Genomic DNA, 111,064 nt, shown 5'->3' with positions numbered 1-111,064 from the left:
GCCCCTCACTCCTTGGGCACGCTAAAGAATGCTGCCCCAGGAACATCACGCCATGACCGCCGAACTCACCAAGACCGAACTGGGCACCCTGGGCGAAACCCTAGTAGCCAACTGGCTAACGACCCAGGGCTGGCAACAGTGCGATCGCCAGTGGTACTGTCCCTGGGGCGAGCTCGATTTGGTGATGGCCTGGGGAGCCGCTAACCCCAGCGGTCAGCTTACCTTTGTCGAAGTCAAAACTCGCAGCCAGGGTAACTGGGATGCCTACGGCTTGATGGCAATCACCCGCAGCAAGCAAGCCAAACTGTGGAAAGCTGCCCAGCTCTACTTGATCAAGCATCCCCAGTGGGCAGAAGCCACCTGCCGATTTGACGTAGCCCTGGTGGCCTGCCGCCGTGGTCAGCAACCACCAACCAACCCTGCCAAGCACCTTTTAGTGGATGATGTTCGCTATCTAACGCTGCAAGACTACATCGAAAATGCCTTTGACGTGCCCAGTTGCTGAAGACTGTAGGATTAGCAAAACCGGAGTTCTTAAGTAAATAATAATGCCCCATTAACGGCATTCGAGCATTCATAGTCTAAGCTGCTATATAGAGGTATAGTCGTTGTCCTGCCTCTATCCCTAGCGTCTGCATCCAGCCAGTGGGCTAGAGCAGGCTGCCTACCGTACTTCCCAGTTCGCTGTTTCTCTGGGAATGCCCTATGACCAAGTTTGCAATTTACGTCTGCCCGACCGGAAGCCTAGCCGAGCAGATCAAGCGGTTCTTAGCCGAGCACAGAGAGACAGCAGCCCCCCTTCAGCAAGGCCCAGATGCCTGCTGCTTGCTAATTGAAGGCTTTGAAGAACAGTCTGGTGCGGCCCCGATCTATACCCGCAGCCTCGATCGCGCCTACAACCGCGGCCTAAAAGCACGCCCCACTCCGGTGGTGACCCTAGAGGGCCTAGTAGTCAAACCCGACTGGAGCGGTCTGGCGATTACCTCTCCTTGGCTGAAGCAGGTGATGGTGAATTTTGCCTGCACCGTGAAGTCGCCCACCCGCAAAATGCCTCTCCGCATTCAGGATGAGCTGGGTCTACCCCTGGCCTATGGCTCTAACCGCAAAGACAACAAGGCCATAGTTACCGAGGCAAAAGCAGCCATTGACTGGAAAACCCCCACCCAGTGGGAGATGCGGTTTTACCAGCAGCTGACCAATCAAAGCTGGAAATGCCACAGCAGCTGGGATCTAGGTGAAAGCCAACCTGCGGTTCTAGAGGCCTCGGTAAACTAGAGATACGCTCCATAGCCCTTGCCCTTGGCGATCGCCCCCGACCCAATCCTGCCTCACATCACCCTGGTGCTGGCCATGAGCCTGGACGGCAAAATTGCCGATGCCCAGCGTGGTGCCGCCCGGTTTTCTTCAGTGGCCGACCTAGCTCACCTGGAGGAAAAAGTAGCAGCGGCGGACGGGGTGCTGTTTGGGGGAGGTACTCTGCGGGCCTACGGCACCACCTTAAGCGTGCGCAACCCAGACCTTTTGGCCCAGCGGCGACAGCGGCACCAAACAAACCAACCTGTGCAGATTGTCTGGTCACCCTCGGGCAATCTCGACCCCAAGTTTCGATACTTTCAGCAGCCGGTACCTAGAGGGCTAGTCACCACTGCCGATGGGGCTCAGCACTGGGCAGAAACGGGGCTGTTCGAGCACATTTGGATAGTGCCCGAAGCCAAAACCCAGTCCTGGGATTGGCCCTGGATTTTAGCCCAGTTGAAAGCGGCGGGCATCCACCACCTAGCCCTCTTAGGCGGGGGCGGGCTGGTGGCAGAGCTACTGGCCCACCACTGCGTCCACGACATCTTCGTAACGGTGTGCCCGCTGATTTTGGGGGGCACAACGGCCCCGACCCCAGTAGAGGGAGCAGGTTTTTTGGCAGCGATCGCTCCCCGGCTACAGTTGCTCTCCCATGAAGCGATAGGAGGGGAGGTGTTTTTGCACTATCGGGTCCTGCCCCCACCTCTGCAAGGGTCTGGAAATTCCTTTACCCTGGAGAATAACCAACCCTCTCCTACTGACTAATCTTCCATGGGCTATCCCTCTGTGCCGTCGCTGACCGCCACCTGGCTGCGCTCCATTGATGAGATTCCCGAGGCCGTGTGGGACGAACTAGCCCAGCCCCTAATTACACCGTTCCTGGAATGGAGCTGGCTGCACAATATGGAGCGATCGGGCAGCGTGGGGGCTAACACGGGCTGGTTGCCCTGTCATCTGGCTCTCTGGCAGGGGACAACCCTGGTCGGGGCTGCTCCCATGTATCTGAAGGGCCACAGCCGGGGCGAATTTGTATTTGACCACCAGTGGGCCGATTTGGCTGAGCGTCTGGGGGTAGAGTATTATCCCAAGCTGCTAGGCATGGCGCCGTTTACCCCAACGGAGGGCTATCGATTTTTGATTGCCCCCGACGCCGATGAAGCGATCGTCACTCGGGCCATGGTAGAGGTGATTGACGGGTTTTGCGATCGCAACAACATCTCCGGCTGCCACTTTCTCTACGTTGATCCCGAGTGGCGGGCCACCATGACCCAGCTAGGCTTTGCTGAATGGTTGCACCACAGCTACGTGTGGCAAAACCATGGGTTTAAAGATTTTGACGACTACCTGGGCATGTTTAACGCCAACCAACGGCGCAACATCAAGCGTGAGCGCAAGTCGATGGCGACGGCGGGCCTGCGTCTGGAGGCGATCGCTGGAGATGCCATCAGCAAGACCCTGTGCGACCAGATGTACGATTTCTATGCCGACACCTGCGACAAGTTTGGTTGGTGGGGCAGCAAGTACCTGAGCCGCAAATTCTTTCACCTGCTGCACCACGACTACCGCCACCGCATGGTGTTTTTTGTCGCCTATAGCGAAGACGACAGCAACCCGATAGGCATGTCGTTTTGCCTGACTAAGGGCGATCGCCTCTACGGCCGCTACTGGGGCTCAACGATGGAGATGAACAATCTGCACTTTAACGCCTGCTACTACGCGCCGATTGAGTGGGCGATCGCTAACAACATTACCCTGTTCGATCCTGGGGCGGGAGGACGCCATAAAAAACGACGGGGCTTTCCAGCCCTGGGTAACTACAGCCTGCATCGGTTCTATTCGCCTCGCATGAAAACCCTCCTGACCCGCTACATCACTGAGGTCAACGAGCTCGAGCAGCAGGAAATTGACACTATCAATGCCGAGCTACCCCTTAAACTACCTCCAGGGGATAGCCTCTGCCCTCAGACTTAGGCCTAAACAGCTTGGGTATAGCAACAGCACAGGCGGGCACCCTAGAAGAGCAGATTTGTTCGGCTGAGTAAGCAATGGATAGGGTCAGTGGCAGAACTGGATAGCATTGAGCGCAGCCTGCGAGACCTAGCCCCTGCTGACCTATACGCAGCCCTATGGGTTGACCCTTCTGCCCAAACCCTGGTCAAGGTGTTTGATCATCTGCGTACGCTACAGCATATTTTGATCGACTACCTGCCTCGCGATGTAGCCCAGCAGCCACCCCTCAGCCCTCAGATACGCCATTGCTGGCATCGCGGCACCTTATTGTTTACTGATTTAGCTGGGTTTACTCCGCTATTTGCGGCTAGTGCGGCGGCAGGGCAAGCTGGGGCCGAGACTCTATTGACCTTAATCAACGACTACTTTGCCCGGATGGTAGAGCTGGTCAGCAAAGCTGGCGGTAACCTGCTGGAGTTTACCGGCGATGCCATGCTGGTGCAGTTTCGCCACGAGACCTATCAGTCTGGCGGCGACAACGCCGAGATAACGCAGGCCGTCTATGCCGGTCTGCGAATGCAGCGAGCCATGGAGAATTTTTCTGCCCTTGAAACCGCTCAGGGCCCTCTATCGTTGCGCATGCGGCTAGGCATTCATCCGGGGCAGTTTGTAGCGGCAGATATTGGTACCCCTTTACGCCGAGCTCACGTTCTGTTGGGACAGCCAGTGCTGGTGGCTAAGCAGACCGAAGGGGCCGGGGCAGTGGGCCGAGTCTGCCTCAGCCAAGCTGGGTATGACTGCCTTCAACCTGCGGCCCACCCCCTGAGTCTAGAACCTAACTCCGAGTCTAGCTGGCTGGTGGTCGACGACCTGAATGCTAAAACCCTGGGAGAGTACGACCTCACTCTAAGCCGTCGCCGCACAGCCAGCTCAATGTTGTTTGACCGCAGCGTGCCCGGCCTAATTGGTGAAATTCAGGCTAGCCTCGCCACCGTTGAACCCTTAGCTAGCTATCTGCCTCGCCCAGTGCTCCAGTTGCTTGTCAATACCGCTGCCGCTCGCCGTATTCCCCCGGCTTTTCCTACGGCGGCAGTGGCCTTTGTCAATTTAATGGGTTTGCCAGAGGCAGTAGATACCGCTTATCCCGACGATACTGACGGCATTGTCACCTGCTTCTCCCATGCCTTTGCCCTCATCAACGGCGCAGTAGAACGGCGGCGCGGCATTTTGCAAAAGGTGACCTACCACTCAGTAGGCTCAGAGCTGCTGATTCATTTTGGCGTGCTCGCCCCCGATCCCGAGGCTCCCCTACGGGCCACCGAAACCCTGCTGGCAATTCGTACGTTGGTGAGCCAGTTGCGGCAGCCCATGCGGCTGGGCCTGCCCTTACCCATTAGCTGCCGCATGGGGTTGACCTACGGCCCGGTGTTTGCGGCAGAGATTGGTGAGCCCCGAGGCCGACGCGAGTTTAATGTGCTGGGGGATACAGTCAACACCGCCGCCCGGCTGATGAGTCAGGCCAGCCAAAATCAAATCTTGCTCGATGCCGCTACCAGGCAGGTACTTGAGTCCGATTCCAACTACCGCTGTAGGTTTTTAGGGGAACTACTGCTCAAGGGCAAAGCCACTCCTCAAGCGATTTATAGCCTCGAAGGCTGACCTACTATCAGAAAATTGAGGCGGCAGCTCGGCGCGTTACCATAGAGAGTCCTAACGTTGTATTACCAGGCCGCGATCGCGGTGGCCTAACCTGCGATGACTCTACCTTCTAGCACCCAGCCTGTCGACAAAGCCCAGCGCCAGGCCCTCGATGACCAGCTCTCGAAGCGCTACATTGAGCTGGACCCAGCGGGCTATTTTTTAATCTATTTAGACGTAGAGCTGGGGCTGATTTGCGCTAAGCACTTTGCCAATATCATTAACGACAAAGGGTTGGCCTGTGACCCCGCTACTGGCAAACCCCTACCCGTGCGTGGCCCTGTAGAGCGTGTGCCCACCTGCACTTATAGCGGTCACACAGCCAAAGAACTCTGTATTTCTATTTTTGAAGATCCAGAGCGTCCCTGCCCTATCACCTATCTCGATCATGCGGCCTACTTAGGGCGCGAATTTATGCGGGCCGAAGCTGCTCTCAGCGCTGGCGAACCCTACATTCAAGATTGAGTTTATCCACTGGCGGGCATCAGTTCTATACCTGAATTGCCCTTGCCATTTGATGGGTTTGGCTAATGGACTCGGGAAGCCAATAGCTGCTCTTCTAGAGCGGCAATGCGGTTATACGCTGCTGTAAGCTGGGCCGTTAGCCGCTGAATTTGTACGTCCTGGGAGAAATTGGTTTCGGTACTCTGGCGGTCTAAATCGAGATAGCTGCTGTCGAGCAAAATATCTTTGTGCTCGCAAACACTGTCCAACATACTGGGGCTGTGGCGGGGGGCATTGCCGTAGGCAAAGCGACTGATACCTGGCTCGCCGGGAGTAACCGAGCAGGCCTGGGTCGCGATTAAGGCTGCAACCTGATCGTTGACCTGATCAATCATGTGATGCAGGGCGTCAATCTTATTTGTCAAAAGACTGACCTGGGTTTGCATAGAGTCCATGTGACGCCTGGTTTTTAAATTTCCCTTCTCATCCTAGACTCAAGGTAATAGATCACATTGGGTCTCCTGAATCATTTAACCTTTATTCGCAGGGGTTGCTGTGATATTTACACCCGCTCTAAGACAGCCTTAGTAATCTGAAAAGCGGCTAAGAAATGTCTGGCTTTGTAAACATATTTGCTGAGATTGTTACACCTTGCCCCTAAATGATTTGGGCAAATAGACGGCTTTTCTATTCAGGGAAAAAATGGTTTTTGAACCGTCTCGCGCTTCTTGACGGTGGTTTATTGTTGTCAGTCTGCTGGGTTTGTGGCCGTGCGCTAAGTAGCCTAGGTTACCGTTAAGGCACTAGGGGACTAATTAAAATGCCTACGAAGGCGATCGCCCCTAGCCCGGCCAGAATGTAGGCCACCACCAGGGCCGGAGACCGCCGCGATCGGTAGACTAGATCGTTGCGCTGAATGCGCTGGAGCTGATGGTTGTGATCGAGGGCGGCACCTAACAGCGCCAAGGTACCTAAGGCCACAAAGGATAGGCCTAAAATTCGAGTCAACCGCAGGGGATTCACCCCGTCTCCCAGGGTTTGGTGAATGGCTGCCACAATGCGCTCAATCCCGAAGCCAAAGCCAATTAAGGCCAGGGCCGTGCGAATCCAGGCCATCAAGGTGCGCTCTTCAGCGGCGCGATTGCGCTCTTTAGCCAGTTCTGTTGCTGGGTTAGGCTCTGGGTTAGACGAACTCATGGCAACACCAGCAAGGGTAGACAAACAAGCGGCTCAGCGAAACTATCCTACGCTCAGGTGGCTCAATCTTGAGCCTGAATCACTTTTTTGTGCTGCGTGGTTGACCCTGACCCAGAGGTAAAATCAGCGGCGAGCGTGGTTCTGCCATTTAGATGGCCCGTTTCAAACTATCAACCTTGCGACCTGCCACCGATCGCTTCAAATGGCAATTTTACCCATGAGTAATGCCCCTCCGTCTTCTCTGGTAAACATCACCAACGAGCTAGCTCGAGAACGTAACCGCGCTGCTGCCGAACGTACCCTAAACGCCTGGAGCAGAATTTGCCTGGGCTTGATTGGCTTTGGCGTGGCTTATGAACAAATTACACGCAGCCTGCGGCGGCACGTGACATCGGCAGCCATCATAGCGAACCCGAATCCGACCCTGGTGGGCCTGGGGTTTGTGGGCATGGGTCTATTGCTGCTGGGGCTAGCGCTGGTGCAGCACCGGCTAACGCTCAACGCCCTTGAGCAGCAAGGCAATGTGCTGCTGTCGATCAAGACGCTAAATCGTTGGGCGGTGGTTGCCATTGTGCTAGCAGGAATCGCCGGGTTAGGGGTAACGCTAGTGCTGCCGTGATGGTTTCTTACTTCAGCAGGTTAAATCCTAACCAGCCCAAGGCCACGGCACCGGTCACAAAAATTGCTAGTCCCGTAGCTTCTGCCACAGACCAGCGGGGCCGGTATCGATAGTGGGGCGCTCGCAGGTGCGTCCCTTCAGTTTGATAGTCGGCGATCGCAAACCCCAGGCTCAGCACCCCCAGACCGACATACACTAGGCTGAGACCATAGGCCCACCCATCAATGCCACGGTCAACGCAGTGGGCACCGAGCGCCGCTAAGATTTGCTCAAGACCCAAACCCAGGCCAATTAGCGTGAGGCTGTTGCGCACAAAGGATAGGAGGGAGCGATCGGCGGCGAGGCGGTTGCGATCGCGGGCCAGAGCGTCCTGGGCATGGGGTGGGTAAAGGCTAGACATGGGTAGCCAGAGCTGAAGATGATACTGGGCAATACCTAGTCTATTCCTGGGGCTGGGTCTCTGACGTTTGGGTGGCCTGTTCAACCCAGTCTTCCCCCACCCGAATTGTAATGTCGGAGTCGAGGTCACCGGTTGACTCCGACAGGGCCAGCCCTACTCCTAGCAATGACTCGACCGTACGGGCACTCTCGACATCGCCGCGTTGAGCAACAACTTCGGTGCGGGCCATGGTGGTTGATAAGTCATCGATGATATAGACATTGCTAAAGCCGTTCTCGCGCAGGTAGTTGGCTACCGAGGCGGCTTGATCGGGCTGGCCAGAGGCATTTTGCACCGCAATAGACAGATCGGCTACGTAGTTGCCCTGGGAATTGTCGGCGTAAATGCTCACCCCTTCAGCCTGAAAAAAGTTTTGCATGACGGTGGCCGAAGCTTCCCAGTTGGGGAGCCAGTAGCTGGCGTTAAACTCGGCTGGGGTGCTAAATCGACCGGGCAGCATCACCATTTGCAGCTGGTCAGACTCCATTTCGAGGCCGAAGTTGGCGATCGCCAGCATTTCCTCCAGGGTGAGGTTAGTATCGACATAACGCTCCACCACCCGCAGCGCCTGGGGCAGCTTGGGCAGCACGGCGGGGTTAGTCAACCGCTCCCGCAGCGCCTTTAGCAGCATTTGCTGGCGTTGCACTCGGCCGATATCGCCGCTGTCTTTGCGGTAGCGAGCAAACTGCTCAGCCTGGTCGCCATTGAGGGTTTGCCAGCCGGGATACAGATCTATATAGAGGCCCTGGGTGCGATCCGTGTACTCCATACGGGTGGGCACATTGACCTCAATGCCCCCTACCAGGTCAACCATTTCTCGAAAAGCGCTGGTGTTGATGCGTACGTAGCGATCAATTTGAATGTTACCCAGGTTGTAGCCCACGGTTTGAGCGACCAGTTCTGGGCCACCTAGGACGTTGGCCTGATTGATTTTATCCATCCCAAAGCCTGGAATTTGCACGCGGGTATCACGGGGGATAGACATGACGTTGAGGGTGCCGGATTCGGCATCGACCCGCACTAGCAACAGGGTGTCAGTACGACCAGCAAACACAGCGTCCGAGTTGGGCTGGGCATCGGGAACTTCGTCAATGCCCATCACCAAAATGTTGACCGGACGCGTCACCTGGTAGCGAAAGCCCGCCTGCCAGAGATCGCCAAAGCTAGCGGCGCGGTTGGTGTTGCCACCCATAAAGTCGGGCAAAGGCACCGTAAGGGAAATCACCGCCCCAACCGCAGCCGAAACCGCAGCCGTACCGACAAATAGGCTACCCCACAGCAGCGATTTAACCAGACGTCGGGCCATCCTAGGGGGGTGGGATGATTGGTCAGCAGATGAGGCTGGTGCAGATGGTTGACCGTCTGAGGCTACAAGCTCAGCCTGTTCAGGGTCGGTAGAGCGACTTTCTTTAGGGTCGACATTCTGCAAAGGGGTTGTCATGAATACCTGCTTGACTTGCTGCGACGCCCTACCACCATAGCCCCTGCCACGATTGGCCAATGTAGCCTCAGCATGGTTTTAGACCCAAATTTCAACGCTTAAAGACAGGATCAGGGACACCCCCTAACACCCTATTAAAACTTCGCAGCAGGTTAATGTGTTAATCAATATTAAGCGAATTTTGCCCTGAAATCTCATTCCAAAGGATAGGATTGAGCCACTTATGCAGGTGGTTGTGAAGCCGCCGCTATGACTTAATGACTTAAAAGTCCAGGGGAAATTTTTATGGCGGCGTTAATTCCTATTATTTTGGCAGGGGGTAAGGGCGAGCGGTTTTGGCCGGTGAGCCGTTTGGCCCGTCCTAAACAGTTCTTGTGTCTAGACGGCAGCGATCGCAGCCTGCTGCAAGCCACCGCCGATCGCCTGCTGCCCCTGGCCAACGGCTGGGAAAATATGTGGGTGATTACCGCCGCTCACCTAGCTGATCGGGTTCGTGAACAGCTGCCTGAACTGCCCGAAGCTAACCTGCTGGTCGAACCAGTGGGTCGTGATACCGCTCCGGCAGTTGCCTGGGGCACCCTGGAGGTCGCCCAGCGCTACGGCGATGACGCTTTGGTGGGTTTTTTCCCGGCCGACCACTGGATTGCCGACGAAGCGGCATTTTGTCAGACCCTAACGGCGGCGGCTGAGCTGGCCGTTAGCCAAGGGGCGATCGCCACCCTGGGCATTACCCCCACCTACCCCGCCACCGGCTACGGCTACATCGAGCAGGGGGAGGCCACCGGCACCTACGGCAGCCTCAGCGCCTACACCGTCAGCCGCTTCACCGAAAAACCCGACGCTCCCACCGCCCAATCCTTCATTGACAGCGGTCGCTTCAGCTGGAACAGCGGTATGTTCATCTTCCCCGCCGGGGTGATGGTCAACGAGCTGAAAACCCACGCCCCTGCTCTGATGCAAGCCCTGATTGCTGAAGGGGTTGACGCCTATCCCGGCCTAGACAAGCTCAGCATTGACTACGCCGTCCTGGAGCACACCGATCGCGCCTACGTCATGCCCGTCACCTTTGGCTGGGATGACCTGGGCGACTGGAACGCGGTCGAGCGCCTGCTGAAGCAGCCCGGCGAGAAAAACGTCGATTTAGCCACCCACGTCGCCCTTGATACCGAAGGCAGCATTGTTTACTCCGCCGACCCCGATGAGGTCATCGTCACCATTGGCCTGGAGGATGTGGTGATTGTGCGCGACGGCAATGCCACTTTAATTGTGCGCAAAGACCGTACCCAAGACATCAAGGCGGCGGTGAAGCAGATCGGTGCAGAGGATCGCTTTCAGCACCTGCTGTAGCCCTGGTTGCCAGCCGCCGCTGGACTTTTCCAAGCTGGATGCAGCAGGGAGGAAGTTACCCAGGGATCTTGTGCCTCAAGAGAGAACGTTCCAGGTTGGACAGCGGTTGATATAATTTCGGGATCAGCCGTTTATACCTGCGCTATGCTGCGGAACTCCGTGGCATGCAGCAGCTCGGAACCATGCATCCAACCATTGACGACATCGACTTTCAGGCCCGCCAGGGGAGTGTAGCCGCCATCATTCAAATTTTGAATGAGCACTTCGCTGACGAGGGCATTCGCACCCGCGCCATTCAAGACAGCGGCATTTTGCAGCTGCTGGTCGAGGCCCCCAGCGCCGATGCCCTGCCTCGGGAGACGGTAGTTGACCAGGTGCGCAACGTGCTGGAGTCGATTAGCCCACGGGGCATTAACAAGGTCAATATCAACAGCCGCATTGTGCAAGAGCAGCAGCTGCTGTGGCTTGATGAAATTAAGCGTGACCCCAAAAACAGCCTGCTCTGGTCAGAGCCGATTGTGCTCAAGCAGCCCAACCCGGTAGCCCGACTGTGGCGTGACCTGCGCGCTCCTCGCCAGCGCAACCCGTTTTTAGATGATGTGTACAAAAAAAAGCCGGCTTCGAGCCGCAGCGCTTTTTGGCGGGGGTTAGTTGGCGGTGCCAGTTTGGCGCTGCTGCTGCTGCTGGTGGGATGGGCGACTAAAGACTGGCTGGGCGTTGAGCTGCCGTTGGGGTCGCAGGTTGCCCCCACTACTGAACCGCCTCCCACCCCAGCTCCAGAGGCGCCCACGGGCCAGGATCCCTTCGTACTGGCGGTGCGCATTGCTCAGCAGTCGGTGGAAGACGGTAAGTCGGCTGCCACCGCTGCCGCCTGGCTAGATTTAGCGGTGCGCTGGCAGCGGGCAGCCGATCTAATGTCCGAGGTGCCACCTGGGGACGAGCGCTACCCCGTTGCTCAAGATCGAGTGCAGATCTACACCGCCAACAAAGCCAAGGCCCTGGCCGAAGCCGAGAAATTTTAGGAAATCAACACAAACCTAGGTAATTTCCAAGCACTATGCAGGTCTCAGTCAGGCCAATGCAAGGGGCGCATAATGGCGCGGCTAGCACCCTAGTAGATTTGCTATATCAGAAATATTAGCAACTCTGTACAGCGCCATGACTACCTTAAAAACATCGCAATCGGCTTCTGCTTCTTCTTCAGCCCGTAACGCTTTAGAAAACCGAGAAGACTTCAGCCTCTGGGCTGAAGCCGTCAAGCAGCAGATGCTGGAGGCGCTGCAAAAGCGTCAGCGCACCAACTAAGGGGTTTGCCTGGCCGAGGGCTAAAGCCATTAGGGCTGAGGTTGGGCAAACTGCTTGAGGCTGCGATCGCGCCAGTATCTGATCCTTCAACTGCTCAAAAGCTAGCTAAATTCCATCAAAATCCCCTGGGGCTTGTACGAAAGCATTTACCCAGGGGATTTTTTAAGTGGAGTTAGGGTTTAGCGATCGCCCCCCGTACTCGCTAGGATCCGCTCGGTGAGTTTCTCCGGCACCGGGTCGAGGTGGTCGTAGGTCCACTTAAAGAAACCAATACCCATGGTCAGCGACCTAAGCTCCAGAATCATGGTCTGCATTTCGGCCTGGGGCAGGTGGCCAGTGACCACATCCCAACCGGGCCAGTCGGCCTTGCCCTCATAGCCAAGGATTTGCCCACGCCTGCCGGTGATCAGCTTCAGCACGTTAGAGGTATAGCTGCTGGGCACCGAAATTTCTACTAGGTCAATGGGTTCGAGCAGGGTGGGGGTGCAGGCCGCCAGGCCCTCCTGCATAGCGATGCGGGCCGCCTGTTTGAAGGCATTGTCGGAGCTGTCGACGTTGTGGTAGGAGCCATTAGTCAGCGTCACCGCCACATCCACTACCGGAAAGCCCAACGGCCCGTGGTCGAGGTATTCGCGCACGCCGGTTTCGACACTGGGAATGTACTGCTTGGGCACCACGCCGCCGACGATGGTATCGCTAAAGGCAAAGCCGTCGCCGCGCGGCAGCGGCTGAATCGACAGATAGACATCGCCGAACTGACCGTGACCGCCGCTCTGGTGTTTATAGCGGCCGTGAACGGCCTCTTTGGCCTGACGGATAGTTTCTTTGTAGGGCACCTGGGGCAGGTGGGTGCTCATGGGCAAGTTGTACTTGCGGCTGAGGCGATCGATCGCCAAATTTAAGTGCACATCCCCCTGCCCCCAGAGAATCACCTCGTGGGTGTCACCGTGCTGCTCCCAAAAGAGCGAGGGATCTTCTTCGAGCAGCTTGGTGAGGGCGGCGCTGAGTTTAACCTCATCGCTGCGCTTGACGGAGGTAATGGCCAGAGCGTAGACCGGCTCAATAACTGGAGCTTTGGGCAGCAGGGTATTGAGAGTACCGGTTGTCAGGGTATCGCCAGTTTGAGCCCCCTCCAAGCGGGCGACGGCGACAATGCGCCCAGCCTCTGCTCTAGTGAGGCTGGTTTGCTGGGTGCCCGTCAGGTCGTAGAGCCCCCCCATGCGATCGCCGTTCAGGCTATCCCCATCCTTGAGTTCGCCACACCAGACCCGGACTAGGGAAAGTTTGCCGCCCTGAGGGGTGTAATAGGTCTTGAGCACCTGGGCTAGGGTGTCGGTCTCGCACGTGATGCCCCGCTTCTCGCAGGTGACCTCTGGGGCCGGGGCTTCCTTCACCAAGGCATCGAGCAGGGGGCGTACGCCATAGTCGTTTAGGGCGACACCGATAAACACCGGCACAATTAGGTCAGCCCCCAGCTCCATTTTGAGGTCATGGACGATTTCTTCTTCAGGGGGGGCGATGTCCTCTAGCAGTTCTTCTAATAGGTGGTCATCATAGTCAGCTAAGGCTTCCAGCATCTCAGCGCGGGCGGCTTGTTCTTCGGCCTGGAGCGCGGTAGGCAGCGGTACGGGGTCAGCGGGAGCGCCGGGATGGTAGTGGAAGGCTTGTTCTGTAACGAGATCAATAAAGCCTACTAATTCGTGGTTTTGGCGAATTGGGTACTGCTGGGGAATCACTGGCCGGGAGGAGATCTGACGCAGGGCCGCCAGCACTTCAGCAAAGGTGCCGTTGGCGCGATCGAGCTTGTTAATCCAGATCAGGTGGGGAATTTCCCAAGCGTCTAAAAATTGCAGCAGGGGCGAGAGGGTGAGCACTTTGTTGGGGTCGGCTTCGCAGACCACGATCGCCGCATCGACCCCCATCAGGGCATGGTTGGTCTCCTGCTGAAGCTCCACCGAGCCGGGGCAATCGACAAACGTAAAACAAATGCCGCCGTACTGAGTACTGGCGGCATTGAGTTCTACGGTCATATGGCGGGTGCGGGCCTCCGGGGAGCTATCGCCGAGGGTGTTGCCCTCATCGACGCTGCCTTTACGAGTTGTGACCCCAGTGACAGACAAGATGCTCTCTAAAAGAGTTGTTTTGCCGCTGGAATAGGTGCCGACCAGCGCTACATTACGTCGGCCTGAAAGGACGTTTTGAGCCATAATAAACTCCTTGCCATGGTGCGATGGCATGTAGAGAAAAGCCTGTAGCTTGAAGGCGTGACGAGCTTGATATGAAGTGACTCAGCTGTGTCTAACTCCAGATTAACGCGACCTTAACCGCCTGTTTGATCAGGTTCTAGAAAGTTCACCTGTTGAAGTTTTGTGCCTGGTTTTGTCGATCTGTAACAGGAGATTTTGAGGGTTTAAGGCCAAGGGTTTAAGGCCGTTCTCTAAACCTTAAACCCTGCACCAGTCTCCCCATCCAACACCTGCCGCACTTTTTGGGCCAGCGCCGACGGGGTAAAGGGCTTTTGCAAAAAGGCGACGTCGGCCTTTGAAACGCCGTGGTGAATCACGGCATCGTCGGTGTAGCCCGAGAGAAACAGCACTTTGCAGTGGGGATAGGTGTGGGTCACCTGAGCGGCCAGTTCGCGTCCCCCTAAGTGGGGCATCACCACATCGGACATCAGCAGATGAATGGGGCCGGGCGCATGCTCGACCAGGTGTAGAGCCGCCTGGCCATTGGCAGCCTCTAGCACCCGGTAGCCACAGCGCTGCAAAACGTGAATTTCTAGGGCACGCACGGCATCTTCGTCTTCGACTACTAAGACAGTTTCGGTGCCCTGGGGCAGGGTGCGCGATCGCGCCGGCGATCGCCCCTCAGGCAGCGGCTCAGCCACCAGCGGCAGGTAGATCTGAAACCTCGTCCCTTGGCCCACCCCACTCTCTACCGCGATGTGGCCGCCCGACTGCTTGACAATGCCATGCACTGTGGCTAGGCCTAGTCCGGTACCTTTGCCCACAGGTTTGGTGGTAAAAAAGGGCTCAAACATTTTGGCTTGGGTCGCAGTGTCGATGCCGCAGCCGGTGTCGGTCACCGTTAGCCGCACGTATTTTCCGGGGCTCAAATCAGATACCTGGCGGCAGTAGGCTTCGTCTAGCTGCACGGTCTGGGTGGCCAGGGTAAGGGTGCCGCCCTGGGGCATAGCGTCGCGAGCGTTGACCGCCAGGTTCATCAACACCTGCTCGATCTGACCGGGGTCAGCTTTAATTGGGCCGAGGGTAGGGCTCAGGTCAGTAGTTAAAATAATGTCTTCGCCGATCAGGCGGCGCAGCATGGTTTCGGTATTACTGACCACGGTGTTGAGGTTGAGCGCCTGGGGCGCTAGCACCTGCTGACGACTAAAGGCCAGCAGGTGGCTGGTTAGCGTACCAGCGCGTTCGCCCGCCTGATAAATTTCACCCAGCAGCTGGGCGGCGGCGTCGCTGGCGGGAATACGGCTCTGCAAAAGCTCGCTATAGCCCTTAATTACGGTAATCAGGTTGTTAAAGTCGTGGGCAATGCCTCCCGCCAGCCGACCGATGGCCTCCATTTTTTGGGCCTGGCGAAACTGTTCTTCGAGTTGCTGCTGCTCGGTGACGTTGCGGGCCTGCACCAGGTAAGCGGAGCGATCGGCGAAGGTTAGGCCGTAGGTGGAGATCTCGACGCTGATGATCTCCCCAGTTTTCTTGTGGTGGCGCCAGACGCCGCGACGTTCGAGGGATGAGCCTGCCTGAGCCAATCGCTCCATTAAAGCGGGCACATCCTCGCGCGGATAAATATCTTGCAGGGTCATAGTCAAAAACTCGTCGCGGCTGTAGCCATACTCAGCTACAGCGGCATCGTTGACGGCTAGGCAGGCCAGGGTGGTGCGATCGCAGACCAACACTGGATCAGTGATGGCTTGAAATAGCTGGCGGTAGCGAGCTTCGCTGGCGCGCAGGGCGGCCTCGGTGCGTTTGCGTTCGGCAATTTCGGTTCCTAGTCGCCGGTTGGTCTGCTGTAGGCTCTCGACCTTTTTCTCCAGCTTGCGAAACAGGGCCTCGCTGTAGTCTTTGAGCAGAGCCTTTTCTTCGATCTGCGGCTGGCGCACCGAAGGCTGGGCGGGGTCAAGGTTGGCCAGTAGAGCCGTAATGCTGGCCATCAACGTCTCTGGTTCAGCAGGCTTGACTAAGAAGGCGTCAGCCCCCAGGTCAAAGGCCAGGCGCTCATCTTTAAGGTCAGTATAGGTAGCGGTGTAGACCATAAAGGGAATGGCTTTGAGCTGGTCGTCAGCCTTCCACTGGCGCAGCAGGGTGTAGCCATCCATCACCGGCATCAGCAGGTCAGAGATGATCAGGGTGGGGAGCTGCTGGCGGGCTTTGGCCAAGGCTTCGACGCCGTGGTGAGCTTCCTCTACGCTGTAACCGTGGCCTTGAAGCAGCATGCGCAGCAGGTAGAGATTTTCGAGGTTGTCGTCAACGATCAGCACCGGGCTCATGGGGCGATACCTCCTAGGGCAGCGGGCAAAAACTGCTCCACTTCATCGCCAAAGGACTCGGGGTCGATGGGTTTTTCGATGTAGCCTTCGGCTCCGGCAGCCAGGCATTTTTCGCGATCGCCCACCATGGCATAGGAGGTCACCGCCACAATGGGGATTAGTTTGAGCTGCGGGTCGCTCTTAAGGGCGCGGGCTACGGCATGACCATCCATACCGGGCAGCTGAATATCGAGCAAAATCAGGTCGGGGCGGGCGATCGCCGCTAGCTTCAGCCCTTCGGGGCCGGTTTCTGCCTGAAGAACTTTGTGGCCCCGATGCTCCAGCAAAAACTGCGCCAAATAGCGGTTTTGAGGATTGTCTTCAATTAACAGAATGGTCTTTGTCATGGTGTCTCCGGTGCTTGCAGCGGCAGCGTCACGGTAAAGGTGCTGCCCTTACCCCAGGTGCTCTCGGCCTGAATAGCGCCCCCCATTAGGTCAATCAGGCGACGGCAGATTGCCAAACCCAGACCCGTACCCTCGTGGTTGCGCGCCAGCCCCGAGTCGATCTGCTGAAAGGGCTGAAACAGGGTGGGTAGATCCTCGGCTTTAATTCCTATGCCCGTGTCAGACACCCGCAACCGCAGCGTCGCTGGAGCAGCGCTAGGCCCAGGGAGCTCATGAACCAATTCTGCCGTCAGGGCGACTTCGCCGCGATCGGTAAATTTAATCGCATTGCTCAGCAGGTTGAGCAAAACCTGCTCAAACCGCCGCTGGTCGGCCAAGGCTTCACCCAGGTTGGAAGCCACCTCAACGCGCAGATTTAACGCTTTAGCCTCGGCCTGGGGCTGCACGATCGCCAGCACCTTGGCAATCGACTGGTGCAGGTCAAAGGGCTCGCGGGCCACCTCTAGCTGCCCAGCTTCAATTTTAGAAATATCGAGCACGTCGTTGACCAGGGCCAGCAAATGGCGGGCGCTGGTGCGCACCATGGTCAGCTGCTTGCTCTGCTCGGCGTTGAGCGGCCCGGCCAACCCCTGCAAAATAATGCCCGTAAAGCCAATAATCGAGTTGAGCGGGGTGCGCAGCTCGTGGCTCATGGTGGCCAAAAAGGCCGATTTGATGCGATCGGCCGCCTCAGCCCGATGCCGCTTTTCGCGCTCGGCCTCAGCCTGCTGGCGGGCGGTCATGTCGGTGCCGATGCTGAGAATTTCGACCACCCGCCCCTCGGCATCAAACTCAACGCGGTTGGTCCAGGCAACCCAGACGCGCTGGCCATCGCGACGCACATTTTCGTTAATGTTTTGCTCAAAGGCGCTGGGGTCGGCGCAAATGTCGGCGATCAGCTGCTGTAGGTCGCGGCCGCTGCTTTCGGTGGGCGGCACGATGGTTGCCATCACGTGGCGACCGAGAATTTCGGCCTCGCTATAGCCAAAAAAGCGCTGGCCATACTCGTTGAGAAAGGTAATGTACCCACCGGAGTTCCAGCGCAAAATAATGCTGTTGGCATGCTCGACCAGCTCGCGGTATTTGCGCTCGCTTTCGGCCAAACGGGTTTCTGCTCGCCGGCGCTCTGAAATATCGATGCCGACCCCCACTAGGCACCAAGTGTTGTCGAACTGCACACGCTGCCCGGTAAAAAAGTAGGGGGTAGCGGTGCCGTCTTTGGCGACAAAGTTGGCTTCAACAGACGATTTGCCGTCCCTTAAGACCTGTTCAATGCGCTGTTCTAGCCGCCCTTTGTCATCGCTTGCGAAGAAGTCGAGCGGGTGCATCTGGGCGATTTCATCGGCAGAGTAGCCCGAGACTCGTTCAAAGGTTTCGTTCCAGCGCAAGAAGCGCCCCTCGGCGTCGTAGAAGTAGAGCAAGCCAGGCATGCTCTCGATCATGATGTCGGCAAACCGCTTTTCGTCGCGGAGGGCCTGCTCGGCCTGACGGCGAGCCGCGTCGCGGGCAAAGGTTTTGAGGGCAAAGGAGAGATCGCCAGTGGCTTCTTTGAGCAGGGCGATCTCTTTGTCGTGAAAGACATTGGGCTGCTCAGCGTAGACGTTGAGCACCCCCACTACAGCCCCATCTGCCCAGATCGGAAAGTGGGCTGAGGCTCGAAACTTGCCGTGGGCGATCGCACCGCGCCAGGCGCTGGTTTCCGGGTCATTGAGGGCATCGTTGCAGATGTAGGGCTGCTGCGATCGCAGAGCTATAGCGGCCAAGCCAACCGACCGATCGGAGGCTGGCGACTGGCCCTGATCAACGGCCAGCAGGCTGGGCACTAGGCTATCGTCATCGCCGTAGGCCGCCATCAGCTCTAGCCCGGCTGGGTCTGGGCGGTGCCACCCAATCCAGGCCATACAGAAGCCGCCATCGTCTACCAACACCTGGCACACCTTCTGAAAAAGCTGGTCGCGATCGGTCGCCCAGACAATCGCCTGGTTGATCTGACTTAGGGCCGCGTAGAGCCTTGACATGCGCATAATCTCGCGCTCACGCGCTTTTAGCACGGTAATGTCGCGAGCAATTTTTGCGGCGCCAATGATCGCCCCGCTGGCGCTGCGCACTGGCCACACGGTAATGGAGACATCGATCAAACGTCCGTCTTTGGCCTGCCGCTGGGTCTCTAGCTGCTCTACCCGTTTGCCCCGCCGGAGTCGTTCTAAGATAAAAACTTCTTCCTGATGTCGATACGTTGGAATGATCTGGGTAATCGAGTTGCCGACCATTTCGGCGGCGGTGTAGCCGAACAGATTCTCTGCCCCCCCATTCCAGCTGGTGACGATGCCATTCAAGTCTTTGCTGACAATAGCGTCGGGAGACGTCTCAATCAGGGTAGTTAAGTACTGGCGGTCGGTTTGAGCCTGGTTGCGATCGCTCAGATCGCGAATCAGCCCCAGCAGCGTGCCGTCGGGCATCAAAGTAGCAATCACCTCCGCCGCCAAGACGGTGCCGTCCCGGCGGCGAAACTGCCATTCTTGCTGGTAGTCAGCTCCACTGTGAATGGCCTCTAGAGCGGCTTCGACGGTTTGCCCCTCGCTTTGCACCACCAGATCAGAGGTGTGCAACCCCACAAATTCTTCACGGCTGTAGCCAAACATCTTGCAGGCAGCAGGGTTGGCGTCAAAGCAATAGCTCTCAGCATTGGCCAACACGATGCCGAGCTGAGCGTGGTCAAACAGGGTGCGGCAACGGGCTTCGCAGACCTGCACCTGCTGGGCCAAAGCCACCATAGACTGCAAAGAAAAGGGCTGCGTCATAGAGAAAACGCCCTGAAAGATAAGTTGTGACCAGATCTAGTCGATCAGCCTGCCTATAACTCCGATATTAACCGCTGCATTGCGGTGAAAACGAGGGTAACAGTGGTCTCACCGCGACCTTATATCCTCAGGGAGAGGATCACAGGGGCACCTCGGCAATATCTGCGATCGCAGGCAAGGTCATCACCCCCTCCTGGCCAAAGCGCTCCGACCACCGCTGGCAGCGCACCGCAAACGGGCACTGAGCACAGTAGCCCAGGGCTAGGTCAACCTTGGGCAGATCGGCCTCGGTGGCCAGCAAGGCGGTCAAAGTGTCGGTCAGCCCTTGCAGATCGGTCTCGGTGCGGCGGTGCTGGGCGGCGCTATAGGCAATGGTGATACTGCTGGGCGGCTTAGGCGCGGCCTGCGCCGTTGGAGGGGCCACAAACCAGTAGGTCATGGTCACCTGCTCTGGAGTCAGATGGCTAGTTTCGACCAACAGATAGAGGTACAGACGGGTTTGCCAATCCTGGGTTAGCTGGGCCAGCTGAGGCGGGTTTTGGTAGGTCTTCCAGTCGACAATCTGGCCGCTGGTCGGCCCCATTACCAGCAGGTCGTAAATGGCAGTGAGGGTATAGCCATTAAAGGCCAGAGTGCGACGGTGCTCGCTTTGGCGAAAGCCATCGACCTGGGGCAAAAACAGCTCTGGGGCAGCGGCCAGCAAGCTATGCACCGCCGCATCTAGGGCAGCGTCTTCTTTTAGCAAGTCATCGACGGGCAGGCCCAAATCTCGCTGCTGCATCACCCGGTGAAACTCCGTGCCCCACCGCTGCCGCTCCGCCATAGCCGGATCCATAGGGGCTGTGTGGTGCTCCAGGTAGGTGTATTGGTAGCGCCGGGGGCAGATTTCCAGCAGGCGTAAATGGCCCTGGGTAAGGGAGAGCATAGGAAAAGGGGGTCAAGGTTCAAGGTTTAGGGTTCAAGGCTTTGTTTCAGACCTTGTACCTTAAACCTTAAACCCTGCACCCCTCCTCCAACAGGCTTCTATGGCGTTGCTCTAAACAGTCGCCAGCAGCTTGTCGATGTTTTTAGCGGTTTCAAAGAAGTAGGCAGCATTCTCTTCAGGGGTACCGGGCAAAATGCCGTGGCCCAGGTTGAGAATGTGGCCGCGATTGCCAGCTTTCTTAATGGTGTCGAGGATGCGATCGCGAATCAGATCCTGGGAGCCAAACAAAATTGCCGGGTCGATATTGCCCTGCACCCCAATATTGGGACCCAGACGGCGGCGAGCTTCGGCCATGTCCATCGTCCAGTCGACGCTGACGATATCGACGCCCGACTCACCCATCAGGTCAAACACACCGGCGCTACCGCTGATATAGAGAATCAGGGGAGTATCTGGATGGGTCTGCTTCACCTGCTGCACCACCCGCTGCTGGTAGGGCAGAGCAAAGGTGCGGTAGTCCATCGGACTAAGCTGCCCAGCCCAGGAGTCAAACAGCTGCACCACTTGAGCACCGCAGTCAATTTGGTAGCGTACGTAGGTGGCGATGTTGTCGGCCAGCTTGCCCAGCAGGGTGTGCAGCATGGCGGGTTCGCTGAAGGCCATGCCCTTGATGTTGGTGTAGCTCTTGGAGGTCTTGCCCTCCACCGCGTAGGCCGCCAGCGTCCAGGGAGAGCCCACAAAGCCCAGCACGGCAGCGTCGTTGCCGACTTCCTGGCGCAGGGTTTGCAGGATGGTGCGAATGTAGGGCAGCGCCGTTTCGGGGTCCAGCTCGTGCACCGCGTCGATCTGAGCCTGGGTACGAATGGGCGGCTCGATGATTGGCCCCTTGCTCTCGATAATGTCAAAGGGAATGCCCATGCCCGGCAGCGGCGTCAGAATGTCGGAGAACATAATCACGCCGTCGGGGCGAAAGGCGCGCCAGGGTTGGAGCGAGATCTCAATGGCCAAGTCGGCGTTTTCAGAGCGATCGCGAAAGGACGGATATTTATCGCGCAGGTCGCGGTACACCTGCATGTAGCGACCCGCCTGACGCATCATCCACACCGGCGGGCGCTCTAGCGCTTCGTGGCGAGCAGCGCGGAGCAACAAAGGTACCTGGTTCACTGCGGTCATGGAAGGCGTCACCAATTTACAAGAACAGCGTTACAAAACAGTCTTTAGCGTAACCGTTAGCTTATCACTCTGTGATGCTTCTAAATTCTTACGGGAAAAGGGGTTCAGCACTTTTTGTATCGCAACATTTGTACACAATTTGAGGGTTCCCGGTAGAGCAGTACCCCTTGAGCGCGGCTGCTCTGGTGCACAGCCTCCACTCTCGTGTATTTGCTTCCGCCATCGTCTCCGTTGATGCTCTAACAAAAGAGTATAAGAAAAATGCTTTTTTGGCTTTGAACCAACGTAGTTTCGAGTGCAGTGATAGGGGAAAAGATGTCAAACAATTCTGTGGGCGATCGCTTAGCAAACTATTTTGAGCTAAGCGCAAAAATTGCCCAACTCGACAGCCAAAAGCTGCGGAGCCTGTTGAGTAATAGTGAATTAAAGCTCGGGTGGGGTCTGACTGATACGATCACCGTTGGACAATGTCAGGTTTTTGTCAAACGCATTCCCATTACCCAATTGGAATATGACAATCTATTCTCTACTAAAAATCTCTATCACCTGCCCACCTATTTTAACTATGGCCTTGGCTCTGCAGGGCTAGGCGTTGCTGGGTTAAATGTCTTTCGTGAGCTTATTACCCATATAAAAACCACCCAATGGGTATTGGAGGGGGCGAGCGCCGCTTTTCCTTTGATGTACCACTATCGAATCGTGCCTTATTCAGGTTTACCCACAGAAATTGACAAAGGTTGCCACAAGGAATTTGTAGCGTATTGGGGCAACCATGAAAACACCGGCACCTATATGTTAGAGCGAGCAAACGCCCGATATGAGCTAGTTTTGTTTTTAGAATACCTGCCGCAGACGCTAGCAACCTGGCTCCAGCACCATCCACACACACTGCCAAAAGTCCTAGACAATCTGCGCGAGATTATTGCTTTTTTGGGTGCTAAAGGAGTTATTCATTTCGATGCCCATTTTCGCAATATTCTTACCGACGGCAAACAACTATATCTAACCGATTTTGGCCTGGCTCTCGATCAGAGCTTTGCGTTATCAGAGCATGAACGCGCTTTTTTTGAGACCCATAGGCTCTACGACTATTGTGAAATTTTTCGCAATGTCGGCCATATGGTGCAGTGGCACTACGATTCGTGCTCACAGCAGGCCAAGCGCAGCATTAGGATCATGTGCGGCATAAAAGACAACACCGAGCGCTATGAATTAGCTACCCTACTGCTCGCGAACCTAGGGCAAATTCATACTAATAACACAATGGATTTCGGTGCATATTGGGTGGCTGTTGTTGTCAGGTACTGCAGTGTGATTTTGCTCATACGGAATTTTTTCTTTGATATTTGGGGAAACACCAAAAAGGATACTAAATTTCCCCATAAAACCTTACAGCAACTGCTTACAGAGACGGGATTTTTAACTAAAACAGCGGATTCATATCGCTAGCCCTTGGCAACAATTCTCTGCGGATAGGACGGACTGCCTGCCGCCCAACGCCTTACGCAGCCTACGTTGTAGGCACCGCTAATCTCTAGACAGCTTTCCTTGGGTTATTGCAGCTTCGGCGTTGAACCCCTGAACAGAGTAGACACCACAGTCGCCCATTACCCAGGCGGGAAAAGGGAGCGCTTCGCTTTAGAATTAAAGACTGTGACTGTTTGTCGAGACGCAGATTATCCCCATGGAAATTGTGAACTTTTTTGAAACCCTGGCCGGCAAGTGGTTTTCTCAGCGCACCATTCACAACCTGGCTGGTCAGAGTTCCCAAGCGGGGCAGTCTAATCTGCTGATTGAGTTTCTGCCCGCCACCGATACCGATCTAGCCCAGGTCTGCACCACCCTCGGCCATGACCCTAGCCAGATTGCCTGTGGTCTGCGGGTTCACCAAGACAGCCAGCTTGAGGGCGAAAACCAAAAAATCCAGAGCAGTGCCCTGATGGTGATTATGACTCCCACCGAAGCGGGGGACGGGGTGCTGGTGCAAGCGCCAACGGCCTCACCGGCGCTCCAGGGCAGCTACCGGGTTGAGGATGAAGTGTTGACCATTGTTACCCCCACCGACGCAGGGCAGGTAGAAGAACGCCTGTGGTTTGTAAACCCCAACCTGCGCATGCGCACCAGCGTGCTCAAAACTGGAGATGATGTGCAAACGGCATCGTTTTGCTCAGAAATTCGCATGGGCGTAGCCAAACCTGCCGACTGAGCACATCTCTCAAAAAATTCAAAATCCCCCGACTACAGCCGAGGGATGAGAGGCACTGGATTGAACGCTGTTAAAACAATTAGGCGCGTCTGCTGTAGCTAGCGGGTGTAGGGTTGGCCTATAAACCTCTGTCTTTTGAAGGCTCTCTTCCCGTTGCCCTCTCTAGACAGAGATGGTCACGCTCGGTCTTGGTGACCTCAACTAGGTTCGCCGTCAGAACGCGTGCCGCTGGGGATGATTTAAATCAAGGGGTCTGGCAGGGGCGCTTGACCCTCGGAGCCAACTGCAACATTAGGCAGCTGAAGATCGGGTTGGTCCTCGGGCAGCTTTTGCACAATGAGTTCGTTGCCGTCGCGGCCCAAAACAGCCACGGTGTCGCCGGGCACCAGCGGTACTGCAGCGGAGGCTGCGATCGCAGTCCAGTAGACCCCTTCAAACTTAACCTGGTACTTGCGGCCCTCCAGAAGGTCTTGAACTATAGCTGTTTTATCCGTCCAGGCTCCCTCTGGGAAGGTAGGTTCATCAGCCGAGTCGGCGGCCCACTGAATATCTTGGGGTGAATCAGCTTCGGGAAAGACATCTTCTATTAGATCGTCTGACATGGCTCAAACCTTTTGTAGGATAAGGACTAGTTTCGATGGGTTCTAGGGTTTAGAACTCATCCTTGAGATAGATAGCAGCCTGAAAGAGATAGCAGCGCGTGATAGATAGAATGTCACCATTAGAGCATTGGTGAGTCGAGGTGGTTGGCAGGGGCACCGCTAAGTCGCTATGCTGCCCTGGAATGTGAGGACAAACAACGGCTATGGCAGGGTCTCAAATCGAACAGTGGCACGAGCCAGAACTCAAAAACGACCCAGCGGTGGAGAGCGCAGCGACGGCGGCGGCTATCACCCTAGCGCCGTTGCCCGCGCCGCGGCCGCGCCCTCGGTGGCAGAGAAGACTGGCGATCGCCGCTGGCATAGGGGCCCTAGGCGGTCTCGGCGGTCTGCTGTGGTGGGCTTTGCGCACGCCGTCACATCCCTACGTGATGGATATTTCGCCCTCCCAGAGTGAGTATGCGATCGCTCGTGGGGAAAGCCCACTCCTGAGCTGGCAGGTGAGCAACCCTCGCCAGGTGCAGACCATACTGCTGCGCGGTTACGCCCCGGACGGCACCCTGGTATTTGGCCCAGAAACCTACGACCTATCGGAGGGGCTGCCGGTTGGCCTGCTGCCCTACTGTGACCAGACTAGACGGCTGCTGACCTGTCGCGAAGTGCCCCTCGAACTGCGTGAGCCGGGCCAATACCGCTTTGAGCTCACCCTGCTGCCCGATATGGGTCTGAACTTAGCCCCCATCCAGGCCGAGAGCAGTCTAGTCACCGTAGCCGACCTACCCCAGCCCACCGTGGTCGAGCTCGCCCCCGACCAAGTAATTTACTCCGAGGCCGGTACCCAAGTTTCGGCAAACACACCGACCCTTGCCCCGCCCGTTACTGATGCCGGCATTCGCGTCAGCTGGATTGTCACCAACCCCGCAAGCCTGCAAGACCTACTGCTGGTGGTCAAGCGGCCCGATGGCACAACCATAGGGGGGCGACGGTTTGCCCTGCGCAAACCAGATAGCCCCCAGGTGTCTCTGCCCGAAGAGCTTCAGCCCTTTTGCAAACTAGAAGACCGGCTAATTTGCCAAGGGGTGCCCAGCGGCATGATGGAGGTGGGGCAGTACCAGTTTGAGCTCACTCCGGTACCGGCTAACTTGGGCGATCGCGAGCTGCCAGCGGCCAAACAGAGCGAAGTGGTGAATATTCAGCCCCGCCCGGTGCGCATTGCTTCGTTCACCATCAACGGACGTGAGGCTCAGCCCAAATATCTAGTGCCAGTAGAGCCGGGCCAGCAAATCCCTGGGTTCCAGGTGGCCTGGCGAGTAGAGGGTGGCTCAACGGCTAAAGTTGAACTGCTGCCTTCACCGGGGACAGTGGGCCTTCAGGGAGCGCTGTCGATGCCCCTCAGCCCAGCGGGCACTACCACCGTGACCCTGCGGGTCACCGACGGCCAAAACCCGCCCCTGGTGCGTGCCGTTACCTTTGAGACCTTCAACCCTCGACCCAATCAGCCCGTAATCATTAATCAGGGGGGCGGCACCTCCAGCGGCAGTAGCCAAACTGCCCCAGCGCCTCGTCCTACGACCCCGCCGGCAACTCGACCCCGCGATCCGCTGGGCGAAGGCATGCGCGACCAAGAGCCAACCTCTGGCAGCAATCTCCCCGACCTGCAAAACCGCCCGCCGGAAGAGTTAGACCTCAATTTTTAGGGAAGCATAAACCGTTGGCGGAGGGCTATGACAAGTTCTAGTTCTAACCGAGTAGACCACAGCCCAGCGCTGCGATCGCTGATGGCAGAGTCAAATATTGCCAGCTATCGTGCCCTGAGCCAGACCAGCGGCGTGCCCCGTTCGGCGATCGACAGCCTGCGCCAGGGGCAGGTTGGGCGACTGCGGGTGGACGTGCTGCAACGCCTCAGCCAAGCTTTGGGATTGTCGCTAGAGGCTTTGGTAGATAAATTTAGCTTAACCACTGCGCCTCAGTCGAAAGGAGACTTTGGGACTGAGGCAACGGATCAAATTAAGGCCCTGCGGCAGGAGTGCGATCGCCTCCAAGCCCAGCTCGCCATCCAGGCCGACACCGTGCGCCAGCAGGTGCAGCAGGAGGCAATCGTCCAGCTAGAGCCCTGGTTGGTGCAGTGGCCCACCGCCGCCCACGCCGCCCAGCAAAAGGCCGATCTTCCTGCCCAAAAACTGCTCCCCCTGGTGCGCCCCGTAGAAACCCTTGTACAGAGCTGGGGGGTTACCCCCATAGAAACAGTCGGGGCCGAAGTGTCCTATGATCCGCAGATTCATCAACCTAAGGCCGGCTTTCTATCACCAGGCCAGCCAGCGAGGGTGAGCCATATGGGATACCGTCAAGGCGATCGCCTGCTGTACCGCGCCAAAGTCACACCGATCCAAGCCTAGACGCCGCTGCCTTGAGCTTGGTGCCAGCTCCAGCAAAATTTTTACCCTGCCAATAAATACCTGATGAAGTTGGAGATTTTTTTGCAGTTCTTTACGGAATTTGGGCCCCAGCATGGGAATCTTATGCGTGGGTAGGTCATAACCGGGCAAACCCACTGCACCTTTACTATACAGAACCCCACTTTCTAGCTGAACTCCCTATATTTGAAAAGCTCCCCGCCTAGGCGGGGAGCTTTTCGTTAGGAAAGCAACGTTGGACAAGCGATTTTGGATGGTAACTCCCCCCTCCTCACCCCCCCACCTTCCTCATCAACCCTCCTACCTATCCACCCGCCTACCCACCAACTCCCCTACTCCTCCCGCTCCGGCTTCAGCAGCGGAAAGGCGATCACATCGCGAATACTGGGACTATCGGTGAGCAGCATCACCAGGCGATCGATACCAATGCCCTCACCACAGGTAGGCGGCATACCGTGCTCCAGAGCCGTGAGAAAGTCTTCATCCACCCCAGTAGCTTCCAGATCGCCCGCCGCCTTGCGCGCCGCCTGCAACTCAAACCGCTGCCGCTGGTCGATGGGGTCAGTCAACTCCGAGAAGCCGTTGGCGGTCTCTCGGCCCACCACAAATAGCTCAAATCGTTCCACCACCCCAGGTCGGCTGCGGTGAGGCTTCGACAGAGGCGAGATTTCTACCGGGTGGTCGATCAAGAACGTCGGCTGAATCAGAGTTTCTTCAATTTTTTGCTCAAAGACTTCATTCAGCAGTTTGCCGACCGAGTCACAGTCTTCAACACCATGCAGCTTGAGATCCTTAACCGCTGCTTTGGCCTCATCTAAGGTGTTGAACTGGCGAAAATCTAGCCCAGTGTGCTCCTGCACTAGGTCATGCATCGTTACCCGTCTCCAAGGCGGGGTCAGGTCGATGTCTACACCCTGATAGGTAATTTTGAGCGTTCCCAAAATGTCTTTAGCGAGAGTCGCGATCAGGTCTTCCGTCAAATTCATTAGATCGTGGTAGTCGGCGTAGGCCTGGTAAAACTCCACGCTGGTGAACTCAGGGTTATGGCGGGTAGACACGCCCTCGTTGCGAAAAATGCGGCCAATCTCAAACACCCGCTCAAAACCGCCCACCACTAGCCGCTTCAGGTGCAGTTCGGTAGCGATACGCAGGTAGAGATCCATCTCCAAAGTGTTGTGGTAAGTGACGAAGGGGCGCGCCTCAGCCCCCCCGGCCTCGCTTTGCAACACTGGAGTTTCAATCTCTAAGAATCCCCGATCTTCTAAATAACGACGAATGCCGGAGGTGATCAGCGCCCGCTTGCGAAAGGTGTCGCGCACGGTGGGGTTGACGATTAAATCGACGTAGCGCTGGCGGTAGCGCTTGGCCACATCCGTCAAGCCGTGCCACTTGTCGGGCAGGGGCAGCAGCGCCTTGGTCAGCAAGCTGTACTCCTGCACTTTGACCGAGAGTTCACCCTTCTCGGTGCGTTTGATGGTGCCGCGCACGCCAAGAATATCGCCTACGTCGGTGAGCTGCTTCAGGTGCTCAAAGGCCTGCTCATCCGCCGCGCCCATGTGCTCTTGAATGGTGGCTTTTTCAAGGTAGAGCTGAATGATGCCGCTCTCATCTTGCAGGGTAAAGAAGGCCAGCTTGCCAAACACCCGCCGCGCCAAAATTCTTCCGGCGAGAGAAACCGCAGCATCTACCTCGGCTCCGGCTTCTATGTCGGCGTATTTGGCCTGCAAGTCGGCGGTGTGGTGAGTGACATCCCAGCGATAGGCAAAGGGGTTTTGGCCTAGCTGCTTGAGGTCTTCTACCTTTTGCAGGCGGGCGGCGCGAATTTCGTCAAGGCTAGAGGCGCTTTGGCCTGGGCGGTTAGAGTCAGACGACATAGCTAGGGAGTGAATGGCAAAACGTCACAAGCCCCCATTATAGGGAACCCTGGCCCCCGGACTACGACGAGCGGCAATCCTTTAAAGCAGTTAAGCCTGACCGCTAGCTCCTCTCCAAACGGGAGAGTCCAGCGGTCAGGCTTGAGTTAAATCTGGCAGTAGGAGCCTAGAAGTAGGCGTAGGATGATGCCGTGGCGGCGGCGATCGCAACCAGCCCCTGCCGCACAAACGACAGCAGCAAGAAGGCAAGGATAGGTGAGATGTCAATGCCGCCCAGGGGAGGAATAATCGAGCGGAATAGGTTCAAGTAGGGGTCGGTCAGCTGGCTCAGCACCGAGAAGGGCGGGCTAAACCAATCCACATTGGGAAACCAGCTCAGAAGAATGCGTACGATCAGCAAGATCGTATAGATCGATAAAAACGTGGTGAGGGTTTGTACCAATATGTCCATTTGAGAACCTCGGCAGTAGTCGTTATCAACAATACACGGAGCGTCTAAGTCTGTCAGTTAGTGTAACGGTTTGCTTCGTCCAGCACGGAGCGAACCCGGTAGATTTGCTTAAGAGTCTATGCGGGAGGGGCTTTCCCAAGGGCGCTCAGAGTGGCCGTTGATGCCGCCGAGCTGCTGCCGCACGTCATCGATCGCGTCGTTGAGCTGGGCAATCTTGTCTTCTAAGCCGAGGCGGGCGGCTTCAATGCTCTCTTCGTCGGGGTCGTCAAATTCGCCAAAGGCCAGTCTGCCGCTGGTTTTGGGTAGCGCAGACTTAGCTTTGCCCCCCGACTGCTGAATGCGCGTGGCCGCCAACGCACCCACCACGCCGCCCAGGGTGCCACCCACCAGGGTGCCGAGCAGAAATCCACCGACGAAATTGTCTTGCTGACTCATAGGTCGTTAATCCATCTAACCCAAAGAACCGAAGCCTACAATACTCTAATTGTGGCAAAGCAACCGGCCAACTGCACAGTACAAATTCGGCGATCGCCCCCGATACCGCTTTCATTCTGACGGATTTTGGGTGGCGAGTGGGCTAGGTGCCAAAGGTGCGATCGCCCGCATCCCCCAGCCCCGGCACGATAAACCCGTGCTCATTCACCTCTTCGTCAATCATGGCGGTGTAGATAGTCACCGCAGGGTAGGCCGCCGCTAGCTTTTGCAGGGCCGGCGGTGCCGCCACAATCGAAATAATTCGCACCACCGCCGGGTCAATGCCCCGCTGAGTCAGCTGATCCATCATTGCCATGATGGTGCCGCCCGTGGCCAGCATCGGTTCACTGATGATCACTCGCGTGGCGGGGTCGAGCTGAGCCGGTAGCTTGTTGAGGTAGCAGCTGACCTCCAAAGTTTCTTCGTTGCGCACAAAGCCTACGTGGTAAACCGAAGCCAGGGGCAGCAAGGCCTGAATCCCCGGCATTAGCGCCAGCCCCGCCCGCAAAATCGGCACAATCATCGTCGGCACCTCAGGGTTAATAAATGTGGCCGGAGCCGGGCCGAGAGGCGTATTCACCGTCGTATCCATCGTTGGGATCCACTCGCGAATGGCCTCGTAGGTGAGCCAGCGGCCCAATTCTTCCATCGCCGAGCGAAACAGTGGCCCCGGCGTATCAGCATCGCGAGCTACCCCCAACCAATGCTTAACCAAAGGATGCGGCGGAACATAAATACGCAGTTGAAAGGATGACATAACCCAGGTGCCCGCGAAAAATCTGCCACATCATACCCCGGAGTCTCCCGGAGAAGCGATTCCTCCCCAACACAGAACTGATACCGCCTAAACCATCACTCCCCACTCCTTAGCCCCCCACCCATCCACTCACTTACTCATTCACCCCTACCCCTACGGCTCTCCTCCTACGGTTTATTCGGTGTAAAAACCCTGTTTTTACAGGGGTAAGCCACACCTGTGCGCACCCTTTGATTCTGTCAAGATGAACATATCGGCGCAAGGAGATAGCAATGGCAAAGCGATTTTTTGGTAAGCCTTTTATGAATTGGTACCGTCAGTTGTTACGCAACTCTAAGTATCGTTGGGTTGTGCTGTTTGGCACCCTGGTTTATCTGGTCAGCCCCATTGATATTTCTCCCGACTTTCTTCCGGTTTTAGGTTGGCTTGATGATGGTCTGATCGCTACGATCGCCGTCACTGAAATCACCCAAATTCTGCTCGATCGCAGACGTAATCTACGCCAAGTCGATGAAACGATCGCAATGACAGAATCTGTAGATACCAGCGCAACAGTAATTGACGTAGATGCTGTTGCTGTTCGCTAAACCTAGTTTGGTTCGGTTTTCAAGCACTGTTGGTGAGCAAACACCGCGACCAGCTTAGACACAATTCAACATTCTTTCAATCCATTTTCAATTAGGGGAATCCTTATGACCAATACCGTACAAGACCGCGTTAAGACCGAGTGGGAAAAAGCCCAAAAAGAAGGTGGCCAGCGCGCTAGCCGCATTCGCGAAATCGTTAAAGCTGCCGCTGCTGAAGCTCTGGCTGAACTCAGAGAAGGCTCCGGCGAAATCGAAACCCAAGGTCGCAAAACCCTCGCAGAAATGATTGCGCAACTTCGGGCTAACGAAGCGGCCGATGCAGCTACCGCTGAAGCTGTCGCCGATGCAGTTGCCGAGGCTGTTCAGGCCGAAGCGATCAATGCTGAGACCGCTACCGAGACCAGCGCCCCTGCCCCAACCTGGGCACAAATTTTTGCCGACCTGCGCTATCTAGCCGACGATCGCAAAGTTGGCTGGGCCCAGCAAATTCTGTCTGGCCTTCAAACTCAAATCGATCGCTTCGACACCAAAATGGCTACGGAACAGGGCGATCGCTACGACGTTGTCCGGCCCCTAGTACGCGGCTTTCGTTCCCTAGTAGCGTTGGCCTACGGCAAACTGGGTCAGCCCGCTGCGCCTACTGCGCCCACCCCCGTCCGCATCGTTGTGTTGGACGACGTCGAAACCTCAGTGGACGACTCGACAAACGTCTAGTTTTGGTTGGTTGTGTATTGATCCTTAGGTAAAGCAAGAGTGCCTTCGCGTGACATCGCGGAGGCTTTTTTTATTAAAGGTGCGGTTCTGCTGCTGAGGGCACCAAAAACGGTAACGAAGTACGGCGGTTACGTTGCGCTGTGCAAACCTGTGCAACGTTTCCTGGCGTGGCACTCCCTAGCGGCTGACCGACTTGATAGAACAGTGAAACGGGTTTGGTGGCTAGATCTAGGCCCACTCAATAGCGGTACTCCTCATTTTGGCGAGTGTTTACCTATGGTTAGCTCTCCTCTCGCCCAGCCTTTTCAACGCACCCAACCGGAAAGTAGCCTGTCTACCGCTGACCCGCAGCTGGCTCTAGCCGTGGCTGACGATGGTTTTTTGCGATCGCTGCTCACCGAGAGTCTGCCTGCGATCGCCCACCCCCACGAAATTGGCTCCGTCACTGTCGAGGTCGGCGTTCCCCTGCCCAATGCCCAGGGCCGCATGGATGCCGCGCTCACTTTCGAGCACATCAACTGCGTGCTGGCCGGGTCTTATCCCGATGCGCCGCCGCTGCCCGATGTTCACAATCATCGCGAATACCAGGCCATCACCCCCTGCCACTCCGACCTCGCCACCCTGGCTCAAAATGTTTCCTTGACTGAAGCTGAGGCCTTGCTGGCGCGATCGGGCTTTGACCCCGACGAGGTGCAGCACATTCTCAATTTGCCCTCCCAGGGGTGGCACAAGTCATGGTGGTACAGCCTCGCCTCAGATGGGTTTCTCACCATGCCCTTTCAGCGCCACATTCGCAGCCGCTGCTATGCAGACGGCACCGTTACCCTGCAATTTAAAGACCACTACGCCCAGCAGCGTCCCGAGGGCTTTCGCAGCCAGCCCCAAAAGATGCCGGTAGTGGTGCATTCGCCTCAGATTAGCTTTTGCGACAATCTGGCCGCCATTAATCTCAGCCGTCAGGCCTTAGCAACTCCCCAGGCCATTCTGATTGCCGATAACTTGTCAGAGCTTGAGGTTGAGGGCTACATTCGCCAAAACGTGAGCCTTTACCGCCAGCGCAGTCTAGAATACCTGCTCAACGCCAACTGCCGCTCCTGTAGTCAGGCCAAGTGCCCACTTCAGGGGGTAGATTCGTCGCCTGTGTTGGCCTGTAGGTCGTTTCGGCCCATGGATGTCGGAATGTAAACCTGCCCCGGCGGGTTCAGCAGCACAGGCATTTTGCTAGAGGTAGCATGGCGCTGAATCTGTCCCCAGCTCAAGGTTACGGCCCCGCCTGCTAGCAGCAGGCCAAACAACGCTAAGGAAACCTTGTCTTCTGTCGCTCCCATAAGGCCATCGACAGCGCCTACGGTGAGCGCTGTAGCTAGCCACGGTTGTTTTCTAAAAAGCACCTTAATGGGTCGGTCTCCTGGATGTAGCAGATTTATTGACAGTGAAGTGGCCTCTGAAGATTCCCCCTGTCTCCCTTAAAAAAGGAATGCCGAGTGAAACTTTTCGGCAAGGACCTGGGGAAGTCTGGCTTAGTTATAAAACATCGTTCCCAAGGCGGCAAAAAGCCTAACCTAGCGCAACCCCAGCCAGGTGACGATCGCCTGCCCAGTAGCCATCTCAAACAGCACCAGCGCCACAAACCCAAGCATGGCGGCGCGCCCGTTCAGCCGCTCGGCATAGTCATTAAAGCCCGCCTTAGAACGCTCAACAGTGGGGATGACGGTGGGTTCGAGGTTGGCCATGGGTTTAGGGTGTGTCATTTGCTTTCCTAGCCTACCCTATGGTTTGCCGGTTGTGATATAGGCGTGGACAGACGGGGCGATCGCCCCCTCACCCCCATCCTTGGCCACCACAGATTGCTCTACTGTCTTAAGCCGCTGGCCAGCGCTATATCAGGCGTTGCTACGGTGCATTCTGGGAAACTGGCCGGTCTAGATACAATGCCACCCGTTCCATCAATTTTGGAATGTATGTATAGAAGTGTTCGTTGCGGAGCTGCATAGCATCGACCGTGCAACTACCACAATGCATCCCTGCTGGTGGAACCGCGGTCGCCTGCACCACCTCATCCGACACGCCAGCCCAGGGCAGATGTCCTTCCGGAGCCTGCAACGAGTAGGTCACCTCCGACTCGTTTAACCAGTCACTGCTGATGAAGTCAACCTCAGCACGAGGAGCCGCTAGTTTCCAGCCGACGCGATCGCGAAAGGCATTGACCGCCGCTGCACCATCATTGGGATGAGCAGCCAGCGCCTCCTGCCAAAGACGCCGCTGCACACTGAGTCCAAACCGCCCGCTGCTGGCCGTTAGCCACATCTGGTCAATGGCGTTTATTAGCTCTGGCCGCAACAATACTGGATCAGAGGGTAGGGGATCGAAAGGTGGCCGTGAGGTTGTCCCTGGGGCCAGCAACCGTCGGGTTATGCGATCGGCAGCGGCCCAGTCCTGAGCTTGAAGGCGTTCTTGTAACAGCGCCAACTGCTCGTCAATCGCCCCGTCGACTTCGGCGTTCGCAGTCTGGCAGGTGCCCACCATTGAGCGCACGTACTCACTAGGGCTCAAGTAGTGGACAACCTGCATCTGCTGGGGCAGTTCGCTGGTGGGGCGCAGACTGACGTAGAGGCCATGCACCGAATCGGGTATTCCATAGAGATGCTCAGCATTGTTGGGCCGACCACGAAAAGGGTCTTCAAAGGGCAGTTGAGCATAGTCAGCATTGTGAGCCAGTTGTCCATAAGCACTCAGTGCAGAGGCATTGAGCAGGGTTTGCACCCGACCGGTTTGATTTTGCCACTGCACTGTTAGGGTCAGGGCTGTGCCATTTGGGTTTTGCAGGTTGTCTGCCGCCGTATTCTCTGACAGGCTGCCCGCTAGTCGGTAGGTTAAACTCCCTCTCTGGCCTAGAGAAGCCATCGTTTCACAGGCGATCCGAGAAGGGGTGCCCTGGGCATTAACGGAGAGTGGTGTAGTCGTGGCCAAAGCTACCACCAAGACACAGCCTAACGGCTTCAGGCTCAGCATCTCAGGCATAGGTGTTACCCCTACAGAATACAGACTGAGATTAGTATCAACCGTTTCGGACGAGCCCTTGCCCTCGTTGCGCAAATTGATACGCCCCAAGACCTCAATATCTACCGGGTGCCTGCCGATTTAGAAGATTTGCTCCGCGTCCGGGTCAGCGCTCTGGGAAGTTGAGATTGGCCTAGCCCCTTACAATAGAAACTCAAAACCTCGCTCTCAAGAAACCGTGGCAGCAACCTCCTCCCAAGCCGACAAGCCCACCTTAATGCTGGTAGACGGCCATTCCTTGGCCTTTCGCTCGTACTTTGCCTTTGCGAAAAATGCCGACGGCGGGTTGCGCACCTCCACCGGTATTCCCACCAGCGTGTGCTACGGCTTCTTGAAGTCGCTGCTCGACATGATGGAGGTCGAAAAGCCTCAGTATGCCGCCGTCGCCTTTGACCTCGACCAGCCTACCTTTCGCCACACGGCAGACAGCACCTACAAAGATGGTCGTCCTGAAGCCCCTGAAGGCTTTGGCGAAGACGTGCGGAATCTCAAAGAACTGCTGACTGACTTTGGCCTCAACATCTACGTCGCTCCCGGCTTCGAGGCCGACGATGTAATCGGCACCCTGGCGACCAAGGCGCTGGCAGAGGGGTTTTGCGTCAAAATTCTCAGCGGCGATCAGGATCTCTTTCAGCTGATTGACCCTGACGAGTGCATTACCGTGCTGCACCTGGGCAATGCCTTTGCTAAGGGGCCGAAGACAGGGATGGCGCAGGAGTTCAAGATTGAAGATGTCAAGGCCAAGCTCGATATTTTTCCTCACCAGGTGGTGGATTACAAAGCGCTGTGCGGTGACTCGTCAGACAACATCCCTGGCGTTAAAGGCATTGGGGCCAAGACCGCCGCTAAGCTGCTGGCTGAGTATGGCGACCTCGATGCCATCTATGCTGACATCGACAACATCAAGGGCGCGACTCAGAAAAAGCTGATTGAAGGCAAAGAGTCGGCCTACCACTCGCGCTACATGGCGAAGATTGTCACCGATGTGGATTTGCCCATCGACCTGGCCACCTGCAAGCTCGATGGCTTTGACCCCGACCTGGTGATTCCGGCACTCAAAAAGCTGGAGTTCCAAAATTTTGTCAACCGGCTAGGCAAGCTGCAAATTGCCTTTGGAGGCCAGGCTGCCGAGGAAACAGCGGCGAAAGCCAGCCAGGCGCTGAGTGAAAATTCCAGCAGCAGCAAAGAACCCAGTCGAGTCAGCCGCTTTCGGGATACTGGCGGCGCGGACGTGGCCTTCTTTACGGCGGAGGAAACGGACAGTGCCCAAGGGGTGGACGAGGTGGCGATCGCCCCTCAAATCATCACCACTGAGGCCCAGCTCTACGAACTGCTAGACATTCTCTCAGCGCAAAAAGACCCCCAAACCCCTGTTTCCTGGGACACCGAGACGACATCGCTAGAGCCGAGGGACGCCGCGCTGGTGGGTATCGGCTGCTGCTGGGGCACTGGGCGCGATGAGATGGCCTACATCCCGGTGGGCCATAGCGAGGGAGAACAGCTGCCGTTGGAGATGGTGCTAGAGGCGCTGCGCCCCATTCTCGAGAGCGCTGAGTTCCCCAAGGCGCTGCAAAATGCCAAGTACGATCGCCTGGTGCTGCGTCACCAGGGCATACATCTAGCGGGCGTAGTCTTCGACACCATGCTGGCCAGCTACGTGCTCAACCCGGAGACCAGCCACAACCTAACGGATCTGAGCCTGCGTTACCTCAACCTCTCCGCCCAGAGCTATGAGGATTTGGTGCCCAAGGGAAAGACGATCGCGGATATGGCGATCGCCGATGTAGCCAACTACTGCGGCGCCGACGTTCACACCACCTACCTGCTAGTACCCAAGCTTCAGGCTGAGTTAGACGAAGTTCCCGACCTCAAAACCCTATTTGCCGAGGTCGAGCTGCCCCTAGAGCCAGTGCTGGCGGAGATGGAATGTACGGGCATTCGCATTGACCCCGACTACCTAGCTACATTTTCTAAACAGCTTGAGATTGACCTGGCCCGCTTAGAAAAAACCGCCTATGAAGCCGCTGGGGAAACCTTTAATATGGGTTCTCCCAAACAGTTGAGCACGCTGTTTTTTGAAAAGCTGGGCCTCGACAAGCGCAAGTCGCGCAAAAACAAGTCGGGCGGCTATTCTACCGATGCGCCAACTCTGGAGAAACTCCAGGGCGACCACGCTGTGGTGGATTTGGTGGTGGAGCACCGCACCCTCTCTAAGCTGAAATCTACCTATGTGGATGCCCTACCCACCCTGATTCGGCCCGAAACCCATCGGGTGCACACTGACTTTAACCAGGCGGTGACGGCCACCGGGCGGCTGTCATCGTCGAACCCCAACCTGCAAAACATCCCCATTCGTACCGCCTTTAGCCGCAAGATTCGGGCGGCGTTCATTCCTGAAAACGGCTGGCAGCTGGTGGCGGCAGACTACTCGCAGATTGAGCTGCGCATTCTGGCTCACCTCAGTGGTGAACCTGTGCTGGTGGAGGCTTACAAAAACAACGACGACGTGCACGGCCTCACCGCTAGGCTGCTGTTCGAGAAAGACGACATCACGGCGGAAGAGCGGCGGGCGGGCAAGGTGATTAACTTTGGCGTCATTTATGGCATGGGGGCCTCTCGCTTCGCCCGCGAGGCTGGGGTCAACCGCGCCGATGCTAAGACCTTTATCGATCGCTACTACGAGCGCTACCCAAAGGTGTTTGAGTACCTGCTGAAAATGCAGCGAGAGGCGATCGCCCAGGGCTATGTGCAGACTATCTACGGGCGGCGGCGCTATTTCAACTTTACTGATGGCAAGCTGCGATCGCTGCGCGGCACCGATCCAGCCAGTATTGATCTAGATTCTCTGCGCTCCAACGGCTTCGATGCCGGCTCTCTAAGGGCAGCAGCCAACGCACCCATCCAGGGCAGCAGCGCCGACATCATCAAAATTGCCATGATTCACTTGCACGAGCTGCTGAAGGATTATCAAGCTAACCTGCTCCTCCAGGTCCACGACGAGCTGGTATTTGAGGTGCCCCCCGACGAGTGGGCAGAACTCCAGCCTAAAATCACCGCCGTAATGGAATCTGCCGTGGAGCTAAAGGTGCCCCTCAAGGTCGAAGCCCACGCCGGGCCAAACTGGATGGAAGCCAAGTAACCACCCGGAAAACCACTTTTGAGAAAGGACACTCGATGGATTCAACTCGGTATACCCGTGGGCAAGAGGCGCTGGCCAGAATTCATGGCCACATTGGCGAAGGCGTGATGAATGCATTGGGTGACATCGCCCCTGACTTTGCGCGTTTTATTATTGAGTTTCCGTACGGCGATATCTATTCTCGCAACGGGCTATCTCCAAAGGAGCGGCAGATCGCTACGATCGCATCCTTAGTCACCCTTGGCAATGCTCCCACTGAACTGAAAGCCCACATTCAAGGGTCTTTAAATGTAGGCTGCACCCGAGATGAGATTGTTGAAGTCATCATGCAAATGGCCGTGTATGCAGGTTTTCCTGCTGCGGTCAATTCATTGCTAGTCGCCAAAGATGTGTTTGCAGAGCTAGATGCTAAAGACAAAATGTAGCCCGACCGCAAACTTCAATCAACTGAAGTTTTTTTGAATCGGCTCGATTCTTGGTTCTTCGACATTATTGATATTTCACCTTGGGTTCCCCTGAGTAAATAGCCGAGGATGGTTTTTTCGCGATTGCATCTGGGCATAAATTCGCTGTAGATAGACGTAAAAATTAAGTTTTCAGAACGGCAGCAGGAGCATTCTTAGGTTTGGCGATATAGTGCGGCAAATTGTGCGTTTGGTGCATCGCTCTCTATGGCAAAGTTTTCCGCCACTGCGGCTTTTTGGGGACTGCTGATCGGCTCTAGTGTAGTAGCCTCGTCTGAGGTCATGGCGCAGGAAGTGCTCCAGGCACAGGCATCGAGCCGTCAGGCGGAAACCGAGGTAGCAGAATGGTTTGAGGCCAATCGCGATCGCCCCACCTTACTACGGGCCTTTGTGCAGCGCATGCCAAAGGGCGGCGATATTCACAGCCACTTGAGCGGGGCTGTATATGCCGAGCGCTACATACAGTGGGCGGCGGCAGACGGCTACTGCATTGATCCGGCGGGGCCTGACCTAGTCGAGCCCAGCGCCTGCAATCAAGACAGCAGCTACTTTCCGGCGGCCCAGCTCTACGGCCGCCCGGCCACCTACGATGCGTTGGTCAATCTCTGGTCGACCCGCAATCTACCCTTTGCCAACCAGTCGGGCCACGACCAGTTTTTTGAGGCGTTCGGCGGCTTTGACGCGATCTCCTCGTCCCTAACCCGCCAGGATGACATGGTGGCTGAGGTCGCCAATCGCGCCGCCTCCCAGCATATTTCTTACCTAGAGCTGTTGATGACGGTCAAAGGCAGCGAGGCGAGGCAGCTGGGGCGAACCGTGGGCTGGAACAGCAATTTTGCCCAAATGCGCCAGCGGCTGCTCGACGAGGGCCTAATGGATCTAGTTGCCCAGGGCAGTCAGGATATGGCCGCCCTCGAACGCGAGGTGGACAAAACCTTAGGCTGTGAGACACCGCGCCCCCAGCCCGGCTGTGAGGTGACAGTGCGATATTTGCAGCAGACCACCCGCACCCGCCTGCCCGAAGAAGTGTTTGCCCAGTTTGTCTACGCCTTTGAGCTGGCTAAAGCCGACTCCCGAGTGGTCGGCATCAACCTGGTGGCTCCAGAAGATAACCCTGTGGCCCTGCGCGACTATAGCCTGCACATGGAGATGCTCGGCTTTCTTAAAGCCCAGTTTCCTGAGGTCAACATTTCGCTTCACGCTGGCGAGCTGACCCTGGGGCTGGTGCCGCCCGACGACCTGCGCTTTCACATTCGTCAGGCAGTGGAGGTGGCCCAGGCCAGCCGCATTGGGCATGGGGTCGCTATTCTCTACGAAAACGAGCCCTTTCAACTGCTGGAGGAAATGCGCCGCCGGGGCGTACTGGTGGAAATTTGCCTCACCAGCAACGAGGTAATTCTCAATGTCGAGGGCGACGAGCATCCCTTTCTCGACTACCGGGCCGCTGGGGTACCGATGACCCTGGCCTCCGATGATGAGGGCATTGCTCGCATCGACCTGAGCAACGAGTATGGGCTGGCGGCACAGCGCTACGACCTGGGCTACCGCGACCTCAAGCAGCTGGCCCGCAACAGCTTGGAATATAGCTTTCTAACGGGGGACAGTCTTTGGGCCTCGCCCGAATTTAACCAGCTCTCAGTTCCCTGTGCCGAAGATATTCCTGGTTCAGCAACGACTTCGGCGGGCTGCGCCAGCTTTTTGGGGGGGAGCGATCGCGCCCGCACCCAGTGGCGGCTCGAAACCGAATTTGCCGAATTTGAGTCGCTATCGTCGTTTCGGTCTCGCTGATGGCACAGGTTTTGGTTGTTACCGGCGGCAGTCGGGGAATTGGCGCTGCTACGGCCCGCTTAGCGGCTGAGCGAGGATGTGCGGTCTGCGTCAACTATCTGCACAACTCAGCGGCGGCCCATGGGGTGGTTGACTCAATCATCCAAGAGGGCGGACGCGCAGTCGCCGTTGCCGCCGATATTTCCTTAGAAAACGATGTGCTCCGCCTTTTTCAAACTGTGGATGAGCAGCTGGGCACGCTGACGGCCCTGGTGAATAATGCCGGCATTTTGGAGCAGCAACGGCGCGTGGATGAACTCGATGCCGCCCGGCTCAACCGAGTCTTTGCCGCCAATGTAACCGGCAGCTTTCTCTGCGCGCGGGAAGCCGTGAAGCGCATGTCAACGAAGTATGGCGGGGTCGGTGGGGCGATCGTCAATGTGTCATCGGTGGCGGCGCGGCTGGGGTCGCCAGGAGAATATGTAGACTACGCCGCGTCTAAAGGCGCGATCGACAGTCTCACTATTGGCCTAGCGAAGGAAGTGGCCGCCGAGGGCATTCGCGTCAACGCGGTGCGCCCGGGGTTCATCTACACCGATATTCACGCCAGAGGCGGAGAGCCCGATCGCGTCGAGCGTGTACAGTCTGCTGTACCCATGCAGCGAGGCGGGCAAGCGGTGGAAGTGGCCCAGGCAATTCTGTGGCTGCTTTCGTCAGAGGCCTCCTACACCACAGGGTCATTCATTGATATAGCGGGTGGCAAGTGAATTGGAAGTTTCCTCAAATGCCTGCTGTAGGAACCTGGGTTTTGGATAGACGAGCGGAGTGCACAGATTTACCGTTTGGATGAGCCAGCCCAGACGACTGTCAACCTTTCCACCTGCAACCCAGCTATCCGACCAGCAAACTTGCCCTACTCCCCGCACAAAAGTTGGATAGATGGGGTAAGTTTAGGCCTGTGGTTTGGCCTTCCTCGGTTATGGGTTTTAAGCGTTTCTTCACCGGTCTTTGCCTGGGTCTCGTACTCAGCGTGTGTCTGTCTTGTTCCCAACGGGCGCTGTTCTCGGAAACTCCTGCTCCAGCAACCCCAACTGCTGAAGCTGAGACCATATCCCCCGCTGAGGCCCGTGAGAGTGCAGTCACAGATGTGGCTCCAGCCCCGCCAGAGTTGTCTGCCGAAGCCGAGGCGATCGTGGCCAGCATAGCGGGAGGTCTAGCCAACCCACCCCGCAAGGATGTGCGACTGGTAGCTATTAGCGATCTCAATAGCGCCTACGGCTCGACCGACTACGACCCTGAGGTAGATAGGGCGATCGCCCTATTACCCTTCTGGCAGCCCGACCTGGTGGTGTGCGGCGGCGACATGGTGGCGGGGCAAAGTCCATCTCTTACGGCACCTCAAATTCAAGCCATGTGGCAGGCGTTTGATGACCATGTAGCAGCGCCCCTGCGCCGACAAGCCGTGCCCTTTGGCTTTACCATCGGCAACCACGATGCCTCGGGTGCCAAGGGTCCCAACAACCAATTTCTCTTTCAGCAGGAGCGCGACTTAGCCACGGCCTACTGGACAGCCGCCGAGCATAGCCCTGGGGTTAACTTTATCGATCGCACCGATTTTCCCTTTTACTATACCTTCGAGCAGCAGGGGATTTTCTTCATGGCCTGGGATGGCTCATCGAGCCGCCTGCCTGAGGAAAAGTTGGCCTGGGTGGAGCAAGCCCTAGCCAGCGACGCGGCCCAGCAGGCCAAGGCGCGCATTTTGCTGAGCCACTTGCCCCTCTACGGCATCGCGGTGGGGCGCGACAAACCCGGGGAAGTGCTCGACAACCCCGATCAGCTGCGGGCCATGCTAGAGCGCTACAACGTGCACACCTACATCAGCGGCCATCAGCACGCCTACTATCCTGGCCACCGAGGCAATCTTCAGCTGTTGCACACCGGCATTTTGGGGTCTGGACCGCGCGCGCTAATCGACAGCAGTCTGCCGCCAGGGAAAGTGCTGACCGTGATCGACGTTGACTTTGCCGACCCAGAGTTGACCACCTACACCAGCTACGACATGGCAACCCTGCGCACCATTGAGTACGCAGAGCTGCCTCGGTTTTTGGCAGGTCATAACGGCATTGTGCTGCGGCGAGATGTCAGCTACGACGAGCTCGCCCCCGACGAAAAATCCTTTTGCGAACAGCGGTTAGGCCCAGCCTTCTGCACTGGGCATGTGCCCTTTCCTAGACCCAAAACTTACAGCGCCTAGCCACTGCCTGAACCCCATTTAGCAGGGCTAGGCAGCGGCATATTCTGTGCTAGTCTGATAAGGATTACGGGCAACTATGCCCGAATTTCCTTGTCTGTATTACTTCGTACTGACAGCTAATCATGACGACTCTGCCTGGAGCAATGGGAGGTGGCTCGACCGCTCCGGGGCAATCTAGAACAGTCTGTAGGTTTAACAACCTGTTGTTTGATTCGTTAGTGCATGCCCAGGAGTATAGAAGCGATTTCGTATGACTCAAGTCGTTGTAGGTGAAAACGAAGGCATTGAATCGGCCCTGCGTCGCTTTAAGCGGCAGGTATCTAAGGCCGGGGTTTTTTCAGAAGTTAAGCGTCGTCGCCACTTCGAGACGCCCCAAGAAAAGCAAAAGCGCAAAGCTGTTGCGCGCCGTAAAAAGCGCTTTCGTTAAGCCCTAGCTCGTGTAAGACACGGGTAAGGCAACTGTTAAAAAAGAGGGATGCTGCTGGTCAGTGTCCCTCTTTTGTTGCGGCCAGGGGGGCGGGCTAGTCGTCGGCGTTGGCGGTGACCAGGGTCAGCAGAGGGCCAACTTGCTCTTGGCCACTCACCGTCAAGTCGCTGTGGCAGAGCACAACGCGATCGCTGACTCGTCCCAGTAGATCGCGCAAAATGCGCTCAGGGCGATCGCGGTGCAGCGTTTCAATATCCTCAGTAGTCCAGGGGCGGCCCCGGTACGACCCCAAAAATATTGGGTAGCCAAACAGCAGATTGTCGGTACCAGCCAGCCAGCGGGGCGACCCGGCGTCAATCCAAAAGTGCCAGCGGTGGCGCAGGCGTTGCAGGCGGTACTGGTACACCGTGGCGATGGTGATCACTTGGGCCGACTCTACCGGGTAGGGGTTGGCGGTCACGGTGCCCTGGCGCAGCAGCAGAATAAACCGCTCTAGGGAATTGCGGATCGGTTCCGCCGGTTTTTTGGCCAGCATGGGCGCTACCTGGCGCAGGCGATCGTCCACTGCCCAGTAGTGCTGGGCGGTTTCCATTAGCTCTCGCAGGGCGGCCAGCTGATCGGCAGGTAGGTGACTACCGCCCCAATAAAAGGCTTGAATGGCGCGATCGAGCACGCTCAACACTCCCGGGGTCAAGCGCTGCTGGCGCTGCTGGCGCTGTTGCTCAATCCACTGGCGCAGACGGCTGTAAGCCTCGGTGGCCTTGTAGCCAAGCCGATCCCAGCGTTCGAAGCGCTCTACGGGCAACAGTTCGGGCTGCTCCAGACTGGGTTCAAAGCAGTGGTCAACCAGCAGCTCGGCCCGCACTGGGTCAATCTGCACAGCCTCAAACCAGGGGCCGACCTCCGGAGCCTGGGGAATCTGGCTCAGCACCACCAGCATTTCGGCCACCTCCTCAGCGGTAGCCAGCCGCCCCAAACCGGGATAGACAAAGGTGAGCAGAGTGAGCAGCGATCGCACCAGGGGGGAGTGAATCACCGGTCGCTGGTCGCTGAGGGAGGCCACAGGCAGCCCCCGATCGCTGAGGATTTCAGCCAGGGTGTAGCGGGCGATCGCATCTAAACCCGGCCCAATAATCGCAATGTCGTGAGGAGCGACCTGGCCTTCTTTCACCACCTCAACCACTCGCTCCGCCGTTTGGCGCAGCAGCTCTCCCCGCGACACCGTTTGCAGGGTTTGAAAACAAGGCAGCGGTTCCGGCAGCGCTAGGGGATCCATGACCCACTCCACCACCCGATCTCCCCACTTGTAAGCCAAGGAGTCGGTTGCTGGGGTGGCTTGATCAGTCACCTGGCACTGATCTCGAAGCTGTTCGAGGGCATCAGGATCGGCTCCCAGCCCCATGCGCACCTTGCCATGGCGGTTCCAGGTCATGGCCACGGGCCGCCCAGCATCGATAAACACTTGTAGCCACTGGGCAGCGATCGCCGGATACTCATCTAGGTCATCGGCAAATATGCCGCCGTAGCGGGCCAGCAGTTTCTCTTGGTAGAGAGGGTGGGGCAGCAAATGCCGCCAGTAAAGCTCGGTCATTACCCCGTAGGTCAGCAGACCCCGCGCCAGACACCAGTCGCGCCACTCGACCAGCGCATTGCCAATGGCCTGCCATACCGCTTCGGAGGCAAAGCCTGAGGGAATGCCCTCGGGCAACAGCACGGGCAGATCTTCTGCCGGAATGCCGCCAGCGGCCGCTAGCTGCAAAAAATCGAGCGATCGCCGCACGGTCTGAGCTTCTAGCCAGCCCTCCACCGCTAGGGTGCCATCTAAGATTTGTTGCCGCCAATGCTCGGCGGCCAGCTCCTGCTCATTTTCGGGTCGCAGCCGTAGCGGAAACTGGGGTGACAGGCCTAGCTCAGCCACCAGCAGCGGCCAAAATAGGGTCACCTCATCTTGAATAAACCCGTTGGGCGTAGTCGTGACCGCCGCCACACCGGGGGCAATATCTCCTAGCCGCGAGGCCAGCCGCAGGCGGTTGTCGCCGTTGGCCGCAAAGATTAAGTGGCTCTGGCCGAGCTCTAGTAGCGCGGAAGTATCTGGGCGCAGCTGCTCCAGCAGCCAGGTGGTCTTGCCGCTGCCCGTTGCACCCTCAAGCCATTGGGGCGAGTTTGCCATGCCAACCCGAGGTAAACGCTATGCCTACTCTAACTCCGACTCCAGATACAAGACAGCCGAGGCAGTAGACTGCCTCGGCTGCCGCTGAGATTCGTTTGCTGAACCGCAGAGATTATTTAAGAGACAGAGATTGCCACCACCAGAAGCCCGCCCACCAGAGCGAAGGCCAGGCCGCCCAAAATCAAATAGTTGCGCTTTTGGCTAGGGTCCGGGGGCTCAGCCTCATACATCTTAGGCTCAGTGGCAAAGTTGTTGAGGCGACCGCCCTCTTCGGTGGTGTAAGGCATAGCTATAATCCTTCTTAAAACTTGACTAACCTTAAAAGAAGGTTACCTGAATACAGCCTTTCTGGATACCCTCCGACTGGCGGGGATCGCATTGTGCCATTAGACTCCTGTTGCCAAAGGCTGGCGCGGCACGAGATTTAAGGGCAGTGGTTGACCCACAATCGGAGCCAGCACTCGGGTCGAATGTCCCTGGGCCGCGATCGCCGCCTGCAGCGCTTGAGGCTCCCCTACCGTCTTGAGCCAGTTGATCAGCATTCCACTATAGGTGACTGCGCCCGCATCGGCGGTGGGCAGCACCACCTGGGGTCGCAGCCAATCCACCAGTTCTAAAGCCCCCTTCTGACCGCGAATGATCGGCCCCACCACAGGCAGCGCCAGATCGACCACCGGGGTGATCACCACATCCACGGGGCCTTCCGCCTTTAGCTCAGGCCGGTGAAAGCCGTGGGGCTCGTAGAACAGGGAAGTCCCAGCCTCACCGCACGAAACGTCTCGCAGAATGTAGCCGTTTTCCACCACCAACGGCCCCATGGGAGTGCCAGGAATCGCTTTAATGGTCACCTGCTGGTTAAGGGTGAAGGTTTCGCCATGGCTGAGGGCAGTAACTTGGCTGTAGCCAAGACTCTCTGCCACCTTCGCCGCACTGGGCGAACCCACTACCGGAATAGCGCGATCGAGGGCCTTGAGGGTGGGGGGATGGGCGTGGTCTTCTAACCCCTGGCTGAGCAAAATTAGGTCGATCGCCTCGGGCAGCAGCTGAGGTTGGGGATGCTCTCCTTTAAATAGCCAGGTTTGCTGACCAAATACCAGCTCTCCCACCAGCCAAGGGTCAACCAGAATGCGCTGTCCTCCCATGGTAATCAGCCAAGAGTTGCTGTCGAGCCAGGTGACTTCCATCGCACATTCTCTATAGAGCGCCATGCCACCTAGTGTAACGGATTCTTTACAAAGCCATGGCTAACTAGCTGAGGCGCAACAAGCGGCAGGCGAAAACGGAGCCGAAAAAGTCTTCAGGCCAAGATCGCACTTGAGGGTAATTGGGCGCTGGCCTGCAAACAAACCTCGAAATTGTGCAAATGCTCTGATCCCCGTATAATCCATCTTGGTTTAAGAGATGACGTTTGCTATCATTGCTCCCCGCCAATTTTGCCATGCCCCCTCTCCCGCTCAAGCCCTACACCGTGCTGATTACGGCAACCGGCAAATCGCCTATCACCCTCAGGTTGTGCCCGGTGCCGCTGCTGGTAGGGCTAGCGGTGCTGGTAGGGCTGCCCTTCACTTGGATTAGCCTGCTGCTTTATCAAAACGTACAGCTCGTTCAGCGCAACCAAAATTTGTCTGAAACCGCTAGCGAAGTACTTACCGAGCTAGACGCCATTGGCAATGAGATCGAGGTGCTCAAAAATCGAGCTGGCTTACCCGAGCAGAGCATTGAAAACACTCGCGTCCCTAACTCCAAAGCGGAGATTCCTCCCCGAGGCGGCGTGGCAGAGGAGGCTCCAGCTGAGGTCATGTTCGACGCGGCCCGCCGTCAGCTACCAAGTTTAGAGGTCATGCTGGCTCGGGCCGTAAAGCCAGCCCTTGAGCAAACCCTGGAGTCCGAAGCCGAGCAGGCGGCGGCCTTCCCCAATGGCAAACCGATCGCAGGCGAGCCATCGATTTCCTCAGAGTTTGGGCTGCGGCCCAACCCCTTTGGCCGACGAGGCTACGAAATGCATGAGGGCGTAGATTTTGCCGGGCCAGTGGGCAAACCGATTTTGGCCACTGCGGAGGGTGTGGTGGTGCGAGCCGACTACAACGGCGGCTACGGCAACCACGTCAGAATCGACCACGGCTACAACTACGAAACCCTCTATGGGCACCTGTCAAAGCTGGAGGTCAAGATTGGCGATCGCGTCCAGCGAGGCGATGTGGTGGGCTATCTGGGCAGCACCGGGCGCTCCTCTGGTCCTCACCTGCACTACAGCATCTACCGCAACGGTCAGGCGGTGAATCCTCGCCATTATTTGAAGCTTGCGGAAACTAAATAGTAGGATCGGGAAAACTACCTGGGCCGACGCCGGCATTACCGATCTATGGGCAACACCTTTGGGGATTTATTTCGCATCACCACCTTTGGCGAATCCCATGGCGGTGGGGTGGGGGTGGTCATCGACGGCTGCCCGCCCCGCCTAGAGATTTCCGCCGAGGAAATTCAGGCTGAGCTCGATCGCCGTCGTCCCGGTCAGAGCAAAATTACTACCCCCCGCAAAGAGAGCGATCGCTGCGAAATTCTCTCCGGAGTCTTTCAGGGCAAGACCCTGGGCACACCCATCTCGATTCTGGTGCGCAACGAAAATACCCGCCCCCAAGACTACAGCGAGATGGTCACCGCCTATCGCCCCTCTCACGCCGATGCCACCTACGACGCCAAGTACGGCCTGCGCAATTACCAAGGCGGCGGACGCTCTTCAGCCCGAGAAACCATTGGTCGGGTGGCGGCGGGGGCGATCGCCAAAAAGATCCTCCACCAGATTACCGGCACTGAGATCATCGGCTACGTCAAACGCATCCAGGATCTGGAGGGCAGCGTGGACCCCAGCACGGTCACCCTAGAGCAGGTCGAGAGCAACATTGTCCGCTGCCCCGACCCGATCGCCGCCGAGCAAATGATCGACCGAGTTGAAGCCATCCGCGACCAGGGAGATTCCGTCGGTGGCGTGGTGGAGTGCGTAGCTCGCGGCGTCAAAGTCGGGCTGGGTTCCCCCGTATTTGACAAGCTCGAAGCCGACCTGGCCAAGGGCGTAATGTCGCTGCCCGCCAGCAAGGGTTTTGAAATTGGCTCTGGATTCGCCGGTACCCTGCTCACCGGCAGCGAGCATAACGACGAATTCTACACCGACGAGGCGGGCACCCTCCGCACCCGCACCAATCGCTCCGGCGGCACCCAAGGGGGCATCTCCAACGGCGAAAACATTATCATTCGCGTTGCCTTTAAGCCCACCGCCACCATTCGCAAAGCCCAAAACACCGTCACTAACACCGGCGAAGCCACTGTATTAGAAGCCCGAGGCCGCCACGACCCCTGCGTGCTGCCCCGCGCTGTGCCCATGGTCGAAGCCATGGTGGCTCTGGTGCTGTGCGACCACCTGCTGCGCCACCACGGCCAGTGTGAGCTGTTTTAGTTGACGGCAGTTTTGAGGGGCTAACGCCAGATCATGAAAATTACCGGCCTTGACCAAGTACCCGAGGAGTCGGTCTCCCACAACCCGGCGATTAAAAAGCGGGTGCTGCTGCAAAGAGATGATTTACCCCACCTGACCAACTTTGCCCAGGCCCGCTTTGCCCCTGGACAGGTCGCCAATGGCCACAGCCACGCCGACATGGCCGAAGTATTTTTTGTTGAATCGGGCGATGGTACCATTACTGTTGACGGTCAAGCCTATGCACTGACTCCCGGCGTCTGTGTTGCGATCGAGCCCGGCGAACACCACGAAGTCGCCAATACCGGCACCCAAGAACTCGTACTCACCTACTTTGGCCTCCGCCTTTAGCCCTTGCCCTCTTCCACCAAACTCACCCCTCACCTTTCTGCGGATCCTGCTGCAAACACTCGCCCGATCACCTCTTCCACCGGCGGATCGCTAACGGTCAAGTCCTGCACGTCCAAATCTCCCAGCAGCTGAGCGACGGTTTGAGTTAGGGTATCGCGGTGCACAATCAGCCGGGCAGTGCAGCCCTCTAAGCTTTCTAATTCGCCGTAACGGTTCAGGGTAGCCGCATCGCAGCCAGTGGCCAAATCTACGGTGACTTCTCGGTAGGGAGCAAAGCGATCGAGCAGCCCCTCTAGGCTGCCGTCATAGATTAACCGTCCCTGGTAAATCAGCAGCACTCGACGACACAGGGCAGTGATATCGGCCATGTAGTGGCTGGTGAGCAAAATGGTGGCTTCGTAGCGCCGGTTGTAGTCGCGCAAAAATTCCCGCACCGCTACCTGGGCATTGACGTCTAGACCCAGGGTGGGCTCATCTAAAAATAGGACGCGGGGACGGTGAAGTAGAGCCGCCATCATTTCAGCCTTCATGCGCTCACCGAGGGACAGCTTGCGCACAGGCTGATTCAGCTTTCCCTGGAGGGCCAGCATCTCGGTGAGTTCGTCGATTCGATAGCGAAATTCTTTGTCAGAAAGACCATAGATAGCGCCATTAATACGCAACGAATCCAAGGCGGGCAAGTCCCACAGCAGCTGCTGCTTTTGACCCATAACCAGGGTAATATCCTGCAAAAACTCAGTGCGCCGCTGAAAGGGCACCTGGTCGCCGACCCGCACGGTGCCGCTAGAGGGGTGGATGAGCCCGGTGAGCATTTTGAGGGTGGTAGTTTTACCAGCGCCATTGGGTCCTAAAAAACCTACCACCTCGCCGGGCTCAATGTGGAAGGAGATAGACTGCACTGCGTCTACCAGACGGTACTGACGACGCCAGAAATGCCTTAGCGTGCCCCCTAACCCAGGCTCTTTAATGGCGATGGGATAGCGCTTGCTGAGCTGATTGACATCGATACTGGGCATAGCGGAACAGCAAATAGAGTAGCTAACCCCCAATATGGAGGCTATGGCTTTCACTTTACCGCTAACCTTCTGCGGAAGCTGGCGATCGCCAGTCCCGTAGCCCAATAGCGAGTTCACGCAGCCTGTTTACCCCTGAGCTGAACGCGTCCCAACTTCTGCCACCCAACGATGAGCACGAGAAGGTCGCCTAACCGATTAGTCTGCCAATCTGAAGGCGACAGATTAGTGAGGGTTCAAAGTCCCAAGTTCATAAACCGGCCTTGAACCTGACCCTTTAAAACCCTGAACCCCAGGATGCTAAAGCCCATCACCATCAGCTTGATCCAAGTCCCAGCCTTAGCCCGCAACCCGGCGCAAGAAATGAAGACGCTCGTTAAGCCCCATGGTGTTAATGCGAGCAAGCAGCGCCTTGGTTGTAGCCGAACCGTCTTGGCAGGCGGTTAAGGGCAGTCGATTGGCAGGCATGAGGTTAAACAGGCGGTGCCAAAAGGCCAGCTTCATATTCACGTTGAGAGTTTGGTAGGCCTGGGTAAAGCGGGTATCGGCCCCAGCGAGAATATCGCGTAGGATGGCCACCTGATCGTCGCGATCGACTTGCTGAATCTGGCCCAGCAGCTGCTGCACCGCCTGGGAGAAGAGCGCTACCGGGGCGATCGCCGCAAAGGCCTGACCCAGGGTGTCGTAAATCTGCCAAAGCACGGCAATCTTGCAGTCTACATCGACCGATTCAAACGATTGAACGGCTTGCTCAAACTGAAGGCGAACGTCAATAGCGGTCATGGTAGGTTTCCTGTAGGAGCTTGTTATGGGGTGGAGATAACAATGCGACAGAGCCCTCAACTGCTCTGCCGCAGAGATCGCGAGCGCTGGAGGCAGAGCTTTAGCTCTGGCAAGCCATAGCTAAAGCAGTGGATTTAAAGGGTCGAAGCAGAAAAAAGAAAGAAAAAGTCGTGTCAATTTAACAGGGTTTAGCGTCTATTCATATTGATCCCTGATGTCTTTGAATACGCGACGTTTCTTCCAAGTTTCTTTTGATTTAAAGCATAACTAGGGTTGATGGCTGCACTCACCCTCCGAAAGAGAGGGAAATTTTGTTTATTTCCCGATTGTTACCAAGCCAGAGGGAGCCATCGTCTTTTAATATTTAGTTACACAACTGGGGTGCCGTTTCGGCAGCGGTTAGCGTTTTTAGGGCTAATCTCGCTCAGGCCATTGCTTGGATTGCTGTTCTCTGAAGTTATGAGGGCAATTTTGATGTTTAAACGCAAAGCGGCTCCGCCATTGACCTATTTGAGTCAAAAAACTGAGTTTGAAGGGGTGCTCCACGCCGAGGGTATGCTGCGAGTAGACGGCGTGATTCACGGCACCGTAGATATCAAAGGTGATTTAGAAATTTCCTCTACGGGGTTGATTGAAGGTCCCGAAGTGAAGGCCCAAAACATTGTGGTGCAGGGAGTGCTGAAGGCCCGAGTGTTTGCCGCAGGCAAGCTCACCCTAAGCCGCACAGCTCGTTTAGAAGGAGATGTAGTGGCTGGAGCCCTAGAGATAGAACCGGGTGCTTACTACACCGGATATATCGAGACTCGAGATGCCAAGTCACTGCCGCCGGCGCGCGAGGTGCCCGAGCTCTACGGCACCACTGAGCTTTAGCGCAGTTAGCGCTCAACTAACAATTAGGGTGCTGCTAGTCGCGCATGATCCAGGTAATTAATACCAGGGCTATGCCCCCCAGCAACCAGGGTGAAGGCGCTAATAGCTGGCCTAGGTGAGTTAGGCTGTTGACCTCATGGGCGATCGCCCACGTGGTTAACACGCAGATAATCAGCATCACAAGTCCCATCGCTGGTACCTCCTGCGGTCATCATTAGATACGCTACTTAGTATTGAACTGGTGTAAATGGAGACAGTTCAACTTCTGTCTATTATGGCCGCCGATCGCAGCGGTTACCGAGCACCATAGAATTGAACCGTAGGAGACTGGAGCCATGACCAATAAGCATCAACGTCGTGGAGCAGTGGCGATAGCAGCAGGGCTTTCCATGGGTCTGATGGCAGCGTTACCCACCTTGGCCCAGCAAGCTAACTTCGAGTCGTTCACGCTGTCTGCTGGTACCCCGGCCGCCAGTGTCAGTGGCTTTACCAACGGGATTTCGGCGCTATCTAATATTGCTGGGCGCGATCGCAATGGCACCATCTGCGCCGGGTTTGCCGACGTTGCCCCCGATCACGTCATGGTATTGCAGCAAGACTTCGCTACCCTCACCCTTCAGGTCAACAGCGGCGGCAACGATACCAGCATCCTCATTCAAGGACCCGATGGCACCGTGCGCTGTGGCGACGACACCGATCGCCGCAATCCCGATGCCTTGGTTCAAGATCAAAGCTGGTCAGCGGGTACTTACAACATCTGGGTAGGCTCCCACCAGCAGGGGCAGCGTTACAACTATTCCCTTAGCGCTAATCCTTAGGACCAACTCACCGTACGCCAACGCCAAGCCGTAACGCAGACCTAGAGTAATCCACACCAGCGAAGGGTGTTGGCCTAGGACATGGCCACGTTAGGATAGTGAAGCTGCAGTTAACTCCATTGCCTGTGCTCACCACCCTGATTGCCGATTTTCGTATCGTCTTCGAGCGTGACCCAGCGGCTCGCAACTGGCTAGAAGTACTCACCTGCTATCCTGGCCTGCACGCCCTGGGGCTACACCGCTTCAGTCACTGGCTTTGGAACCTGGGCCTGCCCGTAGTACCTCGCGTCATTTCTCACCTAGCGCGGTTTCTCACCGGCATCGAAATTCACCCCGGGGCCACCATCGGTAAAGGTGTTTTCATCGACCACGGCATGGGAGTGGTGATTGGTGAAACTGCAATCATTGGGAACTACGCCCTGATCTATCAAGGCGTAACCCTGGGAGGCACTGGTAAGGAAGTTGGCAAGCGCCATCCTACCCTAGGCAATAACGTGGTCGTTGGAGCAGGTGCCAAGGTACTGGGCAATATCTACCTCGGACACAACGTACGCATCGGGGCTGGTTCGGTGGTACTGCGAGAAGTGCCCTCCGACTGCACAGTAGTCGGTGTACCCGGACGCATTGTGTATCGGGCTGGGGAGCGTGTAGAACCCTTGGAGCATGGCCGCTTACCCGACTCCGAAGCTCAGGTGATTCGCGCCCTGCTCGATCGCATTGAAGCATTAGAAAAAGAAGTCCAGGCTTTGGGGCAAGTGCGCCGCGAACCCGTTTTAGTGGGTGCTGTCCGCTCGCAGGACGGTGTTTACTGCCGCTTGCAAGATCGAGTCATTGAAGAATTTCTAGACGGCAGCGGCATTTAATCAAGAATCCTTAGAATTTCCAAAACTAGAGTGTCTTAAAAGTTAAAGAGGCCTGGCGTTGCGACACCGGGCCTCTTTAACTTTACTTGGATCCAATTTTACCGATAAAGAGTCTCCGTAACTGTGCTTAGAGGATGTCTACTTAAAGCCCTAAATGTAAGGAGTTGCTTACGAAATCTGGCATCACGGTAGTGAATTTGCGTGGGTAATATCTCAGCCAGCTGGGACGTGTCACATCCAAGAAATTCTTGAAGAACTGCATCACTATTCTTCATAAAAGAGGAAATGCGAAGCAAGCAAAGCAGTTCATTTGTTCTAAAAAGTCAGTTTTTGTGCGATCGCCCTTAGATCCGAGGAGGGCGTTTTGGTAGCAGCTTAAGCATTTCAGCCGATTCGATCGTTTCTGCCAAAGTTGGGGTGGTACATCACCTAACATTGCAGTTAAAATTGAAAGGCCATGGCGGCGCCGATGTATTTCTCTAGATAGAGGCGGCGGCGACCTGGGCTAACAGCACCAAGCCAGTGTCGTAAACGTCTAGGTGGCTAGACACTTATCACTGGATTCCAAAAAATAGATCCGCACTTTTTCGGAACTGTGGGCATCTATCTAACGGAGCTGTTAATCTGATCACAGTCTTTGTCTTTCAATTTTAAGGAGCACGAGGATCGCGGCATGACCCAAGCAAATCATCTGCTCGGCACCATCAACCCTGAAACTGAACTCGATCTACTGATCGACGGTAATGATAGTGACGAGAATTTTGTTGCCCAAGATGACGAGGCCGGCGCCGATGACAAAGCGCCGAAAGGGAAGGTAACCCGCCGCCGAGCTCAAACCAAAAAGCGCCACTACACCGAAGACTCTATTCGGCTCTATCTGCAAGAGATTGGCCGTATTCGCCTACTACGGGCTGAAGAAGAAATCGAGTTGGCCCGCAAGATTGCCGACCTGCTCAAGCTAGAGCGCATCCACGATGAGCTGTTTGATTCTCTAGAGCGCGATCCTTCCGATATTGAGTGGGCTGCTGCTGTCAGCCAAGACGAAGGTAAAGACTACACCCTAGCCAGCTTCCGCCACCGTTTGCACATTGGTCGCCGCGCCAAAGACAAAATGGTGCAGTCGAACCTGCGCTTGGTGGTATCGATTGCCAAAAAGTATATGAACCGTGGTCTCTCCTTCCAAGACCTGATTCAGGAAGGCAGTCTAGGTCTAATTCGCGCCGCTGAGAAGTTTGACCACGAAAAGGGCTACAAGTTCTCGACCTACGCTACCTGGTGGATTCGTCAGGCCATCACCCGGGCGATCGCGGATCAGTCGCGCACCATTCGCCTACCGGTGCACCTTTACGAAACCATTTCTCGCATCAAAAAGACCACCAAACTGCTTTCCCAAGAGCTTGGCCGTAAGCCCACTGAAGAAGAGATCGCCACTCGCATGGAAATGACCATCGAGAAGCTGCGATTTATTGCCAAATCGGCCCAGCTGCCCATCTCCCTTGAGACTCCCATTGGTAAGGAAGAAGATTCTCGCCTAGGCGACTTTATTGAGTCGGACGGCGAAACCCCCGAAGACCAAGTATCTAAGAGCCTCCTTCGGGAAGACCTGGAAAGCGTTTTGGGCACCCTCAGCCCCCGCGAGCGGGATGTGCTGCGCCTGCGCTACGGTCTCGACGATGGCCGGATGAAAACTCTGGAAGAAATTGGCCAGATCTTCAACGTTACCCGCGAGCGCATTCGCCAAATTGAAGCCAAGGCCCTGCGTAAACTGCGCCATCCCAACCGCAACAGCATTCTGAAAGAGTACATTCGCTAGGGTTGACCTCGACTTCAGCCTCATGGCTAAAGTATTAGAGTGATATTCGACAAAACCCACTGAAAAAAGGCTGCCTGCAGGCAGCCTTTTTTATTGGTACAGCGATCGCTGTTCTGAACGTAGCAAACTCCAAATTAGATACTGGCGGGTCGATGGAAACAGGTGGTTGTTCCTCGTACAAAGCAGCTGAATTGAATTGGGCTGATCAGCACTAGGGTAAGTGTTAGTACTGGTTTACCCAAAGGTTTATTGTTAGAGTAGACAGATGGTCGCCTAGTTGGTACACTTGTTCCATAACATGATTCGACGCCGTGGCTAAATCCCTATGGAATCCTTAACAACTGCCCAACAGGAGCTCTACGACTGGCTAGTTGAGTATATCCGGGCTAATCAGCACTCCCCCTCCATTCGCCAAATGATGCGGGCAATGAACCTACGTTCCCCTGCACCCATTCAAAGTCGCTTAGAACACCTCAAGAACAAAGGCTACATTGAGTGGAGCGAGGGGAAAGCGCGCACCATTCGCGTTCGGGATAATGTCCGTGGTGTGCCCATCCTTGGCACCATTGCTGCTGGTTTTGTCAACGAAGCGTTTACCGATACTGTTGAGCGTCTCGATCTCAATGGGCTGCCCATTCAGTCTGGTGACTACGCCCTCAAGGTCACCGGAGACAGCATGATCGAGGCCATGATTCAGGACGGGGATGTGGTAATTATGCGTCCGGTAAAAGATCCCCAGGGCATTCGGGAGGGGACCATTGTTGCGGCCCGGGTTGAGAGTGGCACTACCCTCAAATCATTCCACCGCGAGGGCAACCAGGTACAGCTCAAACCTGCTAACCCTAAGTACCCGATTATGGAGTTTCCAGCGGATCTCGTAGACGTACAGGGTCGCCTAGTGGCCGTGTGGCGCGGTATCGATCCCGACTTTACCGTCTGACATTTTTCAAATGACTAGTGCTCCTAGCCGCTGTTGTTAACCACAACAGCGGTTTTTTAATGAGTAGCAGTGGGTTTATTCGAGCGGCTGTCTGCGGCAGGGCAGTTTCGGAGTCTGGTTTCAGTTCTGCTACAGGTGAGTGGTTGAGGCAGTATAGGCATTGCTCCAAGGTCTCTCGTACCGACTCGTGGGTGTATTGATCATCGGGGTGGGGGGGCTGCCCGGGCTGCTGAAAGTGGGGGCGGCTATCGTAAATCTGGCCCCAGGTGACGTCGGTTTGGCGCACCAATTCGTAGAGGGTTACGGGCGATCGCAGCACCGTTACCAGCAAATCCTTTACGGCTTCAGCCGGGTGCTCCAGGTACTGGCTGAGGCGGCGCTCATCATCCACTAGCCACTGCTCTAGCACTCGGTGCAGAGCGCCAGGGCCATCCACTAGGGATTCTTTCAGCGCTTGCTGGGCACCGTGCCTTGCCTGCACCAGCCGCGGAATTGGCGATTCTCCTTTCATGAAGTTACCCGCCTCCTGGCCGATGGCGTCAGCTAGGGTAAACGGACGGCTGAGGCGCAGTTCCTGCTGAATGTCGGGGATGTCGTCTTGGGAAGCTGAGGTCATGGGCAAGAGTGAGAAGGGGCTAGAGTAGGTGCTTTTGCAGGCGCTGAACGATCTTGTACATTTCGGGCAGGCGACGGTACACCGCTGAGGCCTTGAGAGAGACTTTATGGGGCAGAGCCGGTGAGCCAGTAACGATTTCGCCGGGGGCGACGTCGCCATGGATGCCGGCTTTGGCGGTGGCGATCGCGCCGTCACCAATCACGGCCTGGTTGGCAATGCCCACCTGCCCCGCCAAAATCACCCGGTTGCCGATGGTAACGCCACCGGCCATGCCCACTTGCCCTGCCATCACTACCCCTTCGCCCACCTGGCAGCCGTGGGCAATATGCACCAGGTTATCGAGCTTGGTGCCGCGCCCCACACGAGTCGTGCCCACGGCAGGGCGATCGATGGTGGAGTTGCTGCCCACCCGCACGCCGTCCTCAATGACGACAATGCCCGACTGCTCCATTTTCTCCCAGCCGTGGGGGGTAGGCACAAAGCCAAAGCCCTCGGCCCCGACCACCGCGCCGCTGTGGATAGCGCAGTCGGCGCCAATCTGAGTGCGCTCGTGGATGGTGCAGTTGGCGTGCAGCACGGTGCGATCGCCCACCCGCACCTGGGGATAGACCACCACATTGGGATGAATGCAGACCCCCTCTCCTAAGTAGACTCCGGCTTGAATTACCGCGTTGGCCCCGATGGAGACATTTTCACCACAGGTGGCCGTGGGATCAATCACGGCGGTGGGGTGGATGCCAGGAGCGGGTTGGTAGGGCGTATAGAACAGCGCAATGGCACGGGCAAAGGCCAGGCGTGGGTCAGGGGTGCTGAGCCACGCGATGCCACGTTCGGTGGCCTTGGCCTGCAACAGGGGATTCTGAGGCAAAATCAGAGCGTTGGTTTGGGTAGTCCCTACAAAGCTGGCGAACTTATCTCCCTCGATGTAGCTCAGCATGCCGACCGAGGCCTGGTCGACGGCTGCCACCCCAGCAATATCAGGATCGTGGCCGGGGTTGGCAGTCAGACTAGAGGCGGCGGTAATCTGGATTTTGTCGGCAATGGTGCTGAACTTCATAGGAGCTGAGAGAAACGCAGTAAAACCAATCTGGCTTTTACGCTACCAGAAATGCGACGCATTCTACGTGGGGGGTCTGGGGAAAGAAGTCGGCGGGTTGGGCCTTGGTTAGGGTATAGCCGCCTTCATCTCGCAGAATTTTAAGGTCTCGAGCCAGGGTAGCGGGGTCACAGCTCATGTAGACGATGCGGGGTGGACGAAGTTCGATCAGGGCATCGAGCACCGAGCGATCGCAGCCCTTACGGGGCGGATCAAGCACGACGATATCCAGTGGATCGCTGAGGCTAGCGGCAGCCTCGACCAGCAATGCCCCCACATCCCCAGCGCGAAATTCAACGTTATCAATACCGTTGAGCCCTGCGTTGGCCAAGCCCTGAGCTACGGCTTCGGACTGAACTTCTAAACCCATCACCCGCTTGGCCTGTTGAGCCAGGGGCAGAGTCAAGGTGCCCACGCCGCAGTAGGCGTCGATGATGGTTTCGCTGCCGGTGAGCTGTAGCTCGTCCAGAATAATCTGCAACACCTGCTCAGCCTGCTCGGTATTGACCTGAAAGAACGTAGTGGCATGAATGCGAAACCGCAGCCCGGCAAAGATTTCTTCGATGTAGGGCACGCCGTCAATCACTAGGGTTTCGGCACCAAAAATGGCGTTGGTCTTGTCGGGGTTGAGGTTGACACACACGCCGACAAGATCAGGGTAACGCTCTCGCCACTCCTGGGCCTGCAATTCTACATCCTTGAGATTAGGCGCTGTGGATACCAGGGTCAGCAGCATCTGCCCAGTGCGGCGGCCCACCCGCAGCGACAGGTGGCGCAGCCTGCCTTGGTGCTTGCTTTCGCTATAGATCGACCAACCCCGCTCCTGAATGTCGCGCTTAATCTCAGCCAGCAGTGGGTTCAGGCGCTCGTCCTGCACAGGGCACTGGTTGAGGTTAACCAGCTTGTGGCTGCCCTGGCGAAAGTAGCCTGCCTTGACTTGGCCTTCGGGCGATCGCCCCAGGGGGTAGGTCGCCTTGTTGCGGTAGCCCAAAGGAGCATCAGAAGCCAAAATCGGCAGCACATTGGGCTTTTCAAAGCCACCTATACGCGTAAAGGCGTCAAGCACCTGCTGCTGTTTAGCCGCCAGTTGGGAGGGATAGCTGATGGACTGCCACTGACAACCGCCGCATTTGTCAGCCACAATGCAGGCCGCCCGAATGCGATCGGGAGAAGGGGTCAGCAACTGCCGCACCTTGGCCCGACCAAAGGTGGGCTTAGCCTGCAATAATCGTGCCCGCACCAAGTCGCCGGGTACGGTGTCGGGCACAAATACCACCCGATCCTGCCAGCGGCCGATGCCGTCACCGCTGCTACTCAGGTCAGTAATTTCCAGATCAAGGGTTTCTCCTTGCTGCCACTGGTCCATGGCCGTACTCCTGCTGTGCTTGTGCTCATCTGCCTATCGACTGTAGCAAGGGAAACGACTGATGGGGTGACCCGTGACCTAACGAAACCCAACCCGTTAGCTAGAAAAGAGCGGAAAAACCCAACGATGAACGATCTAAGCCTTAAGGAGTAGGGTTTTCGGCGCCCCCTGAACCTATCGCTTCGACCTAGATCGGTAGAGACAAGCAGGTTCGTACCTAATCTTTGTCGCGCAAAGCCTCTATAGTTTCAGCACTAAGCAGAGGTTTAAGCTGCGCCTGCACGGTTTCCGGTTGATTATCCCAAAGCATTTTACAAAAGGCACTTTTGCCCTGCTGGCTAGCCTGGTTAAAGACGCTGGCCAATTTTTCACAGTTGGTAGTATCGCCCATAGTGAAACCTGTCAAATGGTGATGTCAGCATACCGGCTCTGGGCCGCTGTCGCATGCCCCTTAGATGTAAACAATAAATGCCGCCCTCCTAGGAGAACGGCATTTTCAACAACAGATGATTAGACCAACGCCTAGCTCTCGGCAGAGATCAGCTCTCGACGCTGTTCGGCTTGAATAACGACTTTACCGCTGTCGTCGACATCGACGGTAGCCGTATCGCCATCACCCAAACGACCAGAGAGAATCTCTTCGGCTAGGGTATCTTCGAGCAGTCGCATAATTGCTCGACGCAGCGGCCGCGCCCCGTAGCTGGGGTTGTAGCCTTCTTCCACTAAGCGCTCCTTAAAGCGCTCGGTGACCTGGAGGTGAATGTTCTTCTCGGTAAGTCGACCGAACACCTCCTTGAGCAGGATGTCGGAGATCTCCTTGACCTCGTCCTTGGTGAGCTGACGGAAGACGATGATCTCGTCAAGGCGGTTGAGGAACTCAGGCCGGAAGTACTGCTTGAGTTCTTCGTTCACCAGGGAGCGAATGCGGTTGTATTGCGACTCGGCCTGATCTTGCTCAAACTCGAAGCCGAGGCCACCGCCACCCTTCTCGATGACTTTAGAACCAATGTTGGAAGTCATAATTAGCAGGGTGTTCTTGAAGTCGACCGTGCGACCCTTGGCATCGGTCAGGCGGCCGTCTTCTAGAATTTGCAGCAGCATGTTGAAGACATCGGGGTGAGCCTTCTCAATTTCATCGAATAGCACCACGGTGTAGGGCCGACGACGCACGGCTTCGGTCAGCTGACCGCCTTCGTTGTAGCCCACATAGCCCGGAGGAGAACCAATTAGCTTGGAAACCGTATGGCGCTCCATAAACTCGGACATGTCCAAGCGAATCATGGAGTCTTCGGAGCCGAAGAAGTAGGCGGCCAGAGACTTAGCTAGCTCGGTTTTACCAACCCCAGTGGGGCCGGAGAACACAAAGCTGGCGATCGGTCGGTTGGGGTTTTTGAGGCCGACTCGAGCACGGCGAATGGCGCGGGAAATAGCCCTCACCGCTTCGTCTTGGCCGATTAGCCGCTGGTGCAGGGTATCTTCCATGTGCAGCAGCTTCTCGGACTCGGATTCGGTGAGTTTGCTCACCGGTACCCCAGTCCAGGAGGCAACGATATGGGCGATGTCTTCTTCGCCCACCACGGGCATGTCTTCACCACCAGCGTCTTCATTGACCTTGTTCTGAGCGATCGCCCGGATCTCGGCCTTGATCTCCATCTCGCGATCGCGCAGTTCCCCAGCTTTGTCAAAGTCTTGGGAACGCACAGCGTTGTCTTTGTCCTTCAACACTTGGCGCAGCTCACGATCGAGCTCCTTCGCGGCTGGAGGTAGTTGGGAATTGAGTAGGCGAACGCGGGAGCCCGCCTCGTCGATCAGGTCGATGGCCTTGTCGGGCAGGAAGCGATCGGCGATATAGCGATCCGATAGCTTAGCAGCGGCCTCCAGAGCATCGTCAGAGATCTTCAGCTTGTGGTGCTGCTCGTAGCGATCGCGCAGGCCGTGGAGAATCTCGATAGTTTCATCCACGCTAGGCTCGCCCACCATCACCGGCTGAAAGCGACGCTCAAGGGCAGCGTCGCGCTCGATGTGCTTGCGGTACTCATCGAGGGTGGTAGCCCCGATGCACTGAAGCTCGCCCCGTGCTAAAGCAGGCTTGAGGATGTTAGCGGCGTCGATCGCCCCTTCAGCAGCCCCCGCCCCAATCAGGGTATGAACCTCGTCGATCACCAGAATGACATTGCCCGCGGTGCGGATCTCATCCATGATTTTTTTCAGACGCTCTTCAAACTCGCCTCGGTACTTGGTACCGGCTACTAGCAGACCAATATCAAGGGTCACCACGCGGCGGTCTTCGAGGATATCGGGCACATCACCGTTGCCAATGCGCTGGGCCAAGCCCTCGGCGATCGCGGTTTTACCCACGCCAGGCTCACCAATTAACACCGGGTTATTTTTGGTGCGGCGACCCAGAATTTGAATGACGCGCTCAATTTCTTTCTGACGACCGACCACCGGATCGAGCTTGCCGTCGGCGGCCATTTGGGTCAGGTTAGAGCCAAATTCATCCAGAGTGGGGGTTTTAGTGCGCCCACCACTACTTCCGGCAGACACCTCTGCTGTCTCACCCAGCATGCGAATCACCTGAGTGCGTACCTTAGACAGGTCAACGCCCAAGTTTTCGAGAACGCGGGCCGCGACCCCCTCGCCTTCGCGGATCAATCCTAGGAGCAGGTGCTCGGTGCCAATGTAATTGTGGCCGAGCTGACGGGCCTCTTCCAAGGAGAGTTCAAGCACACGCTTGGCTCGGGGGGTAAAAGGAATTTCAACGGCCACAAAGCCGGAGCCACGACCAATGATCTTTTCAACTTCAATGCGCGCATCCTTGAGGTTGACGCCCATTGACTTTAAGACCTTGGCGGCTACGCCCGTGCCTTCTCCAATTAACCCCAGGAGAATCTGCTCAGTACCCACAAAGTTGTGGCCGAGCCGACGAGCTTCCTCCTGAGCCAGCATGATGACCTTGATTGCTTTTTCTGTGAAGCGTTCAAACATGATGGTATTAATCACCTGGTGCGTGCCGGATAGGCAAATTCTAGCACAGCGATTTTTGTCAGTTGTGCCCTACTAAACAGGCGGTTTACCGCGCTTCCTTCAACTACTCCTTTGGGCTTAGAAATTAATTGGGATCGCCAACTGTCAATAGATTGAGTTTGTAAAAAATGTAAATTTTCTCAACTTTAAAGGTTCGGTTTTATGTTCGGTTGAGGGGCAATTTTTTGTTTGTTATCTCCCATCCTTGCCGCTTCAAGCGATCGCTCACCACACTGCGATGCTGCTGGAGTTGATCACGAAATTCAGGGGTTTTGAGGGACTTTTGCCACAGAATCAGGGCATCTTCACCGTCGGCGTAGTAGCGACGCCGACGACCTAAAGTCTCGAACCCAAAGCTCTCATAGAGGGCCAAAGCACGACTGTTAGAGGGGCGCACTTCTAGGGTGGCGCGGGTGAGGGGGCGCTCACTAGCGTCTAATAAAAGATTCACCAGCAGCCATTTCCCTAGCCCCCGCCGTTGATAGCGGGGATCGACGGCCAGTACGGTGATGTGGGCCTCATCTAAAATTGCCCAGTAGCAACCCAGGCCGAGGAGAGCGGATCCATCGCTGCGGTCTAGTTCTGATGCAGGGCCGGGCTGGAGTTCTGAATCCTCTAAACCCGAAGCCATTTTCAGATCAGCCATCGACGCCGTCGATAGATCGGCCTGATTCTCCTGGATACTATGAGGTCTATGCACCAGCATAAGCAGACAGCTGTTGGGGCTATCCAGCTCACGCCCATAACCCTCCGCTGACCAAAGCCCCCCTAGGGTGCGCTGGTCGAGGGCCACCAGGGCAGCAATGTCGTCGTGGCACGGAGCCTGGCAAGAGAGGTAGCCCACCAACTTTACGGCTTTTATTTCTGGGCAAGAAAACTGGCACAGCCATCAATTGTACACTGGGGGTTGGGGTCAGGGGCGCAATGGGCAAAGACTGGTCGGGTCGGGCGATCGCCAGTTCCAGGCCACAGCTGTCTCAAATCAATCCTCGAACAACGTTTTTCTGTGAGCGCAACGTCTATGGTTTCGACTTCTCCTTTGCCGGCCTCAATCGCCGACAGCCGCCAGTACCTCCCCCCAGCCAACCCCGAAGCAACGCTGTCCCCCAACCAGCAGCTGTTGCCCCTGACCGCCACCACCACCCCGAACGACCATTTGAGCGTCGGCGGCTGCGACGTGGTGGACTTGGTCGAGCGCTTTGGCACTCCTCTATATATTCTCGACGACCACACCCTGCGCACGGCCTGCCGTCAGTACCGCCAGGGGTTTGAGCGCTACTACCCTGGCGAGGCGCTCGTAATTTACGCGTCGAAAGCCTGGAATTGCCTAGCGGTATGTGCTGTTGTCACCGATGAGGGGCTAGGTATTGACGTAGTCTCGGCGGGCGAACTGCTCACAGCCACCGGAGCCGGAGCCATCCCCGATCGCATCTATTTCCACGGCAACAACAAGTCGTTTGAAGAGCTGACTCTAGCGGTCGAGGTGGGCTGCCGAGTGGTGGTCGATAATTGGCTTGAACTTAAGAGCCTGGGCGAGCTGGCTACCCAAGCGGGTAAAACCGTGCCGGTTTTGCTGCGGGTTACCCCCGGCATTGAGTGCCACACCCACGAATACATTCGCACCGGCCACCTCGACAGCAAGTTTGGCTTTGACCCCGACCAGATCGAGGCGGTATTCGAGTTCCTCGCGAGCCAGCCCCAGCTGCACTGTTTGGGAGTTCACGCCCACATTGGCTCACAGATTTTTGAGCTGAATCCCCACACCGATCTGGGGGGCGTCATGGCCCAGTGGATGGTGACGGCCCAGCGCTACGGGCTCACTCTGACAGAACTGGATGTGGGCGGTGGTCTGGGCATTCGCTACACCGAGGGCGATGACCCACCGAGCATTGACACCTGGGTGAAGACTGTGTGCGAGAGCGTGATCGCGGCCTGTGCAGCTCACAACATTCCGCTGCCCAAGCTGCTGTGCGAACCGGGGCGATCGCTAATTGGCTCCGCCTGCGTCACCGCCTACCGAGTGGGTAGCCAGAAGGTGATCCCCGGCCTGCGCACCTACGTGGCTATTGACGGCGGCATGTCTGACAACCCTCGCCCCATCACTTATCAGTCGGTATACCGGGCGCTGGTAGCCAACCGCATGACGGCTCCTCTAGCCGAAACCGTAACCCTAGCCGGTAAGCACTGCGAGTCTGGAGATATTCTAATTAAGGATGCGGCCCTGCCCGAGTTGAAGAGTGGCGATGTGGTTACTATTGCGGGCACGGGTGCCTACAATTACAGCATGGCTTCGAACTACAATCGGGTGCCCCGGCCTGCGGCGGTGCTGGTGGCCGATGGCGATGCTGCCCTGATTATTCGCCGAGAAACCGTGGCGGATCTGCTTCGGCAAGACTGTCTGCCCGAAACCCTCAGGCCGAAAGCAAAGTCTACCTAGTCAGCTAATCGTTGCTAGTCTTGGGCGGGGTTTTGCCAGGGGGCTGTCCGGGCCACCCATCAGATAGCTGCTCAGACACCATCCTTTAATGCTGCATGAACTATCTCTGGGAGCAATGGCTAACAAACCTTGACCAGGTTAGGTTCGTGCTTCAGGCGCTCGACATTGCGCTGGTACTGCTGCTGAGCTATGTAGTGCTCGTCATCATTGGCGAGAAGCGCACCCTGTGGATGGTGCGGGGGCTGATTTTTTTGATGCTGGCAGCGGCCTTAAGCAAGTTTTTGGGCCTAGCCCTACTTGGCTTTGTGCTCGACAAACTGGTGATCGGCTCGGCGGTGGCCATGGCCTTTATGCTCCAGGGGGAGTTTCGGCGACTGCTGGAGCTGCTAGGCCAGGGGCGGGTATGGGAATTGCTCAGTCCCTCGCGAGAGGCCATGCCCCAGCCCGACAACGTGATCGATGAAATTGTTGATGCCGTCAAGGAATTGTCCCAAAACCGCACCGGGGCACTGCTAATTCTCGAGATCGACAAGCTCATCGACGAGCGCGACTTTACGGTGCCGGGGGTGCGAATCAATGCGGAAGTGTCAAAAGAACTGATTCAAACCATTTTTCAAACCAGCACTCTGCTTCACGATGGGGCCATGCTGGTGCGGGGTTCGCGAGTTGCGGCGGCGGGAGTAATTTTGCCCATTTCGGAGCGGGTGGCCTCACGTCAGCTGGGCACTCGTCACCGAGCGGCGATGGGCATTACCGAACGAGTAGAGCATTGTATCTGTGTTGTGGTATCAGAAGAGACGGGCTCTATTTCGCTGGCGGAAGGCGGTATTCTAGATCGGCCTCTAACTAGCAGTCGTCTGCGCAGTATTCTGCGGTCTAAGTTCTCTAAATCGGTAGATCGCGAGGCGGTGGCACCTCAGCTCAGAAGCCTTGGTCGGCGGCTGGGCAGCCTTGGAGTTAACTACGTACTGCGCTTGCTTCGTCTTCCCTCATCGTCTCCCCGAGAGAAAAAATGACTACCAAGCCTGTTGTTCGCTACGCCCTACCCGCCGACCTCAAGCCCGATCGCCTACCCCAGCACGTAGCGGTGATTATGGATGGAAATGGGCGTTGGGCTAAACGCCGGGGGCTGCCACGCATCATGGGCCACCGCCGGGGGGTAGACACCCTCAAAACCCTGCTGCGCTGCTGCCGCGACTGGGGCATTGGAGCGCTGACGGCATATGCCTTTTCGACAGAAAACTGGGGCCGCCCCGTTGAAGAGGTAGATTTTTTGATGGCGCTGTTTGAGCGGGTGCTGCGCCAGGAACTGCTGGAGATGATGGAGGAAAACGTCCGCATTCGCTTTGTGGGCAATCTTGCGGCCCTACCGCGATCGCTCCAGGGTGAGATTCATCAGGCGGTGACCCAGACCCAGGGCAACCACGGCATCGATTTTACGGTGGCCACCAACTACGGCGGTCGGCAGGAGATTGTGCAGGCCTGTCGCGCGATCGCCGAGCAGGTACAGCGGGGCGAGCTGAACCCCAACGACATCAGCGAGGATCTATTTAGCCGCCACCTCTATACTTCCGAAATTAGCGATCCCGACCTGCTAATTCGCACTAGCGGCGAAATGCGGATTAGCAACTTTCTGCTGTGGCAGCTGGCCTACGCCGAGATCTATGTGACTGACACCCTATGGCCCGACTTCGACACCTCAGAGTTTCATCGGGCGATCTATGCTTACCAACAACGCGATCGCCGCTTTGGCAAGGTCAAGGGATAGCGCCTGAGCTTGTCCCAGCAGTCCTTTTCCCTAAAGACCTCTCTTAGGGGGGAGAGAAACCTGGGGCTAAAAAGAACTTTGATGGAGAAACGCTAGGCGCTGCCCCATTCACTCCAATAAGCATTCGAAAATCTATGAACATTCCTACCTGGATCACCGTCTCCCGGCTGCTTGGCGTTCCCCTCCTGCTGGTGCTGCTCCAGGCGCCGACGGCGACCCAGCGGTGGTGGGCAGCGGGCATCTTTGTGGTAGCGGCAAGCACTGACTGGCTCGATGGCTACCTGGCCCGGAGGCTGAACCAGGTGACCGATCTGGGCAAATTTTTAGACCCCCTGGTGGATAAGCTGCTAGTGCTGGCTCCCTTGCTCATGCTGGTAGGGCTGGGCCAGGTGCCTGGCTGGGGCGTGTTTTTGATTGTGGCGCGGGAGATTACTATTTCTGGCTGGCGGGTCAACCCGGCCATGCAGGGGGGCGCAGTACCGGGGGCAAACCTGTGGGGCAAGGCTAAAACCGTGGTGCAGATTGTAGCGATCGCCCTGCTCCTGGCCCCGCTACCGGCGGTGTGGGATGGGCCAGCGCAAATTTGCTTTTGGGCAGCCGTGGCACTGACCCTAGCATCGGGCTTGGTATATCTGTGGCCCCAGATGCAGCCCAGCCGCAGCGCGTAAACAAGACGGTGGGGCACAATGTCTATAAAAAGTCCTGGAGTTACTTCAAGTCTCTGCCGAGTGTCTGCTAAACTAACGAAGAACTACTTCTTGGAAGCGTGGCTGAGTGGTCGAAAGCGCCTCCCTGCTAAGGAGGTAGGGGAGTAAACCTTCCCTCGTGGGTTCAAATCCCACCGCTTCCGTATTTTGAGTCTACAAAAGCAGCTGGTATGAGTACTCATACCAGCTGCTTTTGTCTATAAACTAATAGCTTTTTAAAGATACAGGAGTACTCAAGGTTCTCCTGTACTGTAGGCTGAGAATGATGGTGCTAATGTACCTATGATTCCCAAGCACATTGCCCTCAAAAATTTTCTCAGCTATCGCAATGCCAGCCTAGACTTTAACGGGCTGCATGTGGTTTGCGTGGCAGGGCCCAACGGCGCGGGCAAGTCGTCGCTGCTAGAGGCGATCGCCTGGGCCCTCTGGGGACAGAGCCGAGTAGCAGCCGATGACGACGTCATCCACCAGGGCGAGATGGAGGCCCAGGTGACGTTTCAGTTTCACCAGGGTGACCATACCTACCGGGTGATGCGTAGCCGCCACCGCAGCCAGGGCACCAGTCTAGAGTTTCAGGTGCACACCGAGGAGGGCTGGCGGGTGCTGACCCAGCGCGGGGTGCGGGCCACTCAACTCTTGATTTGCCGTCACCTCCGGCTCGACTACGACACCTTTATTAACTCCGCCTACCTGCGCCAGGGCGGGGCCGACGATTTTATGCTGAAGCGGCCCGGCGAGCGCAAACAAATTCTGGCCGATCTGCTCAAGCTGCACCAGTACGACCACCTGGCTGAGGGCGCGAAAGAGCAGGCTCGCCAAGCCAAGGCCGAAGCTGCCCTACGTCAAACCCAGCTCGACGAACTCACCGCTGCCCTGGCCGACTACGAACCGACCATACAGCGCCAGGCCCAGCTCCAGCAAGAGCTGCACGACATCGATCAGGCCCAGGAGCGCGATCGCCAGCAGCAGCAGCAGCTTCGCACCCTTGAGCAAACCCACTACGCCTACGATCAACAGCTTCAGATGCAGCAACAGCAGCGGCAGCACCTGACGGCTCTTCTGCACCAAACCAAAACGTCTCTGGCGGCGCTGACCCGCGAGCAGCATCAGCACGAGCAGCGTTTGGCCCAAGCCGCCGAGATTGAAACCGGCTTAGCTGAACTGACGGCGCTAGAGGCAGAAGATGCCCAGCTCAACCAAAGATTTCAACGCTACCAGGCACTGGAGGCGCAGCGTCAGAGCTTAGAAGCTGAGTGGCAAGCCCAGTCGGCCGAGGCCCGCACGCGCCTAGGTCAAATCCAGCTCCAGTTGGCGGCATTGCAGGCCCAGATCGCAGATTTAGACGCAGCTCTGCTGCAAAGTGAAACTGTTGACGCGGCCCGCCAGCAGTTTCTCATGGCCAAAGCCCGCCTTAAACATCTAGATGCGCTGCAGCTTCAGGCTGAACCCTTACAACAGCGACGACGACAGCTAGAGGCCGGGCTACAGCAGGCCCAAACCCGGCTTCAAACTCGGCTTGAAGAACTCGCCGCTGCCGCCCAGCAGCTCCAACAGGACCAGGTGAACCCACCCCAACTAGTAGCAACTGCCCAGGAGGTGTCAAAGACCCTGAGCTATCTAGAGCAGCGCCGGGCTTACCAGGAGCAGGTGCGCGAAAAGGGACTAGAGCGGCGCAGCTTTATGGAGGTGCTTCAGTCTAATCAGCGCGCCTGCGAGACCCAAATTGCTCAAATTGGTCAAAAGCTAGGCATGCTGTCTCAACCGGAGGCCGTCTGTCCCCTGTGCGATCGCGCCCTCAAGCCTCGTCACCGCGCCCTCGTTGAAGGTCGTCATCGCCAGCAGCAGCAAGAACTGCAGGAAGAGATTTGGGTCATTCGCGAGCAGCTGGCTGTTTCAGAGCGCGAGATTCAGGTACTGCGGCAGGAGTATCGAGCGGTCGAAGCCGAACTGGAGGCCTACGCCCCAGTGCTCCAAAAGCAGGGCCAGCTTACAGCGGAGATGGCCTCCCAAGCCACCGTCCACGAGCGGCTTCAGGCTCTAGAAGCTGAGCAGCAGCGCCTAGAGCAGTCCCTAACCGAGAACCAGTACGCCCTCGACCTGCGCACGGAGCTGCACCAGATCAACAACACCCTGGCCCAGCTGGCCTACGACGATCGCGACCATGCCCTGACCCGGGGCCAGGTCAATCGGCTGCGCTGGGCTGAGATCAAGCACCACGAGCTCGTCCAGGCAAAACGCAGACGGCAGCAGCTCGAGCGGCGGCAGCAACAGCTTGAGGCCGACCAAACTGCCCTTGAAACTGACCTGGCCCAGCTTCAGGTTGGCACCCAGGGCCAGGCCTTGGTGGCAGCCCAAGCCGCCCTTGAGCAACTCAGTTACCGCATTGACCATCACCAGCAGGTGCGCCAGGCCCTGCTAGCCGCCCAAGTCTGGCGTCAGCGCCACCGGGAGCTAGAAGCAGCCCGCCAGCAACAGCCTCAGCGACAGGTTCAGATCGAGGGACTTCAAGCCCAAGAGCGGCAGCAGCGCCAGGAACTAGAGCAGTTGAGCGCAGCGATCGCCGCCCTAGAGGAGCAGCACCACGCCTTAGCCTACGATGCGCATGCTCTAGAACAGTTAGAGCGAGCGATCGCTGCCCGTCAGCACCAGCGCGATACCCTGCTGGCCCAACTAGGTGCCCTGGGCCAGGCCCGGCAGCACCTAGACGACCTGCACCAGGGGCTAGCCCAAAAGCAGCAAGAATTGGCCGCCGTACGCCAGCGCCAGCGGGTTTACCAAGAGCTAGCACAGGCCTTCGGCCACAACGGCATCCAGGCGCTGATGATCGAAAACCTGCTGCCCCAGCTAGAGGCCGAAACCAACAACCTGCTGGGCCGCCTGAGCGCTCACCAGCTCCACGTGCAGTTTGCTACCCAGCGGGCCACTAAGCGGGGCCAAGGGGTCATCGACACGCTAGATATTCTGATTGCCGATGCCCAGGGCACCCGCCCCTACGAAACCTACTCGGGCGGAGAGGCGTTTCGGGTCAACTTTGCCCTGCGGCTAGCCTTGGCCCGACTGCTGGCCCAGCGATCAGGCTTGGCGCTACAGTTGCTCGTCATCGATGAGGGCTTTGGTACCCAAGATCAGCAGGGGTGCGATCGCCTAATTGCAGCCATCAATGCGATCTCGGCTGACTTTGCCTGCATTCTGACCGTTACCCACATTCCCCATTTTCGAGCGGCCTTTCAAACCCGCATTGATGTGACGAAAACTTCCCAGGGATCGCAGCTCTCTCTCTCAGCCTAGAACTAGCCCAGATTCCGTAAACCTTTAAGTAGCTTCTCAGATTTTTATTAACATTCTTTTTAGATTTTAAGAATTTCTCCTTTGGCCATTCCAGAAATATGTCTTCTGGAATGCAATACGACCCAGTCAATCGCCTTAATCTATAAGGGTAAGAGCCTACGGGATCAAGGAGGACTGAGTATTAATAACCATTCACGACCTCCTTCATAAATGTTACAGTTGTTTACATATTCCATTAACAACCTTTTACCTATGAGCTTTGTTGGACCCCTTTTAGAAGTTGGTATTGCTGCTGTTGCTGCCGGTCTCATTCTCAAGCGTCAGGCTGAGGAAGCGGCTCTAGAGCCTGAGCCTATTCCGGTGCCGGTGCGCTCTCGTCGCTAGGCTGCGAACCAACCGTCACCCCTGTGTGCGAACCAACCGTCATCCCTGTGCTAGACAACTACTGCTTTTCTGGGCTTTGAGCCCTGCCGTTCCCCGTCGCTCTCTCCCCACTGTGCCGCTATGAGAACTGTGCAAAATTCCACCGACCTAGTTCGCACTTACCTAAAAGAAATCGGTAAGGTGCCTCTGCTCACCCACGAAGAAGAGATTGTGCTGGGTAAGCAGGTGCAAAAGCTGTCGGCCTTAGAGGCTAAGCGGCAGGTTTTAGAAGAGACAGCCGGCCACGGTCTGACCTTAGAGCAGTGGGCCAACGCAGTTAACATGCCCCTACCTGAACTCAAGGCAATCGTGCGCGATGGCAACCTAGCCAAGCGCAAGATGGTAGAAGCCAACCTGCGCCTCGTGGTCTCGGTGGCCAAGAAGTATATCAAGCGCAACGTCGACCTACTGGACCTGATTCAGGAAGGCACCATCGGTATGCAGCGCGGGGTTGAAAAGTTTGACCCCACCAAGGGCTATCGTTTCTCTACCTACGCCTACTGGTGGATTCGCCAAGCGATCACTCGCGCCATTGCGGAGAAAAGCCGCACCATTCGCCTGCCCATTCACATCACCGAAAAGCTCAACAAGCTCAAGAAAGCCCAGCGCACCCTGTCTCAGCGCTATGGGAGAGCGGCCACGGTGGCTGAGCTAGCCATTGAGTGCGACCTGACTGCCAAGCAGGTGCGCGACTACCTAGAAAAGTCCCGCCAGCCCCTCTCCCTAGATCTCAAAGTGGGAGACAACCAAGACACTGAGCTGGGTGAACTGCTCGAAGATGATGGCCCTTCGCCAGAAGACTTTGCCACCCAGGTTTCACTGCGCCAGGATCTAGAGCGGCTGATGGGCGATTTGACTCCCCAACAGCGAGAGGTGCTTTCCCTCCGCTTCGGTTTGTCCGACGGCAAGACTATGACTCTGGCCAAGATTGGTGATCTGCTCTCCATTAGCCGTGAGCGAGTGCGCCAGATTGAGCGGGAAGCCCTGACCAAACTGCGCAAGCGCCAGTCTGACATTCGCGAATACCTAGCTAGCTAAGGAGCTGCGCTTTCCGAGGGTCGCAACGCGCATTCTATTGAACCCATAGCCCGAAGGGATTTTCTTTCGGGCTATCTTTTTGGCGTTGAGCAGAGTGCTATGAGGTGGGGGCTCCTGTGCGCCAAGTTTAACAACCGTAGCCCAATTGACCAAATCGGGGAGATCCCGCATTCTAGAGTGGTTCTAGCTAGATTCGCCCCAACTGAGGAGTCCCCATGAGCTATCGCATGGACCGCCGTGCCTATGCCGAAACCTTCGGCCCGACGGTAGGCGATCGCGTTCGCTTAGCCGACACCGAGCTCATCATCGAAGTTGAGCAAGACTTCACCACCTACGGGGACGAGGTGAAATTTGGCGGCGGCAAAGTCATCCGCGACGGCATGGGGCAGTCGCCCATCGGGCGCGACGCGAGCGCGGTAGATATGGTAATTACCAACGCCCTAATTTTGGACTGGTGGGGCATTGTTAAGGCCGACATCGGCATTAAAGACGGCAAAATCGACAAAATTGGTAAGGCAGGCAACCCCTACATTCAAGACAATGTCGACATCATCATTGGCCCCGGCACCGAGGTGGTAGCTGGGGAAGGCATGATCGTCACCGCTGGGGGCATTGACAGCCACATTCACTTCATTTGCCCGCAGCAGATCGACACCGCGATCGCCTCCGGCATCACCACCATGATCGGCGGCGGCACTGGTCCTGCTACCGGTACTAACGCCACCACCTGCACCCCCGGCGCCTGGAACATCTGGCGCATGCTACAAGCCGCCGACGCCTTTCCCATGAACCTAGGCTTTTTGGGCAAGGGCAACAGTGCTCAGCCGGAAGGTTTGGTGGAACAAGTGAAAGCCGGTGCCATGGGTCTCAAGCTCCACGAAGACTGGGGCACCACCCCTGCCACCATCGACACCTGTCTCGGAGTAGCTGACGAGTACGATGTCCAGGTGGCGATCCACTCCGACACCCTCAACGAAGCGGGTTTTGTCGAAGACACCATTGCCGCCTTCAAAAATCGGGTGATTCACACCTACCACACCGAAGGGGCTGGCGGCGGCCACGCACCGGACATCATTAAAGTGTGCGGCGAGGCCAACGTGCTGCCGTCATCGACTAATCCCACCCGGCCCTACACCCGCAACACCCTCGACGAACATCTCGACATGCTGATGGTGTGCCACCACCTCAGCCCTAGCATTCCCGAAGATATTGCCTTCGCCGAGTCGCGCATTCGTCGCGAAACCATTGCCGCTGAGGACATTCTTCACGACCTCGGTGCCTTCAGCATGATCTCCTCCGACTCCCAGGCTATGGGCCGAGTGGGGGAGGTGGTAATTCGCACCTGGCAAACCGCCCACAAAATGAAGGTGCAGCGGGGGCCGCTAGCGGAGGATTCTGATCGCAACGACAACCACCGGGCCAAGCGCTACGTGGCTAAATACACCATCAACCCCGCTATTACCCACGGCATCGCTAACCACGTAGGTTCCATCGAAGCGGGCAAACTAGCCGATATTTGCCTTTGGCGGCCCGCCTTTTTTGGGGTGAAACCCGAAATCGTGATCAAGGGCGGTTTGATTGCCTGGGCGCAGATGGGCGATGCCAATGCTAGTATTCCGACGCCGCAGCCGGTGCACATGCGGCCTATGTTTGGCAGCTACGGGGGGGCGATCGCCGCCACCTCCCTCACCTTCATTTCTCAAGCTGCGATGGATCTGGGCATTCCTGAACAGATTGGCCTCGCTAAATCTACTGCTGCTGTGGCGAACTGCCGCAGCCTCAGCAAGGCCAACATGAAGCTCAACGCCTACCAGCCCCACATGGAGGTCAACGTCGAAACTTATGAAGTGCGGGCCGACGGCGAATTGCTGACCTGTGAACCGGCCGAGGTTCTGCCCATGGCCCAGCGATACTTCTTGTTTTGATGCCATCGAATCAAAAAAAGTCCCAACGGGTCGCGCTAGGGTTGGCAAGCAGCTGTTGACAATAAGGGCGATCGCTCAACTAAAAACCACCAGTAATTGAGCCAAAAGTTTGTTGGAAGACGTCTACAATGGCCTAGATGCCTCAAAGTAGAATGACGGCAAAATCAAAGGTCGTACTCAGGCTGTTGAGGCAGAGCAAATGACAGCCAGCAGCCATCCATTAGGGTCATTAGATAACCGGACAGATCGGGCCGAAACACGGGACGACAAAACACCGTCTAAAGCCAGCATTGGTAGTTGGCACCAATCTAGAACGTAATCCTAGATAGTGGTGAGGTCGTCTGCTGCATCCTGAAACGCCTTAGCATCAAACCTTGAATCACTACGCAAGTTCCCTCAACGCAAAAACAACTTGTAGCTATCATAAGTTTGTTGCGAATGTCATTAAGCAGTGGCAGATTTTCAAGTGTCCACAGTACAATAAAATGGTACTGAAACCTTTGTTTCAGTTCACTCCTCACACCACACTCCGCCCAGGCCATTGGTCTGGGCGGTTCCTTATTTAAAGTACCTTTGGCTCGAAAACGCTGAAATGTGGCTAGTTTAGCCGAGTTAGCACCCATCCCCTCGGTAGATATTGATCCCTCGCCTAAGAAGCCGGGGATTGGCTATGATAAGATTGCGTGTGGTTAATAACGGCAAGGAACACAAGGCATGGCAGCCGCTCAGGTAACAGACTCTACGTTTAAGCAAGAAGTTCTTGAAAGTACCGTTCCCGTACTGGTTGATTTCTGGGCTCCCTGGTGTGGCCCTTGCCGTATGGTGGCTCCGGTAGTCGAAGAAATTTCTGAGCAGTACGACGGCCAAATTAAAGTCGTTAAGGTCAATACCGACGAGAATCCAAGTGTGGCCAGCCAGTATGGGATTCGCAGCATTCCCACTCTGATGATTTTCAAAGAGGGGCAGCGGGTTGACATGGTAGTGGGCGCCGTACCCAAAACCACCTTGGCAAACACCCTTGAGAAGTATCTCTAAGCTCACCTTTCTCTGCTTAGATCTACTCAAGATTAGCCGCATGGCGTGACGAGGGCGATCGCTTCAACCTTTGCACTAGGTTTCAGCAGAGGCATATCGTCGCAGGTTTAGTCACTAGCTTATTAACATCTGATACAGCCCTCTAGCGTTGGTTAGTCTCTCGCTAGAGGGTTTTTGCACGGCAGGGGGCAAAATTGTCGCTAGAATAGGGTGCTGCCTCTATGGACCCAACGGCGTATGGTTGCGCTTCCCTCAAATTTACCCTCTAGCCTTCAGGCCGATTTGGCCGCGGTGTTTGAGCAATTGTCTCACTTAGAGCATGGCAAGCTCATTCGCCAGGTGCTAGAGACCATTCTGCGTATGATGGGACGGGAGGCAGACCGACTCGACTGGAAGATTTTGAATTCTGCTCTGCTGGATATGGAGCAGGGATTTCAGGTCTTTTACCCCTACCGGCATACCCGCAAAATTACTATCTTTGGCTCGGCTCGTACAGGGGCGATCAGCCTCGATTATCAACTAGCCGAGAAGTTTGCCAAGCAGATAACGGAGTTGGGCTTTATGGTTATGACCGGTGCTGGGGGCGGCATCATGGAGGCAGGTAATGCCGGAGCTGGTGCAGAGCAATCCTTTGGATTAAACATTCAGCTACCCTTTGAGCAAGGCGCTAACCCGGTGATGGAGGGCGACCCTAAGCTGATTAATTTCAAGTATTTCTTTACCCGCAAGCTGTTTTTCCTGCGCGAAAGCGATGCCCTGGTGCTGTTTCCGGGAGGGTTTGGCACCCAAGACGAAGCCTTTGAGTCACTAACGCTCATTCAGACTGGCAAGGCCGACCCCATGCCCGTTGTCATGGTCGATCATCCTGGCGGTAACTACTGGCAGGGGTGGGATAGCTACATTCGCGAGCACCTGCTGAGCCGAGGGCTGATTAGCCCCGACGACCCCAGCCTGTACACCATTACCGACAATGTCGATGACGCCTGCCATGCCATCAGCAGTTTTTATCGGGTATACCATTCCTGTCGCTATACCAGCGATCGCCTCATCATTCGTCTCAAGAGCGATCTCCCCGATGGCGCTGTCGACCTGCTTAACCAAGAATTTGGCGACGTTTTGGCCAAAGGAAAAATTGAAAAGTCAGCCGCCCTGGCCGAAGAGCAGAAAGACGCAACTGTCGCTTTGCCACGGTTAGTGATGCACTTTAACAACCGCGACTTTGGCAGGCTTCACCAGTTAATCTGGCGGCTCAACGACCTAGGCGACCATCGCCCTGAGGCTCAGCACCCTGAGCAGAAGTAGGTGATGTAGGTAGGTGGATGGGTAGGCGGGTGGTCATCTCTTGCCTAATTCAGCGTGTCACGCCTGTCATCTTTCACTCCGGCGATCGCCTATCCACTTGCCCACTACCCACCGACTCCCCAATGACCCAGGTTCAAGCGTTTTTGGAGCAGCTTTACCACGAGTTCAAGGGAGTTTCTGAAGGTCGAGTAGCGTCTTATATTCCCGAGCTGGCGCGGGCTAACCCCGACTGGTTTGGCATTAGCATTGTCACCCTCGACGGCCGCACCTACGAGGTCGGGGATGTGGCGCAAAAATTTACCATTCAATCGATTTCAAAGGTGTTTGTCTACGCCATGGCCCTGGAGGACTATGGCCGGGAAAAGCTGCTCAAAAAAGTGGGAGTGGAGCCCACTGGCGATCCATTTAATTCCTTAATTCGGCTGGATGAGGACTCTAAGCGCCCGGATAACCCAATGGTGAATGCGGGGGCGATCGCCACCACTGGCCTGATCCCGGGCAAAGACCCCGCAGAACGCCTCAACCGGCTGCTGGCCATGTTTCAGCGCTATGTTGGCGACGAGGTATTTGTCGATGTATCGACCTTCATATCGGAGCGATCGACTGGCCACCGCAACCGGGCTATGGCCCACCTGATGCTCAACTTCGGCATGATTGACCAACCCATCGATGAAGCGCTCGACCTGTACTTTCAGCAGTGTGCGGTGCTGGTTACGGCCCATGACTTGGCAGTGATGGCCGCCACTCTAGCTAACCAGGGTGTTAACCCCGTCACCGGGGAGCGGGCAGTGGGGGCCGAGCATGTGCGCGACATTCTCAGCGTTATGTATACCTGCGGCATGTATAACTTCGCTGGGGAGTGGGCTTTTCGGGTCGGTATTCCGGCCAAGAGTGGGGTCTCAGGCGGCATTCTCGCCGTTGTGCCAAACCAGGCTGGCATCGCCGTGTTTTCGCCTCCCCTCGACAGTCGCGGCAACAGCGTACGCGGGCTCAAGGTTTTTGAGGCTCTGTCCCGAGAATACGGGTTCCATCTATTTGATTTGTCCCTTGGCCACTGCCGCTTTGCCCAGGCTATTCAGCCCGTAGATGCCGTAGCCTTAGATGCTTAGCCCCCTGATTACTCACACCAGGGATAGCTCTGGCTTTTGACCGGGCTGCACCAGGCTGGGCCGGCCTGCAGCGGGCTTAGTGACAAACTCCACCACTTTGCCCAAATCCTTGAACATCTTGCTTTCGATGTCACGGCGATAAGCCTCGACGACTGAGGTGGCGCGGAAGTAGCGCAGCGCGTCAGTGAGGTACTGCACATGGCGTTCCTCATCCTTGAGCACTGATTCGAGCGCCGCCCGAGTGGCGGTGAGGTGGTCAGGCAGAGCCTTAAGAATGCAGCGAAAGCCCCGTACCCCCAGTTCTTCGGCTAGCAGCACGCTGGCTAAAAGGTGGGGCAAGGGAGCCGCCGCTAAATCATCAACCTGGTGATAGCGCCGCATGGAGGACTCGCCCACGCTAGACAGCGACTGCTGAGCAGCTTCGCTGTCTAAGTCGATAAAGTAACCCTCGCGCTCAACAGCCTTAGTAAAGATCTGAGCGTGACGCACCTCATCGCTGACGTGGCGCTGCATCTGCTCATCAAGCCAGAGAGGGATCTCGGCGGCTTTGGCAGAGCGAATGTGGGCGACGGTGCGACTGCCTTCAGCCTCCTGCAACGCTAAGGAGGCAAACAGGTGAGGCCGCCGTTGGGGGTTGGCGGTGCTCTGGCTATAGTAAATGGCGCTAAAGCCGATAAATAAATAGTGCTGGAGCATGACTAGGAGAAATTTGGGGCATGGATCCTGTTGGCTATTGTAGAAACTTCTGACTGTTTGTGCTGCTTGTTCAACGCATAAAGCCGCAGCGACCTAAGTCACTACGGCTTCAAAATTGTTGAGAACAAGGTTCGGAAGACAATTATTCCGGTTCGCCCACTAGGCCAGTTGAGGTTGCCGGCCCAATGCACCCATTCTCTAAGCTAAATCCTCTTCCTCACCAAGGCCGGCGCTCACGGTTGCAACCGGGGATGGGGGTTCAACAGGATCGGGGGGCTCAATTGGGGCTGGCGGACCACTGGGGGTCGGAGGCTCAACTGGAGCTGGCGGACTACTGGGGGTCGGAGGCTCAACTGGGGTAGGAAATGGAGGCGTTACGGGAGGGGCAGGAACAGGCGAAATGGCGGGCTGCGGCTCTGGTTCCGGAATGCCCAGCTGCTGACGAGCCTGGGCTAGCAGATAAGATGTGCTCGACTGAACGGTATCAAGCAGCGCCTGACCAGTAGAAGTCATCGATTGGGCGTCAGTGCTGGGGTCTTTTTCGCTGAGGCCAATGTACCAGGCGCGGGTGCTGCGCCCTAGGCCAACCGCAGTACGGTAAAACCATTCGGCCCCCACAAAGGCTAGGCAAACAACTAGCCACAGCAGCAGGCCCACTTCGCGCAGAATATCCCAGGTGCGGGCAAGGGCTTTCTTGTAAATGTCGCCTGTGTCGGTGGAAAACAATAGCTGGCTAACAGTATTGGCCTGCTCTTTGATCGTATCCATAGGTTTAACTCTCTAATAGCTGGGCACGGTTGGGGTAACGATAGCCCTCTGCTGACATAGTAGGTGTGGAGTCTATAGGGTGGCTATGGCAGGGTTAGCCCCAGACCAAGCTGGACTATTATGCCCCCTCGCTCCAGACTTTTTTAAGCACCTGATCGGGGGAAATGTCGGCCAAAGTACTGGTGGAGGAGGTTAGGGTAACCAAGCGATCTGCGCCTGCGGTGATGGTCTGGACTTGGCTATTGCCAGAGAATAGCCCCAGGGTGTAGACGTTGAGGGCGATCGCCAGCGGTAGAGGATATCCCTCTACCGCTATCAATAGGTTAGCGGCGGCAATCAATGCTGCCGTCTGTCCTGGGGTTTCAGGTCGCAAAACCTTAAGATTAGGGACGGCACTGGCGATCGCAGCGGTTTGAGGGGCCGCATCGTCGGTTTGTAGCAAGGCCAGAGGCATATCGGGCTGGCGCTGCTGAAAGTCTTTGAGGATGGCGATCCAGCTTTCAGTGGGGTAGGTGGGGCCGCTAGCAGTGGTGCCGGGGTACACCAACACATAGCCATTTGTGAGCCCGTTGCCCTGACGCAGGTTGTCTACGGCGGTCAGGTCTTTGCGGGGTACATTCACGGTGAGGGCAGGCGGTGTACCGGTAACGTTGATCAGCTTGAGCAGATCGCCGTGGTGAGCTATCTCAGCGGCGCGGGGAGCCGTTGAGGTTAGCAGCAAGTTGTTGGCAGACCCGCTGTAGCCCAAACGAGTGGGCACACCACTCAGCCACAGCAGCAGGGCAATGGACCAGGAGTCGGTCAGGGTGAGGGCAACATCGAACTCGCGATCGCGCACAATCCCCAACAGGTTGGCCCAGTCGGCAGGGCTGTTGCTGGCCTCAAAGTTGTAGGGCACAACTTCGTCAACCCCCTTAGAGAGCTGGTAAATAGCCGTAGCGCTAGGAGCCGCAACCACTGATACCTCAGCATTCTCGAAGCTATCCTTGATCTGATTGATGACCGGAAAGAAGCTCAGCTGCGTCTCCGTTTCTCCTGGAACAAGAGCCAGTACCCGCATATGTTACGTCCATGCCTGTTCGCAAGTATTGTAGTGGAACCTGGCCAAGGTTTAGGGGATATGTGGCTTACAAAATGAATTAAATTTCACCACAGGGGATAAAAATCCCCCAATTTGCTCAGCCCGTTATGGTTTTGCCCTGTGTCTATGTCCCCCGTTCATGTGCTTATCCCCGCCGCCGGCAGTGGTCGCCGCATGGGGGCCGATCGCAACAAAGTGCTCCTCGATCTGCTCGGTCAGCCAATCATCGCCTGGACTCTAAAAGCCGCCGCTCAAGCCGATACTGTGGTTTGGATCGGGGTGATTTGCCAGGCGGGCGATCGACCCACCCTAGAAACCATCGCCAATTCGCTGAACCTACGCAAACCAGTAGCCTTCATTGACGGCGGCACGACTCGCCAGGAGTCGGTCTATAACGGGCTACAAGCGCTACCCACCGAGGCTACCCGCGTGCTGATCCACGATGGCGCACGCTGCCTGTCCACCCCCGACCTGTTTGATCGCTGCGCCACTGCCCTAGATACCTGCCCCGGCTTAGTGGCAGGGGTGCCTGTCAAAGACACGATCAAAATTGTGGATGCCGACCAGCGCGTGGAAACCACCCCCGATCGCCAGCAGCTATGGGCCGCCCAAACCCCCCAGGGCTTTGATGTAGCTTTACTGAAGCAGTGCCATCAGCAGGGCATCGAGCAAGGCTGGAGCGTCACCGACGATGCCGCTCTGTTCGAGAAATGCGATCTGTCGGTGCAGGTGGTGCCCGGTGAAGAGACCAACCTCAAGGTGACGACGCCCATGGATTTGGCGATCGCAGAATTTATACTAAAACAGCGCCTGGGTTAGCCGAGAGGCCTCCCCAAGCGCTGCTTTTAGATTCCAGAATTTTGGTTCTAGAGGTCGCCGCCGCGCAAAAACAGCAGAAACACGATCACTGGGCCAGCGATGACAATCATGGCAAGCATGGTCAGCTGGGCAATGAGCTCGAAATTAATGTTGCTCAAAAAACTACTCAGAAAGCTCATGAAACCTCCCAACACAAGGCGACTGGACTGATATAAACTTCATTACAATCCCAGAAGTGGAGTTTTGCCCGTAGAAAAGCTACAGACCCCGCTCTGGGCTTGGCGTAAAGCTTGCTTATCGGAGCTTATTTTACCTGCTAACGCCGCCCCTATTTTAGATAACTTAACAAAATTCTAAGGCAGCACCCGTGCCTTTCCACCGCTAGGCCCGAGACGGCCGAAGGAAATTCAATGGCCACCTGGCAATGTGTCAAATCCTGCGGGGCCTGCTGCTTCTTGGCCCCCGACGAGCGCCCCGACCTCGACTCCTATCTCGAGCCCGACCAGCTAGCGCTGTATCTGAGCATGGTGGGAGAAGACGGCTGGTGCATTCACTACGATGCGGGCGATCGCCTCTGCACCATCTACGCCGACCGACCAAGCTTTTGCCGAGTCACCTTTAGCACCTTCGAGACCATGTTTGGCGTTGAGGCCGACGAGCTCGACGACTTTGCGATCGACTGCTGCCAGGAGCATATTACCGATATTTATGGCGAAGCTAGCCCGGAGATGGAGCGGTTTAATCAGGCGGTAGGAGTAGAGGAGTGATGGGGAAGGCGAGGAAGATACGGGAGTAAGGTGATGAGGATGAGGGAGTGGGAAAGATGAGAGGGCTGGGGTTGCGGTTTGGTTAACTCTTGCAGATAATGAAAGCATTATGAAATCTTTGGCAGTAATCAACGGTCTTGGCGTTGCTCTGTGCCCAGCCTTGTTGACCGCTCAGCAAACCTGCCTTTTACCCTATTGTGTCTATCTCTAGCTCTCTTCCCCCTTCTTCTAGCGCCGTCGAAGCCAAGCCTTCTGCTACCTTGAGTCGAGCGGCCTTTTGGCGGGTTTTTGGCTCTACGTTTATCACTATCTTTTTGGCTGAGCTGGGTGACAAAACCCAGGTGACTACGCTACTCATGAGCGCCCAGTCTCAGGCACCCTGGATCGTTTTCTTAGGTGCTGGCACTGCCTTGATCAGCACCAGCCTGATTGGCGTATTGCTAGGGCAGTGGCTAGCCCGCCGCGTTTCCCCTGCCACCTTAGACACCGCCGCTGGCACCATGCTCATCGGCATCACCGTCTGTCTCCTCTGGGACATCGTCCACCTCTAGCCCAACCCCCACGTGGTGCGAGCACATAGATATCTCCTATCTCCCCACCCATCCACTCCCTCACCCCATTACTCCCCTACTCCCCCGCCCATGGACTGGAACCTCCTGGCCGTCAGCTTTACTGCCGTGTTCATCTCAGAGCTGGGGGATAAAAGCCAACTGGCGGCGATCGCCCTCGGCGGCAGCTCAAAGTCTCCCCGCGCCGTATTTTTAGGCACCGCCGCTGCCCTGCTGCTGGCCAGCTTGCTGGGGGTGATTGTGGGAGAAGGCACCGCCCAAATTTTGCCAGAACGATTGGTTAAAGCCGTTGCCGCCATTGGGTTTGCCCTGCTGGCCGTCAAGCTGCTGTGGCCCGCAGCCAGCGACGATTAAGAGGGGTTAAAACTCAATCTGGTCAATCACACCTCGCAGGGTCTGAGCTGAGTGCTGAAGCAGCTCCTCCTCATGGGGGCTAAGCAGCATATTCAACCGCCGGCTTACCCCAGTGCGCCCTACCACCGCAGGCACACTCAAACACAGGTCTTGAACGCCAAAGATTTCGTCAACCACGCAGCTCACCGTCAGCACTCGGTTTTGGTCACGCACGATCGACTGCACAATCTGCGTTACCGCCAAACCGACTGCGTAGTTGGTATACCCTTTGCGGCGGATGATTTCGTAGGCGGCGTTTTTGGTCTGCTGAAAAATCTCATCCATGGCCTGGCGATCGCCATCAGCCATCCCCTCATGGTAGAGGGGGGTGCCGCAGACATTGGCATGACTCCAAAACGGCACCTCACTGTCACCGTGTTCGCCAATGATGTAGGCATGCAAGCTGCGCGGGTCAATGCCTAGGCGACGCGATAGCAAATACCGAAACCGCCCCGTGTCTAGCACTGTCCCAGAGCCAAATACCCGCGACTTGGGCAGTCCCGACAGCCTCCAGGCGGCGTAAGTGAGCACGTCTACGGGGTTAGACACCAGCAGCAAAATGGCCTCGGGGCAGTGGGCGACAATATCGGGAATCAGTTTTTTGAGAATTTCGACGTTTTTTTGCACCAGCTCCAGGCGAGTTTCGCCTTCTTTTTGGGCTGCCCCAGCGGTGATCACCACCACGTCGGCCCCAGCAGCATCGGCCATAGTGCCCGCCTTAATCAGCGTCGGCTCGACGAAGGACATACCCTGTTCTAAATCCATTACCTCGCCGATCAGCTTGTCCTGGTTGATGTCCACCAGCACCATTTCATCCAACACATTTTGGATCATCATGGCGTAGGCGCAGGCCAACCCCACCTGACCAGCTCCTATAATCACCCCCTTCAGGGGTCGTAGCGGGTCGGTTTGCAGGTCGGTCAGCGGATTGGAGGTAAAAAGGCTATCAAACATAGGAAGGACATCCTGGTTTACGGGCCAATGCCTTTAATAAACCACGGTCTAGTTAGATTGCCCTTAATAAATCACGGTCTAGTTAAATCTTTCTGTCCTCAGTCCTTCACCTCGACGGCATTTAGCGGCTGTTAGGGAGCTGCTAGGACAGTACGAAGGGTTGCGCCGCGGCGCTGGCTTGGCGGGCAGTGACCAGGCTTTCTAAGCAAGTCTTGAGATCTTTGGTGAGCTGGGCAGCCCCGGCTTTGAGCGCTTCGGGAGAATCCTCACCCTGGAGGTAGGTCTGGACTGCCAACGGTGCGCCGATGTTAATTTGAGCCGAGCTACGCCAGCCTGGATAGGCTGCGCCATAGTAAAGGTCTACTGGCAGCACCTGTACTCCCAGGCCAGTTCTAGCAGCCTCGGCCTGCACCGCCAATCTAGCTAGGCCGGGCTTGAGGCCATGGATTTTGTCTTCTCGACGAATGCCACCTTCGGGATAAATCACCAGCATTTCGCCCTCCAGCAGCAACTCAATGCCGTGGCGCAGGCTGGCTACCGTGGGTCGCCGCACATTGACCGCAAACCCTCCTAAACGCCGAATGAACCATCCCTGAAGACCCTTGACCTCATCAGCGGTAACCATGAAGCGCAGGTCGCGGCCGGTAACGGCTCGGCCGGTAGCGTAGGGCAGCAAAATCGAATCCCACCGGGCCCGGTGGGTAGGGGCCAAAATCACTGGCCCAGCAGTAGGCACATGGTGCTGCCCGGTAATAGTGATGGGGCCAAAGTAGGCGGGCACCACTAGGTGGCGGCCGAGAAAATAGGCTAGGGGAGTTAGCACTGGCGAACAGCGCGATTGGGCAGGGGCGATCGCCCCGCCCTTAACCAACCCAGCCGACGATTCAGGAAGCTCAGAGGATTTCATAGGAAGGCGTAATACAGGAGCCATGATCAGCTAAATCCCAATAGTGCCGATGTTAGGCCTTCCCAGTATGCCCGTCGCTAGCTACCACACAGCCTGCGATCGGAAACAAAATGGGTCTGACCCTGGTCTACATGCTTTACCCTACAGCCCTCGCCAGAGGACGCAACCTGGCTCAGGACAGTTCAGTTGGTGTCATGGTGAGAGGAGGTCGGCGCTGTTCTTGGCGGCGCTGCTGAAACCATTGCTGCAGCTGCTGACGACAAGGTTCGGCCAAAACGCCGGTCACCACCCTTAACCGATGGTTAGAGGCGGGCCCATCGGGCAGATTTAGCACCGATCGCACCGCTCCCGATTTGGGGTCGTGGGTACCGTACACCAATAGCCCTAGGCGGCTCAAAACAATTGCCCCAGCACACATCGGACAGGGCTCAAGCGTGACGTAGAGCGTGCACTCGTTAAGATGCCAGTTGCCCAACTGGTGCGCAGCCTGCCGTAACGCCAGCACCTCGGCATGGGCGGTGGGGTCTTGATCTTGCTCTCGCCGATTGCCCGCCTCCGCCAGCACTCTATCTTCAGGGCCAACCACTACGGCCCCCACTGGCACATCCCCCGCAGCTCCAGCGGCCTCGGCCAGTTCCATGGCCCGCAGCATCCAGCGCTGGTGGCGCAGTGTAATCTCATCCGCCAGCTCGTGGGGAGGCAGGTCATGGGAGGACAGGTCGTCGGGCATAGTAGGTCACTCAAGCAACCACATTGAGATTTAGCCTACCCATAGTAGACCAGAGCATTCTTCAAGCATTGCCTACCCAAAATAAACCCCCTCCGCAGACCCAGGGCCAGCAGAGGGGGTGAGATGTTTGGACGCAATAGTCTGTGGCTTTGAGCGCTGGCTAGGTGACCAGCCAGATGATGTGACGTTGATCAAGCCAAGGCTTAGATGTAGGCCGAAATGTCTTCGCCGCACTCGTCGGCTAGGTAGCAGAGGGCTCTAAATCGCAGCTCCACCAGTTCGTTGTAGAGGGGGTTGAGTTTGCACAGGGGCGGAATGTGAGCCACCGAGCGACCCAGCAGCACAATGTCGCGCTCAAAGGGGCACTGGGCGGGGATCAACTCTGCCACCTTGCGGGCGCGGCGGGGGGTCTCGACTCGCAGGTGGCTAACCCACTGGCGCAGTGGACGAAACAGGTCTAGGGGGGCTTGACCTACAGTGTGCAGCCCGTGACGAAGGGAAGATAGAAAGCGATTCATGGTTAAACCTCTCGCAAGTCCAACAATTGAGACTGTCTGAGAAACGGTCGAGCACTGAGTCTGGACTTGGTATGGAAACTCAATACTGGGTGGAGCGACCAGGGAACTAACTTAGATGTTGGTGAGCCTTTCGCTTACGCTAAAGAATTCCCTCAGCTATCGGGTAAAGCATCAACAAAGCTGATTAGATTTCCACTAAAGCTCAGGTAAAGAGTTACTTCAGCAGGGTGCATGATAATTCCGGAAAGACTTGCCACATATGGAGCACAGATTATTTTTAGAGCAAAATGAGCGCAATAATATCGAGTAGTTTTACTGAAGGTGGCCTGTATTTAATTGTTCCAAGTAAAAATAAATTTTGCGTGAATGTCAGGACACTTTTGCAACCGGGCATACCACCTGTTGCCTCTCTCTAGATAGCTCTTTTTTCTGTATAGGACACTACCTAATCTGATACTATCGGCGATGAACTTTTGAGGCACTGAGTCATGGCTAAATACGTGATGTGGGGCAGCTATTGTGAGGATGTGCTCGAAAAGCGTGCTCCCTTTCGAGCGGCGCATCTTCAGGGCTTGCAGCAGCAAAAAGACGACGGTCTGCTGGTAGCTTTAGGCCCAACCACTGACAACACCAAGGTGTTCGGCATTTACGAGGCTGAAAGCGAGTCTGCTGTGCGGCAGTTGGTAGAGGGCGACCCCTACTGGCAAAACGGCATTTGGACAGAGTACAAAATCTATGCCTGGAATCAGGTGTTCTAAACGTGCCAGAGGTTTTCAACTGGCCTCGGCTACATTGACGGTCGTTTCCCATTAAAATGACCTCGTTCGGGTTCATCGACCAGGGCAAAGTTCCCCATAAATGTCTCCAGTGAGGTGCCGTGGCTAAGTTAGCTCCTACCCAAGTCGAGCAGCTCCAAAGTATCGGGGCGCACCTACGCCAGGTGCGTCAAGAGCAGGGGCTGGCCATCGATATGCTGGCCAACCAAATTTTTATTCGCCCAGCCCTACTAAAAGCACTGGAGTCGGGGCATGATGCTGAGTTACCTGAGCCAGTATTTATTCAAGGATTTATTCGCCGCTATGCCGAAGCCTTGGGCCTTGATGGTCAAACCATCGCCCAAGAATTTCGGGTAACGCCAGTGAATGTGCTACCGACCCCAGAGCTGGTCGAGCGGGTCGACACGAACGGCACTGCGGCACCGAAACCGCCTAGTCCTAGTCCTAGCCCTCGTCCTCAGGTGAGCGATCGCACCCCTCCAGCTGCCTCTAGCCCAGCGGGACGATCATCGCTGCCGCTAGTGCTGAGCCTAGCCGCTCTGGCAGCAATTTTGGGGTTGGGGGCCTGGGGGCTGTTTGGCCGCAGCAACGGGCCATCCCAAGCCAACAACGACAATTCAGGGGCGGAGACAATTCCTGAAACCGCCAATACTGGCGCTGTAGCCCCGACCCCAGCAGAGACTACGACACCGGCGGAGGAACCGGCGGAGGCCGAAGATGAATCGAGTGCCCCTCTAGAAGCACCTGTGGTAGTCAGCGCTAATCTGAGCGATCGCTCCTGGCTGAGTGTAGTGGCCGACGGTGAGAACGTTTACGAAGGCGTTGCCGAAGAGGGCTTTGAAGAGACCTGGACAGCCGAAACCAGCCTGACATTGAGAACGGGTAACGCTGGGGGGGTAGAGCTGTCTGTCAATGGCGATCGCGCTGTTGTGATGGGTGCCTCTGGAGTAGTTAGAACTCTCACCGTGACCCCTGATTCGGGGGTAGAGAGCGTTGAGTCTCCCTAAGCTCGGCCATGATCCCAAGCTAGCGAAATCATGGGCTTACAATAGAAGCGATCGTCCTACTGCTCACCTGCCCAACCTATGACACCGCCCACCGAGCTTGAGAGCACCACCACCGAGACGGCCATCCTTAATGGTGACACCGCTGACCTCGACGAAGTGCCCTACGATGTCGAGATGTCGCTGTTTGACCACCTGGAAGAACTGCGGCAGCGCATTTTTTACAGCCTGATTGCCGTAGTGTTAGCTATCGTGGTCTGCTTCTGGCAGGTAAGGCCCATTGTCAGCCTGCTAGAGGTGCCGGCCCAAGGGGTGAAATTCTTGCAGCTGTCGCCAGGGGAGTACTTTTTTGTCTCCTTTAAGGTGGCGGGCTACAGCGGACTAGTAGCCGCCAGCCCATTTATCCTTTATCAGATAGTGCTGTTCGTGCTGCCGGGTCTGACTCGGCGGGAGCGTCGGCTAGTGGGGCCGCTGGTGCTGGGGTCGAGCGTATTATTTTTTGCCGGGCTGCTGTTTGCCTACGTAGCACTGATTCCGGCGGCGCTGAACTTCTTCATCAGCTATGGCGCCGATGTGGTCGAGCAGCTGTGGTCGATCGATCGCTACTTTGAGTTTGTGCTGCTGCTGCTGTTTAGCACTGGGTTGGCCTTTCAGATTCCAATTCTACAGATGCTGCTCGGGCTGCTCGGCATTGTCAACTCTAACCAAATGCTGAAAGGCTGGCGCTACGTCCTTTTGGGGGCAGCGGTGCTAGGGGCAGTGCTCACTCCTTCTACTGACCCAGTTACCCAAAGCCTGCTGGCGGGAGCGGTGCTGTTTCTCTACTTTGGCGGTATTGGGTTGGTGAAGGCGATCGGGCGATAGCGGTTAGGAATGGAGGGCTCAACGGTATAGGGTTTAGAGTCTAAGGCCAGTGGCCAATCCTTAAACGCTGAAACTTTTAGCCTCAAACCGTTTTAGCTCACTAAAGTCTAAGCTCTAGCTTTTAACCGATACCTTTTCCGCAAGCTTTCAGGTTAGGATCAAGCCGTCGCTACGGACTGACCTAATGTTTTTAGACGAGCTTACTCCCTTTGTGCAAGAGCTGACCGCTCACCCTGTGGCGTTTTTGGGTGGGCTAGCCTCAGGGCTGCTGCGGCTTAGTCTATCGGATGACCCTGTGAAAAGCTGGCTGCAGAATCAAGGGATTACACCTACAAGCGGAGATGGTGGTAGATGGGGAGGCAACGATCGCAACGGCGGTCCCCAAAGCATTTCAATTGATTAATTAGAAATAAATAATAGATGCACACTGAACTAGCGCTGGACTCGCCTTCCCTACTGAATTAGGTGCAAGGCGCGACTGTTAGGCCCAACTCTGCTGGGGCAACAGCTCTTCTGCCCAGCGATTGACTCGCTGAACTAGAGCTCGGAGTTGCTCGCTCGACTGACGGGCTGCCGCTGCTGTCAAGGCGCGGCGGTAGTCAGCGATCGCACAGTTCCAGTCACCGCGCAGGTGATAAGTACGGCCCCGCTCAGCATAGATAAACTCAGGCAGCTGGTGAAACATCAGCGCTTCGTCAAAGCAATCTAGGGCGCGATCGAGGTCGCCCATCTGCCGCAGGGTCGCTCCCATGTTGATACGGGCGCGGCCGTTAAAAGGGTTGAGATCAACGGCCTGTTCGTAGTCGTCAAGGGCGGCGGGCAGATCGCCGAGGGCTGCGTGGCACATGGCCCGATTATTGTAGGCCTGGTCGAGATCTGGGTTGAAATAGATGGCGCGATCGCAGTCGGCCAAAGCTGCGTAGGGGTTACCCAGCCACAATTGCACCAGACCCCGGTTGCTGTAGTACATGGCTCGCTGGGGATGGCGCTCAACTAGCTGATCTAGCAGGTGCAGCGCCTGAGAGTACTGCTGACGTTTGACCGCTGCCGCCGCTAGTCGGCTGAGGGTATCGTCGTCGGTGGTGTAAGACCCGGTCACCGAGTCGTGGGCCGTGGGCCGGGCCGCCGAGTCAACCGGGGGCAAGCCCGACGGTTGAAGGGGAAGCATGCAAACCAGAGGCTGTTGTGATCGGTAGATGTGCATGGTTTTAGTCCTGTTGTGTGCTCATAAACCGTTAAATCAATCTAGCGGGAGAGCAGAGGCTCAAAACCCCTAAGCTCGTGCCCTCAAAGCAGGAACTGTTTATAGAATCCCATCTTGGCTGACGGGTCCGGACGAACCTGTGGCAGTTGTCGAGCTGGCTAGGTCTAGCGGCGAAGGCCCACTGATAATCCAAACGAGATCTTCGCTGGCGCTATCTCTGTAATCCTGCCTGATGTTGCTATGGTCGCATCTCCCCCCTGGGGTCTAAACCGGAAAAAAACGGAGGTTAAACCCGCCTTTTGGCGGCTTAACCCCCGTTTAGGGTCATAACCTAAGGGAATATACCGAAAATCTACATGTAGTTTCTTGTGGTTAGGTGATGACTTTGTAACCGCCTGAGTATTTATTGGGCTTTCAGCAGCAGTGAAAGCGCTATTTACTCAGCCCGCTGCAGAGCCGAGATCTTGGGGTCAACAATTTTACGGCCCTGACCAGGAAAGTTGATCGCCAGGCAAATCTTGTTGCCTGCTCCAAATATGTGGGTTACTTCTCCGGCCCCGTAGGCTTTGTGCACCACCACATCCCCCACAGTCCAGTCTGACTCGTGGGCTCCGCTCCCCGGCTTGGCAGCGGCCTCGCTGCGATTGCGGGCTTCGCGGATGGGGGTGCTCCACTTTTGGGGCAGGCCCGTGGTGCTGTTCCCAGTGACGAGATCGAGGGGCAACTCGCCCAAAAATAGCGAAGGGCTAGCGGGTTCGCGACTGCCGTAGAGGCGACGGGCGCGGGCATGGGAGATGAACAGGCGCTCCTTGGCGCGGGTAATGCCCACGTAGCAGAGGCGACGCTCTTCTTCAGTGGCGGCGGGGTCTTCGAGGGAGCGATGGTTGGGGAAAAGGCCCTGCTCTAGGCCAACGAGAAACACCACGGGGAACTCCAACCCCTTTGAGGAGTGCAGGGTCATCAGCGACACCGCATTTTTGCCGTCTTTGTTGTCATCCATGTCGGAGGCCAGGGAGGCGTTAGACAAGAAGGCTAGCAGCGATGGGTCATCTACGTTTTCTTCTTCAAATTGCAGTGCGGCGTTGTAAAGCTCCTGCACGTTGCCAAAGCGATCGTCGGCTTCGTCAGTGCCTTCAGCCTTCAGAGCGGCCAGATAGCCACTGTCTTCGAGCACCCCCTGAATAATTTCAGAGCCCTTTTGGTCATCCATGTCCTGGCGATACTTTTTGATTAGGTCGGCAAATTCCAGCACGCCTTTGGCCGATCGCCCCGCCAGGGTCTTCACCGAAGTATCATCAGCCAGAATCTCCCACAGGGGAATACCGCCCAAGGTCTGAGTGGCTTGTTCTAGCTTGTCGATGGTGCCCTTGCCGACGCCGCGCCGGGGTACGTTGATTACCCGCTTGAGGCTGACGGTGTCGAAGGGGTTAGCGATCGCCCGCAAATACGCCAGCACATCTTTAATCTCGCGGCGATCGTAAAACCGCAGCCCGCCCACCACTTGGTAAGGAATACTGTAGCGGGTTAGCACTTCCTCAAAGGCGCGCGACTGGGCGTTGGTGCGGTAGAGGATAGCAAAATTGCCCCAGTTCAGCTCCGGGTGTTGGGTTTCAAGGTTGCGAATTTGACTGATCACAAAGTCAGCCTCGGCGGTTTCATCCTCGGCCCGGTAAACGTAGATACTCTCGCCCTCTCCCCGAGTGGCCCGCAGCACTTTGTCGATGCGCTCGGTGTTGTTTTCGATCAGGTGGTTGGCGACTTCGAGAATGTTGGAAGTGGAGCGGTAGTTTTCCTCCAGCTTGACCATGCTGCGGGTATCGTCGTCGGGCAAACCGTCGCCAAAGTCATCCTGGAAGTTCATCAGAATGGTGAAGTCGGCAGCGCGGAAAGAATAAATTGACTGGTCGGCGTCGCCCACCACAAACACCGAGCGATGATTCCAGTCTTTGTAAGCGGCGATCGACTCGCCGTTGGTGGCTAGCAGACGAATCAGCTCGTACTGGGTGCGGTTGGTGTCCTGGTATTCATCCACCAAAATGTGGCGAAAGCGCTTGTGCCAGTAAGCCAGCACCTGCTCGTTCTGCTGAAACAGGAAGACCGGCATGAGAATTAAATCGTCAAAATCGAGGGCGTTGTTCTCCGCCAGCGCCTTTTGGTAGTAGCGGTAGACATCGGCGATCACCCGGCCCCGATAGTTGGGCTGCTCTCTTTCGAGTTCGTCGGGGGTGAGCTTTTGGTTTTTAGCGTTGCTGATGGCAAAGCGCACCGATCGCGGGTTGAATTTTTTATCGTCCAGATTTAGGGTTTGGGTGACGATGGTTTTAACCAACCCTTGGGCATCGGATTCGTCAAAAATAGAGAAATTCTTCGTCCAGCGATACCCGGCGGAGTGCTGATACTTTTCAATATCGAACCGCAGAATGCGGGCGCACAGGGCATGGAACGTGCCAATCCACAGGTGCTTAGTGACGGTCTTATAGACCTGAGATCTCAGCTTGGTCTGCTCATACTGCGGCAAAGACGACAGAGCTTTGCCGTGGCGGGCCTGGGCATCCTGCTCGGCAAACAGCACCTCAATGCGCTCCTTCATTTCCTTGGCGGCCTTGTTGGTAAAGGTCACCGCCAGAATGTTGTCGGGGTCGGTTTTGTGAGTGAGAACCAGGTTGGCGATGCGATAGGTCAGCGCCCGGGTTTTACCCGAACCCGCCCCTGCCACCACCAGCAGCGGACCGCAATAATGCTCGACGGCCTGGCGTTGGGCGGGGTTGAGGGGAGCGAGAAAGTCAGTCATCGGTGGCCGAGGGTTTTTGCCTATTTAGTATGACACTGGCCGAGGTGAAACGATGGCCTCACCCCCTACTCTAGCTAGAGGTTCTCGCCGTTGAGGCCGCTACCTGGCGCAGCAGCAGCACTTGCCAATAGGGAATCGGAGCCAGCAGCACCGTGCCATGCCCTTCAAAAACGTTGACGAGAAATTCTCCAGAGGTCACAGAGCTCACTATAGATTTGGTGGCCTTTTCGATCCGGTAGCTGAGAGTACCGGTGCGGGCGATCGCAAAGCTACCGTCTACCACCAGACGCTCCCCTCGCAGCTCAACGGTTTCCACGGGGCCTTGGGCCACCATCACTACCTGACCACGGCCCTTGACCTTGGTTTGAAACAGCCCTTCGCCGCCCACCATACCGCTCAACAACTTATTGCGCTCAATGGCAATCTCGACGCTGCCTTCGCTGGCCCAATAGGCACCCCGATCCAAAATCCATTCCTCACCCGACAGATCTAACGTGTGATACCCAGACAGCGATGGCGCTAAATATAGCTCCCCTGTGCCGGTGTAGGTAGGACGAAAAATATTTTCCCCGGTCGCCAAAGACTTCAGAAAACCACCTGCTGAAGGGGTTTGAGTCTGCATAGCAATAGCACCTCGCATGTAGTGCAGGGCACCTGATTCAGTGCGCACAGTTTCGTCATTTAAGATGATTTTGACTAACCGTGTCCCTTCTCGCTCAATAATTTCGAAGTTGGCCATAGGGACCTCTGAAGCAACGCCAAAACAGACGAGGGCAATCAGCAATTCAACTCGACGAAGCGGCAGCCACCGACTTTAGCCATCTTAGCTTTGTCAGCGATTGGCGGGCGATCGCCCCATGACTGAATCGCTGGTCGGCATTTTCTCCAATAGCTTCAGGGGTACAAAGTCGCACCCTGCTAGCAGCGGCGGGGGTCACACTATCGTCACAGAGCTGTCATCTCACCGTCATGATTGCCCCCTAGGGTGTCAACCCATGGGCACCAAAGTAGTGCCTGGTGTAAATCTCCCCGGCGAGGTTTGCGACTGACGATATTGCGAGGATCATCGCTCATGAAACCTTCCACACTGTTTAAAGGTCTTCTGGCTGCCACCCTGCTGCTAGGTGTTCCGGCCGCTGCCGTAGCCCAGGAGCAAGAAGCACCAGCGCCAGCACCGGCTCAGGCTGCCCCAGCAGAGGTATCTGAGACCCAAATCGACCGTTTTGTCAGCGCCTATCAGGCAATTCAAACCATTCAACAGGCGGTGCAAGCTGACCTGGTTGCCGCTGTCGAGGCCCAGGGACTAACGGTGGATGACTATAATGCGATCGCTGAATCGCAGCAGTCTCCTGAAGCGGCTGCCGAAGTTCCGCCAGAGCAGGCTGAGCAGTTTGCGGCTGCGGCTGAACAGGTTGCCACCCTGCGCGAGGGCGCTCGAACTGAAATGCAGGCCGCCATTGAGGCTGAATCGCTGAGCATTGAAGAGTTTGAGCAGATTATGGCTCAGGCCCAGGCAGATCCCGCTCTGCAACAAGTGATTGTCGAGCGACTGGCTGAGTAGTCATCAGTAGGTAATCCAGCGCCTCAACTGTTCTAAGGCCAGGGTCCTGGAGACTAAGAGCCTAGATTTTAGATCAAAGCCCTCCTTCAACACGAATTGAAGGAGGGCTTTGACATGTCAAATCGCTAAGCGCTGACGGCTGTTTTTTAAGGACAGGTGATTGGCGTTACGTTATTGCCTAGGCCATTGGTACCAGTGCGGGCAATCCAGCCAGTACTGCCGTTATAAATAGTCACCTGCATCCAGCGGCGACCGTCTGTGGAGGTTTGCTGGGTCGGTGGGTTAGCGCTGGCGATTACGGTGTCGCCGACGTTGTAGCCAGCAACGGCGCTAGAGCCGGCTGTGGGGCTAGACCTAACCACCATTTCACGATCGGCCCTAAAGCAGGCCTTGGTAGCAGGAATCGGAGTGCTACCGCAGGCGGTCAGAACGCTGGCGTTAATCCAGCCTACGGGCTGTGCCGAAGACAGAGTGCCGCTTCTCAGAAAAACCTGGGCTCGCCCTGGGGAAGTTGCCCCGGTCAAGCTCACCTGGGTGCCCGCCTGTAGAGTGCCAATGCGGGTTGCGATCGGACCTAAAGTGGAGTTGTCAAAAACTTCGGTGGCTCGGTTGAGCTGACGACAGCCTCGAATCAGGGCTGGATTTTCGGTTAGAGCCCGACTCTCCTGAGCGAGGGCCGGGGCTACGGACAGTGACCCCGCAGATAGTAGCGCGATCGCTCCGAAGGAAAATTTCCGCAACACGTTTGATGGCATGGGCAATCCTGATCCCTTCATATATAGCTTTTTAAGGTCGAATTTCAGGGTTCACCTGGCCATCCTACCATCCGCAAAATTAATCCTCGCGGTGGCTTTCACGAAGCTTATCGCGGGAGTTTTTAGGCAGCTTTGCGCCTCGATGGGTTAAGGGATCCTCCCCAAAGCATGCTCCAGACATTGGGCTATGCGGGCTTAGCGGCATAGCGAAGGCTACAGGTCTTTGACCATCGCGCGGTAAAGCAGGCAGACGTGGGAGAATGAACACCCTGTGCGCAAATGGTAACAACAGTATGACGGCGGCAATGCCCTATTCTTCTGAGGTAATTGAGTCAGCGATGCAGGCAGGGGAGCTGACCTTTGCCCTCCCCGACCCCACCGACGAAAAAATCTCTGACTACGAGTTTAACCAGCAGATGGAGGCGGCCTGGCAGGTGTGCGATCGCTTCGACCTGCAAACCGACATCTGGCGAGGAAGAATTTTGCGGACAGTGCGCGATCGCGAAAAGAAGGGCGGCGACGGGCGCGGCACCGGCTTTCTCAACTGGCTTAAGGATCGCGAAATCACCAAAAGCCACGCCTATAACCTGATCGAACTTGCTGAAAGCGCCGACCAGCTGCTCGACGCGGGCATGCTTACCCCCAAAGAGGTCAACCAGTTCAGCAAACGCGCCTTTGTCGAAACCGCCAAATCTGCCCCCGAAGTGCAGCAGCTAGTCAGCGACTCCGCCCGTAAAGGCGACCACATCACCCGCCGCGAGGTGCGTCAGGTGGCCAACGAATGGGCCGCCATGACCTCCGACCTGATTCCCGAAACCCTGCGGGAAAAGGCCGCCAACAACACCATCCCCACCCGCTACATTGCCCCCTTAGTGAAGGAGATGGAGAAGCTGCCCTCTGTGCACCAGAGCACCCTCAAAACCGAGGTGGAGCTAAACCCTGATTTGGACACCCTCAAACAGGTCACTGCCGAGGCTCGCTACCTGTCAAAGTATCTGGCCTCCGCCAATCAGGTACAGCTACTTGAAGCCAGCGGCATTGATTTAGAACTGGCCCTCGAAGAAGCCCTGCGGGTAGGCTGCCTCAACTCCGCCGCCGACATGGTGGCCCAGGCGGCCCAGATCGAACAAACCGCCGTCAAGCTCTACACCGTTTGGAAGCGCCTCAACCAATTGGCAGAACGGGTGTTTGTCGACAGCGGCGAAAGCACCCCCAACCTGCGCGCCCTGCTCACCGCCCTCGGCCCCGTCACCAGCGAAACTGTCCAAGTGCGCTTGGGTGAAATCGACAGCGTCACCTCCCAAACCATCCGCTGGCGGCTAATGGTCGAAGAGGATTAGACAGTCATCAGCTCAGGCCGTCTTGAGCCTCAATTCAAAAACTCATCTGGGATGACAAATCTGTCTCTTAGTATCCCTCTCCACAAGTGGGCACTTCCCCCGAACCAGCCCTGGTCATGCCCAAGAGAATGAGCCCGTTGCGCTAGGGTGTAGCCAGGACTGAGCTTGAAACTGTTCTCGATGCCTTTTGTCAAACGCTTTATCTACATTCGTCAAGCCGTTGGTTTTGTCGCTGTGGCCCTGGCGCTGGTTGGTTGCGAGCCTACCGATTTAGAACAACTGGTCGAACGCATTCCTCCAGTTACTCGCATTGGGCGAGAGCCGCCTGCAGAGCCAGACGCGACAGGAGCCCAGTCATCGGCTGTCACCGAGATGGAAACCCTGGTCTATGAGCGCATCAATGAGATTCGACAGCAGGAGGGCCTCAATCCTCTACAGCCCAACGGGCCATTGGCCCAGGTAGCGCGCCAGTACAGCCAGCGCATGGCTGTCGAAAACTTTTTTGGCCACGTTAGCCCCACAGGGGATGCCCCGGCTCAGCGGGTATCAGAGGCAAACATTCTCTACGCCATGGTGGGCGAAAATTTGTTTACCAGCACCAATGCCCCCGACCCTGCCCCTCTAGCCGTGCAGGGCTGGATGGATAGCCCAGGGCACCGAGAAAATGTCCTGCGATCGGGCTTTACTGAAACGGGGGTAGGCGTCTGGCAAAGGGGTAGCACCTATTATTTCACCCAGTTGTTTATACGCCCCTTGTGAGTAAGCAGGAGAGCGGCCCTAGTGGTTTCCTTGCGATTCGACTAGAGCCATCAGCATCACTTCCCACACCAAGCGGGGCTGCACGAAGCGGCGCAGGTGGCCCTTGGCGGCTTCAAGTTTTGGTAGCCATTCGGGGCTGGCGGCTGGGTAGCTTTGCCAGTACCAGTTGAGCAGGTAATCAAGCAACCAGAGCTGCGATTCGGTGTCGAGAGTTTTGGCTACTTGGCGACCCTGTTCTAGGGCTTCGCGCAGACTGCGGGGGGGCTGGTGCAGGGCGTTGAGCAGGTCAGCAGGAATGGTTTGAAGCTGTTGATAGGCAGCGATCGCACTCCCTGGGCTCCCCTGGGCCATCGCCAAAATTTGCGGTTGCCCTAGCACCTCAGCTTGCCCTACCCGGTGGAGCACCGTTGCCATATCGGTCGCGTTTAGCCGCTGAAAGGGAACCGTCTGACAGCGTGACACCAAGGTAGGCAACAGCGATTGTGGACCAGGGGCCAGCAAAATAATCGTTGCCTGACCGGGCTCTTCCAAGGTTTTCAGCAGGGCGTTGGCCGCCCCCTCGGCCATAGTTTCAGCCGCCTCAACCACGACTACGGCGCGGGGTGCTTCCAAGGGCGGACGGCTCAAGAATTGGGCGATCTGACGCACCTGCTCTAGGCGGGTTTGAGGCGGGCTTTTGCGGGCGATCCCCTCCTCAGCCGCATGGGAAGCCGCAATGAGCTTGCCCTGGTGTAAATAGGTCGGTTCGACCCACAACAGGTCGGGGTGGTTGCGCTGGGCAATGCGTCGCTCCAGGGCGGCTGGCGGTGCCCCAGAGGGCGGGGCAAACAAAATTTCGGCAAAGTGCTCCGCCGCTAGCCGCCGTCCGATTCCGTGGGGGCCAGCAAACAGGTAGGCGGGAGCCACTCGCCGCTGCTCCACTGCGCGACAGAGCAGAGCAACAGCGGTGTCTTGGCCCACTAAGCCGTCAAACTGGGGGCGTACCACTGCTGCAAATGTCCTTCTACAACGGCAAAAATTTCGGCGGCGACGGCATCGACTGTCCCCATCGCATCGATCGCCACAATCCGTTCTGAATGCCGTGCCGCCAGGGCCTCAAAGCCCACCTGCACCCGCTGATGAAACCCCAGATCGGCCTGCTCCATGCGATCGGCGGCCCCTCGCTGGCGAGTGCGGGCCAGCCCCGTAGCGGCATCAAGCTTGAGCCACAGGGTGAGGTCGGGCACCAGCCCCCCAGTGGCCACCTGGTTGAGCTGGTCAATCAGCCTCAGGTCGAGGCCGCGCCCATAACCCTGGTAGGCCACGGTGGAGTCGGTGTAGCGATCGCACAGCACCCAGCAGCCCTGCGCCAAAGCCGGCTTCATCAACTCTTCAACATGCTGGGCGCGATCGGCGGCGTAGAGCAGCAGCTCAGCCCGACTAGCCATCGCCGCCCCGCCCTGATCGCCCAGCAACAGCTGGCGCAGACCCAAACCCAACTCTGTGCCCCCCGGCTCGCGAGTGGCGAGAATTCGGGGAATCAGCCCCTGCTGCTGAAGCTGCTGGAGGCGATCGCTTTTCCCTAGAGCGCTATGCAGGAGCTTTAGCTGAGTCGATTTGCCACAGCCCTCCACCCCTTCAAATACCAGCAGCTTACCCGGCATAGTTCGTCCAATATCGCCTCTCAAGCTTACAGACAAGGGGGCCATAGCCCAGACCCCCAGCAAGCTATGGTATACACTAAGATACAAACCGGACTAGTGCATACTAAGGTCAAGGGTGCAGCTCAGTGTGGGCTTGTCAGAACATGCCCGCCACGACCATGCGCTAACTTGTAGTTATGATGGTCTCATCGAGGACGCCTATGGCCCGGTATACCAACACACTTCCTATCTCAGCAACCACCGCTCGGCTGCGCGATGCAATTGTTAGCTCGCTGCAAGCCTTCGGGCTCAATATGGTCTACGAAACCAGCGACTATCTAATGGCCAAAGAACAGCCAGGACAGGTTTCCCTGGCTCAGCTCACCACCATTGAGGTGCTGATCAGTCCACCTACCGTAGCTGCTGACGCAGCCTCGGTGAACCTAGTTGTCAGCAATCAAGAACTGCCCCTGCGCCACAATAATCACTGTGAGCAGGTGTTCAGCGCCGTTAACCAGGCTATTGTTGCCTTGGTCTAAGACCCAGGCCTTCAAACCCACCAGGCGATGGGCTAGATCTCGGTATCATCATCTAGACTATCCGACTCCTCATCGCCCTCTTCAACCATGTTGGGGCTAATGAGGGTGATATCAAACTCGTCGGGGGGCAGAGTCGACTGGCTATCGCGCTTGAGCTGGTAGTAGATAGCGCGAGCTTGGGGCCCAAACACAATCTCATCTTCATTTTTGAGGTCGTGGGCCTGGAGCTTGCGTCCGTTGATCAGCATTCCATTGGCGCTGGGTTTGCCCTTTAGGTTGCCGTCAACTATGCGGTAGTAAAACGTGTCATCGTCCTTCGGCAGTTGCACCAAGGTGGCGTGGTGCCGCGACACAAACTGCGACGACAGGCGAATGTCGCACTTAGGATCTCGCCCAATGGAATATACCGACCCATCCAAGACAATTTCTCGGCGGCCTTTGCTATCTTCAACAATGAGAATATTACTGAGTTTGGTGTGGAGTGGCATGCGCTGTCACTAGCAAAAACGGAGCTCAGAATCGGTTGAGAATGAAACGACGACCTTAATCACCAGGGAAACGTAGAGCATATCGCGTTTAACCCACCCCATCGCCGCGATCGCTCCTGTGAGCCAGTTTTAACCACCGCAGATATAGCCCAAACTTAAGCTCACTTACGCCAGCTTACCTTTAGCCAGGAGGGGCATAGCCATGGGGGTGCGCCCAACGGTTGCTCTATATTACCCCCTAGTTGCCTTGCCTGAATGGTAGCAGAATCTTTCTTAGGCGATGAATGTGGGCTGCATTCAGCAAAAATGTTTGACTTTTCGCTCCGATTAACGAAGCCAAGCGGCAGCTTAGAGACTGAATGTTGGGGAAAGCCCTAGTCGGCAGAGTCCACCTCAAGTTCTTCCCAGGGGTTAGAGTTAACGTTGCGCAGACGCTTGAGCATCCAGTCAAAGCGAATGTTTCCCATAGAGAGCATATCGCCCATCTCGTCGAGCCCGGCATCATCGGGGTTAGCCACAGGACGCCAGTGTTCACCCTGCAAATGCTTGACGGTGCTGCGCAGGCGGCTAGAGAGCAAGATGGCCAAAGCTCGATAAAAGCGCGAGGCAAACCACATATCTTGCTGGAGCTTGTGGCGCAGCTGACTACAGGAAATAGCCAACACAATGCCAGGTTCGAGGGCCGTCACCGTTGCAGAAGGCGGTTGACCGTCAACAAACGACATTTCGCCGACCACTTCACCAGTTGCCAGCTGGGCAATGGACTGGTCGCCCATGGCTGCCACCGAAACCTCCAAGCTACCGTTTAGAATGAGGAAAATATCGTCGCAGGCGGCACCCTCACTAATCAACACCTCTCCCGGTTGCAGTTCTCGACGCTGACCAGCATCAATCAGCCAGTCAACGTCTTCGTCTTCTAAAACCCCAAGAATAAATACCACACGCTTCATGGCTGCGGCCCTACATCACAATACCCGAACCGCCCATGGCGGTAATAACAGCACCCAATTGGCTTGCACTTTTAGAGACAGAGGCTAGCCAAGGGCATTGCCGTATTGCTACCTGATGTCAACCCGTGCCAGTTTTTAACATAACCTACGATGGGATGTGAGGAACATTTCTCTAGTATCGGCGTTCTGCAACAGTTTTCACCACCGGCCGAAGGAGTGAGACCCAGTCCTTCGCGCTGCCGGATATCGCCTGTTTTCTACCCTAATTTCCCATGACTACTGTTATATCAGAGACGGTTACGGCAGCCTCCGATCGCACCGACGACGTGGCTGTACGAGCCTATTTTTTGGGCCAAAGTATTGATTTAGGTGCCCTAGCCAAACCTAGCGGTCCAGCACTGGTGCCGTCTTCGCCGCTGATGGTGCCCGTTGGAGAGGGCGGTCAGGGGGTGCTGTTTAGCTACGGCGCCGTGGTGCTGTTTGGCCTTTCTGCCGACGCAGAACAGGCTTTTATTACCAGCCTCAGGCCCCACATTGCCAACCCTATCGACCACCCTGAAACCGAAGCTGCCACTATTCGCTTGGCCCCTAACAGCAGTGGCAAAGTGCAGGATGGACTGATTTTTTTGTCGTCCCTTGATGGGTTGCGCCTGCACTTGGTGGCCGATGTGATGGCTAAAAGCGTGGTGCTAGCCTATTACGAGATCGGTGCGGCGGCTGTGTTTGACCGCATTGAGCCCTACGCCGTGGAGCTGCAACATCAGCACCGCCCGAGTGTTCAGGGCGACCAGTTGCTCAAGCAGATTGGCCAAACGCTGATGATTCAGCACAAAATTGTGGGTCGAGTCGAAATCATCGATAAGCCTGAGCTGCTGTGGGAATACCCCGAGCTCGACTCTCTCTACCACCGCCTGGAAGACGAGTACGAAATTCGCGATCGCCACTCGGCCCTAGAGCGCAAGCTCGACCTGGTCAGTCGCACTACCGAAACCGTGCTCGACCTTCAGCGGCACCAAACCGGTCTGCGGCTGGAGTGGTATGTGGTGCTGCTGATTGTGGTAGAAGTGCTGCTGTCGCTCTATGAACTATTTGTCCGCCCCCACTGAGGTACCCGATGGGACAGTCTATTGTCGTGAATCAAGCCGAGTTTGAGCAAGCGGTGCTGCAACCCTCGTTTGAGCAGCCGGTGCTGGTCGATTTTTTTGCCACCTGGTGCGGCCCCTGCCAGATGCTCAAACCGATGCTCGAAAAGCTGGCCCAGGAATATGACTTCACCTTGGCCAAAGTCGATATTGACGCCAACCCCGAGCTGGCTAAAGCCTTTAAGGTTGAAGGGGTGCCCGATGTGCGCATTGTCAGCCAAGGGCAGGTGCAGGAGGGGTTTGTGGGGGTGCTGCCTGAGCCGCAGCTACGGGAGTTGTTGTCCAGTCTAGGTCTGCAATCCTCTCTGGAGCAAGATCTAGCGGCCTTTGAAGCTGCCCAGGCCAGCGGCGACAAAACAGAGATTTATCCAGCTCTGGCCACGCTGCTGACTCGCTATCCCAACAACGGTCAGATTTTGCTCAAGGCGGCCCAAGTATATCTGGTGCAGGGGGATGATGCCCTAGCCAGCCAGTATCTGGATTTGATTGATCCGAGCGATCGCGCCACCGCCGACCAAGCCGATGGCATTCGGAGCCTGCTCACCCTGCGCCAATCCTTAACCGACCTGGGAGACTCTGATCTAGATGTCGCCTATGGGGCCGCTGGCCAGGCAGCGTTAAAGGGCGATTTTGCCGCTGCCCTGGAGGGCTTTTTGGGGGTGGTGGAGCGCGATCGAACCTACCGCAGTGACGCCGGTCGCAAGGCCATGCTCACCGTTTTCAAACTGCTGGGCGACAGCGACCCGCTCACCCTCACCTACCGCAAGCGCCTGATGCAAGCCCTTTACTGAACCAACCCTTTACTTAGGAAAGTTTGAAGAATATGAGGCCAAAAGCGTTTGGTTAAAGCCACGACAGTTATTGTAGAGACAGTTCCCTAAGCTGATTTTTTAGCACTTTGGCCAACGCTACCTAATCGGTAAACCCTTATGTCTCTCCTGGCACGCTGGCTTCAGTTTTTGCGCTTTCTCGAAGGGCTGTTGGAGTTCTTAGACTTTCTCACTACCCCCCTGGGATTGGTAGCTAGCGTTGGGCTAGGCCTCTACAGCCTGCTGGTGTTCTTCGGCACCGATGCCTCAGCCGCCGCTACCCTAGCCGGGTCAGTCGCCTTGGGCCTTAGCTGCCTAATCACCCGTCCCGACTTCTAAACCCTGCGTTCTTGCTTCTCCTAAGAAAACGGCTGGTCTGTGGGCTTGCCTAAGCGACAAGCGATGCCGTTCTACCGTTCCCACTCGCCTCAGGGATATGCCCACGGCTCCCTTACTCCTTATCGAGCATGCCGCGCTACGCTCTCTACAGGTCTTGAACCCAAGGCATGCCCACCTCATCTTCCCCACTCCTGTTATCTCCCCACCTCCATGCTCCCCGCCGCCGAGGCCGAAGCCAAAATTCTCGATCTAGTGCCGCTCCCAACCGAGGTAGAGCAGGTTTCCCTGGATGCCTGCCTAGGCCGTGTTTTAGCCAAAGCTATCCCTAGCCCGCTCGATTTTCCCCATTGGGATAATTCAGCCATGGATGGTTATGCCGTGCGCTATGAAGATGTGCAGGGAGCTACTGCTGAGCAGCCCAAGGTGCTGACGCTGACAGAGACGATTCCAGCAGGGCGATCGCCTCAGCTCCCCGTCGGCCCGGGCCAAGCCGCACGCATTCTCACGGGCTCCATGCTGCCCGATGGCGCCGACACCATCGTGATTCAAGAGGTCACCCAGCGCCAGGGCGATAGTGTTTTGGTGCTAGAAACCCCAGAGCCGCAGCAGTTTGTGCGCCACCGGGCTAGCTTTTGCCGGACGGGCGAGGCGCTCATGGCCCCAGGCCTCTCCATTGGCGGGCCAGAGCTGGCGGTGCTGGCCTCGGCCCAGTGTCTTCAGGTGCCGGTGTTTCCTCAGCCTCGGGTAGCGATTCTCTCCACAGGCGATGAGCTGGTGATGCCTGATGTGCCGCTTCAGCCGGGGCAAATTGTGGACTCTAACCAGTACGCGCTGGCAGCGTTGGTGCGGCAGGCAGGGGCGATTCCGCTGAGCCTAGGCATTGTGTCCGACCAGCCCCAAGCGTTGAAGGCAGCGATTCAGTCAGCGCTGGCCCAGGCAGATGTAATTGTGTCGTCTGGTGGCGTTTCCGTTGGTGACTACGACTATGTGGATGAGATTTTGGCGGAGTTGGGAGCGACGCTGCATATTTGCTCGGTGGCAGTAAAGCCCGGTAAGCCCCTAACGGTAGCAACCTTTCCAGCGGAGGGGGGAACTGCGCCGCTGTACTTTGGCCTGCCGGGAAACCCAGTGTCTGCCCTGGTGACCTTTTGGCGATTTGTGGCCCCGGCGCTGCGGAAGCGATCAGGCCTGGCTACAGGTTGGGAGCCGACATTTGTGCCCGCTACGACTCGCGATGCGCTCAAGGCGGGTGGCCAGCGAGAAACCTATCTGTGGGGCAAGCTTGAAACGACTGCCCAGGGCTATAGGTTTTCGTTGGCGGGTGGTGGCCATAACTCTGGTAATTTAATCAACCTGGCGGGAACGAACGCTCTAGCGGTAGTGCCAGTGGGGACGAAGCTGATCTCTGCTGAAGCAATGGTGCCGGTGATGGTGGTGAGTTCATAGCAGATCGGTCCCCTCAACTTCGCTTAGGAGCCGATACTCGCAGGCTTAGTCTGGCTTTTTCTGGGCAATCGTCGCACAGGCATACTCCATTGCCGCAGAATTCAAAGGGTCGGGGTCAACGGGCATCCAGCGATCGCTGCCCACAGGGCCATTAAACTCGACATCGCGAAAGCGGTGGCGATCGCAGTCATATTCAGTTAAATAATCAGTGCGCTGGGGCTGTCCAGATCGGCGATCGACATAGTAGCTGCCCACCCGCACATGTCCCCAGTCCAGAGGCTCTATAGAATCGATGTCGACAAACTGCTGCTGCTGGCCTTGGCCGGTTTCAGCTACTGAGTACCAAGTAGTCGCTAGGGCGCTGTCAGGGTAGATAGCCCAGTTAAGAGAGCAACCTAGAACAAGCGCCATCAGGCTGACCATCCACTGTGCTAGCCGCCAAGGCCAAGGAACAAGCTGAAAAAATTGGGGGCGTTGTTTCACGGTGGACGATCCGGAAGTATTGTGGGCTCAAGTTCAGGCAGCAATGCGGCAAACGGCAAAACGACGCAGCGTTTTAATCCTGTTTTCGATTAGGCCACATAAATGAGTTTAGGTGTGAGCTTCCTTAACCAGTCCATTGCCCTCCCGCTATTCAGTGCTGCACCCTGGTGGTTAGGTTGTGATCAAAGGGTGGGGAAAAACAGCGATCGGTAAGCCCCAATCAGTACGTCACCCCAGAACACCGTGATCACAGCACCGATCGCTAAAAATGGGCCAAAGGGCATCGGCTGACGGCGGCTGATGAGTTTGAGGGCGATCGCACCTCCCCCCACCGCCGCCCCTACTACACAGGCCAAAAATCCGCTGAGCAACACTCCCTGCCAGCCCAGCCACGCTCCCAGCATAGCTGCCAGTTTTGCATCGCCGCCCCCCATGGCCGTTTGTCCTAATGCTGCTGAGGCAAATAGGGTGATCAGGTCAAACAGCCAAATGCCCAAGACCGCCCCTAGGATTCCTCCCAAGAGGCTTTGCATAGGGCTGGGCCACGATTCACCCTGTAATAGCGGCAGGGCAAACTTCACCGCCAACCCCAATCCCAATCCCGACTGAGTGAGCGCATTTGGCAGCATCAGAGTGTCGATATCAATAAACGCCAGCGCCACTAGCCAACTCAGAAATAGCCAATAGCCCACCGTGAGCCAAGTGGGGCCAAACAGCCAGAACGTCGCTAAAAACAGCGCTCCTGTAAACGCCTCAATCAGCGGGTAGCGAGGAGAAATAGACGTACGGCAGTAGCGACAGCGCCCTTTGAGCCAGAGCCAGCCTAGCACCGGCACGTTGTCGTAGGGTTTGAGCTGGGTATGACACTTAGGACAGCGAGACGGCGGGTGCAGCAGCGATAACCCCGCTGGTACCCGATAGATCACCACATTGAGAAAGCTGCCCACGGCGGCACCAAACAGAAAAACCAGGGCAGAGGTGATGAGGGCATCCATAGTGGGGGCGACAAAAGAATGTTAAATCGGCGGGGGAAGGAGAAAGGCTTTGGGGGGTGGGGAGTGAATGAGTAAAGAGTTAGATGGATAAGGGGCTACGGGACCCACAGATGGTTATCCCAATTTATGGGTAAAACGGATAGGTTCAGAATGCCCAGGATGAGTTAGATGGATAGCTGGCCGGACGATCTGCTTATGGCAAGGCTTTGCCAACGTGCCTAAAATCAAGGGCAACCCATCTTTCCTAATCTTATGTCTCCCGACGCCACGCCCTTTTCCTCAGAAACCCAGGCCATCCACAGCGGCAGAAACATTGACTCTGCCACCGGAGCCCTAACAGCACCGATTCATCTCTCCACCACTTTTGAGCGAGATGGCGATGGCAGCTATCCCAAGGGCTATGTCTACGGCCGCAGCGGCAACCCTAACCGCGACGCCCTCGAAACAGCCTTAACCACCCTGGAGAAGGGGGCAGAAACAGCCACCTTTGCCTCTGGGTCAACCGCCACCTTTAGCCTGCTGCAAGCCCTCGGCCCGGCCGATCACGTGATAGCACCTCAAAGCGTCTACTTTGGCGTGCAGCAAATGCTGAGCCAAATTTTTGCCCCGTGGGGCTTGAGCTACACCCTGGTGGATACAACAGACTTAGCGGCAGTAGCCGAAGCCCTGCGCCCCAACACCCGCCTGTTGCTAATCGAGACCCCCTCAAATCCACAACTGGCCGTCACTGACATTCAAGCGGTTGCTGACCTAGCACACCAAGCCAATGCTTACCTGGCTTGCGACAACACCATTGCCTCCCCAGTACTGCAAACTCCGCTCACCCTGGGGGCCGACTTCGTGATTCATGCTACTACTAAGTATCTGGCGGGCCATGGGGATGTAATTGGCGGCGCGGTGGTCACCCGCGAATCCAATCCACTGTTTGATCAGTTACGGCTGGTGCAAACCATCGGCGGCGTGGTGCCGTCTCCCTTCGACTGCTGGCTGACGCTGCGCGGTCTACAAACCTTGCCCCTTCGAGTACGTGCCCAAGCACAGGCGGCCCAAAGCATTGCCACCTGGCTATCCCAACATCCCACCATTGAGCAGGTACTTTACCCCGGACTGCCCGAACATCCGGGCCACGAGGTCGCGCAGAAACAAATGCAGGGCTATGGTGGCCTACTCTCATTCCTAGTAAAAGGCGATCATGACAGAGCTATGGAAGTCGCCGCCAAAACCAACCTGATCGCTCGTGCCACTAGCTTTGGCAGCCCCCACAGTGCGATCGAACACCGCGCCTCAATTGAGCAAGGCACTCAAACCGCGCCTAACCTGCTGCGACTCTCCGTTGGTCTAGAGCACGTAGACGATCTAATCGCCGATTTAGAGCAAGCCCTAAGCCAATAATTCAATCCTGTTGATTTCCCTAAATTTTTCGGAAAAACGGCGCTGCTCCTAACCCATTGCCTAGTCCCTTCATTTTCTTGATCTCTCCATTCCCTCATCTTCTCGCGCTCCTGCCGTAGGGAAAGGTCTTCGCCGATCCTCAGTCTTGGGTTGCAAACCCGGAGCTTGAGAGCCTTGGGGAGTATAAGGCTCCCAAGCATCGCAACGTTATGAAGGTAGCGGTGGTCTGTTGTGCCCATCTTGGAGCCCAGTCTGCGAAATTTCGCAGACTGAGGCGATCGCCCTGCTCGCCGTGGCTTGACGCGGCGTTTTCTGCCCGCTGCTAACCACCCCCAACAGCAACACCCTGCCTCTATAAGCTGGGATTAACGCATAAGCAAAATTAAGGCAAGAATTTGTTGCAATATCGTTACATTGCTGTTACATTAGTTTACATAAAGAAACATTCAGCACCCCAGGAGGGCCTCGCAATGTTCACCACTACCCAACTCGACAACGGCATTCTCAACAACTACGCCGTAGAGCCCGAAGTGTATTTCGCGTCCTATCCTTCGCCTGAACAGCAAAAGGGCTACGCGCTGCAAGCCGCGATCGCCACTCTCTTCGTAGCTGGTCTAATGCTGGTCACCCTGGCAGTCAGCTAATTTCGCTCAGTTTCGCAGGAAGTTTTTAAGAGTCTTTGGAGGAGAAGCGCTATGTTTGCACCGATGGTTCTGCTCGTTCGCAACATCATGGGAACCCCGAATTTTAACAAGCTGCGGGGACAGGCGATTGCGCTTCACTCCAGAACTATTACACACTTCTGCAACCGCTTTGGCATCGATAGCAAAGAGCGCCAGGCTCTAATTCGCAAAGCCAAAGCCAATGGCCAATGGCTCGGTTTTCTAGCCTAAATGATATCGATTTAGCTTATTAAGTCGCTGAGATCAAAAACCCCTAGCTCCGGCTAGGGGTTTTTTGTTGATGAGTATTAGACAGGTTGGGGATAGATAGGCTTGAAATGAGGTGCGATCGCCAGTTGCACTATGCACGAAACAATATCTTCCCCAACGGGCAGTAGCTTTATGAAGCTTGCTGACTAGCCCATTGCTCTTGTAACTTAGCCATCCAGGCCTTAGTTCCAAAACAACCGCCTAACAAACCTGAAACAGAAAAATCAGCATCAAGCCTTTTCCAGTGCAGCCCTTCTCCAGAAGGGGTTATCTCAACCGCTGCCAAACTCTCAGCCGATGCTCCAGCTAACCCCTGAGCAATGTCAGGCGAGAAGCTAAATACTGCACCACTGTTTAGTCGAATCATGATCAGGTGATTTACAACATCGTAAGAGGCAGCTATCGCTCTAGGTTCTGTAGCGCTAGCTTGGTTAGCAGCTGCTACGGCCCGCTGATACTGCTCTAGAAACTGAGCATCATCTAGATCAACCATGCATCTCTACCCAACGCTTCAAAAGTTCGGTCTGATATTCCAGCACGATCGCTAGCGCCTGCCTAGCCTCTTTACTGCTCATATTGTAGGCCACCAGCACTGTAGGCTGAGTCAGCGGATCTCCCAGATTGAGTTTGGCCTCTCCATCGCCCTTGAACGCATGAACGTGGGCAGGGATGTGATCATCAAAATACATCCGAAAGTCAAAGCCATCTTTTCTCAATACCGTTGGCATAAAGCCTTACACCCGGGCAGATTCCACGATAGTAGTGCTACGACCCTAAATAGCAAAACTCCCCGGACAGAGCGCCGAGGAGTTTTGAAGAGTTTACCTAACTGACCCAACCTAGCCGAATCGGCTTGACGTTGAAGCTATCAGGAAGGCCGCGTAGGTGAGGATGTAGCCCACCGTGAAGTGAGCCAGACCCACAACTCGACCCTGAATGATGGACATGGCAACGGGCTTGTCCTTCCAGCGAACCAGGTTCGCCAGGGGAGTGCGCTCGTGGGCCCAGACAAGAGTTTCAATCAGCTCTTGCCAGTAGCCCCGCCAGGAGATCAAGAACATGAAGCCGGTAGCCCAAACCAGGTGCCCAAAGAGGAACATCCAGGCCCAGACGGCTAGGTTATTCATGCCGTAGGGGTTGTAGCCGTTGATGAGCTGAGAGCTGTTGAGCCACAGGTAGTCGCGCAGCCAGCCCATCAGATAGTTGGACGACTCATTAAACTGAGCCACGTTACCCGACCAGATAGCGAGATGCTTCCAGTGCCAGTAGAAGGTCACCCAACCAAGGGTATTCAGCATCCAGAACATCGCCAGGTAGAACGAATCCCACGCGGAGATGTCGCAGGTGCCGCCACGGCCAGGGCCATCGCAGGGGAAGCTGTAGCCGAAGTCTTTCTTATCGGGCATCAGCTTCGAACCGCGGGCATCCAGCGCACCCTTGACCAAGATCAGGGTGGTGGTGTGCAGGCCGAGGGCGATCGCGTGGTGAACCAAGAAGTCGCCAGGGCCAATGGTCAGAAACAGCGAGTTCTTGTTGCTGTTGATGGCATCAAACCAGCCAGGCAGGTAAACAGCATTGGCGGTTTGAGTCACGCTGTCAGGGTTCGACAGCAGCGTGTCGAAACCGTAGAGCAGCTTACCAGAGCAGGCTTGCACCCACTGGGCAAACACAGGCTCAACCAGAATCTGCTTTTCGGGGGTGCCAAAGGCTACCACCACGTCGTTGTGCACGTACAGACCCAAGGTGTGGAAACCCAGGAACAGTGACACCCAGCTCAGGTGCGAGATGATCGCTTCCTTGTGCTCCAGCACGCGGTACAGCACGTTGTTCTGGTTGGCTTTGGGGTCGTAGTCGCGCACCAAGAAGATCGCGCCGTGGGCAAAGGCCCCCACCATGATGAATCCAGCGATGTACTGGTGGTGGGTATAGAGCGCTGCCTGAGTAGTGTACTCCTGAGCCATGAAGGCGTAGGGGGGCAGCGCATACATGTGCTGCGCCACCAGGGAGGTGATCACACCGAGGGAAGCTAGGTGAAACGCTAGCTGGAAGTGCAGCGAGTTGTTATAGGTGTCGTAAAGACCCTTGTGTCCTTCACCCAAACCGCCACCGGGTGGTTTGTGAGCATTCAAGATTTCCTTGATGCTGTGGCCAATACCGAAGTTGGTGCGGTACATGTGCCCGGCGATGATGAAGATCACCGCGATCGCCAGGTGGTGGTGGGCCATATCCGTCAGCCAGAGAGACTCGGTCTGAGGATGGAAGCCGCCTAGGAAGGTCAGAATCGCAGAACCAGACCCAGTCGCTGTACCAAAGATATGGCTAGAGGTGTCGGGGTTCTGGGCATAGACTCCCCAGTTGCCGGTAAAGAAAGGCATCAAGCCTTCGGGGTGGGGCTTCATCGAGAGGAAGTTTTCCCAACCAACGTGGACACCGCGAGATTCGGGGATAGCCACGTGTACCAGGTGACCGGTCCAGGCCAGCGAGCTGACGCCAAACAGACCAGCCAGGTGGTGGTTGAGGCGAGACTCAGCGTTTTTGAACCAGGACAAACTGGGGCGAAACTTCGGCTGAAGGTGCAGCCAGCCTGCGAACAGGAAGACCGCCGACAGAATCAGCAGAAAGACAGCGCCACTGTACAGATCGGTGTTGGTGCGCATACCGATGGTGTACCACCAGTGGTACACCCCAGAAAACGCGATGTTCACCGGAGTCGAAGACCCAGCCTGAGAGAAGGCATCTACCGCAGGCTGACCAAAGTGAGGATCCCAAATCGCGTGGGCGATCGGTTTGATGTTGAGCGGATCTTTGATCCACTGTTCAAAGTTGCCTTGCCAGGCGACATGGAACAGGTTGCCCGAAGTCCACAGAAAGATGATTGCCAAGTGGCCAAAGTGGGAGGCGAAGATCTTTTGGTAAAGATTCTCCTCCGTCATGCCATCGTGGCTTTCAAAGTCGTGGGCTGTGGCAATCCCGTACCAGAGCCGACGCGTGGTCGGATCTTGGGCCAGGTCCTGGCTAAATTTTGGGAATTTAGTTGCCATGAATCAAAACGGATTCTAGTACGACATTTGAGTCATGAGTGCGGTATGTAGGGGCGCAGGGCCTGCGCCCCCAGGAGATTCCATGACGAGAAACCTAGCCCACCGCGATAATTCGAGCCAGGAAGAAGGCCCAGGTAGTAGCGATACCTCCGAGGAGGTAGTGAGCCACACCCACAGCCCGACCCTGAGTGATGCTCAGAGCGCGAGGCTGAATAGAAGGCGCTACCTTCAGCTTGCTGTGAGCCCACACGATGGACTCAATCAGCTCTTGCCAGTAGCCACGGCCACTGAACAAGAACATCAGGCTAAAGGCCCACACAAAGTGAGCACCCAAGAACAGCAGACCGTAGGCCGACAGCGCCGAACCGTAGGAGCCGATCACCTGGGAGGCCTGAGCCCACAGGAAGTCGCGCAGCCAGCCGTTGATGGTGATGGCGCTAGCCGCAAAGTTGCCACCAGTGATATGACTTACCGTGCCATCAGGGCTCACCGTGCCCCAGATGTCAGACTGCATCTTCCAGCTGAAGTGGAAAATCACAATCGAGATCGAGTTGTACATCCAGAACAGGCCCAGGAACACGTGGTCCCAACCGGAAACCTGACAGGTGCCACCCCGACCCGGACCGTCGCAGGGGAACCGGAAGCCCAG

112 protein-coding genes, 1 tRNA gene and 2 pseudogenes are annotated in these 111,064 nt (G+C 56.6%); 63 read left to right on the top strand and 52 right to left on the bottom strand.

Translation table 11 applies throughout. From position 1 onward, the window contains the following. Positions 1 to 52: 52 nt before the first annotated feature. The 6 genes from NC979_RS07835 (at position 53) to NC979_RS07810 (ending at position 5,409) form a co-directional block, all read left to right on the top strand. Entirely contained in the window at positions 53 to 505 is a 453-nt protein-coding gene (locus NC979_RS07835) for a YraN family protein (protein WP_190514587.1), read from the top strand. Positions 506 to 705: 200 nt separating this feature from the next. Then, entirely contained in the window at positions 706 to 1,275 is a 570-nt protein-coding gene (locus NC979_RS07830; protein WP_190514586.1) for a hypothetical protein, read from the top strand. Between the two features lie 18 nt (positions 1,276 to 1,293). Further along, positions 1,294 to 2,061, top strand: a complete 768-nt coding sequence (locus NC979_RS07825; RefSeq protein WP_242023781.1) for a RibD family protein — start codon at positions 1,294 to 1,296, stop codon at positions 2,059 to 2,061. Positions 2,062 to 2,067: 6 nt separating this feature from the next. After that, positions 2,068 to 3,267, top strand: a complete 1,200-nt coding sequence (locus NC979_RS07820) for a GNAT family N-acetyltransferase (protein ID WP_190514585.1) — start codon at positions 2,068 to 2,070, stop codon at positions 3,265 to 3,267. Between the two features lie 87 nt (positions 3,268 to 3,354). Then, the gene (locus NC979_RS07815) at positions 3,355 to 4,905 is read left to right on the top strand and encodes an adenylate/guanylate cyclase domain-containing protein (protein ID WP_190514584.1); all 1,551 of its coding nucleotides are present in this window, start codon (positions 3,355 to 3,357) and stop codon (positions 4,903 to 4,905) included. A gap of 96 nt (positions 4,906 to 5,001) precedes the next feature. Next, positions 5,002 to 5,409, top strand: a complete 408-nt coding sequence (locus NC979_RS07810) for a DUF4346 domain-containing protein (protein WP_190514583.1) — start codon at positions 5,002 to 5,004, stop codon at positions 5,407 to 5,409. 62 nt (positions 5,410 to 5,471) lie between these two features. Here the strand turns inward: NC979_RS07810 and NC979_RS07805 are convergent, their stop codons facing one another. Together NC979_RS07805 and NC979_RS07800 are read right to left on the bottom strand one after the other, a co-directional pair. Continuing rightward, a complete protein-coding gene (locus NC979_RS07805) occupies positions 5,472 to 5,843 on the bottom strand; it encodes a hypothetical protein (protein WP_190514582.1) in 372 nt (123 codons plus the stop codon). 340 nt (positions 5,844 to 6,183) lie between these two features. Next, positions 6,184 to 6,585 carry a YidH family protein gene (locus NC979_RS07800; RefSeq protein ID WP_190514581.1) on the bottom strand — a complete coding sequence of 134 codons (402 nt, stop codon included), beginning with the start codon at positions 6,583 to 6,585 and terminating at the stop codon, positions 6,184 to 6,186. 217 nt (positions 6,586 to 6,802) lie between these two features. Between NC979_RS07800 and NC979_RS07795 the strand changes: the two genes are divergently transcribed. Then, the gene (locus NC979_RS07795) at positions 6,803 to 7,204 is read left to right on the top strand and encodes a DUF202 domain-containing protein (RefSeq protein WP_190514580.1); all 402 of its coding nucleotides are present in this window, start codon (positions 6,803 to 6,805) and stop codon (positions 7,202 to 7,204) included. A 7-nt stretch (positions 7,205 to 7,211) separates the two neighbouring features. Here the strand turns inward: NC979_RS07795 and NC979_RS07790 are convergent, their stop codons facing one another. Further along, the gene (locus NC979_RS07790) at positions 7,212 to 7,604 is read right to left on the bottom strand and encodes a DUF202 domain-containing protein (protein WP_190514579.1); all 393 of its coding nucleotides are present in this window, start codon (positions 7,602 to 7,604) and stop codon (positions 7,212 to 7,214) included. A gap of 40 nt (positions 7,605 to 7,644) precedes the next feature. After that, positions 7,645 to 9,084 carry an LCP family protein gene (locus NC979_RS07785; RefSeq protein WP_190514578.1) on the bottom strand — a complete coding sequence of 480 codons (1,440 nt, stop codon included), beginning with the start codon at positions 9,082 to 9,084 and terminating at the stop codon, positions 7,645 to 7,647. A 285-nt stretch (positions 9,085 to 9,369) separates the two neighbouring features. On the opposite strand from NC979_RS07785, the gene NC979_RS07780 reads away from it, so the two are divergent. The 3 genes from NC979_RS07780 (at position 9,370) to NC979_RS07770 (ending at position 11,736) form a co-directional block, all read left to right on the top strand. Beyond that, complete coding sequence (locus tag NC979_RS07780) at positions 9,370 to 10,431, top strand: mannose-1-phosphate guanylyltransferase (protein WP_190514577.1); 1,062 nt, start codon at positions 9,370 to 9,372, stop codon at positions 10,429 to 10,431. 182 nt (positions 10,432 to 10,613) lie between these two features. Beyond that, positions 10,614 to 11,453, top strand: a complete 840-nt coding sequence (locus NC979_RS07775; protein WP_190514576.1) for a hypothetical protein — start codon at positions 10,614 to 10,616, stop codon at positions 11,451 to 11,453. Positions 11,454 to 11,589: 136 nt separating this feature from the next. After that, the gene (locus tag NC979_RS07770) at positions 11,590 to 11,736 is read left to right on the top strand and encodes a hypothetical protein (protein WP_190514575.1); all 147 of its coding nucleotides are present in this window, start codon (positions 11,590 to 11,592) and stop codon (positions 11,734 to 11,736) included. A 179-nt stretch (positions 11,737 to 11,915) separates the two neighbouring features. Here the strand turns inward: NC979_RS07770 and NC979_RS07765 are convergent, their stop codons facing one another. The 6 genes from NC979_RS07765 to hemE all read right to left on the bottom strand — a co-directional run bounded on the left by NC979_RS07765 (position 11,916) and on the right by hemE (position 21,567). Further along, a complete protein-coding gene (locus tag NC979_RS07765; RefSeq protein WP_190514574.1) occupies positions 11,916 to 13,943 on the bottom strand; it encodes an elongation factor G in 2,028 nt (675 codons plus the stop codon). A gap of 230 nt (positions 13,944 to 14,173) precedes the next feature. Next, on the bottom strand, positions 14,174 to 16,243 hold the full coding sequence (locus tag NC979_RS07760) for a response regulator (RefSeq protein ID WP_190514573.1): 2,070 nt from the start codon (positions 16,241 to 16,243) through the stop codon (positions 14,174 to 14,176). Beyond that, complete coding sequence (locus NC979_RS07755) at positions 16,240 to 16,629, bottom strand: response regulator (protein ID WP_190514572.1); 390 nt, start codon at positions 16,627 to 16,629, stop codon at positions 16,240 to 16,242. Before NC979_RS07755 ends, NC979_RS07760 begins: the two co-directional genes overlap by 4 nt. Further along, positions 16,626 to 19,469 (bottom strand): PAS domain S-box protein, encoded by a 2,844-nt coding sequence (locus NC979_RS07750; protein WP_242023779.1) that lies wholly within the window; start codon positions 19,467 to 19,469, stop codon positions 16,626 to 16,628. The genes NC979_RS07755 and NC979_RS07750 overlap by 4 nt, the downstream gene beginning before the upstream one ends. Positions 19,470 to 19,608: 139 nt before the next feature. Further along, positions 19,609 to 20,394, bottom strand: a complete 786-nt coding sequence (locus NC979_RS07745; RefSeq protein WP_190514571.1) for a PD-(D/E)XK nuclease family protein — start codon at positions 20,392 to 20,394, stop codon at positions 19,609 to 19,611. A gap of 111 nt (positions 20,395 to 20,505) precedes the next feature. Then, positions 20,506 to 21,567: a uroporphyrinogen decarboxylase gene (gene hemE / locus NC979_RS07740; RefSeq protein WP_190514570.1), complete on the bottom strand. Its 1,062-nt coding sequence runs from the start codon at positions 21,565 to 21,567 to the stop codon at positions 20,506 to 20,508. 315 nt (positions 21,568 to 21,882) lie between these two features. Here hemE and NC979_RS07735 point away from each other — a divergent pair, with 315 nt between their 5' ends. After that, positions 21,883 to 23,016, top strand: a complete 1,134-nt coding sequence (locus tag NC979_RS07735; RefSeq protein WP_190514569.1) for a BUD32 family EKC/KEOPS complex subunit — start codon at positions 21,883 to 21,885, stop codon at positions 23,014 to 23,016. A 235-nt stretch (positions 23,017 to 23,251) separates the two neighbouring features. Beyond that, complete coding sequence (locus NC979_RS07730; protein ID WP_190514568.1) at positions 23,252 to 23,773, top strand: phycobiliprotein lyase; 522 nt, start codon at positions 23,252 to 23,254, stop codon at positions 23,771 to 23,773. 239 nt (positions 23,774 to 24,012) lie between these two features. On the opposite strand, the gene NC979_RS07725 is transcribed toward NC979_RS07730, so the two are convergent. Further along, positions 24,013 to 24,375: an NfeD family protein gene (locus tag NC979_RS07725; protein ID WP_190514567.1), complete on the bottom strand. Its 363-nt coding sequence runs from the start codon at positions 24,373 to 24,375 to the stop codon at positions 24,013 to 24,015. 203 nt (positions 24,376 to 24,578) lie between these two features. Here NC979_RS07725 and NC979_RS07720 point away from each other — a divergent pair, with 203 nt between their 5' ends. Further along, on the top strand, positions 24,579 to 26,069 hold the full coding sequence (locus NC979_RS07720; protein WP_190514566.1) for a hypothetical protein: 1,491 nt from the start codon (positions 24,579 to 24,581) through the stop codon (positions 26,067 to 26,069). Positions 26,070 to 26,096: 27 nt separating this feature from the next. Further along, positions 26,097 to 26,768, top strand: a complete 672-nt coding sequence (locus NC979_RS07715) for a helix-turn-helix domain-containing protein (RefSeq protein WP_190514565.1) — start codon at positions 26,097 to 26,099, stop codon at positions 26,766 to 26,768. A 350-nt stretch (positions 26,769 to 27,118) separates the two neighbouring features. Here NC979_RS07715 and lysS read toward each other — a convergent pair whose 3' ends face one another. The 4 genes from lysS to upp all read right to left on the bottom strand — a co-directional run bounded on the left by lysS (position 27,119) and on the right by upp (position 30,342). Then, positions 27,119 to 28,660 carry a lysine--tRNA ligase gene (gene lysS / locus NC979_RS07710; protein WP_190514564.1) on the bottom strand — a complete coding sequence of 514 codons (1,542 nt, stop codon included), beginning with the start codon at positions 28,658 to 28,660 and terminating at the stop codon, positions 27,119 to 27,121. Between the two features lie 166 nt (positions 28,661 to 28,826). After that, positions 28,827 to 29,111 carry a YggT family protein gene (locus NC979_RS07705; protein ID WP_190514563.1) on the bottom strand — a complete coding sequence of 95 codons (285 nt, stop codon included), beginning with the start codon at positions 29,109 to 29,111 and terminating at the stop codon, positions 28,827 to 28,829. Positions 29,112 to 29,219: 108 nt separating this feature from the next. Then, positions 29,220 to 29,546 carry a ssl2009 family thylakoid membrane protein gene (locus NC979_RS07700; RefSeq protein ID WP_190514562.1) on the bottom strand — a complete coding sequence of 109 codons (327 nt, stop codon included), beginning with the start codon at positions 29,544 to 29,546 and terminating at the stop codon, positions 29,220 to 29,222. A 142-nt stretch (positions 29,547 to 29,688) separates the two neighbouring features. After that, positions 29,689 to 30,342, bottom strand: a complete 654-nt coding sequence (gene upp / locus NC979_RS07695) for a uracil phosphoribosyltransferase (protein ID WP_190514561.1) — start codon at positions 30,340 to 30,342, stop codon at positions 29,689 to 29,691. Between the two features lie 272 nt (positions 30,343 to 30,614). Between upp and NC979_RS07690 the strand changes: the two genes are divergently transcribed. From NC979_RS07690 to NC979_RS07680, 3 genes are all read left to right on the top strand, one after another. Beyond that, the gene (locus NC979_RS07690) at positions 30,615 to 30,929 is read left to right on the top strand and encodes a YkvA family protein (protein WP_190514560.1); all 315 of its coding nucleotides are present in this window, start codon (positions 30,615 to 30,617) and stop codon (positions 30,927 to 30,929) included. 105 nt (positions 30,930 to 31,034) lie between these two features. Continuing rightward, entirely contained in the window at positions 31,035 to 31,643 is a 609-nt protein-coding gene (locus tag NC979_RS07685) for a hypothetical protein (RefSeq protein ID WP_190514559.1), read from the top strand. Positions 31,644 to 31,919: 276 nt separating this feature from the next. Beyond that, positions 31,920 to 32,828 carry a hypothetical protein gene (locus NC979_RS07680; protein WP_190514558.1) on the top strand — a complete coding sequence of 303 codons (909 nt, stop codon included), beginning with the start codon at positions 31,920 to 31,922 and terminating at the stop codon, positions 32,826 to 32,828. On the opposite strand, the gene NC979_RS07675 is transcribed toward NC979_RS07680, so the two are convergent. The 3 genes from NC979_RS07675 to NC979_RS07665 all read right to left on the bottom strand — a co-directional run bounded on the left by NC979_RS07675 (position 32,762) and on the right by NC979_RS07665 (position 34,664). Then, positions 32,762 to 32,971: a hypothetical protein gene (locus NC979_RS07675; protein WP_190514557.1), complete on the bottom strand. Its 210-nt coding sequence runs from the start codon at positions 32,969 to 32,971 to the stop codon at positions 32,762 to 32,764. The two genes, NC979_RS07680 and NC979_RS07675, sit on opposite strands and share 67 nt — an antisense overlap. A 234-nt stretch (positions 32,972 to 33,205) precedes the next feature. Further along, entirely contained in the window at positions 33,206 to 33,394 is a 189-nt protein-coding gene (locus NC979_RS07670) for a hypothetical protein (protein WP_431191036.1), read from the bottom strand. A 142-nt stretch (positions 33,395 to 33,536) separates the two neighbouring features. Further along, on the bottom strand, positions 33,537 to 34,664 hold the full coding sequence (locus tag NC979_RS07665; protein ID WP_190514556.1) for a GUN4 domain-containing protein: 1,128 nt from the start codon (positions 34,662 to 34,664) through the stop codon (positions 33,537 to 33,539). A 217-nt stretch (positions 34,665 to 34,881) separates the two neighbouring features. Here NC979_RS07665 and polA point away from each other — a divergent pair, with 217 nt between their 5' ends. The 6 genes from polA to rpsU all read left to right on the top strand — a co-directional run bounded on the left by polA (position 34,882) and on the right by rpsU (position 42,754). Continuing rightward, positions 34,882 to 37,842 (top strand): DNA polymerase I, encoded by a 2,961-nt coding sequence (polA, locus tag NC979_RS07660; protein ID WP_431191035.1) that lies wholly within the window; start codon positions 34,882 to 34,884, stop codon positions 37,840 to 37,842. A 35-nt stretch (positions 37,843 to 37,877) separates the two neighbouring features. Next, positions 37,878 to 38,267, top strand: a complete 390-nt coding sequence (locus NC979_RS07655) for a carboxymuconolactone decarboxylase family protein (RefSeq protein WP_190514555.1) — start codon at positions 37,878 to 37,880, stop codon at positions 38,265 to 38,267. A gap of 246 nt (positions 38,268 to 38,513) precedes the next feature. Further along, positions 38,514 to 40,094, top strand: coding sequence for an adenosine deaminase family protein (locus NC979_RS07650; protein WP_199308616.1), 1,581 nt, complete (start codon positions 38,514 to 38,516; stop codon positions 40,092 to 40,094). Further along, positions 40,094 to 40,840 carry an SDR family oxidoreductase gene (locus NC979_RS07645; RefSeq protein WP_190514554.1) on the top strand — a complete coding sequence of 249 codons (747 nt, stop codon included), beginning with the start codon at positions 40,094 to 40,096 and terminating at the stop codon, positions 40,838 to 40,840. Before NC979_RS07650 ends, NC979_RS07645 begins: the two co-directional genes overlap by 1 nt. Before the next feature lie 212 nt (positions 40,841 to 41,052). Continuing rightward, entirely contained in the window at positions 41,053 to 42,327 is a 1,275-nt protein-coding gene (locus NC979_RS07640) for a metallophosphoesterase family protein (RefSeq protein ID WP_190514553.1), read from the top strand. 250 nt (positions 42,328 to 42,577) lie between these two features. Next, complete coding sequence (rpsU, locus tag NC979_RS07635) at positions 42,578 to 42,754, top strand: 30S ribosomal protein S21 (protein WP_073606751.1); 177 nt, start codon at positions 42,578 to 42,580, stop codon at positions 42,752 to 42,754. A gap of 94 nt (positions 42,755 to 42,848) precedes the next feature. Here the strand turns inward: rpsU and NC979_RS07630 are convergent, their stop codons facing one another. From NC979_RS07630 to NC979_RS07620, 3 genes are all read right to left on the bottom strand, one after another. Then, a complete protein-coding gene (locus tag NC979_RS07630) occupies positions 42,849 to 44,924 on the bottom strand; it encodes a PD-(D/E)XK nuclease family protein (protein WP_190514552.1) in 2,076 nt (691 codons plus the stop codon). 116 nt (positions 44,925 to 45,040) lie between these two features. Further along, complete coding sequence (gene psb34, locus NC979_RS07625) at positions 45,041 to 45,211, bottom strand: photosystem II assembly protein Psb34 (RefSeq protein WP_190514551.1); 171 nt, start codon at positions 45,209 to 45,211, stop codon at positions 45,041 to 45,043. Positions 45,212 to 45,310: 99 nt separating this feature from the next. Beyond that, positions 45,311 to 46,132 (bottom strand): MBL fold metallo-hydrolase, encoded by an 822-nt coding sequence (locus NC979_RS07620; protein ID WP_242023777.1) that lies wholly within the window; start codon positions 46,130 to 46,132, stop codon positions 45,311 to 45,313. 230 nt (positions 46,133 to 46,362) lie between these two features. On the opposite strand from NC979_RS07620, the gene NC979_RS07615 reads away from it, so the two are divergent. From NC979_RS07615 to NC979_RS07605, 3 genes are read left to right on the top strand one after another with little or no spacing between them, the layout of a single operon-like run. Next, positions 46,363 to 47,241 (top strand): M23 family metallopeptidase, encoded by an 879-nt coding sequence (locus NC979_RS07615; protein ID WP_190514550.1) that lies wholly within the window; start codon positions 46,363 to 46,365, stop codon positions 47,239 to 47,241. A gap of 45 nt (positions 47,242 to 47,286) precedes the next feature. After that, positions 47,287 to 48,375, top strand: a complete 1,089-nt coding sequence (gene aroC / locus NC979_RS07610) for a chorismate synthase (protein ID WP_190514549.1) — start codon at positions 47,287 to 47,289, stop codon at positions 48,373 to 48,375. A 33-nt stretch (positions 48,376 to 48,408) separates the two neighbouring features. Further along, positions 48,409 to 48,744, top strand: a complete 336-nt coding sequence (locus NC979_RS07605; RefSeq protein WP_190514548.1) for a cupin domain-containing protein — start codon at positions 48,409 to 48,411, stop codon at positions 48,742 to 48,744. A 29-nt stretch (positions 48,745 to 48,773) separates the two neighbouring features. Here NC979_RS07605 and NC979_RS07600 read toward each other — a convergent pair whose 3' ends face one another. Then, positions 48,774 to 49,760, bottom strand: a complete 987-nt coding sequence (locus NC979_RS07600) for an ABC transporter ATP-binding protein (RefSeq protein ID WP_190514547.1) — start codon at positions 49,758 to 49,760, stop codon at positions 48,774 to 48,776. A 336-nt stretch (positions 49,761 to 50,096) separates the two neighbouring features. Further along, the gene (locus NC979_RS07595) at positions 50,097 to 50,540 is read right to left on the bottom strand and encodes an orange carotenoid protein N-terminal domain-containing protein (protein WP_190514546.1); all 444 of its coding nucleotides are present in this window, start codon (positions 50,538 to 50,540) and stop codon (positions 50,097 to 50,099) included. 474 nt (positions 50,541 to 51,014) lie between these two features. Here NC979_RS07595 and NC979_RS07590 point away from each other — a divergent pair, with 474 nt between their 5' ends. Further along, complete coding sequence (locus tag NC979_RS07590; protein ID WP_190514545.1) at positions 51,015 to 51,410, top strand: bactofilin family protein; 396 nt, start codon at positions 51,015 to 51,017, stop codon at positions 51,408 to 51,410. Between the two features lie 34 nt (positions 51,411 to 51,444). Here the strand turns inward: NC979_RS07590 and NC979_RS07585 are convergent, their stop codons facing one another. After that, positions 51,445 to 51,600, bottom strand: a complete 156-nt coding sequence (locus NC979_RS07585) for a hypothetical protein (RefSeq protein WP_190514544.1) — start codon at positions 51,598 to 51,600, stop codon at positions 51,445 to 51,447. Positions 51,601 to 51,745: 145 nt separating this feature from the next. Between NC979_RS07585 and NC979_RS07580 the strand changes: the two genes are divergently transcribed. From NC979_RS07580 to lexA, 4 genes are all read left to right on the top strand, one after another. Further along, positions 51,746 to 52,228, top strand: coding sequence for a hypothetical protein (locus tag NC979_RS07580; protein ID WP_190514543.1), 483 nt, complete (start codon positions 51,746 to 51,748; stop codon positions 52,226 to 52,228). 125 nt (positions 52,229 to 52,353) lie between these two features. After that, positions 52,354 to 53,091, top strand: coding sequence for a serine O-acetyltransferase (cysE, locus tag NC979_RS07575; RefSeq protein ID WP_190514542.1), 738 nt, complete (start codon positions 52,354 to 52,356; stop codon positions 53,089 to 53,091). A gap of 673 nt (positions 53,092 to 53,764) precedes the next feature. Continuing rightward, positions 53,765 to 54,904: an RNA polymerase sigma factor RpoD gene (gene rpoD, locus NC979_RS07570; RefSeq protein WP_190514541.1), complete on the top strand. Its 1,140-nt coding sequence runs from the start codon at positions 53,765 to 53,767 to the stop codon at positions 54,902 to 54,904. A gap of 325 nt (positions 54,905 to 55,229) precedes the next feature. Then, positions 55,230 to 55,844, top strand: a complete 615-nt coding sequence (gene lexA / locus NC979_RS07565) for a transcriptional repressor LexA (protein WP_190514540.1) — start codon at positions 55,230 to 55,232, stop codon at positions 55,842 to 55,844. Here lexA and NC979_RS07560 read toward each other — a convergent pair. The 6 genes from NC979_RS07560 to rimI form a co-directional block, all read right to left on the bottom strand. Continuing rightward, positions 55,834 to 56,460, bottom strand: coding sequence for a hypothetical protein (locus tag NC979_RS07560; protein WP_199308615.1), 627 nt, complete (start codon positions 56,458 to 56,460; stop codon positions 55,834 to 55,836). The genes lexA and NC979_RS07560 overlap by 11 nt on opposite strands. Positions 56,461 to 56,479: 19 nt before the next feature. After that, a complete protein-coding gene (lpxD, locus tag NC979_RS07555; protein ID WP_190514539.1) occupies positions 56,480 to 57,517 on the bottom strand; it encodes a UDP-3-O-(3-hydroxymyristoyl)glucosamine N-acyltransferase in 1,038 nt (345 codons plus the stop codon). 37 nt (positions 57,518 to 57,554) lie between these two features. Beyond that, entirely contained in the window at positions 57,555 to 58,922 is a 1,368-nt protein-coding gene (gene rlmD, locus NC979_RS07550) for a 23S rRNA (uracil(1939)-C(5))-methyltransferase RlmD (protein ID WP_190514538.1), read from the bottom strand. Positions 58,923 to 59,139: 217 nt separating this feature from the next. Then, positions 59,140 to 59,313 carry a hypothetical protein gene (locus tag NC979_RS07545; protein WP_190514537.1) on the bottom strand — a complete coding sequence of 58 codons (174 nt, stop codon included), beginning with the start codon at positions 59,311 to 59,313 and terminating at the stop codon, positions 59,140 to 59,142. Positions 59,314 to 59,444: 131 nt separating this feature from the next. Beyond that, the gene (locus NC979_RS07540; protein ID WP_190514536.1) at positions 59,445 to 61,910 is read right to left on the bottom strand and encodes an ATP-dependent Clp protease ATP-binding subunit; all 2,466 of its coding nucleotides are present in this window, start codon (positions 61,908 to 61,910) and stop codon (positions 59,445 to 59,447) included. 199 nt (positions 61,911 to 62,109) lie between these two features. Next, positions 62,110 to 62,793 (bottom strand): ribosomal protein S18-alanine N-acetyltransferase, encoded by a 684-nt coding sequence (gene rimI, locus NC979_RS07535; RefSeq protein ID WP_347403877.1) that lies wholly within the window; start codon positions 62,791 to 62,793, stop codon positions 62,110 to 62,112. A 177-nt stretch (positions 62,794 to 62,970) separates the two neighbouring features. Between rimI and lysA the strand changes: the two genes are divergently transcribed. From lysA to glsA, 12 genes are all read left to right on the top strand, one after another. Beyond that, on the top strand, positions 62,971 to 64,386 hold the full coding sequence (lysA, locus tag NC979_RS07530; protein WP_190514535.1) for a diaminopimelate decarboxylase: 1,416 nt from the start codon (positions 62,971 to 62,973) through the stop codon (positions 64,384 to 64,386). Between the two features lie 95 nt (positions 64,387 to 64,481). After that, complete coding sequence (gene cdaA / locus NC979_RS07525; protein WP_190514534.1) at positions 64,482 to 65,402, top strand: diadenylate cyclase CdaA; 921 nt, start codon at positions 64,482 to 64,484, stop codon at positions 65,400 to 65,402. Further along, entirely contained in the window at positions 65,399 to 66,154 is a 756-nt protein-coding gene (gene uppS / locus NC979_RS07520; protein ID WP_190514533.1) for an undecaprenyl pyrophosphate synthase, read from the top strand. Before cdaA ends, uppS begins: the two co-directional genes overlap by 4 nt. Before the next feature lie 134 nt (positions 66,155 to 66,288). Next, positions 66,289 to 66,822 carry a CDP-diacylglycerol--glycerol-3-phosphate 3-phosphatidyltransferase gene (gene pgsA / locus NC979_RS07515; protein WP_190514532.1) on the top strand — a complete coding sequence of 178 codons (534 nt, stop codon included), beginning with the start codon at positions 66,289 to 66,291 and terminating at the stop codon, positions 66,820 to 66,822. A 92-nt stretch (positions 66,823 to 66,914) separates the two neighbouring features. Beyond that, positions 66,915 to 67,004, top strand: a tRNA-Ser gene (locus NC979_RS07510). A 139-nt stretch (positions 67,005 to 67,143) separates the two neighbouring features. Next, the gene (locus NC979_RS07505; RefSeq protein ID WP_190514531.1) at positions 67,144 to 70,149 is read left to right on the top strand and encodes an AAA family ATPase; all 3,006 of its coding nucleotides are present in this window, start codon (positions 67,144 to 67,146) and stop codon (positions 70,147 to 70,149) included. 252 nt (positions 70,150 to 70,401) lie between these two features. Next, on the top strand, positions 70,402 to 70,533 hold the full coding sequence (locus tag NC979_RS07500) for a hypothetical protein (protein ID WP_255524774.1): 132 nt from the start codon (positions 70,402 to 70,404) through the stop codon (positions 70,531 to 70,533). A 120-nt stretch (positions 70,534 to 70,653) separates the two neighbouring features. Then, entirely contained in the window at positions 70,654 to 71,610 is a 957-nt protein-coding gene (locus tag NC979_RS07495; RefSeq protein WP_190514530.1) for an RNA polymerase sigma factor, RpoD/SigA family, read from the top strand. 215 nt (positions 71,611 to 71,825) lie between these two features. Further along, positions 71,826 to 73,535, top strand: a complete 1,710-nt coding sequence (gene ureC / locus NC979_RS07490) for an urease subunit alpha (RefSeq protein WP_190514529.1) — start codon at positions 71,826 to 71,828, stop codon at positions 73,533 to 73,535. Between the two features lie 714 nt (positions 73,536 to 74,249). Continuing rightward, entirely contained in the window at positions 74,250 to 74,570 is a 321-nt protein-coding gene (gene trxA / locus NC979_RS07485; protein WP_190514528.1) for a thioredoxin, read from the top strand. A 237-nt stretch (positions 74,571 to 74,807) separates the two neighbouring features. Next, a complete protein-coding gene (locus NC979_RS07480; protein ID WP_190514527.1) occupies positions 74,808 to 75,872 on the top strand; it encodes an LOG family protein in 1,065 nt (354 codons plus the stop codon). A 122-nt stretch (positions 75,873 to 75,994) separates the two neighbouring features. Then, entirely contained in the window at positions 75,995 to 76,981 is a 987-nt protein-coding gene (gene glsA, locus NC979_RS07475) for a glutaminase A (RefSeq protein WP_190514526.1), read from the top strand. Between the two features lie 12 nt (positions 76,982 to 76,993). Here glsA and NC979_RS07470 read toward each other — a convergent pair whose 3' ends face one another. The 3 genes from NC979_RS07470 to NC979_RS07460 all read right to left on the bottom strand — a co-directional run bounded on the left by NC979_RS07470 (position 76,994) and on the right by NC979_RS07460 (position 79,505). Next, entirely contained in the window at positions 76,994 to 77,677 is a 684-nt protein-coding gene (locus tag NC979_RS07470; protein WP_190514525.1) for a ferritin-like domain-containing protein, read from the bottom strand. A 198-nt stretch (positions 77,678 to 77,875) separates the two neighbouring features. After that, positions 77,876 to 78,445, bottom strand: a complete 570-nt coding sequence (locus NC979_RS07465) for a hypothetical protein (protein WP_190514524.1) — start codon at positions 78,443 to 78,445, stop codon at positions 77,876 to 77,878. 118 nt (positions 78,446 to 78,563) lie between these two features. Then, on the bottom strand, positions 78,564 to 79,505 hold the full coding sequence (locus tag NC979_RS07460; protein WP_190514523.1) for a glycosyltransferase family 9 protein: 942 nt from the start codon (positions 79,503 to 79,505) through the stop codon (positions 78,564 to 78,566). A gap of 147 nt (positions 79,506 to 79,652) precedes the next feature. On the opposite strand from NC979_RS07460, the gene ispD reads away from it, so the two are divergent. After that, entirely contained in the window at positions 79,653 to 80,345 is a 693-nt protein-coding gene (gene ispD, locus NC979_RS07455) for a 2-C-methyl-D-erythritol 4-phosphate cytidylyltransferase (RefSeq protein ID WP_190514894.1), read from the top strand. A gap of 47 nt (positions 80,346 to 80,392) precedes the next feature. Here the strand turns inward: ispD and psb30 are convergent, their stop codons facing one another. After that, entirely contained in the window at positions 80,393 to 80,524 is a 132-nt protein-coding gene (gene psb30 / locus NC979_RS07450) for a photosystem II reaction center protein Ycf12/Psb30 (RefSeq protein WP_190514522.1), read from the bottom strand. A 231-nt stretch (positions 80,525 to 80,755) separates the two neighbouring features. On the opposite strand from psb30, the gene NC979_RS07445 reads away from it, so the two are divergent. From NC979_RS07445 to NC979_RS07435, 3 genes are all read left to right on the top strand, one after another. Then, a complete protein-coding gene (locus tag NC979_RS07445; RefSeq protein ID WP_190514521.1) occupies positions 80,756 to 81,112 on the top strand; it encodes a YkgJ family cysteine cluster protein in 357 nt (118 codons plus the stop codon). A 197-nt stretch (positions 81,113 to 81,309) separates the two neighbouring features. After that, positions 81,310 to 81,663, top strand: coding sequence for a TMEM165/GDT1 family protein (locus tag NC979_RS07440; RefSeq protein WP_313887228.1), 354 nt, complete (start codon positions 81,310 to 81,312; stop codon positions 81,661 to 81,663). A 90-nt stretch (positions 81,664 to 81,753) separates the two neighbouring features. Next, complete coding sequence (locus NC979_RS07435) at positions 81,754 to 82,035, top strand: TMEM165/GDT1 family protein (RefSeq protein WP_190514520.1); 282 nt, start codon at positions 81,754 to 81,756, stop codon at positions 82,033 to 82,035. Positions 82,036 to 82,041: 6 nt separating this feature from the next. Here NC979_RS07435 and NC979_RS07430 read toward each other — a convergent pair whose 3' ends face one another. The 4 genes from NC979_RS07430 to NC979_RS07415 all read right to left on the bottom strand — a co-directional run bounded on the left by NC979_RS07430 (position 82,042) and on the right by NC979_RS07415 (position 85,183). Then, positions 82,042 to 83,028, bottom strand: coding sequence for an L-lactate dehydrogenase (locus NC979_RS07430; protein WP_242023776.1), 987 nt, complete (start codon positions 83,026 to 83,028; stop codon positions 82,042 to 82,044). Positions 83,029 to 83,170: 142 nt separating this feature from the next. Next, positions 83,171 to 83,935 carry a lysophospholipid acyltransferase family protein gene (locus NC979_RS07425; protein WP_190514519.1) on the bottom strand — a complete coding sequence of 255 codons (765 nt, stop codon included), beginning with the start codon at positions 83,933 to 83,935 and terminating at the stop codon, positions 83,171 to 83,173. A 172-nt stretch (positions 83,936 to 84,107) separates the two neighbouring features. Continuing rightward, the gene (gene tadA, locus NC979_RS07420; protein WP_206755231.1) at positions 84,108 to 84,665 is read right to left on the bottom strand and encodes a tRNA adenosine(34) deaminase TadA; all 558 of its coding nucleotides are present in this window, start codon (positions 84,663 to 84,665) and stop codon (positions 84,108 to 84,110) included. A 203-nt stretch (positions 84,666 to 84,868) separates the two neighbouring features. Further along, positions 84,869 to 85,183 (bottom strand): Mo-dependent nitrogenase C-terminal domain-containing protein, encoded by a 315-nt coding sequence (locus NC979_RS07415; protein ID WP_190514518.1) that lies wholly within the window; start codon positions 85,181 to 85,183, stop codon positions 84,869 to 84,871. 488 nt (positions 85,184 to 85,671) lie between these two features. Here NC979_RS07415 and NC979_RS07410 point away from each other — a divergent pair, with 488 nt between their 5' ends. The 5 genes and pseudogenes from NC979_RS07410 (at position 85,672) to NC979_RS07395 (ending at position 88,230) form a co-directional block, all read left to right on the top strand. Then, positions 85,672 to 85,941 carry a YciI family protein gene (locus tag NC979_RS07410; RefSeq protein WP_190514517.1) on the top strand — a complete coding sequence of 90 codons (270 nt, stop codon included), beginning with the start codon at positions 85,672 to 85,674 and terminating at the stop codon, positions 85,939 to 85,941. A 119-nt stretch (positions 85,942 to 86,060) separates the two neighbouring features. Then, positions 86,061 to 86,282 (top strand): annotated as a pseudogene (locus NC979_RS25310) (helix-turn-helix domain-containing protein); the annotation flags it as partial. A 39-nt stretch (positions 86,283 to 86,321) separates the two neighbouring features. Then, complete coding sequence (locus tag NC979_RS07405; protein WP_431191050.1) at positions 86,322 to 86,966, top strand: DUF4115 domain-containing protein; 645 nt, start codon at positions 86,322 to 86,324, stop codon at positions 86,964 to 86,966. Positions 86,967 to 87,044: 78 nt separating this feature from the next. Next, positions 87,045 to 87,827: a twin-arginine translocase subunit TatC gene (gene tatC / locus NC979_RS07400; protein WP_190514515.1), complete on the top strand. Its 783-nt coding sequence runs from the start codon at positions 87,045 to 87,047 to the stop codon at positions 87,825 to 87,827. Positions 87,828 to 88,011: 184 nt separating this feature from the next. Continuing rightward, the gene (locus tag NC979_RS07395; protein ID WP_190514514.1) at positions 88,012 to 88,230 is read left to right on the top strand and encodes a ssl0294 family protein; all 219 of its coding nucleotides are present in this window, start codon (positions 88,012 to 88,014) and stop codon (positions 88,228 to 88,230) included. 78 nt (positions 88,231 to 88,308) lie between these two features. Here the strand turns inward: NC979_RS07395 and NC979_RS07390 are convergent, their stop codons facing one another. The 3 genes from NC979_RS07390 to NC979_RS07380 all read right to left on the bottom strand — a co-directional run bounded on the left by NC979_RS07390 (position 88,309) and on the right by NC979_RS07380 (position 92,561). Further along, entirely contained in the window at positions 88,309 to 88,995 is a 687-nt protein-coding gene (locus NC979_RS07390; RefSeq protein ID WP_190514513.1) for a tetratricopeptide repeat protein, read from the bottom strand. Between the two features lie 472 nt (positions 88,996 to 89,467). Next, positions 89,468 to 91,822 carry a DNA helicase PcrA gene (gene pcrA / locus NC979_RS07385; protein ID WP_190514512.1) on the bottom strand — a complete coding sequence of 785 codons (2,355 nt, stop codon included), beginning with the start codon at positions 91,820 to 91,822 and terminating at the stop codon, positions 89,468 to 89,470. Positions 91,823 to 91,892: 70 nt separating this feature from the next. After that, entirely contained in the window at positions 91,893 to 92,561 is a 669-nt protein-coding gene (locus NC979_RS07380) for an AIM24 family protein (RefSeq protein WP_190514511.1), read from the bottom strand. Positions 92,562 to 92,894: 333 nt separating this feature from the next. Between NC979_RS07380 and NC979_RS07375 the strand changes: the two genes are divergently transcribed. Next, positions 92,895 to 93,383, top strand: coding sequence for a DUF4168 domain-containing protein (locus tag NC979_RS07375; protein ID WP_190514510.1), 489 nt, complete (start codon positions 92,895 to 92,897; stop codon positions 93,381 to 93,383). Positions 93,384 to 93,529: 146 nt separating this feature from the next. Here the strand turns inward: NC979_RS07375 and NC979_RS07370 are convergent, their stop codons facing one another. Next, on the bottom strand, positions 93,530 to 94,138 hold the full coding sequence (locus tag NC979_RS07370; RefSeq protein WP_190514509.1) for an SH3 domain-containing protein: 609 nt from the start codon (positions 94,136 to 94,138) through the stop codon (positions 93,530 to 93,532). A 305-nt stretch (positions 94,139 to 94,443) separates the two neighbouring features. On the opposite strand from NC979_RS07370, the gene NC979_RS07365 reads away from it, so the two are divergent. Both NC979_RS07365 and NC979_RS07360 read left to right on the top strand, forming a co-directional pair. After that, positions 94,444 to 95,478 (top strand): hypothetical protein, encoded by a 1,035-nt coding sequence (locus tag NC979_RS07365; RefSeq protein ID WP_242023775.1) that lies wholly within the window; start codon positions 94,444 to 94,446, stop codon positions 95,476 to 95,478. A 180-nt stretch (positions 95,479 to 95,658) separates the two neighbouring features. Beyond that, the gene (locus NC979_RS07360; protein WP_190514508.1) at positions 95,659 to 96,237 is read left to right on the top strand and encodes a CAP domain-containing protein; all 579 of its coding nucleotides are present in this window, start codon (positions 95,659 to 95,661) and stop codon (positions 96,235 to 96,237) included. A gap of 18 nt (positions 96,238 to 96,255) precedes the next feature. Here NC979_RS07360 and NC979_RS07355 read toward each other — a convergent pair whose 3' ends face one another. Then, the gene (locus NC979_RS07355; protein WP_347403876.1) at positions 96,256 to 97,224 is read right to left on the bottom strand and encodes a DNA polymerase III subunit delta'; all 969 of its coding nucleotides are present in this window, start codon (positions 97,222 to 97,224) and stop codon (positions 96,256 to 96,258) included. Continuing rightward, positions 97,197 to 97,925 (bottom strand): dTMP kinase, encoded by a 729-nt coding sequence (tmk, locus tag NC979_RS07350; RefSeq protein WP_431191034.1) that lies wholly within the window; start codon positions 97,923 to 97,925, stop codon positions 97,197 to 97,199. The genes NC979_RS07355 and tmk overlap by 28 nt, the downstream gene beginning before the upstream one ends. 155 nt (positions 97,926 to 98,080) lie before the next feature. Between tmk and NC979_RS07345 the strand changes: the two genes are divergently transcribed. Further along, positions 98,081 to 98,398 carry a hypothetical protein gene (locus tag NC979_RS07345; protein ID WP_242021497.1) on the top strand — a complete coding sequence of 106 codons (318 nt, stop codon included), beginning with the start codon at positions 98,081 to 98,083 and terminating at the stop codon, positions 98,396 to 98,398. A 32-nt stretch (positions 98,399 to 98,430) separates the two neighbouring features. On the opposite strand, the gene NC979_RS07340 is transcribed toward NC979_RS07345, so the two are convergent. Beyond that, complete coding sequence (locus NC979_RS07340) at positions 98,431 to 98,886, bottom strand: FHA domain-containing protein (RefSeq protein WP_073606707.1); 456 nt, start codon at positions 98,884 to 98,886, stop codon at positions 98,431 to 98,433. A gap of 374 nt (positions 98,887 to 99,260) precedes the next feature. Further along, positions 99,261 to 99,836: a cyclic nucleotide-binding domain-containing protein gene (locus NC979_RS07335; RefSeq protein WP_190514507.1), complete on the bottom strand. Its 576-nt coding sequence runs from the start codon at positions 99,834 to 99,836 to the stop codon at positions 99,261 to 99,263. A 272-nt stretch (positions 99,837 to 100,108) separates the two neighbouring features. Here NC979_RS07335 and NC979_RS07330 point away from each other — a divergent pair, with 272 nt between their 5' ends. From NC979_RS07330 to NC979_RS07315, 4 genes are all read left to right on the top strand, one after another. Further along, positions 100,109 to 100,942: an RMD1 family protein gene (locus NC979_RS07330; RefSeq protein WP_190514506.1), complete on the top strand. Its 834-nt coding sequence runs from the start codon at positions 100,109 to 100,111 to the stop codon at positions 100,940 to 100,942. Positions 100,943 to 100,950: 8 nt separating this feature from the next. Next, on the top strand, positions 100,951 to 101,769 hold the full coding sequence (locus NC979_RS07325) for a tetratricopeptide repeat protein (RefSeq protein ID WP_190514505.1): 819 nt from the start codon (positions 100,951 to 100,953) through the stop codon (positions 101,767 to 101,769). Positions 101,770 to 101,907: 138 nt separating this feature from the next. Continuing rightward, on the top strand, positions 101,908 to 102,126 hold the full coding sequence (locus tag NC979_RS07320; protein WP_190514504.1) for a hypothetical protein: 219 nt from the start codon (positions 101,908 to 101,910) through the stop codon (positions 102,124 to 102,126). Between the two features lie 210 nt (positions 102,127 to 102,336). Then, the gene (locus tag NC979_RS07315) at positions 102,337 to 103,572 is read left to right on the top strand and encodes a molybdopterin molybdotransferase MoeA (RefSeq protein ID WP_190514503.1); all 1,236 of its coding nucleotides are present in this window, start codon (positions 102,337 to 102,339) and stop codon (positions 103,570 to 103,572) included. A gap of 45 nt (positions 103,573 to 103,617) precedes the next feature. Here NC979_RS07315 and NC979_RS07310 read toward each other — a convergent pair whose 3' ends face one another. Next, the gene (locus NC979_RS07310) at positions 103,618 to 104,055 is read right to left on the bottom strand and encodes a hypothetical protein (protein WP_206755230.1); all 438 of its coding nucleotides are present in this window, start codon (positions 104,053 to 104,055) and stop codon (positions 103,618 to 103,620) included. Between the two features lie 182 nt (positions 104,056 to 104,237). Continuing rightward, complete coding sequence (locus NC979_RS07305; protein ID WP_190514501.1) at positions 104,238 to 105,050, bottom strand: prepilin peptidase; 813 nt, start codon at positions 105,048 to 105,050, stop codon at positions 104,238 to 104,240. Positions 105,051 to 105,302: 252 nt separating this feature from the next. Here NC979_RS07305 and NC979_RS07300 point away from each other — a divergent pair, with 252 nt between their 5' ends. The 3 genes from NC979_RS07300 (at position 105,303) to pgr5 (ending at position 107,335) form a co-directional block, all read left to right on the top strand. Continuing rightward, positions 105,303 to 106,442 carry a trans-sulfuration enzyme family protein gene (locus NC979_RS07300; protein WP_190514500.1) on the top strand — a complete coding sequence of 380 codons (1,140 nt, stop codon included), beginning with the start codon at positions 105,303 to 105,305 and terminating at the stop codon, positions 106,440 to 106,442. Positions 106,443 to 106,912: 470 nt separating this feature from the next. Further along, positions 106,913 to 107,086 (top strand): photosystem II assembly protein Psb34, encoded by a 174-nt coding sequence (gene psb34, locus NC979_RS07295; RefSeq protein ID WP_190514499.1) that lies wholly within the window; start codon positions 106,913 to 106,915, stop codon positions 107,084 to 107,086. 51 nt (positions 107,087 to 107,137) lie between these two features. Next, on the top strand, positions 107,138 to 107,335 hold the full coding sequence (pgr5, locus tag NC979_RS07290; protein WP_190514498.1) for a cyclic electron transport protein PGR5: 198 nt from the start codon (positions 107,138 to 107,140) through the stop codon (positions 107,333 to 107,335). A 169-nt stretch (positions 107,336 to 107,504) separates the two neighbouring features. Here the strand turns inward: pgr5 and NC979_RS07285 are convergent, their stop codons facing one another. The 4 genes and pseudogenes from NC979_RS07285 to psaA form a co-directional block, all read right to left on the bottom strand. Next, positions 107,505 to 107,867, bottom strand: coding sequence for a DUF2442 domain-containing protein (locus NC979_RS07285; RefSeq protein ID WP_190514497.1), 363 nt, complete (start codon positions 107,865 to 107,867; stop codon positions 107,505 to 107,507). Further along, positions 107,860 to 108,102 carry a DUF4160 domain-containing protein gene (locus NC979_RS07280; protein WP_190514496.1) on the bottom strand — a complete coding sequence of 81 codons (243 nt, stop codon included), beginning with the start codon at positions 108,100 to 108,102 and terminating at the stop codon, positions 107,860 to 107,862. The genes NC979_RS07285 and NC979_RS07280 overlap by 8 nt, the downstream gene beginning before the upstream one ends. Before the next feature lie 111 nt (positions 108,103 to 108,213). Next, the gene (psaB, locus tag NC979_RS07275; protein WP_190514495.1) at positions 108,214 to 110,415 is read right to left on the bottom strand and encodes a photosystem I core protein PsaB; all 2,202 of its coding nucleotides are present in this window, start codon (positions 110,413 to 110,415) and stop codon (positions 108,214 to 108,216) included. A gap of 94 nt (positions 110,416 to 110,509) precedes the next feature. Further along, a pseudogene (psaA, locus tag NC979_RS07270) lies at positions 110,510 to 111,064 on the bottom strand (photosystem I core protein PsaA); the annotation flags it as partial.

The sequence above is a fragment of the Leptolyngbya subtilissima AS-A7 genome (genome assembly GCF_039962255.1).
GTDB lineage: Bacteria > Cyanobacteriota > Cyanobacteriia > Phormidesmidales > Phormidesmidaceae > Nodosilinea.
This window is presented reverse-complemented; position numbering and strand designations above follow the sequence as displayed.

Coding starts and splice junctions, on each gene's coding strand:
- ispD (WP_190514894.1), top strand. CDS start 79,653: ATGTCCCCCGTTCATGTGCTTATCCCCGCCGCCGGCAGTGGTCGCCGC.
- NC979_RS07595 (WP_190514546.1), bottom strand. CDS start 50,540: ATGACCGCTATTGACGTTCGCCTTCAGTTTGAGCAAGCCGTTCAATCG.
- NC979_RS07495 (WP_190514530.1), top strand. CDS start 70,654: ATGAGAACTGTGCAAAATTCCACCGACCTAGTTCGCACTTACCTAAAA.
- NC979_RS07795 (WP_190514580.1), top strand. CDS start 6,803: ATGAGTAATGCCCCTCCGTCTTCTCTGGTAAACATCACCAACGAGCTA.
- NC979_RS07300 (WP_190514500.1), top strand. CDS start 105,303: ATGTCTCCCGACGCCACGCCCTTTTCCTCAGAAACCCAGGCCATCCAC.
- NC979_RS07590 (WP_190514545.1), top strand. CDS start 51,015: ATGTTTAAACGCAAAGCGGCTCCGCCATTGACCTATTTGAGTCAAAAA.
- NC979_RS07545 (WP_190514537.1), bottom strand. CDS start 59,313: ATGGGCGATACTACCAACTGTGAAAAATTGGCCAGCGTCTTTAACCAG.
- NC979_RS07500 (WP_255524774.1), top strand. CDS start 70,402: ATGAGCTTTGTTGGACCCCTTTTAGAAGTTGGTATTGCTGCTGTTGCT.
- NC979_RS07615 (WP_190514550.1), top strand. CDS start 46,363: ATGCCCCCTCTCCCGCTCAAGCCCTACACCGTGCTGATTACGGCAACC.
- NC979_RS07670 (WP_431191036.1), bottom strand. CDS start 33,394: ATGACACACCCTAAACCCATGGCCAACCTCGAACCCACCGTCATCCCC.
- NC979_RS07835 (WP_190514587.1), top strand. CDS start 53: ATGACCGCCGAACTCACCAAGACCGAACTGGGCACCCTGGGCGAAACC.
- psb34 (WP_190514551.1), bottom strand. CDS start 45,211: ATGCCTTACACCACCGAAGAGGGCGGTCGCCTCAACAACTTTGCCACT.
- hemE (WP_190514570.1), bottom strand. CDS start 21,567: ATGACCGCAGTGAACCAGGTACCTTTGTTGCTCCGCGCTGCTCGCCAC.
- NC979_RS07780 (WP_190514577.1), top strand. CDS start 9,370: ATGGCGGCGTTAATTCCTATTATTTTGGCAGGGGGTAAGGGCGAGCGG.
- tatC (WP_190514515.1), top strand. CDS start 87,045: ATGACACCGCCCACCGAGCTTGAGAGCACCACCACCGAGACGGCCATC.
- rpoD (WP_190514541.1), top strand. CDS start 53,765: ATGACCCAAGCAAATCATCTGCTCGGCACCATCAACCCTGAAACTGAA.
- NC979_RS07715 (WP_190514565.1), top strand. CDS start 26,097: ATGACAAGTTCTAGTTCTAACCGAGTAGACCACAGCCCAGCGCTGCGA.
- NC979_RS07410 (WP_190514517.1), top strand. CDS start 85,672: ATGGCTAAATACGTGATGTGGGGCAGCTATTGTGAGGATGTGCTCGAA.
- NC979_RS07700 (WP_190514562.1), bottom strand. CDS start 29,546: ATGAGTCAGCAAGACAATTTCGTCGGTGGATTTCTGCTCGGCACCCTG.
- NC979_RS07305 (WP_190514501.1), bottom strand. CDS start 105,050: ATGGATGCCCTCATCACCTCTGCCCTGGTTTTTCTGTTTGGTGCCGCC.
- NC979_RS07480 (WP_190514527.1), top strand. CDS start 74,808: ATGGTTGCGCTTCCCTCAAATTTACCCTCTAGCCTTCAGGCCGATTTG.
- NC979_RS07445 (WP_190514521.1), top strand. CDS start 80,756: ATGGCCACCTGGCAATGTGTCAAATCCTGCGGGGCCTGCTGCTTCTTG.
- NC979_RS07750 (WP_242023779.1), bottom strand. CDS start 19,469: ATGACGCAGCCCTTTTCTTTGCAGTCTATGGTGGCTTTGGCCCAGCAG.
- NC979_RS07620 (WP_242023777.1), bottom strand. CDS start 46,132: ATGGCGCTCTATAGAGAATGTGCGATGGAAGTCACCTGGCTCGACAGC.
- lexA (WP_190514540.1), top strand. CDS start 55,230: ATGGAATCCTTAACAACTGCCCAACAGGAGCTCTACGACTGGCTAGTT.
- NC979_RS07810 (WP_190514583.1), top strand. CDS start 5,002: ATGACTCTACCTTCTAGCACCCAGCCTGTCGACAAAGCCCAGCGCCAG.
- NC979_RS07285 (WP_190514497.1), bottom strand. CDS start 107,867: ATGGTTGATCTAGATGATGCTCAGTTTCTAGAGCAGTATCAGCGGGCC.
- lysS (WP_190514564.1), bottom strand. CDS start 28,660: ATGTCGTCTGACTCTAACCGCCCAGGCCAAAGCGCCTCTAGCCTTGAC.
- NC979_RS07725 (WP_190514567.1), bottom strand. CDS start 24,375: ATGTCAGACGATCTAATAGAAGATGTCTTTCCCGAAGCTGATTCACCC.
- NC979_RS07415 (WP_190514518.1), bottom strand. CDS start 85,183: ATGAATCGCTTTCTATCTTCCCTTCGTCACGGGCTGCACACTGTAGGT.
- NC979_RS07675 (WP_190514557.1), bottom strand. CDS start 32,971: ATGGGAGCGACAGAAGACAAGGTTTCCTTAGCGTTGTTTGGCCTGCTG.
- NC979_RS07325 (WP_190514505.1), top strand. CDS start 100,951: ATGGGACAGTCTATTGTCGTGAATCAAGCCGAGTTTGAGCAAGCGGTG.
- aroC (WP_190514549.1), top strand. CDS start 47,287: ATGGGCAACACCTTTGGGGATTTATTTCGCATCACCACCTTTGGCGAA.
- NC979_RS07345 (WP_242021497.1), top strand. CDS start 98,081: ATGGCCCGGTATACCAACACACTTCCTATCTCAGCAACCACCGCTCGG.
- NC979_RS07365 (WP_242023775.1), top strand. CDS start 94,444: ATGCCCTATTCTTCTGAGGTAATTGAGTCAGCGATGCAGGCAGGGGAG.
- NC979_RS07745 (WP_190514571.1), bottom strand. CDS start 20,394: ATGCTCTCCCTTACCCAGGGCCATTTACGCCTGCTGGAAATCTGCCCC.
- NC979_RS07585 (WP_190514544.1), bottom strand. CDS start 51,600: ATGGGACTTGTGATGCTGATTATCTGCGTGTTAACCACGTGGGCGATC.
- NC979_RS07630 (WP_190514552.1), bottom strand. CDS start 44,924: ATGGCAAACTCGCCCCAATGGCTTGAGGGTGCAACGGGCAGCGGCAAG.
- NC979_RS07340 (WP_073606707.1), bottom strand. CDS start 98,886: ATGCCACTCCACACCAAACTCAGTAATATTCTCATTGTTGAAGATAGC.
- tadA (WP_206755231.1), bottom strand. CDS start 84,665: ATGCCCGACGACCTGTCCTCCCATGACCTGCCTCCCCACGAGCTGGCG.
- NC979_RS07505 (WP_190514531.1), top strand. CDS start 67,144: ATGATTCCCAAGCACATTGCCCTCAAAAATTTTCTCAGCTATCGCAAT.
- NC979_RS07755 (WP_190514572.1), bottom strand. CDS start 16,629: ATGACAAAGACCATTCTGTTAATTGAAGACAATCCTCAAAACCGCTAT.
- NC979_RS07830 (WP_190514586.1), top strand. CDS start 706: ATGACCAAGTTTGCAATTTACGTCTGCCCGACCGGAAGCCTAGCCGAG.
- NC979_RS07650 (WP_199308616.1), top strand. CDS start 38,514: ATGGCAAAGTTTTCCGCCACTGCGGCTTTTTGGGGACTGCTGATCGGC.
- NC979_RS07730 (WP_190514568.1), top strand. CDS start 23,252: ATGGAAATTGTGAACTTTTTTGAAACCCTGGCCGGCAAGTGGTTTTCT.
- NC979_RS07560 (WP_199308615.1), bottom strand. CDS start 56,460: ATGACCTCAGCTTCCCAAGACGACATCCCCGACATTCAGCAGGAACTG.
- NC979_RS07320 (WP_190514504.1), top strand. CDS start 101,908: ATGTCTCTCCTGGCACGCTGGCTTCAGTTTTTGCGCTTTCTCGAAGGG.
- NC979_RS07280 (WP_190514496.1), bottom strand. CDS start 108,102: ATGCCAACGGTATTGAGAAAAGATGGCTTTGACTTTCGGATGTATTTT.
- NC979_RS07430 (WP_242023776.1), bottom strand. CDS start 83,028: ATGTTTGATAGCCTTTTTACCTCCAATCCGCTGACCGACCTGCAAACC.
- psb34 (WP_190514499.1), top strand. CDS start 106,913: ATGTTCACCACTACCCAACTCGACAACGGCATTCTCAACAACTACGCC.
- rlmD (WP_190514538.1), bottom strand. CDS start 58,922: ATGGACCAGTGGCAGCAAGGAGAAACCCTTGATCTGGAAATTACTGAC.
- NC979_RS07690 (WP_190514560.1), top strand. CDS start 30,615: ATGGCAAAGCGATTTTTTGGTAAGCCTTTTATGAATTGGTACCGTCAG.
- NC979_RS07540 (WP_190514536.1), bottom strand. CDS start 61,910: ATGTTTGAACGCTTCACAGAAAAAGCAATCAAGGTCATCATGCTGGCT.
- NC979_RS07580 (WP_190514543.1), top strand. CDS start 51,746: ATGACCAATAAGCATCAACGTCGTGGAGCAGTGGCGATAGCAGCAGGG.
- NC979_RS07775 (WP_190514576.1), top strand. CDS start 10,614: ATGCATCCAACCATTGACGACATCGACTTTCAGGCCCGCCAGGGGAGT.
- NC979_RS07370 (WP_190514509.1), bottom strand. CDS start 94,138: ATGCCATCAAACGTGTTGCGGAAATTTTCCTTCGGAGCGATCGCGCTA.
- NC979_RS07640 (WP_190514553.1), top strand. CDS start 41,053: ATGGGTTTTAAGCGTTTCTTCACCGGTCTTTGCCTGGGTCTCGTACTC.
- NC979_RS07705 (WP_190514563.1), bottom strand. CDS start 29,111: ATGGACATATTGGTACAAACCCTCACCACGTTTTTATCGATCTATACG.
- trxA (WP_190514528.1), top strand. CDS start 74,250: ATGGCAGCCGCTCAGGTAACAGACTCTACGTTTAAGCAAGAAGTTCTT.
- NC979_RS07765 (WP_190514574.1), bottom strand. CDS start 13,943: ATGGCTCAAAACGTCCTTTCAGGCCGACGTAATGTAGCGCTGGTCGGC.
- NC979_RS07790 (WP_190514579.1), bottom strand. CDS start 7,604: ATGTCTAGCCTTTACCCACCCCATGCCCAGGACGCTCTGGCCCGCGAT.
- NC979_RS07655 (WP_190514555.1), top strand. CDS start 37,878: ATGGATTCAACTCGGTATACCCGTGGGCAAGAGGCGCTGGCCAGAATT.
- lpxD (WP_190514539.1), bottom strand. CDS start 57,517: ATGAAGTTCAGCACCATTGCCGACAAAATCCAGATTACCGCCGCCTCT.
- NC979_RS07315 (WP_190514503.1), top strand. CDS start 102,337: ATGCTCCCCGCCGCCGAGGCCGAAGCCAAAATTCTCGATCTAGTGCCG.
- upp (WP_190514561.1), bottom strand. CDS start 30,342: ATGTCATCCTTTCAACTGCGTATTTATGTTCCGCCGCATCCTTTGGTT.
- uppS (WP_190514533.1), top strand. CDS start 65,399: ATGACTACCAAGCCTGTTGTTCGCTACGCCCTACCCGCCGACCTCAAG.
- NC979_RS07435 (WP_190514520.1), top strand. CDS start 81,754: ATGGACTGGAACCTCCTGGCCGTCAGCTTTACTGCCGTGTTCATCTCA.
- NC979_RS07465 (WP_190514524.1), bottom strand. CDS start 78,445: ATGGATACGATCAAAGAGCAGGCCAATACTGTTAGCCAGCTATTGTTT.
- NC979_RS07605 (WP_190514548.1), top strand. CDS start 48,409: ATGAAAATTACCGGCCTTGACCAAGTACCCGAGGAGTCGGTCTCCCAC.
- NC979_RS07470 (WP_190514525.1), bottom strand. CDS start 77,677: ATGCTCCAGCACTATTTATTTATCGGCTTTAGCGCCATTTACTATAGC.
- NC979_RS07600 (WP_190514547.1), bottom strand. CDS start 49,760: ATGCCCAGTATCGATGTCAATCAGCTCAGCAAGCGCTATCCCATCGCC.
- NC979_RS07425 (WP_190514519.1), bottom strand. CDS start 83,935: ATGAAATCCTCTGAGCTTCCTGAATCGTCGGCTGGGTTGGTTAAGGGC.
- NC979_RS07800 (WP_190514581.1), bottom strand. CDS start 6,585: ATGAGTTCGTCTAACCCAGAGCCTAACCCAGCAACAGAACTGGCTAAA.
- NC979_RS07330 (WP_190514506.1), top strand. CDS start 100,109: ATGACTACTGTTATATCAGAGACGGTTACGGCAGCCTCCGATCGCACC.
- NC979_RS07720 (WP_190514566.1), top strand. CDS start 24,579: ATGGCAGGGTCTCAAATCGAACAGTGGCACGAGCCAGAACTCAAAAAC.
- NC979_RS07685 (WP_190514559.1), top strand. CDS start 31,035: ATGACCAATACCGTACAAGACCGCGTTAAGACCGAGTGGGAAAAAGCC.
- NC979_RS07645 (WP_190514554.1), top strand. CDS start 40,094: ATGGCACAGGTTTTGGTTGTTACCGGCGGCAGTCGGGGAATTGGCGCT.
- NC979_RS07375 (WP_190514510.1), top strand. CDS start 92,895: ATGAAACCTTCCACACTGTTTAAAGGTCTTCTGGCTGCCACCCTGCTG.
- pgr5 (WP_190514498.1), top strand. CDS start 107,138: ATGTTTGCACCGATGGTTCTGCTCGTTCGCAACATCATGGGAACCCCG.
- pcrA (WP_190514512.1), bottom strand. CDS start 91,822: ATGACTGACTTTCTCGCTCCCCTCAACCCCGCCCAACGCCAGGCCGTC.
- NC979_RS07785 (WP_190514578.1), bottom strand. CDS start 9,084: ATGACAACCCCTTTGCAGAATGTCGACCCTAAAGAAAGTCGCTCTACC.
- NC979_RS07380 (WP_190514511.1), bottom strand. CDS start 92,561: ATGGCCAACTTCGAAATTATTGAGCGAGAAGGGACACGGTTAGTCAAA.
- lysA (WP_190514535.1), top strand. CDS start 62,971: ATGGTTTCGACTTCTCCTTTGCCGGCCTCAATCGCCGACAGCCGCCAG.
- pgsA (WP_190514532.1), top strand. CDS start 66,289: ATGAACATTCCTACCTGGATCACCGTCTCCCGGCTGCTTGGCGTTCCC.
- NC979_RS07665 (WP_190514556.1), bottom strand. CDS start 34,664: ATGCCTGAGATGCTGAGCCTGAAGCCGTTAGGCTGTGTCTTGGTGGTA.
- cdaA (WP_190514534.1), top strand. CDS start 64,482: ATGAACTATCTCTGGGAGCAATGGCTAACAAACCTTGACCAGGTTAGG.
- NC979_RS07335 (WP_190514507.1), bottom strand. CDS start 99,836: ATGAAGCGTGTGGTATTTATTCTTGGGGTTTTAGAAGACGAAGACGTT.
- psaB (WP_190514495.1), bottom strand. CDS start 110,415: ATGGCAACTAAATTCCCAAAATTTAGCCAGGACCTGGCCCAAGATCCG.
- NC979_RS07820 (WP_190514585.1), top strand. CDS start 2,068: ATGGGCTATCCCTCTGTGCCGTCGCTGACCGCCACCTGGCTGCGCTCC.
- NC979_RS07805 (WP_190514582.1), bottom strand. CDS start 5,843: ATGGACTCTATGCAAACCCAGGTCAGTCTTTTGACAAATAAGATTGAC.
- NC979_RS07680 (WP_190514558.1), top strand. CDS start 31,920: ATGGTTAGCTCTCCTCTCGCCCAGCCTTTTCAACGCACCCAACCGGAA.
- psb30 (WP_190514522.1), bottom strand. CDS start 80,524: ATGAGCTTTCTGAGTAGTTTTTTGAGCAACATTAATTTCGAGCTCATT.
- NC979_RS07360 (WP_190514508.1), top strand. CDS start 95,659: ATGCCTTTTGTCAAACGCTTTATCTACATTCGTCAAGCCGTTGGTTTT.
- tmk (WP_431191034.1), bottom strand. CDS start 97,925: ATGGCCCCCTTGTCTGTAAGCTTGAGAGGCGATATTGGACGAACTATG.
- NC979_RS07735 (WP_190514569.1), top strand. CDS start 21,883: ATGTCAAACAATTCTGTGGGCGATCGCTTAGCAAACTATTTTGAGCTA.
- NC979_RS07395 (WP_190514514.1), top strand. CDS start 88,012: ATGTTTTTAGACGAGCTTACTCCCTTTGTGCAAGAGCTGACCGCTCAC.
- rpsU (WP_073606751.1), top strand. CDS start 42,578: ATGACTCAAGTCGTTGTAGGTGAAAACGAAGGCATTGAATCGGCCCTG.
- NC979_RS07460 (WP_190514523.1), bottom strand. CDS start 79,505: ATGCGGGTACTGGCTCTTGTTCCAGGAGAAACGGAGACGCAGCTGAGC.
- glsA (WP_190514526.1), top strand. CDS start 75,995: ATGACCCAGGTTCAAGCGTTTTTGGAGCAGCTTTACCACGAGTTCAAG.
- NC979_RS07390 (WP_190514513.1), bottom strand. CDS start 88,995: ATGCTTCCCCTTCAACCGTCGGGCTTGCCCCCGGTTGACTCGGCGGCC.
- NC979_RS07770 (WP_190514575.1), top strand. CDS start 11,590: ATGACTACCTTAAAAACATCGCAATCGGCTTCTGCTTCTTCTTCAGCC.
- ureC (WP_190514529.1), top strand. CDS start 71,826: ATGAGCTATCGCATGGACCGCCGTGCCTATGCCGAAACCTTCGGCCCG.
- NC979_RS07760 (WP_190514573.1), bottom strand. CDS start 16,243: ATGAGCCCGGTGCTGATCGTTGACGACAACCTCGAAAATCTCTACCTG.